At 41.2% G+C, this 115,343-nt stretch carries 97 protein-coding genes and 2 riboswitches (2 of these 99 running past the window's edge); of the genes, 68 read left to right on the forward strand and 29 right to left on the reverse strand.

Annotated features, from left to right (window positions below):
* The 10 genes from I6N90_RS14335 to I6N90_RS14380 all read left to right on the forward strand — a co-directional run.
* On the forward strand, positions 1–178 hold the end of the coding sequence (locus I6N90_RS14335; protein ID WP_197936284.1) for a hypothetical protein. 383 nt of this gene lie to the left of the window's left edge; the window shows 178 of its 561 coding nt (coding positions 384–561); its start codon lies off the left edge, out of view; it ends in the stop codon at positions 176–178.
* Positions 179–500: 322 nt separating this feature from the next.
* The gene (locus I6N90_RS14340; protein WP_197936285.1) at positions 501–1,352 is read left to right on the forward strand and encodes an AraC family transcriptional regulator; all 852 of its coding nucleotides are present in this window, start codon (positions 501–503) and stop codon (positions 1,350–1,352) included.
* Between the two features lie 103 nt (positions 1,353–1,455).
* Positions 1,456–2,427 (forward strand): N-acetylglucosamine kinase, encoded by a 972-nt coding sequence (locus tag I6N90_RS14345; protein WP_197936611.1) that lies wholly within the window; start codon positions 1,456–1,458, stop codon positions 2,425–2,427.
* A 15-nt stretch (positions 2,428–2,442) separates the two neighbouring features.
* Complete coding sequence (locus I6N90_RS14350; protein ID WP_197936286.1) at positions 2,443–3,765, forward strand: 6-phospho-beta-glucosidase; 1,323 nt, start codon at positions 2,443–2,445, stop codon at positions 3,763–3,765.
* 248 nt (positions 3,766–4,013) lie between these two features.
* Complete coding sequence (locus I6N90_RS14355) at positions 4,014–4,403, forward strand: GntR family transcriptional regulator (protein WP_197936287.1); 390 nt, start codon at positions 4,014–4,016, stop codon at positions 4,401–4,403.
* Between the two features lie 2 nt (positions 4,404–4,405).
* Positions 4,406–5,524, forward strand: coding sequence for a DUF1648 domain-containing protein (locus I6N90_RS14360; RefSeq protein ID WP_197936288.1), 1,119 nt, complete (start codon positions 4,406–4,408; stop codon positions 5,522–5,524).
* A gap of 118 nt (positions 5,525–5,642) precedes the next feature.
* Positions 5,643–5,743, forward strand: a riboswitch (purine riboswitch).
* 124 nt (positions 5,744–5,867) lie between these two features.
* Complete coding sequence (locus I6N90_RS14365) at positions 5,868–7,253, forward strand: NCS2 family permease (RefSeq protein WP_197936289.1); 1,386 nt, start codon at positions 5,868–5,870, stop codon at positions 7,251–7,253.
* Between the two features lie 723 nt (positions 7,254–7,976).
* Complete coding sequence (locus I6N90_RS14370; RefSeq protein ID WP_197936290.1) at positions 7,977–8,741, forward strand: LamB/YcsF family protein; 765 nt, start codon at positions 7,977–7,979, stop codon at positions 8,739–8,741.
* A gap of 23 nt (positions 8,742–8,764) precedes the next feature.
* On the forward strand, positions 8,765–9,589 hold the full coding sequence (gene pxpB, locus I6N90_RS14375; protein WP_232242997.1) for a 5-oxoprolinase subunit PxpB: 825 nt from the start codon (positions 8,765–8,767) through the stop codon (positions 9,587–9,589).
* Entirely contained in the window at positions 9,580–10,581 is a 1,002-nt protein-coding gene (locus tag I6N90_RS14380; protein ID WP_197936291.1) for a biotin-dependent carboxyltransferase family protein, read from the forward strand. Before pxpB ends, I6N90_RS14380 begins: the two co-directional genes overlap by 10 nt.
* Before the next feature lie 58 nt (positions 10,582–10,639).
* On the opposite strand, the gene I6N90_RS14385 is transcribed toward I6N90_RS14380, so the two are convergent.
* Both I6N90_RS14385 and I6N90_RS14390 read right to left on the reverse strand, forming a co-directional pair.
* The gene (locus I6N90_RS14385) at positions 10,640–11,716 is read right to left on the reverse strand and encodes a phosphodiester glycosidase family protein (protein ID WP_197936292.1); all 1,077 of its coding nucleotides are present in this window, start codon (positions 11,714–11,716) and stop codon (positions 10,640–10,642) included.
* Positions 11,713–12,144 carry a hypothetical protein gene (locus I6N90_RS14390; protein WP_197936293.1) on the reverse strand — a complete coding sequence of 144 codons (432 nt, stop codon included), beginning with the start codon at positions 12,142–12,144 and terminating at the stop codon, positions 11,713–11,715. Before I6N90_RS14390 ends, I6N90_RS14385 begins: the two co-directional genes overlap by 4 nt.
* A gap of 48 nt (positions 12,145–12,192) precedes the next feature.
* On the opposite strand from I6N90_RS14390, the gene I6N90_RS14395 reads away from it, so the two are divergent.
* From I6N90_RS14395 to I6N90_RS14410, 4 genes are all read left to right on the forward strand, one after another.
* The gene (locus I6N90_RS14395) at positions 12,193–12,378 is read left to right on the forward strand and encodes a hypothetical protein (RefSeq protein WP_197936294.1); all 186 of its coding nucleotides are present in this window, start codon (positions 12,193–12,195) and stop codon (positions 12,376–12,378) included.
* 101 nt (positions 12,379–12,479) lie between these two features.
* Entirely contained in the window at positions 12,480–13,454 is a 975-nt protein-coding gene (msrA, locus tag I6N90_RS14400) for a peptide-methionine (S)-S-oxide reductase MsrA (RefSeq protein ID WP_197936295.1), read from the forward strand.
* A gap of 10 nt (positions 13,455–13,464) precedes the next feature.
* On the forward strand, positions 13,465–14,085 hold the full coding sequence (locus I6N90_RS14405) for a nitroreductase family protein (RefSeq protein ID WP_197936296.1): 621 nt from the start codon (positions 13,465–13,467) through the stop codon (positions 14,083–14,085).
* A 311-nt stretch (positions 14,086–14,396) separates the two neighbouring features.
* Entirely contained in the window at positions 14,397–15,632 is a 1,236-nt protein-coding gene (locus I6N90_RS14410) for a TraB/GumN family protein (RefSeq protein WP_197936297.1), read from the forward strand.
* Positions 15,633–15,722: 90 nt separating this feature from the next.
* Here I6N90_RS14410 and I6N90_RS14415 read toward each other — a convergent pair whose 3' ends face one another.
* On the reverse strand, positions 15,723–17,006 hold the full coding sequence (locus I6N90_RS14415) for a LysM peptidoglycan-binding domain-containing protein (protein ID WP_197936298.1): 1,284 nt from the start codon (positions 17,004–17,006) through the stop codon (positions 15,723–15,725).
* Between the two features lie 379 nt (positions 17,007–17,385).
* A riboswitch (purine riboswitch) is annotated at positions 17,386–17,484 on the forward strand.
* A 302-nt stretch (positions 17,485–17,786) separates the two neighbouring features.
* Between I6N90_RS14415 and purE the strand changes: the two genes are divergently transcribed.
* The 16 genes from purE to I6N90_RS14495 all read left to right on the forward strand — a co-directional run bounded on the left by purE (position 17,787) and on the right by I6N90_RS14495 (position 35,951).
* A complete protein-coding gene (purE, locus tag I6N90_RS14420; protein WP_197936299.1) occupies positions 17,787–18,272 on the forward strand; it encodes a 5-(carboxyamino)imidazole ribonucleotide mutase in 486 nt (161 codons plus the stop codon).
* Positions 18,273–18,301: 29 nt separating this feature from the next.
* Positions 18,302–19,489 (forward strand): 5-(carboxyamino)imidazole ribonucleotide synthase, encoded by a 1,188-nt coding sequence (gene purK / locus I6N90_RS14425; RefSeq protein WP_197936613.1) that lies wholly within the window; start codon positions 18,302–18,304, stop codon positions 19,487–19,489.
* A 7-nt stretch (positions 19,490–19,496) separates the two neighbouring features.
* Positions 19,497–20,792: an adenylosuccinate lyase gene (gene purB / locus I6N90_RS14430; protein ID WP_197936300.1), complete on the forward strand. Its 1,296-nt coding sequence runs from the start codon at positions 19,497–19,499 to the stop codon at positions 20,790–20,792.
* Positions 20,793–20,808: 16 nt separating this feature from the next.
* Positions 20,809–21,708 (forward strand): phosphoribosylaminoimidazolesuccinocarboxamide synthase, encoded by a 900-nt coding sequence (locus I6N90_RS14435; RefSeq protein WP_197936301.1) that lies wholly within the window; start codon positions 20,809–20,811, stop codon positions 21,706–21,708.
* Positions 21,709–21,826: 118 nt separating this feature from the next.
* On the forward strand, positions 21,827–22,072 hold the full coding sequence (gene purS, locus I6N90_RS14440) for a phosphoribosylformylglycinamidine synthase subunit PurS (protein WP_197936614.1): 246 nt from the start codon (positions 21,827–21,829) through the stop codon (positions 22,070–22,072).
* 3 nt (positions 22,073–22,075) lie between these two features.
* Positions 22,076–22,771, forward strand: a complete 696-nt coding sequence (purQ, locus tag I6N90_RS14445; RefSeq protein WP_197936302.1) for a phosphoribosylformylglycinamidine synthase subunit PurQ — start codon at positions 22,076–22,078, stop codon at positions 22,769–22,771.
* The gene (gene purL / locus I6N90_RS14450) at positions 22,749–24,992 is read left to right on the forward strand and encodes a phosphoribosylformylglycinamidine synthase subunit PurL (protein ID WP_197936303.1); all 2,244 of its coding nucleotides are present in this window, start codon (positions 22,749–22,751) and stop codon (positions 24,990–24,992) included. The genes purQ and purL overlap by 23 nt, the downstream gene beginning before the upstream one ends.
* Positions 24,977–26,458, forward strand: coding sequence for an amidophosphoribosyltransferase (purF, locus tag I6N90_RS14455; RefSeq protein ID WP_197936304.1), 1,482 nt, complete (start codon positions 24,977–24,979; stop codon positions 26,456–26,458). The genes purL and purF overlap by 16 nt, the downstream gene beginning before the upstream one ends.
* 66 nt (positions 26,459–26,524) lie before the next feature.
* A complete protein-coding gene (gene purM, locus I6N90_RS14460) occupies positions 26,525–27,568 on the forward strand; it encodes a phosphoribosylformylglycinamidine cyclo-ligase (protein ID WP_197936305.1) in 1,044 nt (347 codons plus the stop codon).
* Entirely contained in the window at positions 27,568–28,179 is a 612-nt protein-coding gene (purN, locus tag I6N90_RS14465) for a phosphoribosylglycinamide formyltransferase (RefSeq protein WP_197936306.1), read from the forward strand. Before purM ends, purN begins: the two co-directional genes overlap by 1 nt.
* A gap of 42 nt (positions 28,180–28,221) precedes the next feature.
* Positions 28,222–29,769 (forward strand): bifunctional phosphoribosylaminoimidazolecarboxamide formyltransferase/IMP cyclohydrolase, encoded by a 1,548-nt coding sequence (gene purH / locus I6N90_RS14470; RefSeq protein WP_197936307.1) that lies wholly within the window; start codon positions 28,222–28,224, stop codon positions 29,767–29,769.
* Between the two features lie 35 nt (positions 29,770–29,804).
* The gene (gene purD / locus I6N90_RS14475; protein ID WP_197936308.1) at positions 29,805–31,070 is read left to right on the forward strand and encodes a phosphoribosylamine--glycine ligase; all 1,266 of its coding nucleotides are present in this window, start codon (positions 29,805–29,807) and stop codon (positions 31,068–31,070) included.
* A 268-nt stretch (positions 31,071–31,338) separates the two neighbouring features.
* The gene (locus I6N90_RS14480; protein ID WP_197936309.1) at positions 31,339–32,241 is read left to right on the forward strand and encodes a polysaccharide deacetylase family protein; all 903 of its coding nucleotides are present in this window, start codon (positions 31,339–31,341) and stop codon (positions 32,239–32,241) included.
* A 29-nt stretch (positions 32,242–32,270) separates the two neighbouring features.
* Complete coding sequence (locus I6N90_RS14485) at positions 32,271–33,722, forward strand: FG-GAP repeat domain-containing protein (protein ID WP_197936310.1); 1,452 nt, start codon at positions 32,271–32,273, stop codon at positions 33,720–33,722.
* A gap of 19 nt (positions 33,723–33,741) precedes the next feature.
* Positions 33,742–34,545, forward strand: a complete 804-nt coding sequence (locus tag I6N90_RS14490) for a response regulator transcription factor (protein WP_197936311.1) — start codon at positions 33,742–33,744, stop codon at positions 34,543–34,545.
* Positions 34,521–35,951 carry a sensor histidine kinase gene (locus I6N90_RS14495; RefSeq protein ID WP_197936312.1) on the forward strand — a complete coding sequence of 477 codons (1,431 nt, stop codon included), beginning with the start codon at positions 34,521–34,523 and terminating at the stop codon, positions 35,949–35,951. The genes I6N90_RS14490 and I6N90_RS14495 overlap by 25 nt, the downstream gene beginning before the upstream one ends.
* On the opposite strand, the gene I6N90_RS24815 is transcribed toward I6N90_RS14495, so the two are convergent.
* Complete coding sequence (locus I6N90_RS24815) at positions 35,920–36,069, reverse strand: hypothetical protein (RefSeq protein ID WP_232243000.1); 150 nt, start codon at positions 36,067–36,069, stop codon at positions 35,920–35,922. The two genes, I6N90_RS14495 and I6N90_RS24815, sit on opposite strands and share 32 nt — an antisense overlap.
* Before the next feature lie 216 nt (positions 36,070–36,285).
* Between I6N90_RS24815 and I6N90_RS14500 the strand changes: the two genes are divergently transcribed.
* A complete protein-coding gene (locus tag I6N90_RS14500) occupies positions 36,286–37,119 on the forward strand; it encodes an alpha/beta hydrolase (protein ID WP_197936313.1) in 834 nt (277 codons plus the stop codon).
* Between the two features lie 69 nt (positions 37,120–37,188).
* Here I6N90_RS14500 and I6N90_RS14505 read toward each other — a convergent pair whose 3' ends face one another.
* Genes I6N90_RS14505 through I6N90_RS14515 form a run of 3 tightly spaced genes read right to left on the reverse strand, consistent with a single transcriptional unit; the run spans position 37,189 to position 40,944 of the window.
* Positions 37,189–38,343: a Ger(x)C family spore germination protein gene (locus I6N90_RS14505; protein WP_197936314.1), complete on the reverse strand. Its 1,155-nt coding sequence runs from the start codon at positions 38,341–38,343 to the stop codon at positions 37,189–37,191.
* Complete coding sequence (locus I6N90_RS14510) at positions 38,340–39,839, reverse strand: spore germination protein (RefSeq protein ID WP_197936315.1); 1,500 nt, start codon at positions 39,837–39,839, stop codon at positions 38,340–38,342. Before I6N90_RS14510 ends, I6N90_RS14505 begins: the two co-directional genes overlap by 4 nt.
* Positions 39,820–40,944 (reverse strand): endospore germination permease, encoded by a 1,125-nt coding sequence (locus I6N90_RS14515; RefSeq protein WP_332262458.1) that lies wholly within the window; start codon positions 40,942–40,944, stop codon positions 39,820–39,822. The genes I6N90_RS14510 and I6N90_RS14515 overlap by 20 nt, the downstream gene beginning before the upstream one ends.
* Positions 40,945–41,105: 161 nt before the next feature.
* Here I6N90_RS14515 and I6N90_RS14520 point away from each other — a divergent pair, with 161 nt between their 5' ends.
* The 3 genes from I6N90_RS14520 to I6N90_RS14530 all read left to right on the forward strand — a co-directional run bounded on the left by I6N90_RS14520 (position 41,106) and on the right by I6N90_RS14530 (position 44,085).
* Entirely contained in the window at positions 41,106–42,197 is a 1,092-nt protein-coding gene (locus I6N90_RS14520; RefSeq protein WP_197936317.1) for a DUF3048 domain-containing protein, read from the forward strand.
* Positions 42,198–42,453: 256 nt separating this feature from the next.
* A complete protein-coding gene (locus I6N90_RS14525) occupies positions 42,454–43,065 on the forward strand; it encodes a DUF47 domain-containing protein (RefSeq protein ID WP_197936318.1) in 612 nt (203 codons plus the stop codon).
* A 24-nt stretch (positions 43,066–43,089) separates the two neighbouring features.
* Positions 43,090–44,085 carry an inorganic phosphate transporter gene (locus I6N90_RS14530; RefSeq protein ID WP_197936319.1) on the forward strand — a complete coding sequence of 332 codons (996 nt, stop codon included), beginning with the start codon at positions 43,090–43,092 and terminating at the stop codon, positions 44,083–44,085.
* 111 nt (positions 44,086–44,196) lie between these two features.
* On the opposite strand, the gene I6N90_RS14535 is transcribed toward I6N90_RS14530, so the two are convergent.
* Positions 44,197–44,763 (reverse strand): hypothetical protein, encoded by a 567-nt coding sequence (locus tag I6N90_RS14535; RefSeq protein ID WP_197936320.1) that lies wholly within the window; start codon positions 44,761–44,763, stop codon positions 44,197–44,199.
* Positions 44,764–44,994: 231 nt separating this feature from the next.
* Here I6N90_RS14535 and I6N90_RS14540 point away from each other — a divergent pair, with 231 nt between their 5' ends.
* From I6N90_RS14540 to I6N90_RS14575, 8 genes are all read left to right on the forward strand, one after another.
* The gene (locus I6N90_RS14540) at positions 44,995–45,285 is read left to right on the forward strand and encodes a YerC/YecD family TrpR-related protein (RefSeq protein WP_020619046.1); all 291 of its coding nucleotides are present in this window, start codon (positions 44,995–44,997) and stop codon (positions 45,283–45,285) included.
* Positions 45,286–45,300: 15 nt separating this feature from the next.
* On the forward strand, positions 45,301–46,071 hold the full coding sequence (locus tag I6N90_RS14545; RefSeq protein ID WP_197936321.1) for a sirohydrochlorin chelatase: 771 nt from the start codon (positions 45,301–45,303) through the stop codon (positions 46,069–46,071).
* Between the two features lie 29 nt (positions 46,072–46,100).
* Positions 46,101–47,009 (forward strand): diacylglycerol kinase, encoded by a 909-nt coding sequence (locus I6N90_RS14550; protein WP_197936322.1) that lies wholly within the window; start codon positions 46,101–46,103, stop codon positions 47,007–47,009.
* 42 nt (positions 47,010–47,051) lie between these two features.
* Entirely contained in the window at positions 47,052–48,545 is a 1,494-nt protein-coding gene (gene rlmD, locus I6N90_RS14555; protein WP_197936323.1) for a 23S rRNA (uracil(1939)-C(5))-methyltransferase RlmD, read from the forward strand.
* A 1,103-nt stretch (positions 48,546–49,648) separates the two neighbouring features.
* On the forward strand, positions 49,649–51,193 hold the full coding sequence (locus I6N90_RS14560) for a TIGR02677 family protein (RefSeq protein WP_197936324.1): 1,545 nt from the start codon (positions 49,649–49,651) through the stop codon (positions 51,191–51,193).
* On the forward strand, positions 51,165–52,367 hold the full coding sequence (locus I6N90_RS14565) for a TIGR02678 family protein (RefSeq protein ID WP_197936325.1): 1,203 nt from the start codon (positions 51,165–51,167) through the stop codon (positions 52,365–52,367). Before I6N90_RS14560 ends, I6N90_RS14565 begins: the two co-directional genes overlap by 29 nt.
* On the forward strand, positions 52,360–56,541 hold the full coding sequence (locus tag I6N90_RS14570; RefSeq protein ID WP_197936326.1) for a TIGR02680 family protein: 4,182 nt from the start codon (positions 52,360–52,362) through the stop codon (positions 56,539–56,541). Before I6N90_RS14565 ends, I6N90_RS14570 begins: the two co-directional genes overlap by 8 nt.
* Before the next feature lie 219 nt (positions 56,542–56,760).
* Entirely contained in the window at positions 56,761–58,884 is a 2,124-nt protein-coding gene (locus tag I6N90_RS14575) for a protein kinase domain-containing protein (protein WP_197936327.1), read from the forward strand.
* Between the two features lie 1,021 nt (positions 58,885–59,905).
* Here I6N90_RS14575 and I6N90_RS14580 read toward each other — a convergent pair.
* Entirely contained in the window at positions 59,906–60,133 is a 228-nt protein-coding gene (locus I6N90_RS14580; protein WP_197936328.1) for a hypothetical protein, read from the reverse strand.
* Positions 60,134–61,188: 1,055 nt separating this feature from the next.
* On the opposite strand from I6N90_RS14580, the gene I6N90_RS14585 reads away from it, so the two are divergent.
* Positions 61,189–62,631 (forward strand): AAA family ATPase, encoded by a 1,443-nt coding sequence (locus tag I6N90_RS14585; protein ID WP_197936329.1) that lies wholly within the window; start codon positions 61,189–61,191, stop codon positions 62,629–62,631.
* Positions 62,621–63,562, forward strand: coding sequence for a DUF4435 domain-containing protein (locus tag I6N90_RS14590; RefSeq protein WP_197936330.1), 942 nt, complete (start codon positions 62,621–62,623; stop codon positions 63,560–63,562). The genes I6N90_RS14585 and I6N90_RS14590 overlap by 11 nt, the downstream gene beginning before the upstream one ends.
* A gap of 722 nt (positions 63,563–64,284) precedes the next feature.
* Here I6N90_RS14590 and I6N90_RS14600 read toward each other — a convergent pair.
* Both I6N90_RS14600 and I6N90_RS14605 read right to left on the reverse strand, forming a co-directional pair.
* A complete protein-coding gene (locus I6N90_RS14600; RefSeq protein WP_197936332.1) occupies positions 64,285–65,763 on the reverse strand; it encodes a sensor histidine kinase in 1,479 nt (492 codons plus the stop codon).
* Positions 65,760–66,431 (reverse strand): response regulator transcription factor, encoded by a 672-nt coding sequence (locus I6N90_RS14605; RefSeq protein ID WP_232243001.1) that lies wholly within the window; start codon positions 66,429–66,431, stop codon positions 65,760–65,762. The genes I6N90_RS14600 and I6N90_RS14605 overlap by 4 nt, the downstream gene beginning before the upstream one ends.
* A gap of 159 nt (positions 66,432–66,590) precedes the next feature.
* Between I6N90_RS14605 and I6N90_RS14610 the strand changes: the two genes are divergently transcribed.
* Genes I6N90_RS14610 through I6N90_RS14625 form a run of 4 tightly spaced genes read left to right on the forward strand, consistent with a single transcriptional unit; the run spans position 66,591 to position 70,880 of the window.
* Positions 66,591–67,469: a carbohydrate ABC transporter permease gene (locus I6N90_RS14610; RefSeq protein ID WP_232243002.1), complete on the forward strand. Its 879-nt coding sequence runs from the start codon at positions 66,591–66,593 to the stop codon at positions 67,467–67,469.
* 11 nt (positions 67,470–67,480) lie between these two features.
* On the forward strand, positions 67,481–68,329 hold the full coding sequence (locus tag I6N90_RS14615; RefSeq protein ID WP_197936333.1) for a carbohydrate ABC transporter permease: 849 nt from the start codon (positions 67,481–67,483) through the stop codon (positions 68,327–68,329).
* Positions 68,330–68,342: 13 nt separating this feature from the next.
* Positions 68,343–69,455, forward strand: a complete 1,113-nt coding sequence (locus I6N90_RS14620; protein WP_232243003.1) for an efflux RND transporter periplasmic adaptor subunit — start codon at positions 68,343–68,345, stop codon at positions 69,453–69,455.
* 27 nt (positions 69,456–69,482) lie between these two features.
* Positions 69,483–70,880, forward strand: a complete 1,398-nt coding sequence (locus tag I6N90_RS14625; RefSeq protein ID WP_197936335.1) for an ABC transporter substrate-binding protein — start codon at positions 69,483–69,485, stop codon at positions 70,878–70,880.
* 98 nt (positions 70,881–70,978) lie between these two features.
* On the opposite strand, the gene I6N90_RS14630 is transcribed toward I6N90_RS14625, so the two are convergent.
* Positions 70,979–72,067, reverse strand: a complete 1,089-nt coding sequence (locus I6N90_RS14630; protein WP_197936336.1) for a M24 family metallopeptidase — start codon at positions 72,065–72,067, stop codon at positions 70,979–70,981.
* Between the two features lie 193 nt (positions 72,068–72,260).
* On the opposite strand from I6N90_RS14630, the gene I6N90_RS14635 reads away from it, so the two are divergent.
* Positions 72,261–72,935: a sensor domain-containing protein gene (locus I6N90_RS14635; RefSeq protein ID WP_442950963.1), complete on the forward strand. Its 675-nt coding sequence runs from the start codon at positions 72,261–72,263 to the stop codon at positions 72,933–72,935.
* A gap of 115 nt (positions 72,936–73,050) precedes the next feature.
* On the opposite strand, the gene I6N90_RS14640 is transcribed toward I6N90_RS14635, so the two are convergent.
* The 3 genes from I6N90_RS14640 to I6N90_RS14650 all read right to left on the reverse strand — a co-directional run bounded on the left by I6N90_RS14640 (position 73,051) and on the right by I6N90_RS14650 (position 76,972).
* Entirely contained in the window at positions 73,051–74,130 is a 1,080-nt protein-coding gene (locus I6N90_RS14640) for a saccharopine dehydrogenase NADP-binding domain-containing protein (RefSeq protein ID WP_197936337.1), read from the reverse strand.
* Between the two features lie 96 nt (positions 74,131–74,226).
* Positions 74,227–74,547 (reverse strand): ArsR/SmtB family transcription factor, encoded by a 321-nt coding sequence (locus I6N90_RS14645; RefSeq protein WP_197936338.1) that lies wholly within the window; start codon positions 74,545–74,547, stop codon positions 74,227–74,229.
* Positions 74,548–74,683: 136 nt separating this feature from the next.
* Positions 74,684–76,972 (reverse strand): S-layer homology domain-containing protein, encoded by a 2,289-nt coding sequence (locus I6N90_RS14650; RefSeq protein ID WP_197936339.1) that lies wholly within the window; start codon positions 76,970–76,972, stop codon positions 74,684–74,686.
* Between the two features lie 451 nt (positions 76,973–77,423).
* Between I6N90_RS14650 and I6N90_RS14655 the strand changes: the two genes are divergently transcribed.
* The 4 genes from I6N90_RS14655 to I6N90_RS14670 all read left to right on the forward strand — a co-directional run bounded on the left by I6N90_RS14655 (position 77,424) and on the right by I6N90_RS14670 (position 83,558).
* Complete coding sequence (locus I6N90_RS14655) at positions 77,424–77,870, forward strand: HEAT repeat domain-containing protein (RefSeq protein ID WP_197936340.1); 447 nt, start codon at positions 77,424–77,426, stop codon at positions 77,868–77,870.
* A gap of 298 nt (positions 77,871–78,168) precedes the next feature.
* A complete protein-coding gene (locus I6N90_RS14660; protein WP_197936341.1) occupies positions 78,169–79,989 on the forward strand; it encodes a M60 family metallopeptidase in 1,821 nt (606 codons plus the stop codon).
* A 186-nt stretch (positions 79,990–80,175) separates the two neighbouring features.
* On the forward strand, positions 80,176–82,578 hold the full coding sequence (locus tag I6N90_RS14665) for an ATP-binding cassette domain-containing protein (protein WP_197936342.1): 2,403 nt from the start codon (positions 80,176–80,178) through the stop codon (positions 82,576–82,578).
* Positions 82,575–83,558: a serine hydrolase domain-containing protein gene (locus I6N90_RS14670; protein ID WP_197936343.1), complete on the forward strand. Its 984-nt coding sequence runs from the start codon at positions 82,575–82,577 to the stop codon at positions 83,556–83,558. Before I6N90_RS14665 ends, I6N90_RS14670 begins: the two co-directional genes overlap by 4 nt.
* Positions 83,559–83,595: 37 nt before the next feature.
* On the opposite strand, the gene I6N90_RS14675 is transcribed toward I6N90_RS14670, so the two are convergent.
* The gene (locus tag I6N90_RS14675; RefSeq protein ID WP_197936344.1) at positions 83,596–84,345 is read right to left on the reverse strand and encodes a class I SAM-dependent methyltransferase; all 750 of its coding nucleotides are present in this window, start codon (positions 84,343–84,345) and stop codon (positions 83,596–83,598) included.
* Between the two features lie 223 nt (positions 84,346–84,568).
* Between I6N90_RS14675 and I6N90_RS14680 the strand changes: the two genes are divergently transcribed.
* The 3 genes from I6N90_RS14680 to htpG all read left to right on the forward strand — a co-directional run bounded on the left by I6N90_RS14680 (position 84,569) and on the right by htpG (position 87,754).
* Positions 84,569–84,820: a DUF7667 family protein gene (locus I6N90_RS14680; protein ID WP_197936345.1), complete on the forward strand. Its 252-nt coding sequence runs from the start codon at positions 84,569–84,571 to the stop codon at positions 84,818–84,820.
* Positions 84,821–84,914: 94 nt separating this feature from the next.
* Positions 84,915–85,694, forward strand: a complete 780-nt coding sequence (locus I6N90_RS14685) for a sporulation protein (RefSeq protein WP_197936346.1) — start codon at positions 84,915–84,917, stop codon at positions 85,692–85,694.
* Between the two features lie 179 nt (positions 85,695–85,873).
* The gene (gene htpG / locus I6N90_RS14690; RefSeq protein ID WP_197936347.1) at positions 85,874–87,754 is read left to right on the forward strand and encodes a molecular chaperone HtpG; all 1,881 of its coding nucleotides are present in this window, start codon (positions 85,874–85,876) and stop codon (positions 87,752–87,754) included.
* A 95-nt stretch (positions 87,755–87,849) separates the two neighbouring features.
* Here htpG and I6N90_RS14695 read toward each other — a convergent pair whose 3' ends face one another.
* Together I6N90_RS14695 and clpP are read right to left on the reverse strand one after the other, a co-directional pair.
* Positions 87,850–88,278, reverse strand: a complete 429-nt coding sequence (locus I6N90_RS14695) for a hypothetical protein (RefSeq protein WP_197936348.1) — start codon at positions 88,276–88,278, stop codon at positions 87,850–87,852.
* 107 nt (positions 88,279–88,385) lie between these two features.
* Positions 88,386–88,970 carry an ATP-dependent Clp endopeptidase proteolytic subunit ClpP gene (clpP, locus tag I6N90_RS14700; protein WP_197936349.1) on the reverse strand — a complete coding sequence of 195 codons (585 nt, stop codon included), beginning with the start codon at positions 88,968–88,970 and terminating at the stop codon, positions 88,386–88,388.
* Positions 88,971–89,153: 183 nt separating this feature from the next.
* On the opposite strand from clpP, the gene I6N90_RS14705 reads away from it, so the two are divergent.
* Both I6N90_RS14705 and I6N90_RS14710 read left to right on the forward strand, forming a co-directional pair.
* Positions 89,154–89,882 carry an RNA polymerase sigma factor gene (locus I6N90_RS14705; protein ID WP_197936350.1) on the forward strand — a complete coding sequence of 243 codons (729 nt, stop codon included), beginning with the start codon at positions 89,154–89,156 and terminating at the stop codon, positions 89,880–89,882.
* Between the two features lie 228 nt (positions 89,883–90,110).
* Entirely contained in the window at positions 90,111–91,115 is a 1,005-nt protein-coding gene (locus I6N90_RS14710) for a stalk domain-containing protein (RefSeq protein ID WP_197936351.1), read from the forward strand.
* Between the two features lie 98 nt (positions 91,116–91,213).
* On the opposite strand, the gene I6N90_RS14715 is transcribed toward I6N90_RS14710, so the two are convergent.
* Together I6N90_RS14715 and I6N90_RS14720 are read right to left on the reverse strand one after the other, a co-directional pair.
* Complete coding sequence (locus I6N90_RS14715) at positions 91,214–91,693, reverse strand: hypothetical protein (protein ID WP_197936352.1); 480 nt, start codon at positions 91,691–91,693, stop codon at positions 91,214–91,216.
* A gap of 23 nt (positions 91,694–91,716) precedes the next feature.
* Entirely contained in the window at positions 91,717–92,637 is a 921-nt protein-coding gene (locus tag I6N90_RS14720; protein WP_197936353.1) for a helix-turn-helix transcriptional regulator, read from the reverse strand.
* 244 nt (positions 92,638–92,881) lie between these two features.
* On the opposite strand from I6N90_RS14720, the gene I6N90_RS14725 reads away from it, so the two are divergent.
* Positions 92,882–93,265: a hypothetical protein gene (locus tag I6N90_RS14725; RefSeq protein ID WP_197936354.1), complete on the forward strand. Its 384-nt coding sequence runs from the start codon at positions 92,882–92,884 to the stop codon at positions 93,263–93,265.
* Positions 93,266–93,327: 62 nt separating this feature from the next.
* On the opposite strand, the gene I6N90_RS14730 is transcribed toward I6N90_RS14725, so the two are convergent.
* Positions 93,328–96,663 carry a DEAD/DEAH box helicase gene (locus I6N90_RS14730; protein ID WP_197936355.1) on the reverse strand — a complete coding sequence of 1,112 codons (3,336 nt, stop codon included), beginning with the start codon at positions 96,661–96,663 and terminating at the stop codon, positions 93,328–93,330.
* Positions 96,664–96,799: 136 nt separating this feature from the next.
* Between I6N90_RS14730 and I6N90_RS14735 the strand changes: the two genes are divergently transcribed.
* From I6N90_RS14735 to I6N90_RS14745, 3 genes are all read left to right on the forward strand, one after another.
* A complete protein-coding gene (locus I6N90_RS14735) occupies positions 96,800–97,573 on the forward strand; it encodes a DUF4184 family protein (protein ID WP_197936356.1) in 774 nt (257 codons plus the stop codon).
* 93 nt (positions 97,574–97,666) lie between these two features.
* Positions 97,667–98,704 (forward strand): LLM class flavin-dependent oxidoreductase, encoded by a 1,038-nt coding sequence (locus I6N90_RS14740; protein WP_197936357.1) that lies wholly within the window; start codon positions 97,667–97,669, stop codon positions 98,702–98,704.
* A gap of 47 nt (positions 98,705–98,751) precedes the next feature.
* Entirely contained in the window at positions 98,752–99,945 is a 1,194-nt protein-coding gene (locus I6N90_RS14745; protein ID WP_197936358.1) for an MFS transporter, read from the forward strand.
* Positions 99,946–100,170: 225 nt separating this feature from the next.
* Here I6N90_RS14745 and I6N90_RS14750 read toward each other — a convergent pair whose 3' ends face one another.
* A complete protein-coding gene (locus I6N90_RS14750; protein ID WP_197936359.1) occupies positions 100,171–100,812 on the reverse strand; it encodes a M15 family metallopeptidase in 642 nt (213 codons plus the stop codon).
* A gap of 225 nt (positions 100,813–101,037) precedes the next feature.
* On the opposite strand from I6N90_RS14750, the gene I6N90_RS14755 reads away from it, so the two are divergent.
* Together I6N90_RS14755 and abc-f are read left to right on the forward strand one after the other, a co-directional pair.
* A complete protein-coding gene (locus I6N90_RS14755; RefSeq protein WP_197936618.1) occupies positions 101,038–102,018 on the forward strand; it encodes a ring-cleaving dioxygenase in 981 nt (326 codons plus the stop codon).
* Positions 102,019–102,335: 317 nt separating this feature from the next.
* Positions 102,336–104,165, forward strand: coding sequence for a ribosomal protection-like ABC-F family protein (gene abc-f / locus I6N90_RS14760; RefSeq protein WP_197936360.1), 1,830 nt, complete (start codon positions 102,336–102,338; stop codon positions 104,163–104,165).
* Positions 104,166–104,184: 19 nt separating this feature from the next.
* Here abc-f and I6N90_RS14765 read toward each other — a convergent pair whose 3' ends face one another.
* Complete coding sequence (locus I6N90_RS14765) at positions 104,185–104,496, reverse strand: thioredoxin family protein (protein WP_197936361.1); 312 nt, start codon at positions 104,494–104,496, stop codon at positions 104,185–104,187.
* A gap of 348 nt (positions 104,497–104,844) precedes the next feature.
* Here I6N90_RS14765 and I6N90_RS14770 point away from each other — a divergent pair, with 348 nt between their 5' ends.
* The 3 genes from I6N90_RS14770 to I6N90_RS14780 all read left to right on the forward strand — a co-directional run bounded on the left by I6N90_RS14770 (position 104,845) and on the right by I6N90_RS14780 (position 107,217).
* Positions 104,845–105,624, forward strand: coding sequence for a TerC family protein (locus I6N90_RS14770; protein WP_197936362.1), 780 nt, complete (start codon positions 104,845–104,847; stop codon positions 105,622–105,624).
* Between the two features lie 35 nt (positions 105,625–105,659).
* Positions 105,660–106,256 (forward strand): thymidine kinase, encoded by a 597-nt coding sequence (locus tag I6N90_RS14775; protein ID WP_197936363.1) that lies wholly within the window; start codon positions 105,660–105,662, stop codon positions 106,254–106,256.
* An 82-nt stretch (positions 106,257–106,338) separates the two neighbouring features.
* Positions 106,339–107,217, forward strand: coding sequence for a DUF72 domain-containing protein (locus I6N90_RS14780; RefSeq protein WP_197936364.1), 879 nt, complete (start codon positions 106,339–106,341; stop codon positions 107,215–107,217).
* A gap of 28 nt (positions 107,218–107,245) precedes the next feature.
* On the opposite strand, the gene I6N90_RS14785 is transcribed toward I6N90_RS14780, so the two are convergent.
* Genes I6N90_RS14785 through I6N90_RS14795 form a run of 3 tightly spaced genes read right to left on the reverse strand, consistent with a single transcriptional unit; the run spans position 107,246 to position 110,397 of the window.
* On the reverse strand, positions 107,246–108,397 hold the full coding sequence (locus I6N90_RS14785) for a DHHW family protein (protein WP_197936365.1): 1,152 nt from the start codon (positions 108,395–108,397) through the stop codon (positions 107,246–107,248).
* Positions 108,398–108,417: 20 nt separating this feature from the next.
* Positions 108,418–109,806: an MBOAT family O-acyltransferase gene (locus I6N90_RS14790; protein WP_197936366.1), complete on the reverse strand. Its 1,389-nt coding sequence runs from the start codon at positions 109,804–109,806 to the stop codon at positions 108,418–108,420.
* Between the two features lie 9 nt (positions 109,807–109,815).
* Complete coding sequence (locus I6N90_RS14795; RefSeq protein WP_232243005.1) at positions 109,816–110,397, reverse strand: DUF4358 domain-containing protein; 582 nt, start codon at positions 110,395–110,397, stop codon at positions 109,816–109,818.
* Positions 110,398–110,740: 343 nt separating this feature from the next.
* Between I6N90_RS14795 and I6N90_RS14800 the strand changes: the two genes are divergently transcribed.
* A complete protein-coding gene (locus I6N90_RS14800; protein WP_197936367.1) occupies positions 110,741–111,931 on the forward strand; it encodes a serine hydrolase domain-containing protein in 1,191 nt (396 codons plus the stop codon).
* 100 nt (positions 111,932–112,031) lie between these two features.
* On the opposite strand, the gene I6N90_RS14805 is transcribed toward I6N90_RS14800, so the two are convergent.
* The 3 genes from I6N90_RS14805 to I6N90_RS14815 form a co-directional block, all read right to left on the reverse strand.
* A complete protein-coding gene (locus I6N90_RS14805; RefSeq protein WP_197936368.1) occupies positions 112,032–112,859 on the reverse strand; it encodes a (2Fe-2S)-binding protein in 828 nt (275 codons plus the stop codon).
* 5 nt (positions 112,860–112,864) lie between these two features.
* Entirely contained in the window at positions 112,865–113,881 is a 1,017-nt protein-coding gene (locus I6N90_RS14810; RefSeq protein ID WP_197936369.1) for an ABC transporter substrate-binding protein, read from the reverse strand.
* A gap of 103 nt (positions 113,882–113,984) precedes the next feature.
* Positions 113,985–115,343: the 3' portion of an AraC family transcriptional regulator gene (locus I6N90_RS14815; protein WP_197936370.1), read on the reverse strand. Its footprint extends 267 nt past the window's final position; 1,359 of the gene's 1,626 nt are visible here — the last part of the coding sequence; the start codon falls outside the window, past its right edge; it ends in the stop codon at positions 113,985–113,987.

The following is a 115,343-nucleotide window of genomic DNA, read 5'->3' on the forward strand; positions in this document are numbered from 1 at the left end:
GCCATTTATTATTCGAGATAGCCCAACTATTCTGTTTGGAAGCAAAATTATTGATAAATGTACGTCATGTAAAAGTAGTGAATTGATTGAGGTTACTGAGCAGACAACTCATTGTGAAGAACTGAAGGGTTGGAAATGTAGTTCTTGTGATCAAGAGTATTATTTACTTGAAGAGTGAACATATGTTGCGAGCCATTATAAAGATTTAAGTAAAAGCTGATTTTAATGATCGGCTTTTTTGTTGTCTCACTATTCTTGAAATGAGACTGAAGGAGATAATATTTTGAATAATGAGCAATAACTAGCTCCTATAGGCACCGCGCCAAGGGCGCTAGCCCGAAAAAACCGGGTTAGTGCCTGCCACACTGCCCCGCGCTCTGCCGCTTCAAGCGCTCCCGACCCAAAGATTTTAACATCCCGGGTACTTTCTTAATGTTTAAGCCCTCATGCTCTGCTATAATTCATAGTAATTGCAGCCATATCCATAGGAGGACTGAAGCATGAAGATGTTCCCACCCATCATTCGGGATGAGATCGACTTGCCGCAGGGATTTCCCATCATTATGTCGCAAACGGAAGGTGTTAGCCCACCTTTTCAGCGACTTCATTGGCACTCCACTTTAGAAATTAATTATATATATAGCGGAAGTGGTTATTATCTTATTAATGGTAGTAGGTACGAGTTTCAGCAAGGTGACATTGTGTTAATAAACTCCAACGACCTGCACCGCGCAGTCGAGACGGAGAATCTTGTTATGGGCATATTGATGTTCGACCCTGCGTACCTTGCACTCGAGCAACGATATGATACAGATTTACTCATTCCTTTTCGCGAAATGGGTATGCGGTTTGATAACGTACTAGATCGAGAGCATCCTGAACTCACGCGACTGAGTACTATCTTTGCTGAGATGCGAGATGAGTACGTTCGTGCGGAGCCCCATTATGAAGCTATTGTCAGAGCTAAGTTGGTTAGCTTTCTGGCTTATGTTAATCGTTATTTCGCTAGAAACTCTGAGAGTAAATCACATCATGCAAGAGGAATGGAATCCATTCGTAATGTTCTTCATGTAATGGAGGAACAAGTGGAGTATGCTTGGACGCTTAAACAATTGTCGGAGAAGGCTCATCTAAGTCCATCGCGATTCAGTACTCTTTTTACACAGGTGGTTGGCACATCTCCAATGGACTATTTAATTCAACTTCGACTGTCGAGAGCTGTAGAAATGATAGAGACGACGGATCACAAAATTATTGAGATTGCATCTGACTGTGGCTTCCGTAATCTATCTAATTTCAATCGATTGTTTAAGCAACATATCGGTAAGCTACCATCGGAGCTTCGAGATTAATAAATAGTAAGATAGTATTAGAACATCGTTCTTTTTCATTAGAGAAACGATGTTTTTTTTATTAAGATAGAACTATACAGTGGTTACGAAGCAACTAAGGAGTGTGGACGTTATATTATTTCTTGGAATTGATGCTGGAGGAAGCAAGACACATGCCTTGCTGGTAGATGAGAAGGGTAATGTGCTGGGGCAAGGATTAAGCGGCAATGGTAATCATCAGACTGCGTTCCAAGTAGCACGTACAAATATTGAAGCGGCATGCAATGAGGCGCTTAAGTCAGCTGGAGTAACGAAGGAAGAGATTACGTATACTTATTTCGGATTAGCTGGGGCGGATAGAGAACCTGATTACGAAATATTACGTCCAATGATAGCTTCATTAGGTTATGAAAGATATTCAATTGCCTGCGACACGATGATCGGAATGCGAGCTGGCACACATCAGTCGTATGGTGCAGTTATTATAAGTGGAACTGGATTTAACGCGGCTGCGCGTAACGCACAGGGGCAAGAACTTCAATATGGAGGCTTTGGCTATATGTTTGGTGATGGTCTCGGATCAGGGACAGATCTCGCTATACATGCATTCCGAGCTGCAATTCGGTGCTGGGAGAGACGAGAAGAACCGACGATTCTAAAGGATCTCGTACCGCAAAAGCTTGGATACTCTTCAGTAAAAGAAATGTATGACGACGCTTTAGACAACGGAAAACAACCGCCAAAAGATTTGGCTAAACTCGTATTTGAGGCAGCTGGACAGGGTGACGAAGTCGCTATACGAATTTTAGAAGAAGCTGGTCGCGAGCATGCCAATTCAGTTAATGCGTTAATTAAACGGTTGGGTATGCAAAATGAACGTTTTGATGTGGTACTGGCGGGTAGTGTATTGTCACGAGGTAGCTCTACTCATATGGTTGATGCCATTCAAAGTGAAGTGAAAAAAGTAGCTACTAACGCGAGTATAGTGAGGCTGTCAGTTGACCCTGTTATTGGAGCTGTCATGAGTGCGATGGACAGTAGTGGACTTACGATTGATGAAGAAACAGATGCTGTTTTGAGAGGGATCACATTCTAAGGGAGGCTAACTCATATGTCTAACAAAAAAGCACTAAAGATCGCTGTAATCGGCGGTGGATCATCATATACACCAGAAATCGTAGAAGGTTTCATCAAACGTTATGACGAAATGCCGATCCGTGAACTATGGCTTGTCGATATTGAAGAAGGACGCCACAAGCTTGCAATTGTTGGCGAACTAGCGAAACGTATGGTTGAAAAGTCTGGTCTACCTATCGTTGTGAAGCTAACGCTTAACCGTCGTGAAGCAATTGAAGGAGCAGATTTTATTACTACTCAAATGCGAGTAGGTTTGCTTGAAGCAAGACGCCGCGATGAGCATATTCCAATCTTACACGGTGTTATTGGTCAAGAGACGACAGGGCCTGGAGGTATGTTTAAGGCGCTGCGTACTGTACCTGTTATTCTAGATATTTGTAAAGATATCGAGGAGCTTGCACCTGATGCTTGGCTACTTAACTTCACGAATCCAGCAGGTATTGTGACTGAAGCAGTTCAGAAATATAGCAAAGTAAAAACAGTAGGATTGTGTAATTCTCCTATTAACTTCTACAAGTTTTTGGCGAAGGAGTACGGTGTGACTGAGCGTGAAGTACTTCCTGAATTCGTAGGTATTAACCACTTGCATTGGGTAACTGCCGCTTACGTTAATGGTGAAGATAAGCTGCCTGAACTTATCGGTGCAGGACGTGACTATACGGCAACGAATGTAACAGCATTTGATTGGGATGCAGACTTCTTACGTTCATTAGGTGCTATTCCAACGTACTATTTGCGTTATTTCTATATGAAGGACAAGATGTTTGAAGATATGAAAGAATCGCTTGAGAAAAACGGTACACGCGCAGATGTCGTTAGTCGTGTCGAGACTGAGTTGTTCGAGCTGTATAAGGATGTAAACTTGAGCGAGAAACCTAAGCAACTTGAACAACGTGGCGGTGCTTATTATTCGGAAGCAGCTGTTAACTTAATGCATTCCCTTTATACAGATAAACGCGATATTCAAACGTTGAACGTTCGCAATGGCGGTATTATAGACTTCTTGCCAGAGGATGCAAGCATTGAAGTTAACTGTGTTGTAACTGCGCAAGGGCCTATCCCTATCCCATTACAAAATGTACCTGAGCAAGTAAAGGGTTTGATGCATGCAGTAAAAACATACGAGTCTCTTACGATTGAAGCAGCGATATCTGGCGATAGAGGAATTGCGCTTCAAGCGATGGTTAATCATCCACTTGTACCAAGTGTGTCAGTGGCGAAGGCATTGCTCGAAGAGATGTTGGAAGCTAACAAGTCGTATTTGCCAGCATTTTTTGAAAATGAACATGCTAAATAATCTGATTTAAAATAGAGATTTAAACAATAACCATATGCGGGGCTATTCTGATTGTGATCAGTATAGCCCTTCATATGGTTATTTGTATTGCAATGAGTTATTTTTCTAAAATGGAAAAATTATCTTCTTAAAGTAAGCGAATGGTTATTGCATATGTTAAATATAGTTGTTATACTTGATATATAACAGATAGATATTAAGTGATATTGATACCCGAATAAGTTAAAAGGAATGGTGGTGAAATAACAATGCTTCTAGGAATAGACCTTCAGTCGGAGACTCCTATTTATACTCAGCTTGTGAACGGGATCATTGAAGGGATCGCTCGAAAGCAACTATTACCAGGCGAAGCTTTACCCTCCGTGCGGAGTTTGGCAGGTGATCTGGGAATCAACTTGCATACGGTCAACAAAGCCTATCATTTGCTCAAGCAAGAAGGATATGTACAAATTAATCGGAAGCAAGGCGTAGTCATTCAGCTAGATGCATTTCCCGCAGCGGATGAACATTTTAGAGTGAGGCTGAAAGAGCAACTTCGGCCGTTAATTGCAGAAGCAATATGCCGAGGGATGGCGAAAGAGCAGTTTAATGAAATTAGTTTTGAAGTATTCACAGACATGATTAATGGAGGCGAATAGGAATGAGTAATGGAATGATGTTGCTGCTAGTGTTTGTTTTGATGGTACCGATTACTTTCATAATGACGGTAATGCCCTTTTTGACACGGAAGATAGAAAGCTTTGGTGTAACGATCCCGGAAGAGGCTCAGAAGGATTCAAAAATTACAGCGCTACGTTTCCAATATCTGTGGCTTAATGGGGGAATCGGTGCAGTGATTACTGCTTCCCTGCTGTGGTTCTCTAATAAAACAGTTTCAGAACAACAGTGGGGTATAATGCTTGTGAGTCATGTGCTAGGTTATTTATTGCTTTCCTTTGTCATTTACTTGAAGCAACATTATTCCGTTAAACATCTTAAGGAACAGAAAGGATGGTTAACGAGCTCAGTACAGCGGGTAATGATCAATACCAAATTTAGAAATGCAAAGTTAACTGTTTCATACTTCTGGTTTATTCCACATGTTCTTCTTATACTAGCTACGATATTAATTGGCGTGTTGAACTTTGATCAATTCCCTGAACAAATTCCGATGAAATATGGCTTGGATGGAGAAGTAAGCCGAAGTGTTGAGCGAAGTTATATGGCTGTTTTATGGCCAGCATTAATCCAAGCCCTTCTGCTGATTGTTTTTATTCTTATCAATTTTAGTATTAGTCGAAGCAAACAAATTGTTGAAGCAAGCGACCCAGAAGGTTCACTTATGCGTAATGCGATATTCCGTCGCTATTGGTCCGTTTATATAATTATTACTGGGCTTTTAATGGCGGTAATGTTCGGATTTATTGAGATTGGCATGCTGCTAGAGTGGGGAAGCAATGAAGTCACCTTTATAACATTAGTTGCCTCAGGAATTGTTGTGATATATGCAATTGTTTTATCGGTAATCACGGGACAAGGTGGTAGTCGCATCAAAATAGAAGGTGTATCGAAGGCACAGACAATGCCTATGGGTGACCAAGATCAATATTGGAAGTTAGGTCAAATTTATTTCAACCCACAAGATCCTTCTGTATTTGTTGAAAAACGTTTTGGTGTCGGTTGGTCGATAAACTTTGGAAGACCAATGGGATGGATCATTATTTTGGTGCCGCTTGCGCTTATTCCATTATTGATTTTTGTCATAGAAAGCTACATATAGAGCTAATAATTCACGTGAAAACGTTACCTTTACGAATGATTTTGTAAAAACTTTATCGAATATTCGTGAAAATTGTTGACAAAATGTTCATTTACTCTTTAAAATTGGAGACGGTAAACAACAATCGCATATACCTTTTCGTATAATCTCAAGAATCGGCTTGAGAGTTTCTACTAGATCACCGTAAATGATCAGGCTACGAGGAGAGTGGAATGGCGTTGTCGCAGCAGTTTTGCGATGCGTTGTTCCCCTTTTTGCAGAGCCTTGGAGAAATGCGTTATACGCGCTTTCTTTATGGGCTTTTTTGTTTGTTCCATCACAATTTTGGGAGGGTATTATCAAAATGAATGGATTCTTTCGATTGAAGGAACTCGGGACAAATGTAAGAACTGAAGTTATGGCGGGGATCACTACTTTTATGACGATGGCTTACATTTTGGCTGTCAATCCGATGATCTTGGAGCCAGCTGGTTTAAACTGGACAGGTGTATTTCTTGCAACTGCATTAGCTGCTGGTATTTTTTCCATCGCAATGGGCTTGTTCGTTAATTTTCCAGTTGCACTAGCACCAGGCATGGGACTTAATGCTTATTTTGCTTCTGTCATTCTTGCTTCAGCGGCGACGGATACACCAATCTCTCCAGCGATGGGACTTACAGCAGTTTTTTTATCTGGTATTATCTTTATTATTCTTACAGTGACGCAAATTCGTCAGATGCTTATAACAGCAGTTCCAGATAGTCTTAAACATGCTATTACAGTAGGTATTGGATTGTTTATTGCAATTATTGGTCTAAAGAACAGTGGTCTTATGACGATTGTCGTAGATAGCTTCTCTGATATTAAAACGAAATCATTTACTCCAGTTAGTGGCCCAGAGACGATCATAACGCTTGGCAGCTTCCACAATGAGACGGTCGTATTTACGATCATTGCAATTGCTTTAATCGCAATTCTTATGGTATTAAAAGTACCAGGAGCAATATTGTTCGGAATACTTGGAACAACCGGAATCGCGTTACTTACAGGCCATGTAGATGCTAAAACTGCATTTGAAGGTAAAACATGGATTCCTGATTTCGCGACGATGAACGTATGGCATTTCGACTTTGCTGGCGTTTTCGAAGTTGGTCTAATTACAGTTATTCTTACGTTTACATTCGTTGAACTATTTGATACATTCGGTACATTAGTTGGTACAGCTAACCGTGCTGGTATTATGAAAAACCCTGAAGAGGGCAAAAAGCGCATCGGTAAAGCGATGATGGTTGACGCAATCGGCGTTGGCGGCGGAGCAATTTTGGGAACAAGTACAGTTACTGCTTATGTTGAAAGTTCCGCAGGTATCGCTCAAGGTGGGCGTTCAGGTTTGACTGCAATTACAACAGGTATTTGCTTCTTGCTTGCTATCTTCCTTTCACCACTTGTAGCGCTTGTTCCTGGTTCTGCTACAGCAGCTGCACTAATCATCGTCGGTGTTTTGATGATGCAATCTGTTAAAGATATTGATTTCTCTGATATGGTTCATGCGATTCCAGCATTCTTGACGTTTTCGCTAATGCCTTTCACTTACAGCATCGCTAATGGTATTTCTTTCGGTATCGTATCGTACGTATTGCTTGCAACTGTCGCTAATCTCGGAGGAAAAGGCAAATACAAAGTTCACTGGTTAATGTGGATTCTTGCAATTCTCATTATTTGCCGATATGTATTTATGGGTGGAGAGTAAACTCTCGGACATATAGATAAAGATGAAAGAGCAGCGCTGAGTCGGCGCTGCTCTTTCTTATTTGTAGATAGTTACAGGGTACAGGGAACGTTTTGTTTAAACTAAATGTATAATTCTTATTTCAAAGAAAACGATTACGTTTATGTTTTAATGAATCGCACACGTGTTATTTCGTGCTGTAGTACAAATAAGAGTTACTGGGTTCGTTAGCATACTGTTCGAAATAATTGATAGTAACTGTGAGCATCGCATTTGCAAACAGCTCGATATGTAACAAACATAGGCTATTGTGCAAACACACTCGATTAAGCATTTAAAATCGGTTTTTGACGTAAGGAATCCAGAGAATGGCTGTAAAATATTTCGTTTTTCGATCTCCTAATAGACGCTTCGTTAAGTAAAGAAATATTATTGTAGAAAAGATAAAGATTAATAATGCGGTGGATTCAGTATAGCTAACCATTGAGTCCAAGCCCACATCGAATATTCTCGCTAAACGATATACATTTATGATAAGTTCGATTTGAATAAATAAGATAAAAGCATAAAAGGCGCTTAATCCGTTAATTCTCAAAAAAGTGAGCATACCATTCATCTCCATAATGGTTGGTGAAATGCTATTTTTAGCATAACATATTATTACATTTATAGTTGTGTAATGAAGGGTAGGCAATCAGCATGAGCACTAGTTTAAAATTGTTTTAATTAGGGAGTGAAAAGTAGATGTACCGTATTGATCTAAATTGTGATATGGGTGAGGGATTTGGTCCTTATCAGCTAGGTGTGGATAGCGAACTAATAAAACATATTACATCCGCAAATATTGCTTGCGGCTTTCATGCGGGTGATGCGGCAACAATCAGAAGGACGGTGCAGCTCGCACTCCAGTATGATGTAGCAATTGGTGCACATCCCGGTTTGCCGGATCTGGCTGGTTTCGGAAGAAGAAAGATGGAAATAAGCAGTCGAGAAGCATATGAAATGACCGTTTATCAATTAGGCGCTGTAATGGCTTTTGCAACATCAGAAGGAGGGAAAGTAGCTCATATTAAGCCACATGGTGCGTTATATAATATGGCTGCTGTCGAGCCGAAGCTAGCAACAGCTATAGCAGAAGCTGTCTACAAAGTAGACGGAAATATGATGTTATACGGATTATCAGGTAGTGAACTTATTCGTGCAGGCGAGAGAATAGGTCTAAAAACGATGAATGAAGTGTTTGCTGATCGTTCTTATGAGGATGATGGCACACTTACTCCGCGGGGAGTTGAAGGTGCTCTATTAACGAATTCCAATTTAGCTGCTGCTCAAGTTGTTAGTATGGTGAAGTCTGGAACAGTTCGTACCCGTCTCGGAAATATATTGCAGCTTAAGGCAGATACAGTCTGTGTTCATGGTGATACGCCGGGTGCGCTCGGACATGTTATGAAGCTTCGGGAATTATTGTTACAGTCGGAAATACGAATTTTGAAATCAGGCGAGCATTAGGAAAAAAGTTAGGAGGGAGAGGGATGGGTGATTCGAGAGTAAGTCTACATAGTCAGACTCTCAACTATGAAATGCAGCCACTAGGAGATCGTTGCGTTCTCATACGTCTTGGAGATGAAATAAACGAAGAAACGCATCACATTGTTATTGCCGTAACGAAGTTGATCGAAGGTCAACGTTTGCTTGGAATTAGCGATATTGTACCCGCTTATACATCAGTTGCAGTACATTATGATCCTTTACAAATATGGAGGAGCAGAAGTTTTGAAGAAACTGATCACGCAACGATCTATGCAACGATGTGTGCGAGACTTAATCTACTACTAAGAGCTTTCAAAGATATTGACGTTTCCCATATAGGTCATAGAACGATTGAAATACCGGTTTGTTATGGTGGAAAATACGGACCGGACTTGGGTGTAGTTGCTGAACATTGCGGTTTGAATGAGGATGAAGTTATTTCGATTCATAGTAGTGGAAACTATTTGGTGTATATGATCGGCTTTGCTCCTGCTTTTCCTTATTTGGGTGGAATGTCAGAGCGGATAGCAACGCCAAGAAGGCAAACACCTCGAACAGTTATTCCAGTTGGAAGTGTAGGAATTGCTGGAGTGCAGACGGGGGTTTATCCGATAGAAACGCCAGGCGGATGGCAATTAATCGGGAGAACACCACTTAGATTGTTTCAGCCTCAGCTTGAAATACCGAGCTTGTTAGAAGCAGGAGATCATATCAGATTTATACCTATTGCAGAGGAACAATACGAGGGCTGGCATACAGTAGATGAAAACGTAGCTTCATTAGTTAATAGCTTAGCTTCATCGGGGGGTGAAGTGAGATGGCAATAACGATAGTAAAGCCCGGGCTACTAGCTACCATTCAGGATCTTGGAAGAACAGGTTATCAAGGATATGGCATCGTTGTAGGGGGTGTGATGGACCAAGGTGCGGCAAGGGTCGCTAACATCATAGTTGGCAATAGTGATGACGAAGCAGTTATTGAGTTTACATCAGCTGGTGGAGAAATACGAATTGAACGTGAATTGTTAATCTCATTGTGTGGTGGGGATCTGGGGGCTACAGTCAATGGACGATACGTGCCACTTTGGCGCCCTGTTTTGCTAAACAGAGGTGATATCATCACATTTGGGGCAAGTCGATTTGGTAGCAGAGTCTATCTTGCAGTTGCAGGTGGCTTCAATATGAACAAAGTGCTTGGGAGTAAAAGCACATATATAAGAGGTGGTCTAGGTGGACACGAAGGTCGTGCACTAAAGGCTGGAGATCATCTTATGGTAAATGGAATTGCTGCAAGCTCGTTGTCAGCAAAATTGATTACGGCTATTCAAGAAAAGAGATGGTTATCTACATGGCATGCAGGTCAATTTGCACTTGCAGATAGAGATGTGTTTGTCATTCGAGTAATGGAAGGTACTCATAGTAATCGTTTATCGGATGAAGCGAAGGTGTCATTATTCGGCGGTATTTTCCGAATTGGGACATTATCTGATCGGATGGGATACAGGCTGGAGGGGAAGCGAGCGCTTGGACCACTGCAACGATCGGCTGAACTTTTATCGGAAGCAGTAGCGATAGGAACGGTTCAACTACCGCCAGACGGGAATCCTATCGTACTTCTTGCAGATCGTCAGACGACAGGAGGCTATCCTAGAGTTGCTCAAATAGCTACAGTGGACATTCCATTGTTTGCTCAGCTCAAACCAGGCGATAAAATTCTTTTTGAGCTAATTACGCTTCAAACCGCAGAACGATTATTGTTAACAGCTGAGCATGATTTGACAATGTTAAAGATAGCGGTAGGGCTAAAAGGAAAGGAGTAGACGCAAATGGCATCTACTCCTTTATTTTGGACAATTCTTTAGAGAAACACTAGCACGACTATTTGAAAAATAAGAAGTGTGTTGGTAGCTTACGCAGTCCTCCATCGGAAGGTTTGTTAATGACTTTTCCATTAAATATGAGAGAGGAAGATCCACCGCCATCAAGGTTGTAGCCATCGCGTGCACCGTAATGCTTAAGCAACGATTGTACCTCTTCTAACGTAGCACCGGAGCTACCGGCTTCATTGTAACCATCTGTTACTAAGATGAGCAATTGATCATCTTTATAGTTTGCGATAACGGTACGAGGAGCACGTTTTGGACTCGTTTGCCATTTGGGCGGAATCGTTTGTGCAGCGCCGCCTTTTAGCAGAACAGGTACAAATGATGCGCCGAACTTCGGTTTTTTGGCATCGAGTTGACTTTTATCAGAAAACTCGCCGCCAACGAGCTTGTTTTGGTCATTTAATCCTACAAAAAATAAGTCCGCATAAGATGCTTCAAAACCAGTCACATATTTCCCATCTACAATCGTATTGCTCATAGGATATCTTTTACCGCGACCATCCGCATAGCCACCTGCATTTACACCGACAGCTGCATTATGATCTTTAACGGCTTGGAGTGTAGTTTTGGCATGTCCGACTTCAGAGCCGCCAAGCACCATTTTCATAGCGTCATCTGACTTCAACTGAATTTTTACCGCATAACTCTTGAAGTTGTCATTGTTCAAATAAAAGAGTTGTGCCCGCAGCTTATCCGATGAAATCGTTGAGGCTGGTTTACCTAATTTGGCTGTAATTTTTTTATCATACATTTCGAGTGGACGCTTCGCTTGAGTTGTTGCTATTGTGGCAATTGCTTTCATCTCTGCATTCGTTTTTGAATAAAGGTTTAACTGTGTTTTTATCGACTTCTGAGTATGTACAGCTATTGCATTAGCTTGATCAAGTCCTACCGAAGTTTCTTTAAACACATTTTTCGCCAGTGATTGCTCTTTATCCACAACATCAGGTTTCGATTTTTCAGAAAGTTCAACAGCAATACTAGAGAAAAGTAACCACAACATAATTCCGACAAATGGTGCTACAGCTAGCAACGCGGTACGATTTAATGTTTTCACCGTTATTTTCATTTTAGGACGTCCAAACTTTTTTTCAATTCGTTCAACTGTTTCTTCACTTCATTTAATTGCGTGTACAGCTTATTGCTGTTGTCTGTTTTATTGTCCGCATTGTCTTTTGTGAAGGTTAAAAGTTCATTGAGTGCGTCAACTTTACCTTTAAGGTCAGTTATATCTGCCTTATAACTCGTTTCTAGTTGACCGAGGCGTTCCTCATAAGCTTTTTGCAAAGCAGCAACTTGTGCAGCCGTTTGCTTCTCAATGTCAGCAGTAATTTCTTTCTGCATCTGATCGGTGTAAAGTTTAGCACCAAATATTCCGCCACCTATGAGAATAATCCAAATGCCAAGAAAAACAAGAAAAGCGGTGGAGCCTTTCTTTTTACGAGTGCCCGTTGTTTGTCTACCAGTTGTTGCGAGATCGATATTCGTATCATTCATCGTTATTCATTCACCTCTATTGCAAGTTAGTATTGTTCCAAGTATGGGATGAACGAACGAAAAAAGTTGTCCTATTCGCGAAGCGGCTATCTAATTACGATGCAGAAAAACTATATTACCAATGAAAATAAGAGCTTGTCCACCTATTCTAACGTCAAAATAGGGCCGAAAGGTTGCGGTTGTAATCTTATTGTAACAAAGCGGTTTGTTGATGTCGCCATCTTCTGGAAATAAAATAAGGTGGTAACGTATTCAATTTTTGAAGCTGGCTATTAGTTATGTATAATAGGAGCAAGACCAATAAACATTATCAAAGTTAAGAAGGGGTGGTTGTGATGGAACAACAGCCGTTATCGAATAAATCGTTAGCTATGTTTGCAGGTGGATGCTTCTGGTGTATGGTAACTCCATTTGAAGAAATGCCGGGAATTGTCTCAATCGTATCTGGTTATACAGGTGGACAAACCGTAAATCCTACTTACGAAGAAGTTTGTTCGCACACTACAGGTCACACAGAAGCTGTACAAATTACTTATGATCCAGCGATATTCCCATATGAGAAGCTTCTAGATATTTTCTGGCGTCAAATCGATCCAACGGATGCGGGCGGTCAATTCCATGATCGTGGAAATTCGTACCGGTCTGGAATCTATTATTATACCGAGGAGCAACGTCTAGCGGCTGAAGCATCAAAGCAGGCGTTGCAAGAAAGCGGCCGTTTTGATAAGCCGATTGTAACGGAAATAGAGCCAGCAGCACCATTTTATGTGGCGGAGGATTATCATCAAGATTATCATAAAAAGAATCCATTCCGTTATAAAATGTATCGCAAAGGTTCAGGGCGGGACGCTTTTATTTCAAGCCACTGGAAAGTGAAAAAGGACAGTACAGAACTGAAGAAAAAACTGACTCCAGTGCAATATGAGGTTACTCAAAACAATGGTACAGAACGTCCGTTTACCGGAGAGTATTGGGATCACACTGAGGATGGCATTTATGTCGATATCGTATCAGGCGAACCACTTTTCAGCTCATTGGACAAATACGATGCGGGCTGCGGATGGCCAAGCTTTACGAAGCCTCTTCAGAAATCATCCATTGTAGAACATACGGACACGAGCCATTTTATGGTACGTGTAGAAGTGAGAAGCCAAGAAGGAGACTCTCACCTTGGACATGTATTTGATGATGGACCTCAGCCGACTGGACTTCGTTACTGCATTAACTCTGCCTCATTAAGGTTTGTTTCTAAGGACAAGCTTGAAGAAGAAGGTTACGGTGAATATCAGTATTTATTCGAAAAAATGTGAGGTGTTGAACATGAAGATTGTATCTGATGCAGTTAAAATAGAGCAGCGGGCAAACGATGTTAGTCTCTTGGAAGCGATTAGAGAACGTAGAACGATAGGTCGAGTTAAGCGAGATCCAGTTGAGCGTGAAGTCATTGAAGCACTTTTAGAATCGGCTTCTTGGGCACCGAGCCACCATAATACACAGCCTTGGCGCTTTGTCGTTATGACGGGTGAGGGTAGAGGGAAACTGGGAGAAGGTTATGCTCGCGTAGCTGCTGCTGCATTGCCTGAACTAGAAGGCAATGAACTTGAGGATCGATTAAAGAAGGAACGGGGAAAGGCAAATCGTGCGCCTGTTGTCATTACAGCGATTTGTTCTCCTGCGGATGATCCAAGAGCGGTACACGCGGAAGAGCTTGCAGCAGCACAAGCTGCAGTTCAAAATTTGTTGCTTGCAGCCCATGCTTATGGGCTCGGAGCTATCTGGCGTTCTGGAGCACCAATGTACGATCAACGAATGAAAAATACGTTTGAGCTCAGAGAAGATGAAGAGATCGTTGGTTTTATTTATTTGGGATACCCAGATATGAATGCTACAACGCCTGAGCGTACTCCTATTGCGAACAAGACGATTTGGTTAGGAACATAATAGGAAGCAAGAGAAACAGTTGTATATAATTGCAAAAAAAGTTATCGAAAGAGGGCAATCTCTTTTAGTAGAGTTATTTACTTAAGAGATTGCCTTTCTGTATATCCATTTGTGATGGGGTCCAAATTTCTCGGAAAAGGTTCAATCTTTCGTAATAAAATAGGAATTGATGGATAAAAATTCACAAAAACCCAATAATGATCTAGTTTCTTCTTGTAATGATTGATAGAATAAATAAGTTGTATATGTCATAGAGACCGTTACAATCTGTTTAGTGATTTAGTTAGATTAGAAGGAGGTTTACCGTTCACATGAAAAAAATGGCATCATTATTTATTGCACTCATTATGTTGCTAACTTTCGCAACAAGCTCGCAAGCAGCATCTACTCCGTATTCCATATTAGTTGACGGAGAACAACTGAAATTCGGGAAGCAGCTTCCCATTGTAGAAAAAGGAACGTTGCTAGTTCCTGTTCGATCGGTTTCGAAAAATCTCCATTTGGAAATTACTTGGGATGAAAAAAGTAGAGTAGTTACTACTTATAGTAAAAATGCAGTTATTACGTTGGAAATTAATCACAAAACGGCTTTTGTAAATAGTCAACCAAAGCAATTAGTTGTGGCTCCAAAAATTATTAACAAAGTGACTTATGTCCCTCTTCGTTTTATTGTAGAAGCAGTAGGGTATGAGCTTGAATGGAACTTTGATAAAAGAATCATTGCAATCGATACAATAGAAGATAGCAAAGGTTTTCTATGGAAAGTAGAGAAGAATGGTAACGTCGTATATATGCTAGGTTCGATTCATGTAGCTAGTGAGGCGATGTATCCTTTACGTAAGGAAATTCAAGAAGCATACGAGAAGTCAGACTATTTGTCAGTAGAAGTTAATGTAGTTGCTGAAAAAGCTGGATTATCAGAATACATTACTAAATTAGGTACATATCAGGACGGAACAACACTGAAGGACCACATTTCTGCGGAGACTTACGAGACGTTGGTTCAATTCTTAACAGATCTTAAAGTGCCAACAAATACGTTAGATAAGTTCAAACCGTGGTTAGCGGCTTCGATTATATCTTCATGGAATGATGAAACTAGCCCATTTAAATCAGAGCTTGGAATCGACAGACATTTTATTAATCAAGCTATTAAAGATAAAACACCAGTTCTTGAACTTGAGTCCTACGAGTCACAACTAACGATGCAAGATGGCTTCTCTGCTGGAATTCAAGAAGGTATGCTGCTGGGCACAGTCCAAGGCTTCTATTCAGAGGACAAAAGTACTGAAGTATTAGCAAAAATGTGGGCAGAAGGTAGCGAAAGTGAATTAAAGAGTAGGGTAGACGTAACTGCGCTAAATGAGGAATACTATAATGCTATGTTGAAAGATCGTAACATACTTATGGTGGACAAAATTGATGGATATTTGAAAAATGAAAAGCCGTCAACTTATTTCGTTGTTGTAGGAGCTCTTCATATGGTTGGTGATCACGGACTAGTGGAGCTGCTTCACCAAGAGGGTTATAAAGTTACACGTCAGTAATTGACGCATCTTTTTAAAGAATAGGAGTAAACCTTAAGAGGCAGCCAATCGATGTGGCTGCCTTTTTTGATGTATGTTGATACTCCCCCTCTATACCAACTTCTTGATCGTAAAGTTTTCCCCCAGCACAAACCAATTTTGCGGAAAAGGAACACCAAGTACCCAGAAGCTGACCCCACGTAATTTGAACGTTTTTACGATATCATATTTGGCCTGCACACTTCGTGCATCCTCAAACCATACGACATGTTGTTTGCCTTCTTTATCGTAATAATGATAATAAGGAGATTGTGATGGCTCATCGTAAAATATTGTTGATCCATACTTCGCTGCTCGATTGACTGCTTCAAAGGAACTGACCGAAGGAGCCCACTTCCCACCTTGAACGTAAGGCAGCGTCCAGTCATAACCGTACAGCGGCATGCCCATAATGATTTTTTCTGGGGGAATGACGGTAAGCGCATAATTTAATACTTTTACAACTTCGTTAAGCGGAGCGACCGCTCGTGGTGGTCCACCTGACCAGCCCCATTCATACGTCATTAGAATGACGAAGTCTACTATATTTCCTTGGATTTCATAATCATGAGCTTCGTAAAGTGTTCCTGCTTGTTCGGCCGTTAATTTAGGTGCAAGTGCGGTTGAGACTAGATAACCAAAAGGGTGAAGTGTATCAACTAGTCTTTGAAGAAATGTATTAAAAAGCTCTTTGTCCGCTGGAGGTACATACTCAAAATCAACGTGGAGAACTACATATCTTTGTTGCCTCATTATAGTGAGAATGTTACCGATTACGATCAATTGAACAGCAGGATCAGCAACAACTGCATGTGCAATTTCTGGACTGAAGTTTCCACCTTCGTAGTTCGAAATAACCATCATAGGAGTAGCTCGTTTCTCATACCCCGCTTGAATAATAGCGGCATCATCGATGGGACTTAACGAACCATTAGGTTGAATGCGATAGCTGAAGGGACTGAGGTGCGTTAAGTAATCTCCGATATCATTAATGAGGCGAACGCCATATTCTCCGAACTTCTCTGTATATGTATTAACTTCAATGATAGGCTTAGCCGCAATTGGAATAGATAACAGTTGACCTGGGATGATGACTGCAGGATTATGTATTTTGTTTACTTTAACGATTTCCTGTAAAGAAACGCCGTAGTGTTGTCCAATTTTCCAGAGTGACTCGCCCACCAATACTTTATGAATGTGGCCACCTGATGGAGTTGGAATTATGACAGCCTGACCAATGACAAGTGGACTCTGATTCGTGAAGCCGTTTGCTACGAAAATATGCTCGATTGGAACATTGTATTTCTGGGACAACTCCCACAGCGTATCTCCCCTCTTGACTGTGTGAATGTGCACGATTGGAACCCTCCTCCAAAGTTTTATGGTAGTGAACGTTAAGTAACGTGAACAAAAGTAAAACTTACATCGGAAGCATAAACTTAAAGTTTTATGGTAGTGAACGTTAAGTAACGTGAACAAAAGTAAAACTTACATAGCATGTACGACCCGTAGTAACCCTTTATCCCAATGTATTCAGTTTGTGCTTCTAGTAGTCATAAACATAGAAAACTCGTTTATTGGGAATTCTATTGGCATTATTAGCAGTTGAGGGCTTACAATTGGGGTCATTTGAGACTAAAAAACGAACTTTCACATTTGATTGTCTTTTAATGTTCGTATTTTGTTGACAGTACTGAGCCAATTCGATAAACTAGAATAGATTTGAGGCGGAGCATGCCGCCCATAATTGCAATCTCGTATATATTTGGGAAAGGCCCGAATGTCTCTACCCGGAAACCTTAATTTCTGGACTACGAGCTTGATGAATCGATGTGCTGATGCAAGAGCTAGTTTACCTCTAACAGGTGGGAAAATTAGTCTAATGTATGGGATCTATATGCTTCACGAATGACTTGCAAGACATATATAGGTTGCTCTCAAAAGGAGCAACCTTGAGTTGTCTGCCGTGCGCTCGTGTACATATAGAGTCGATTTCATTAATGTGTTGCTTCTACTGATTGTTCAGTAGAGGTAGCCGCACGGGTCCGATGGCATATCGCGTTATGATTGCTGTGGGGCCTTTTCTGTTTTCATAGTTGCTATTACATTCAAATTATAGAAAGTGGGTTTGAACAAATGTCTGCTAAGGTGGGCGTCATCATGGGAAGTAAGTCGGATTGGGAAACAATGAAACTTGCTTGCGACGTACTTGAAGAGTTAGATATTCCTTATGAAAAAAAGGTTGTGTCAGCTCATCGGACACCGGATCTCATGTTTGAATATGCGGAAACTGCGGTTCAGCGCGGCTTAAAGGTGATCATTGCTGGAGCTGGAGGAGCTGCTCATTTGCCCGGCATGGTCGCTTCAAAAACGATTTTGCCGGTTATTGGCGTTCCAGTAAAGTCTTCAAATTTAAACGGACTTGATTCATTGCTATCTATCGTTCAAATGCCTGGAGGTATCCCAGTTGCGACTGTTGCAATTGGCAATGCGGGAGGAACGAATGCTGGCTTGCTTGCAGCTCAGATGATTGGTGCATTTGAACCTGACATCCAAGCAAGAGTAGAAGCAAGGCGCGAGCGTATTAAACAAGAAGTGCTTGAAAGCAGTGAAACTTTATGACGAGTAGGACGGATGGGCCGCTAAAGCAAATGGATGATTCAAGGTTTGTTTTCGAGCAGATACCCGAGGTGAAAACGATTTTACCAGGGGGAACAATCGGCATCCTAGGTGGCGGTCAATTAGGTCGAATGTTGGCGAATGCTGGCAGTGAAATGGGCTATAAGTTCATCACACTCGAACCAACAGAAGATGCACCGATGGGGCAAGTTGCTGAGCAAATTGTATCAGCCTATGATGATCATGTTGCTGCACGAAAATTAGCAGAACGTTCAGATGTTATCACCTACGAATTTGAAAATGTGGATGCAGAAGTAGCCGCGATGTTAATGGCGGAAAGTTACGTTCCGCAAGGCAGTCATTTGTTATATACGACGCAGCATCGTCTGCGTGAGAAACGTGCGATTGAAGCTACAGGCGTAAGAGTAGCACCTTATAATGAAATTCGTAGTGAAGAGGAACTTCGCGAAGCAGTTAGTCGTTTCGGAATGCCATGTGTGCTGAAGACTGCGACTGGCGGGTATGACGGCAAGGGCCAATGGGTAATCCGGAGTGAAGCAGAAATAACGGAAGCCTATAAAACGTTATCTCTTGCGGGTACGGAGTTAGTACTAGAGCAGTTTATTGATTTCGCCAAAGAAATTTCGGTAATTGCGGCGAGAAGTTCAAAAGGGGAAATAAAAGCGTTCCCTCCTGCGGAAAATATTCATATTGAAAATATTTTGCATCTATCAATCGTACCGGCTCGTATTCATGAAGACATTCAGCGAGAAGCTGAACGTCTTGCAATTAGAATAGCCGAAGGGTTAGGTGCTGTAGGACTTATAGCAGTAGAGATGTTCGTTACAGCAAACGGAGAATTGTACGTGAACGAGCTTGCGCCAAGGCCGCATAATAGCGGGCATTATACGATGGAAGCTTGCCGTACATCGCAATTCGAACAGCATGTCCGTGCAATTTGTGGATTACCGCTAGGCGATACGTCATTGACTAGCCCAGTTGTTATGGTGAACGTATTAGGTCAGCATATGGAGCCATTATTAGAACAGCTTGTAGCAAAAGATGAAGTTGCTGAACGATTGCTCGTAGCACCTAAAGTTCATTTATATGGAAAAAAAGACGCAGTGTTCAAGAGGAAGATGGGACATATTAATGTACTTGGTCCTACGATTGAAGCGGCGCTTGAATGGATAGAAGAAACTAAGATTTGGAAGGTGTGAATGCTTTATGTTGGAACGTTACAGCAGACCGGAAATGAGAGCTATTTGGACAGAGGAAAACAAATTTAAAGCATGGTTGGAAGTTGAACTTTGTGCATGTGAAGCATGGGTAGAGCTTGGTGTTATTCCTCAAGAAGATGTTGCTGCACTTCGTAAATCGGCAACTTTTAATATGGATCGTATCTATGAAATAGAGCTTGAAACTCGCCATGACGTAATTGCATTTACTCGTGCAGTATCCGAAACAGTAGGGCCTGAGCGCAAGTGGGTACATTACGGTCTCACATCAACAGACGTTGTAGATACAGCAATGGGCTACTTGCTTCGCCAAGCGAATGAGATTTTGCTGAAGGATATCGAACGTTTTATCGAGATTGTTCGTGCTAAGGCAATTCAATATAAAGATACGCCTATGATGGGTCGTACACATGGTGTTCATGCAGAGCCTACGACTTTCGGTTTGAAAATGGCACTTTGGTATGAAGAAATGAAACGTAACTTGGAGCGTTTCAAACATGCAGCAAATGGTGTTCAGTTCGGCAAAATGTCAGGCGCAGTTGGCACATACGCTAACATCGATCCTTTTGTAGAAGAGTTCGTTTGTAACAAGTTAGGCATTACGGCTGCTCCAATCTCGACACAAACGTTGCAGCGTGACCGCCATGCGGAATATGTTGCTTCAATCGCTCTAATTGCAACATCACTTGATAAGTTCGCTACAGAAATTCGCGCCCTCCAGAAGAGTGAAGTTCGCGAAGTTGAAGAAGGATTCGCTAAAGGTCAGAAGGGTTCATCGGCAATGCCGCACAAACGCAATCCAATTGGCAGCGAAAACATTTCTGGTCTTTCCCGTGTTATTCGCGGACATATGATTACTGCTTACGAAAACGTGACGTTGTGGCATGAACGTGATATTAGCCATTCTTCTGCAGAACGTGTTATTTTGCCGGATTCAACAATGCTTTTGAACTATATGCTTAACCGTCTTGGCAACATCATTAACAATTTGACTGTATTCCCGGAAAATATGAAGCGTAATATGGGTGCGACATATGGTGTTCCGTTCTCAGGTCGTGTTTTGACAAAGCTGATCGATAAAGGTTTAAGCCGTGAGGAAGCTTACGATACCGTTCAACCGCGTGCGATGCAAGCGTGGGAGGAGCAACGTCAATTCCGCTCCATCGTTGAAGCAACAGAAGAAATTACAGCGGTGCTTAGTGCCGAGGAGATAGAAGATTGCTTTAACCCAGCTTGGCATTTGAAACATGTGGATACGATCTTTACACGTTTGGGCTTGAATTAAGGAGGAGTTGGCGTTCATGGGAGTAGCATCGCAAGCTTTGTCTACGGCAGTTCAATATGTGAAAGCGCCCCTTGTCTACAAAGGCAAGGTGCGTGAGTTGTACGATTTGGGGGAACATTTCCTGATCGTTGTAACGGATCGCATTTCGGCGTTTGATTACGTGCTTGACCCGGCAGTACCAGATAAAGGTAATGTGCTTAATCAACTGTCTGCTTTCTGGTTTGGCATTACTGAGGAACTTCAGAACAATCATGTCGTGCATACCGATGTTGAGAGGCTTGGCGACATTATTTCAGAACCGGAGCTTCTGAAAAACCGCATTATGGTAACGCGCAAGGCGGAGCGAATCGATATTGAATGTGTTGTCCGTGGTTATATTACAGGTGGCGGCTGGAGACAGTACCAGAAATCGTCTGCGATCAACGGAATTGAACTACCAGAAGGACTTCGAAAAAATGAACGTTTCATCGACCCGATCTTCACGCCAGCGGCCAAAAATGATGTTGGTCACGATGAAGATATTCCATTCGAGAAAATGCAGGAAATCGTTGGTGCTGAACTAGCGGTAGAACTAAGAGATAGAAGCATCGAGTTGTATCGCTTCGCACATCAATATTGCAAGGAGCGGGGCATCATCCTAGCAGATTGCAAATTTGAGTTTGGGCTTATCGACGGCCAAGTTATATTGATAGACGAAATATTTACACCAGACTCTTCGCGCTTCTGGGCTGAAGGAAACTACGCTTTTGATGTAGAGATTGATAGTATGGACAAAGAGCCCGTTAGAACGTATTTACTTGGATCGAACTGGGATCAGAACAGTAAGCCAGATTCGTTGCCAGAGTCAGTAGTCGAAGCAACGACTGCCCGTTACCGTGATATTTATCGCCGCTTAACTGGCGTCGAGCTAAGCTAGCCTAGCAAAGAACGATTACTAGAGAACTTATTTTATCCTTATTACCGCTTGCTAAGAACGATAAAAGCTACCTTTTTATACTAGTGTTCTACCAAAAAACGACCATTATCAGGAGGCAATTATGAAGGCAACTGTCTACGTCACGATTAAGGAAAACGTTTTGGATCCACAAGGAACTGCAGTACAAGGCGCGCTACATTCAATGGGTTTTGCAGAAGTCGGCAAAGTACGTATCGGAAAATATCTTGAGGTTGTGCTTGATACGAATGACCGCGCGGAGGCGGAGACTCGTTTGAAAGAAATGTGCGAGAAACTGCTTGCTAACACTGTCGTAGAAGATTACCGTTTTGAGCTGGAGGGATAAGCGATGAAGTTTGCAGTTATCGTATTTCCGGGTTCCAACTGTGATATCGATTGCTATAAAGCGGTAGAATTAACAATCGGCCAAAAGGTCGATTATGTATGGCATACGGCTACGGATTTGTCTGCTTATGACGGTATTCTAGTACCGGGTGGCTTCTCTTATGGTGACTACTTGCGTTGCGGGGCAATTGCGCAATTTGCTAATGTCATGAACGAAGTGAAAAAGGCAGCTGAGCAAGGAAAGTTCATTCTTGGTATTTGTAACGGATTTCAAATTTTGACGGAAGCGGGATTGTTGCCGGGTGCACTTATCCGTAACAGTGGCCTTAAGTTCCGTTGTCATAGTACGCCTCTCGAAGTCGTTAACGCGAATACATCATTTACAAACCAATACTCGCAAGGCGAGATTATCCATATTCCTATCGCCCATGGCGAAGGAAACTATTATTGCGACGATGCCACTTTGGCAGAGCTTCAAGAAAACAATCAGATCGTATTCCGCTATGCAGGAGATACGAATCCTAACGGTTCCGTAGACAATATTGCAGGAGTAAGCAACAAAGCTGGCAACGTAGTTGGCATGATGCCGCACCCTGAACGCGCAGTTGATCAATTGCTAGGTTCTGAGGACGGCAAACGGATGTTTACATCGATTTTGAATGCATGGAGGGAACAACATGGCGCAGCAATTAACGGCTAAAGAACCGACAGCGGATCAAATCGCTGATCAACGCATCTACACACAATTTGGTGTAACTGACCATGAATATGAATTGGTTTGCGGTTTTCTAGGACGTAAACCCAACTATACAGAGATTGGTGTTTTCAGCGTCATGTGGTCGGAGCATTGTTCATACAAAAACTCCAAGCCAATTCTAAAGAAGTTCCCAATTACAGGCCCACGCGTTCTAATGGGTCCGGGTGAAGGCGCAGGTATCGTAGATATCGGTGACAACCAGGCCGTTGTATTCAAAATTGAATCACATAACCATCCGTCTGCAGTTGAACCTTTCCAAGGCGCAGCAACAGGTGTCGGCGGTATTCTCCGTGATATCTTCTCTATGGGTGCTCGTCCGATTGCTGTTCTGAACAGCTTGCGCTTCGGTAACCTTAATAATGATCGTGTGAAATACTTATTCGAAAATGTCGTAAGCGGTATTGCTGGATACGGCAATTGCATCGGAGTTCCAACGGTTGGTGGAGAAGTGATGTTCGACGAGAGCTATGAAGGCAATCCACTCGTCAATGCAATGGCTGTTGGTTTGATTGATCATGATAAAATTCAGCGCGGTGTCGCTAAAGGTGTAGGTAACCCAGTATTCTATGTGGGCCCAGCAACTGGTCGTGATGGTATCCATGGTGCGACATTCGCATCAGTTGAATTGTCAGATGAGTCTGAAGAAAAGCGTACGGCTGTTCAAGTAGGCGATCCGTTTATGGAAAAGCTGGTTATGGAAGCAACACTTGAACTTATCAACTCTGGTATTGTTCTTGGTATTCAAGATATGGGAGCGGCAGGTCTTACTTGCTCTAGCGCTGAGATGGCGTCAAAAGCAGGCAACGGACTTGAGCTATACCTTGATGAAGTGCCACAACGTGAGACTGGCATGACACCTTACGAAATGATGCTTTCGGAATCACAAGAGCGTATGCTCTTTGTAGTTGAGCCGCAGCATGAAGCACAAGCAATGGAAATCTTCGATCGTTGGGGCATTATTTGTGCCAAGGTTGGTAAAGTGACAGATGATGGTCGTCTTCGCTTGTTCCACCAAGGAGAAGAAGTAGCGAATATGCCGGTTACTGCACTTGTTGATGAGTGCCCGGTTTACAATAAACCTTCAGCAGAACCAGCATACTACCGTGATAATGCATCCGTTGATGCATCTGCGTTCGCTGAATTGACTGATTTGACAGGCACACTTGAGAAGGTGCTAGGATCACCAACAGTTGCAAGTAAAGAGTGGATCTACAATCAATATGACTACATGGTTCGTACAGCAACAGCAGTTCAACCAGGTTCTGATGCAGCAGTTGTATTAGTTGATGGAACGCGTAAAGCACTTGCAATGACTACAGATTGCAACGGCCGTTATGTGTACCTAGATCCAGAAATGGGCGGTCGTATTGCGGTAGCAGAAGCAGCACGTAATATCGTTTGTTCTGGTGCAGAACCACTTGCTGTTACAGACAACCTTAACTTTGGTAACCCTGAGAAGCCAGAAGTATTCTGGCAATTGGAGAAATCTGCTGACGGCATGTCTGAAGCTTGTGTCATCTTGGATACACCAGTTATCGGCGGCAATGTTAGCTTGTACAATGAAAATGCTAAAGGTGCTATCTACCCGACTCCAGTTATCGGTATGGTAGGTCTTGTTCATGATATCGATCACATTATGACGCAAAAGTTTAAATCCGAAGGCGATGTAATCATACTTCTTGGAGAAACAAAAGCAGAGTTTGGCGGAAGTGAATTGCAATATGTATTAAACGGCGCACCTTCAGGTCGTCCGCCAGTTGTTGATCTTGCAGTTGAGAAACGGGTGCAAAAAGCGGTTCTTGGTGCTATTCAACAAGGACTTGTAGCATCTGCCCATGATTTGTCTGAAGGCGGTATCGCAGCAGCAATTGCTGAATCCTGTATTAGCGGTGGAATCGGTGCTGAAGTGAGCTTGTCTAGCGATCTGCGTCCAGATCACTTGTTGTTCAGTGAATCACAATCTCGTATTTTGTTATCAGCTAAGCCAGATCAAGTAGAAGCTTTGACCACTTGGTTAACAGATCAAGGAGTCGTTCATGCAACTATAGGTACAGTAACAGGTAGTCATGTAACGATTAAAGTAAACGGTAAGGCTGGTATCAGCGCACCTGTTAAACAACTGGAGAAGGTTTGGAAGGATGCGATTCCGTGTCTAATGAAATAATCGAGAAACCTCGGCTATGGACTGGAAACCACTACAATGAGGGCATCGGTCGTGACGATATTTTCGATAAGCTGCGTGAAGAATGTGGTGTGTTCGGTGTATTTGGGCATCCACACGCTTCTGATCTATCGTATTATGGCTTACATGCGCTTCAGCATCGCGGTGAGGAAAGTGCGGGAATTTGTACGGTAGACACAGCAGACAACAATAAATTCAACTATTATCGCGGCATGGGACTAGTGAAGGAAGTGTTCGATAAGGAAAAGCTGGATATGTTGTCTGGCGACCGTTCCATCGGACATGTTCGCTACTCAACGGCGGGAGAAAGCAAGCTGGCAAACGCTCAGCCGCTTATCTTCCGCTACCGTGACGGCGATCTTGCAGTTGCAACAAACGGCAATATCGTTAACGCACCGGAAATTCGCAAGGAGCTGGAGATGGCAGGATCTATTTTCCAAACGTCCAGTGATACAGAAGTTATTGCCCATCTGATTGCTCGTTCGCCAAAAGATTTCGAGACAGCAGCTAAAGAAGCTCTTCAAAGAATTGTCGGAGGATTCGCATTTCTCATTATGACCAATGACAAGCTGATTGTTGCGTCCGATCCGAATGGACTGCGTCCGCTTGCGATGGGACGTATCGGAGATGGTTACGTGTTTTCCTCTGAGACATGTGCTTTCGAAACAATTGGTGCAGAGTATATGCGTGATGTTCAACCCGGTGAGTTGCTTATTTTGGACGCTAATGGAATGCGTAAAGATCGATATGCAGAGGTGGAACGTCGTGCAACTTGTGCGATGGAATACATTTATTTTGCTCGCCCAGACAGCGACATTCATGGCATCAATATTCATTCTGCTCGCAAACGTATGGGACAGCAGCTCGCTATTGAATCGTTTGTTGATGCGGATATCGTTATTGGCGTTCCAGACTCAAGTATTTCTGCAGCAATCGGTTACGCAGAACAAACAGGAATACCTTATGAGCTTGGGCTCATCAAAAATAAATATACAGGACGTACATTCATTCAACCTTCTCAAGAGCTTCGTGAGAAAGGTGTAAAGATGAAGTTGTCTGCTGTTCGCAAAGTAGTTGAAGGCAAACGTGTCGTAATGATCGATGATTCAATCGTTCGTGGTACGACTTCTCGCCGGATCGTCAACTTGCTACGCGAAGCAGGAGCACTAGAGGTTCACGTTCAAATTACGTCACCACCGTTCAAAAATCCTTGTTATTACGGTATCGATACACCTGATCGTAAGGAACTTATCGCATCATTCCGAACGGTAGAAGAAATTCGCAAAGAAATTAATGCAGATTCTTTAGCATTCCTAAGCGATGAAGGATTCGTAGAATCAGTAGGCGGCAATGATGGAGAGCACAATCGCGGAATGTGTTTAGCATGTTTCGATAATGACTATCCAACGCCAGTTGACGAAGACTCGGATAAAAGCTGTAGCTGTTAGCAGATGCAGTTGATATAACGGACTTTCTAATAGTGAAACTGTATATATAGAAGGAGATGACCCCAGGTGTCAGAAGCATACAAAAAGGCAGGCGTCGACATTGCTGCAGGCAATGAAGCGGTTGAACGGATGAAGAAGCACGTGAAACGGACTTACCGTCCAGAGGTAATGGCTGAGCTCGGAGGTTTCGGCGGATTGTTTGGCCTAAATAAGGACAAATATGAGGAGCCTGTGCTAGTATCTGGTACGGATGGCGTTGGTACGAAGCTTATGCTTGCTTTTGCTATGGATAAGCACGACACGATTGGGATTGACGCGGTTGCAATGTGCGTAAACGATATTATCGTTCAAGGCGCTGAACCGCTATTTTTCCTCGATTATTTAGCATGCGGCAAAGTTGTTCCTGAGAAAATCGAATCTATCGTTAAAGGCATTTCTGAAGGTTGTGTTCAAGCGGGTTGCGCACTAATCGGTGGGGAGACAGCTGAGATGCCGGGTATGTATTCCTCGGATGAATACGATATTGCAGGTTTTACAGTTGGTATCGTCGATAAGAAAAAAATGATTGATGGTTCAACAATCGCACCGGGCGATGTTGTACTTGGTTTTGCCTCCAGCGGTATTCACAGCAATGGCTTTTCTCTTGTACGTCGTTTGTTGCTTGAACAAGCGGGCTACAAGCTGGATCAACAATTCGAAGAACTTGGCGGAGCTAAGCTAGGTGATGTACTTCTTGAGCCAACTCGCATCTATGTGAAGCAAGCTTTGGCGCTAATTGAGAAAGTTACAGTTAAAGGTATGGCTCATATTACAGGCGGCGGCTTTATCGAAAATATTCCTCGTGTTCTTCCTGAAGGAGTTAACGTCGATATCGAGTATGGTTCATGGCCAATTTTGCCTATCTTCGAACTTATGCAACGTAAGGGTGAAATTACGAATCGTGACATGTTCACGACGTTTAATATGGGTATCGGTCTAGTTATCGTAGTACCAGCCGATCAAGCGGAAGAAGCGCTTCGTGTTTCCGCAGAACTTGGAGAGCAAGCTTACCGTATCGGTACAGTTACGGAAGGCAGCCGCATTGTGACGTTTACTGGAGCCGTTGTATAATGGCGGCTCTTCGCATCGCGGTGTTTGCGTCGGGACAAGGTACGAACTTCCAGGCGATTGCCGATTCAGTGCGAGAAGGGAAGCTCGATGTCACCATCGAGCTTCTTGTTTGTGACAAGCCGTCTGCTCCTGTGGTGGGGCGTGCAGCTAAGTCAGGAGTAGACGCCTTTGTATTCAAACCTAAGGATTATCCATCTCGCGAAGCTTATGAAGAGATAATTATTCAAGAGTTGCGTAAACGCCAAGTAAATCTTATTGTACTTGCGGGATATATGCGTATTTTGACACCAGTTATTGTAGATGCTTTTTTCGGTAAAATGATCAATATCCATCCATCCTTACTGCCATCCTTCCCAGGTATGAATGGCATTCAGCAGGCGTTCGAGCATGGTGTAAAGCTGACAGGTGCGACCGTACATTACGTTGATGGAGGTCTCGATAGCGGACCAATCATCGCACAGACTCCAGTTGAAATAATGGAAGACGATACGTTGGAATCACTAAGTCAGCGTATTCATACGGCAGAACAGAAGTTGTTACCAAGTGTAATCGGATGGATTGCCGCAGGCAAAGTAACGCTAAACGGCAGAAAAGTTTCTGAAGAGAAGTAATCCGTGCATTGTAGCTTCATAATTACAAAGGAGGGTATTTAGTTGGCTATTCGTAGAGCGTTAATTAGTGTGTCCGACAAAAGGGGTATTGTGGAGTTCTCTAGAGAACTAGCGAATCAAGGGGTGCAAATCATTTCTACAGGAGGTACGTTTAACTTGCTGCAGAAGGAAGGTGTTCCGGTTATCGGTATTTCTGACGTAACGGGATTTCCAGAAATTCTAGATGGACGTGTAAAAACGTTGCATCCAGCAGTACATAGCGGACTTCTTGCGATCCGTGATAATGAGGAGCATCAGAAAGTAATGCGTGAGCTTGGTCTCGATTACATCGATCTCGTTATCGTCAACTTGTATCCGTTCAAAGAAACAATAGCTAAACTGGATGTATCCTACGAAGACGCAGTTGAAAATATCGACATTGGTGGTCCGACAATGCTTCGTTCTGCTGCAAAAAATCATGCCTTTGTATCAGTAGTTGTTGATGCTAATGACTATAGCGCTGTCCTAGAAGAAGTAAAAGCTGATGGCGATACTACTCTTGCAACTCGCAAACGTCTTGCTGCTAAAGTGTTCCGTCATACTGCTTCCTATGATGCTCTTATTGCAAATTATCTTTCTAAGCAAGTAGGCGAGCCTTTACCAGAAACTTATACGGTTACTTACGAGAAGGTACAAGATTTACGTTATGGAGAAAACCCGCATCAGAAGGCTGCTTTCTATAGCAAACCACTTGCACCTACTGGCAATGTAACGACAGCTGAACAATTGCACGGTAAGGAGCTTTCCTACAATAACATTTCCGATGCGAATGCCGCGCTCTCTATTCTTAAAGAGTTTGAAGAACCTGCTGTCGTAGCAGTTAAACACATGAATCCATGTGGAGTTGGTATTGGGGCAACAATTCATGAAGCTTATAAGAAAGCGTATGAAGCAGATTCCACTTCAATATTCGGCGGAATCGTGGCAGCTAACCGTACAATTGATGCGGACACAGCGGAACTGCTTGGCGGTATTTTCCTTGAAATAATTATTGCGCCGAACTTTACACCTGAAGCACTTGAAATATTAACGAAGAAAAAGAACATTCGACTTCTTAAACTTGGAGAAATGACTACGGCGGCTGAACGTAAGTCAGAATGGCTCGTAACATCAGTTGACGGTGGCATGCTCGTACAAGAAAGTGATGTTCATAGCCTGACAGAAGCTGATTTGAACATTGTAACTGACCGCAAGCCAACTGCTGAAGAGATGAAACAATTGTTGTTCGGCTGGAAAGTTGTTAAGCATGTAAAGTCGAATGCGATCTTGTTAGCGAAGGACGATATGACGGTTGGCGTTGGTGCTGGACAGATGAATCGTGTCGGAGCAGCCCGCATTGCAATTGAGCAAGCAGGCGAGAAGGCATCTGGCTCCATCTTAGCATCTGATGCATTTTTCCCAATGGGCGATACAGTTGAGCTTGCAGCTAAAGCTGGCATTAAAGCGATTATCCAACCAGGTGGCTCTATTAAGGACGAGGAGTCAATCGCAGCTGCGAACGCTAACGGAATTGCTATGGTGTTTACTAGCGTACGTCACTTTAAACATTAATACTGTAATCTTTTAATTCGGGGAGGTTTACGGATATGCGTATTTTGGTTATTGGCGGCGGCGGGCGGGAACATGCAATCGTGTGGGCGCTGAAGAAAAGTGAGAAAGTAACAAAGCTATTCTGTGCACCGGGTAATGCAGGTATTGCCCAGCTTGCAGAATGTGTACCACTAGCGGTATCGCAATTCGATGAATTAACTCGTTACGCAAAAGATACTGCTATTGATCTCGTATTTGTTGGACCAGATGATCCGCTTGCGGATGGTATTGTGGATGCATTCGAAGCAGCAGGTATTCCTGCGTTTGGACCAAACAAACTAGCGGCTGAGATTGAAGGCAGCAAAATTTTTATGAAAAACCTATTGAAAAAATATAATATCCCTACTGCAAAATACGAAACGTTCACTGATTACAGGGCGGCATTAACTTATTTGCGTCAACATTCGTTGCCAGCCGTTATTAAAACGGATGGATTAGCAGCAGGTAAAGGTGTAACTGTAGCAGCTACTTTAGAAGAAGCTGAAGCTGCACTTCGTGAAGCTATGGTAGATAAAGTATTCGGTAACTCGGGCAATCAAGTTGTTATCGAGGAGTTTCTAGAAGGGCAAGAAATGTCTATTTTAGCCTTCGTTGATGGTGAGACAGTGAAACCGATGGTTCCTGCACAGGATCATAAGCAAATCTTTGATGGAGATAAAGGACCGAACACTGGTGGTATGGGTACTTATTGCCCATTGCCGCACATTGATCCAGCTATCATCGAAGAGTCTATCGTGAGTATAATCATTCCAACTGCTAAAGCAATGGTAAGCGAAGGTCGTTCGTTCCGAGGTATTCTTTTCGCCGGACTAATGGTTACGAAGGATGGTCCAAAGACGATTGAGTTCAACGCAAGATTTGGTGATCCAGAAGCACAAGTTTTATTGCCAAGTCTGAAAACTGATTTGTTAGACATAGTACTTGCAGCGATGAACGGACAGTTAGGTAAGCTCGATATCGAGTGGAAGGATGAAGCGGCAGTTTGTGTTGCTATCGCTTCGGAAGGATATCCTGCTTCGTATCCGAAGGGCCGCGTCATTACAGGGATCTCCGAAGCTGAAGCGCAAGGAGCACTTGTATTCCATGCTGGGACAGCCGAGAAAGATGGCGAACTCGTAACGAGTGGCGGACGTGTTCTGGGTATCGTCGGTGTTGGACGAGATATAGCTGAAGCGCGTACTCGCGCATATGAGGCTGTTAGTGTAATTCAGTTCGAAGGTAAGCAAAACCGTACAGATATTGCGTCAAAAGCTTTAGTATAGATATCTCTAGTGTTAAATGTTACAAATGAAACTCTTTATCCAGGCCTCTCCTTCTATTAGGAGAGTCTTGGTAAAGAGTTTTTTTGCGAAACGAATCCTGTTTAGATATTTGTCAGTTCTTATCAATTATAAGAAGAGCTCTTATCATTGTTTTGTTATGTAAAGGCGGTTTCCGTCTAATAGGCACGAATAGTGTTACTAATTTGTAACTCTCTGAAACTACTATTCCGTTAAGATAAATCTATCAGCGGAATAGAAGGTGATTCAAATGGAAAAGGTTAAAAAGCGTCGTCGTAGAATGGCAGTGCTTATTGTATTTGCAGCAATTTTGGTATGGGTAGGAGGCTGTGCAACCGGTCAGTCAATGGGGTTGTCGGCACTAGTATCTATGGAAGACAAGGAAACCGCAGTTGAAGGAGATTCGGTTGTAGGTGGAGTAGTAGAAGGTAATACAAATGGCAGTGACGCTGATGAAATACCGAAAGATTCAAATAAGGATCAAGGTACAGACGAGCAGACTAAAAACGATGGTTCTAATCCGTACAAAGGCGACCCAGATGAAGATATCTCAGAAGAAACACTGAACCCAGATCATAATGAAAAACGTGTAGCATTAACATTCGACGACGGACCAGATACCCGATATACTACGGCTATTTTGGATATATTAAAGGAAAAAGGTGTTAAAGCAACCTTTTTTGTAGTGGGAACACAGGTTGAGAGGCATCCAGATATATTGCAACGGATGGTAGATGAAGGACATGAAATAGGCAATCATACTCAAACGCATAAAGATTTAAGAACACTATCGAAATCGCAAATTATATCCGAGATAAGTGAAACGGATAATGCAATAGAAGAAGTTTTAGGATTTACACCATCCATATTTAGAGCACCATATGGTGCACTTTCCAAAAAAGTTATGAATGTGCTTCACGAACATGATCGCAGACATGTTGGATGGACAGTAGATACACGTGATTGGGCAGGAACTTCTGTTTCTGATATGCGTGACATGATTCGAAATGAAACTAAACCAAATGGTATAATATTGATGCATTCGTTCGGAGGCAAACATATTATCAATACAGTAAATATGCTTTCCGGTGCAATTGATGATTTAGCGGAGAAGGGTTTCACCTTTGTTACGATAGATCAGATTCCGGAGTAAAAGCTATTTAACGGAAGGAGATCGGCTTATTGATGCAGGAACGATCACGATATCTCATATCCCGAATCTGGAATACGATTCGGATGAGTACGTTTCTTCTAGCATTGCTCGTTGTTCCGCTAATTATTTCTGGATGCAGCTATACAGCAGCACCTGCGGATTTATTACAGAAACCAGCGATTGATAAGGATAAAGAAAAGCTTGCAGAGTCGATTAGCAAGGCACTTCCTCAATATAGTGTACTAATGGTCCCTCATCGTGATGATTTCAAGGAGGCCATTCGAGTAATCGATTTAGATAGCGATGGGACAGAAGAAGCTGTAGTAAGTTACTATAATGAATACAGTACGCCAGAAATAATGGTGATGAAGCAAACGGAACATGGATGGAAGCAGTCGGTACTTATCGAGCAGCCACTTGCAAGAGACATTGCATGGCTAAGGATTACTGATATGGATGGTGACGGTAAATTTGAGTTTCTGACTGGTTGGATTGGTGGGTTTGATAGTCCTAATGTGTTAGAGGTTTATTCCTATAAAACGAAAGCGAGTCGAAATGATAAGGGAAGGTGGACACTTTCTCCAAATCAATCGATTCCTTATTATTTAGCGGATACAGGAGATTTAAATGGAGACAAGCTAACTGATCTTGTTGTTGTCGCTGAATCTGGAAGCAACGGTAAGATGAATAATCCGACGTTCGTGTTAATTACATACGAATGGAAAAACAATGAATTAGCAAAACAAATGAAGCTGAAACTTCCAGAAGACGTTAATTATTACGATCGTATGTTAATTGGAGGAGTATCAGCTGATCATCAAGGTATCGTTCTTGAAGGAAATACAGGTGCTCATAGTACATTAACATATATGTATACTTGGGAACGAAGCGGATTAAGGCTTGTATATCCTAATGTTGAATTAGGATTGGATGGGTTTAGTGCAACTCCAACAGCGAGCGCTGACATGAACAATGACGGAATTATTGAACTGCATTGGGTAAAAGAGCCCCCAACTAATGAAGGTGTTGCGTATGCTAATACGATATGGATCAATCAATGGATGCAATGGGATGGAAAGCAAGGTTTCAAAAAAATTGCTGAGCAGTATTTAGATCATACTTATGGGGTAATTTTAGATATACCAGATTCTTGGATTGGACATTATTCCATGCGTATGTCACCTGCATCTTCATATGGTATCGTTACTTTTGACTATTGGAATGAAGCAGAACAACTAACTGCCGAACTTGTAACTATGTATGTTGTTCCAGTCAAGCAATGGAAGGCAGTAGAGGCAGTTTGGAAGGAAGAAGAGCGACCTTATCGTATGTTGGCAACGGCAAGCGGTAATCATTATTTAGTATCATTCAAGGAAGAAATCCCTTCGGATTTACCGAATAAATGGCATGCCAAGTATGAAGAAATGGGTAAGGAAGTAACCCGACTTTCTTCGTACTTAAAGATTGAACAGGAAGATTGACGAGTGGCGGTGACAGTGAATGCGAATACTTTTGCTAGAAGATGAAGAATCAATTCGAGGATTTGTTCGAATTAATTTGAAGCGGAATGAAATGGAAGTAATAGAAGCAGAAAACGGTGAGGATGCTCTTGCATTTGCGGAATCAGAAGGACCATTCGACATTGCTCTGCTTGATGTTATGCTTCCTACCATTAGCGGCTTTGAAGTATGCGAACGTTTACGTGAACGATTTCCTCGTATGGGAATTATTATGTTAACGGCTAAGTCGCAAGAAGAGGATAAGATTCGTGGATTAGAGCTTGGTGCAGATGATTATGTTCAGAAGCCGTTTAGTCCAGGTGAGCTAATTGCGCGAATTAAATCATTACATCGCAGGATGAATGCTGAGCCTCAAATAATAGAATCTACGTCGGAGCAGGATTCTATTTCTGATTCCAATGATGAGCAATCGAACTCCAATTTAACTTCATCAAACTTCACTACATCGAATCTGACTGATAGAGACCATGCAATGGAAGTATGTAGTGGCCCATTTCGATTGTCCATTACTGAAAGGAAATTTTGGAAGGATGGCACCGAAATAATTTTAACACCTACGGAGTGGTCGCTTGTACGCCTCTTAATGGAGCGGGAGGGTGAAAGCATCAGTCGCGATCATATTTTGACTGAAGTGTGGGGAAGGTATTATGTAGGAGATCTTAAAGTTGTGGATGTTAATATTCGTAGAATCCGCCAAAAGATTGAACTGAATCCATCTGACCCATCCGTTTTGGAGACGGTATGGGGGTATGGGTATCGATGGAAACGGAGCGTGTCAGGGTGAGAAGCGTACAAACGAGAATGGTATGGAGTTACCTTCTTCTTATTGTGCTTGTCGTCAGCGTTCTAGGTGCAGCTTTTGCTACACTTATGTGGAATTATTATTACGGAAGTGCAAAGAGTTCGGTCGTGCAGCGTGTGGAATCTGCGATATCGCTTCATAGCCGTTCATTGTCTTCGCTCACCCTTCAAGATCAAGCAGATTATATGCTTCAGTATATGGTGGAAAGCGGATCAACACGTATCCAGCTTCTAAATAGTGAAGGTGAGATTCGTATAGATTCAGACGGCTTCTCGCCAAATATTCGTTATTCGACTGGGGATGTAAAGGCTGCTATGAATGGGTCTACTGGCAGTTGGACAGGTGAAGATCCATACTTTGGCGAACGGGTTATTTCAGTAACGATGCCACTTTGGAATGACTCAAGAGTTGTATCTATGCTTAGATATACGTCATCTCTTGAACGTGTTGATAGTATGGTACAGAAGATCATTCAAATGGCGACCTTTGTTGGATTCGCTGTAATTCTTCTATTTCTAGGATTAAGTATTTTTTTAGCACAACGAATCGTTAAACCTATTCAGGAGCTGACTCGTGCGGCACGTTACATGGCAGAAGGTGATTGGTCAAGGCGGGCGAATAAACGAGGTGATGACGAAATAGGGCAACTCGCAGAAACCTTTAATGCGATGGTTAGTGAGTTGAATAAACGTGAAAAGCTGAAAAATGATTTTATCTCTTCTATTTCCCACGAACTTCGTACTCCGCTCACATCTATTAAGGGATGGAGTGAAACACTTAAGGAAAGTGAACCAACTGAAGATGATGAGGAAGTAAAGCTTGGATTGTCTATCATAAGCAAGGAGACAGAAAGATTGTCTGGACTTGTGGAAGACTTGCTCGATTTCTCGAAGCTTTCGGCGAGGACAATGGAGTTACATACGGAAATGCTCGACTTGAATGGACCAGTTAAAGAAACGGTGCATCAATTAGCTGTCCGAGAGGAAGGGACGAGGGTTCGTTTGCTTGCAACGTTCGGAGTAGGTCCGATCTTAATACAAGGTGACGCAAACCGAATTAAGCAGGTCATCATCAATTTAATCGATAATGCTTTTAAGTTTACTGCAGCTGGAGGTACTGTTCGAGTAACAACTTCTGTTATAAGCGATAAAGCTGTTGTGATCGTATCAGATACAGGTAGCGGGATAGATGAAGATGATCTTCCTCACGTAATGGACAAGTTTTACAAGTCGAGCAATAGTTATGGCGGCTCTGGTCTAGGTCTTGCGATTTGCAAAGATATTGTTGAGCTACATGGTGGTGAAATTACGATTGATAGTGAGCGTGGTGTCGGTACAATTGTAAAAGTAACGTTGCCTATTCTTTATAAAACAGAAGTTTGCGATTAACAATAACGAAAATAACTGCGATAACGGCACCAGATGTTAACATGACCGACAACCAATGCACGGTTAGCCAAGTAATCCAAGCGGGCATATAACGACCTCCATTGATACTGGAACTCATTTTGAGGTCCAGTATTTTCATTTGATAAGTGTTTTTATATTTTGCACATCTTTGTATACGTTATTCAGATTTTTACCTGGACTATCTTGTTAAAGTGAGTAGGATAAAATTAGGAGGTAGTGATTGACAGCAAGTTTGATCGATGATATTCTTAAAATAATTAATTCATAGTATACAGATAGGAATTATCAAATATAGAATGCGGAGGATACATCTATGGAGAGACAATTAACGCTGAAGCATGAAGGCTTAGAGCTTGCAGCTACACTTCATTATCCTGCTTATGATAGCCATACAGAAAATACAAAGGATTCGGGAAAGAAACAGGCGATTATCATTTGCCATGGCTTTGTAGGGAGTCGTATTGGTGTCGATCGCTTGTTTGTTAAGACAGCTAGATCTTTAGCGGCACAAGGAAATTATGTTATTCGTTTCGATTATGGTGGTTGCGGCGAAAGCAACGGTGATTATGGTGCGCTTGGCTTCGACTCGATGGTAGACCAAACTAGAACGATTATCGATTACATCTCAGATATGGAATGTGTTGATCCAAGACGAATTGTATTGCTTGGACATAGCCTTGGCGGTGCTGTTGCGCTTATGACATCAGTAAAGGATAAACGTGTGAAGAGGCTGGTACTATGGTCGCCTGTTGCCTATCCATTTAATGATATTGTTAGGATTGTGGGTCGTGATAGTTACGATGAAGCGATTAAAACGGGAAGTACAGACCACGTAGGCTATTCACTTAAGCCAGTCTTTTTTGATTCTCTTATGCAACATCAACCGTTCCAATCGGCAACACGATTTGGCGGGGAAGTATATATCGTTCACGGGACTAGTGATGATCTCATACCTGTTGATTATAGTTTCTTGTATCAGAAGGTTTTTTGGACGCGGAGTGAAGGATTGTGTGATAAAGAAATTATTTTCCAAGCTAATCACACGTATTCCAGCAGTAGCCATCAAGAAGAAGCAATTCGAGTTACTTCCGAATGGCTCTCTGGTTTAGATCGCAAGCAACAAGACTGGCATCATTGGTCGATTTAATAAACCGATTAAGCGGTAAGTTAAATGGCAAAGGGCGATTTTAATGTAGTTCCTTTGCCATGTCAGTCGTTAGGAAGCAATCCGTTTATACTTTCCATTGTAGGTAATATTGATTTTCACCTCAAGCTTATCAATTGATTTATTATGAACGATTAAGGTTTTTCCGTTATTGGACAGCTTTTTCCACTGTTTTAAATTGTCATGTCTAAGTACATCCCCTAAGTTGTAAATATCGATTCCATTTTTTAGACCCTCTTTGTACACATTCACAATTTGTTTTTTTATGATTTCTTCCGCTAGTTGTGTCATTTCATGATAAGGCATAGGCTCATTGTATTCAAACATAGCCCCGTTATAACTGGCGATTATTTGAAAGGCGACATCATTGCCTTTCATGATTGACTTTATTTTTATTTTTGGGTCAGAAATGTTTAGATGAGCATATTCTGTTCCATCCCTTGCTACATTTAACGGCGCACGTTTCATCTCTTTTTGCATCCAATTATATCCAAAAAGTTTGGATCGGTTTAAATAGACACTTTTTCCTGTGGGTGATTGAAAATAAGCGCCTTTAATCATTAGAAGTGGCAAAGGTTTATCAGGTTGTTTCCATTGTTGTTTATTGACCCCGAGACTTGGAATAAAAGATGTAATAGCGGGTTCATTATATTGAGCAATATATTTGAATAGCAGAATCGGTGAAATGATTGAGTTTTGATTATAGTTCGGTTTTGGATCATGTAAGATCGAGAAAATAGGAGGTAGTTTAAATAAAGAGTTAGTTGAGAGAATGCTCTCAATAGGTTCTTTTGTCGTATATAGCCAAGTATTATAGCGAATATCGGGATAACGATTTAACATTTCTATAATAGATTTTCCTTGAGCTTGTAAAGCTTGCTCTGAAATAATTAGCGATGATAGATGACCCCAAGCAATGGTAACTTGTGCTGTGTTGTACAAATCATCTGTTGCAAGATTTAGTGTGCGCCCTTGCCCTTTTCCTAGATCGATGGAAGGACCAGAATCGCCGCCTCCACCGCTTGAATCAGATTTGGCTATCGTTGAAAACTTTAGCAGTTGTGCATGAACGATATATTGTCCATCTTTATAGTCGATGCCAAGCGCTTTTACATAACCTTTATGTTCAATATCAGAGGCATTCCAACAACCTGACAGCGTACAGGCTGAGAGTAGGAGCAGCATTAATTGAATATAATGTTTCAAGTTTCTGATCCTTTCTTGTTTGGATTTGGTGTTTTCAAATAGCTTGGTCTGCGTTTTCTAAGTTTGAGTGGTAATTTGAAGAAAGCACCAATGACTTCACTTAGATTCAGTGGGGCTGCAGGTGCTAAGTATGGAACACCAAAGGACTGAGTGTTTGCCAAATAAATGACAAACATAATAAACGATAAAATAAAGCCATACATACCCAGAGTAGCTCCTAGGATGAAAGAAGCAAAACGTAAAATAATCGTTGTGCTCGTTAAAGCTTGATTCACTAATGTAGACCCTGATACGACTGTAATTGCTGTAATAACGATCATAAGAGGCGATACTAATCCAGCACGAATAGCAGCGTCACCAATAATTAAACCACCTACCACAGTGAGAGTTTGTCCAATTGAGCTAGGTAGTCGTACTCCAGCTTCACGAAAAAGCTCCATTAAACACATAATGAAAAACATCTCCAGAGCGGATTCCATCGGTAGTCCGTGTCTCCCCATTGCTATCGTTGCAAGCAAAGAGTAGGGGACTTGATCAGCGTGGAACGTGCTGAAAGCGATATAAAATCCCGGAAGAAATATGGTCGTAAGTAGTCCTGTGAAACGGAGTACTCGACCGATATTTGCAGACATGATAGGGAAGTAAGCGTCCTCTGGCGATTTCATGAGCAAAAATAAATTAACTGGTGCAATGATCGCAGTTGGATTACCTCCCACCAAAATGATAAATCTTCCATTTAGCAAGCAATCTACTGCAAAGTCAGGTCTGCCGGTGTAATGCGTTTTTGGGAATAGAGCAAATGCACTTGGTGTTAGTTGCTCTTCTAAGTCTCCGGTTGAAATGATATGTTCGACATGGATATGTTCGATTTTACTCCGTATATGTGCGATGGCATCCGCATTTGCGATATTACTAACGTACAATAATCCAACTTCAGTTAATGATTTGCTGCCTACAGTGAAATATTCGCAAGCGAGTGTTACCGTTTTTAATCGTTTTCTAATGAGAGCTACATTAATACACAATTCCTCAATAAATCCATCCTTTGGTCCTCGGATGGATATTTCTGTTGCGGACTCTTGAGGAGTACGACCAGGTATTTTCGCAATATCGATTGCCCATATCGTTTGAAGCGATGGTAAACAAAATAATAATTGCCCCTCAAACACATGGGAAGCGAGTGCATCAGAAGTTATTTTATTGGTGTGATAATCATATGCGGTCCATTGTAAGGGTACTTCGCGATTGATTTCCTCTCGACGGATAAATTTTGTTTTCTCATAACATCTAAGAAGCTCTGGCATGATCGATTCGTAAATGATTGTTGTTTGCAACATGCCGCTGCAATAGATGAATATTGCAGGTACAGTAACTGGAGGTGTACCGAAATGATGTGTTTTAATGACGACGTCATCGCTAAGTCTGAATGAGGTGCGAAGTGTATGTTCATTGAAGAATTCACTTTGCTTATCAACATCAGGTTTGTCTACTTTCATTCGTTGTCGTCTCCCTTCGTTTGCTACGGCTCACTGCTATTGCGATTGTCAATAGTACTGTTATGGCAACAACATAAATAAGTAATCCTGGCATATGGTAACGTTGCAAGTACATGATTGTTTGATCGTCACGCCAAGGTATATAAGCGATAATGCCCATCAAAAGAGTAGTGACTGTAAGGCTGATTAATCGTCGATTAGGTTTTCGAATATCTAGCATGTCTGTAATTAAATATAAGCTTATAGAAACTCGTGCAAACGAGCCGCAGAGCCATTGATAAATGGACATAAAATCAACATGCTGAAGCAAATCTCCGAGGCTTAATATTTTCCATTGCTCAAAAGCAGTATCTCTTTGTTTTGCAGCCTCATCTGGTCCAAATTCAGTTATAGCGCCAATTGTAGGACCAATGGTCATACTGATAAGAAAAACCCCTAATACAATTAAATGCCACAATTTGATTTTACTTTTTAATTCGTGCTGAAATAGTAGCAGTATCCACAGTTCTAATAAACCAGCAATGACATAAAATACACCTCCCCAAGTAGGTAGCCAGCCTTCCTCTAAAATGGGGAACATTAAGCTATAATCTTTATATTTCATATTTGAAATAGAAACAAAGTAACCAAGGAAGATGACAAGCGGCAACAAAACGCTTGAAGTTAACGCTATTGAACGGATGCCTCCATAGGCCGCTAACAATGCAACACCAGCACCAGTGAATATAATAACGAGATAAGGAGTTTCATATATAAATGTAGCTGATGTCCACATTGACGTATCTTGTAATGTGTAAGTGCCGGAGATAAAGAGAATAAAGATTGCAGATATTCTGAATATCCAAGCTGGTACAATGCCAAATTGTCTTTGTATCCAGTCGGGTAATCTTTGATCTTTGATTTGCTTCAATATGTAAAACAAAGCAACCAACCAAAGTAAAAAGATAGGTGTTGCTATAATGACGGACAACCAGGAATCTCGACCGGATATGCCGAGAATGACGGGAATTGACATCACATGTGAAACAAGTCCAGTACTCAATATTAAGACGGAAAATGACATCCAAATCGTAATCGAGCTGCTTCCTCTGCTCAAATAAATCACCTATTCTCTATGGGAGATGGAGATATTATGTGCAACTTTTGGAATTTTAATCGAAATCTAAACATTTTATATCGAGACAACGTCTTATAACTATGATTAAATTAAGATAGAAATTGTAAGCGGCTTCAGTACGACTATTAATCTAGTAAAGGTGGAAACGCATGAATAAGAGATTGCGAGTTTTATTTGCGGTTAGTATGGTTTCTATCTTTTTAATCCTTACTGCTTGCAGTGGGGGAAAGGGCTCAGATGCCGCAGATCCTACATCAACTGATGGAACTTTAGAGACAAGTGAAACCCCTAATGAATCATCTGAACCAACACCAAAGCCTTACGCTGCACCGTTGACAGGAATAGGACTAGACAAAGATGCTCTTAACCGACCTATAGCTATTATGATTAATAATTACTCAGCAGCTCGTCCTCAATCGGGTTTAACGGGTGCTGATGTTGTGTGGGAAGTACTTGCTGAGGGAGGAATTACGAGATTAATTGCTATTTTCCAGAGTACTGACTCTTTGACGAACACGATCGGTCCTATTCGCAGCAACAGAGCCTATTTAATTGATGTGGCCGATAGTTACCGGGCGATAATGGCCCATGCAGGAGGTAGTCCAGAAGCATATAGTATATTGAAAAAACAAAGGAAACCGTATTTAGATGAAATCTCGAATGCCGGAACTTATTTCTGGAGAAGTAAAGACAGGAAGGCCCCTCATAATTTGTACTCTAACTTGGAGAAGCTTCGTGAGGGTGCGGAAAAAAGAAAGTATACTGATGATCAGCCACCTCTGAAATACACATTTAGTAGCGATGGAACGATAACAGGTACTATTGATGCAACAGCAGAATTAGCGACAAATATTTCGATTTCATTCCTTACGAAAGGTTACAAGGTGGGGTATATATTTGATCAAACATCAGGGTTATATAAACGTTCGATTAATGAAGAGCCACACATCGACCTTAACAACAACGAGCAACTGTCCGCAACTAATTTAATTGTATTAGAAGCAAGGCATAAGACACTTGATAATGTAGGTAGGCTAAGTGTTGATCTTGAATCAGGTGGATCGGCTTATTTGTTCCAAAAGGGTAAAAAAATCGACATTGATTGGGTTAGAAGCCCAGATGGGATGGTTCGATTCAGCAAAGATGGAACTGAGATTACGTTGCTTGTGGGTAAAACATATATTCATGTTGTTCCGAATCAACCTGCACTTTCAGAGCATGTATCATGGGTAACAAATTAATGCGTAGGAGATACTAATAACGGATGCATGAATGTGAAAGTGAAATTCCTGAAATTTACAAGACGATGTAAAGTAATTGTAAATTATGTTGTGATTTTAGGGCGAAAATCGAGTATATTGTTAATTTTACTTGTTATAGGCGAAAAAATATGATTAAATTTGATGGATGTTTACACAGCGTTAACAATTGCAGTGTAGACTAGTTCAAGTAAGTGGCAAGGACAACTAAACTTTCTAGTCGATAAAGGGGATTGACATGTTTAAGAAAAAAGATATTTTCTTCAAAACGCTCGAAGAAATGGCAGACACTCTAGTTGTAGCTGTAGAATACTTTGCGAGCGGTGTATCTGATCTGTCGGATGTCTCAGCTTTTGCTAAACGTATGAAGGAAATGGAAAGTCAGTGCGACAAGTACACTCATACAATAATTAAAGAACTTAACAAAACGTTTATAACACCAATTGAACGTGACGATATTTTGGCACTTACTAAATCACTTGATGATGTACTTGACGGAATTGAAGCTTGCGCTTCCCGTTTCGAAATGTACTATATCCGTGAAAAAGATGAATATATCACATTGTTCGCTGATATCATCTTGCGTTCCGCACACCAGATCAAAGATGCTATTTACCTACTCACACAGAAGAAATTGCTAGCTATCCGTGAGCATACAATTGCAATTAATGAACTTGAAAATCAAGCTGATGACGTACTTCGTGTATCCATTACAACGTTGTTCGCTAATGTAAAAGATCCAATTGAGCTCATCAAACGTAAAGAGATTTACGAAAGACTTGAGCAAACAACCGACTATTGCGAAGATGTCGCTAATACTCTGGAATCGATCATTATGCGTAATAGCTAACGTAAAGGAGTAGGGGTCGTCAATATGGAAATATATATTTTATGGATAGTAGTCTTTTTGGCGCTTTCGTTTGACTTTATTAACGGATTCCATGATACTGCAAATGCAATTGCAACCTCCGTTTCTACTCGTGCACTTAAACCGAGAGTAGCGGTGCTTATGGCAGCCGTTATGAACTTCTTAGGAGCGATGGCCTTTACGGGTGTTGCAAAAACAATTGGCGGCGGCGTTGCCAATCCTGCTGATTTGAAGTTCGGCGTTGAAATCGTTATAGCAGCACTGCTTGCTGCAATTGCATGGAATCTAATCACTTGGTGGTTCGGTATCCCGTCTTCATCTTCACACGCATTGATCGGTTCACTAGCTGGAGCAGTTATTGCTGGAGCTGGACTAAATGCTGTTAATGGCGATGGAATCATGAATATTATGAAGGCTCTTCTATTGTCTCCGCTTATCGCGTTTACAATAGGTTTTATCTTGATGTGGGTTTTGAAACAAGTATTTGCAAAATCGAGTCCGCACAAAATTAATAAGGGATTCCGTTCGGGACAAGTAATTACTGCCATGTTCCAATCGTTCTCCCATGGTACAAATGATGCACAAAAGGCAATGGGTATTATCGTATTTGCCCTAGTTGCAGCTGGTGTTCAAGACAATATGGATGTCCCTTTTTGGGTAAAAGTTTCTGCAGCAACGGCAATGGCACTAGGAACTTCCGTTGGTGGATGGAAAATTATTAAAACGATGGGTACAAAAATATTTAAAATTGACCCAGTGAATGGCTTTGCAGCAGATATGGGTTCAGTAATCGTTATTCTTACAGCAACGGCATTACACTTGCCCGTAAGTACAACACATGTTATTACCTCCTCTATTCTTGGTGTAGGTAGCGCAAAACGTTTCTCAGCAGTTAAATGGAACGTAGCTGGAAGAATCTTGATTGCTTGGGTCATTACAATTCCAATCACGATGCTACTTGCAATGTTGTTCTTCTGGATTATTAAGGTGCTTTTCTTATAAAATCAGTTTTGAATTATTGAACAAAGGACAGCTTCAATCCCAATAGCTAAGCTAATGGGTGAAGCTGTCCTTCTTGTGTGTGTTACTTGTTGTTGTGAGATGTAGTAAGAATTATCTTCTAGGTTTCTGACTTCTACGTCTAGAGCCACTACCGTTACGTGGTCTACTATTTCCAGCAGATGGTTTACGTTTTTTGCGCCTTTTTGGTTTCCAATCATTTTTAGACTCTTCACTTGAAGAAGATTTTTTGCCGAAGGAGCCCATGAACACTTTTACAAGTGGGGCAATTTGAGTAACACTGCTTACTACTTTTTGTACTTTAGTAACCGTTGAAAGAATACCATCTAAACCGCCCATTCGATCTACAAAACCTTTGATTTCAGTTATGTTTGCATGACTGACTAAGTTTGCAAGTGAGAACCCTTTTTTCGGAGCTACACTCTCTATTTCCCCGAATTGATTCGAGGAATGTGGTACGACGGCTGGCAGTAGACTTTGACTTGCTGAAGTTTGCGAAATATGCACCTCTGGAGAACTCATATCACCATCATAGCGAAAGCTCCCATGCAATCCATTATTGGGATGGTTCAGCTGATTTTGACCTTGTCGATGACTATTACCATCAACCGGCCCATTGCCATGATGGTTGCCGACACCGGGTGAGTTATAATGATTCAAAACGGATCACAACCCTTTTTTATAATAGTCTATGGCATAGGCAAACATACGGATTGGACGAATGACCCGATTTTATAATAAAATTATAGGGCTTTTGTACACATTAAGCGTTTTTGGGGATGCAAATAAGTCTCATTCCAACATTCGGTGAAGCGTGAATACGGTAATGTTTGAAAAATAATAGTTTAACCTATACAATGAAATCAATAGTAATTATAGGAGTGAATGCACATGCAGCTTAAAAAGCTGAACGATAAAGCAATAGATCAATTATTTGAGGCCGTATTAACATTAAAATCGGTTGAAGAATGTTATGTATTTTTTGATGATCTATGCACAGTAAATGAAATTCAATCCCTGTCTCAACGTCTTGAAGTTGCACGTATGTTAGGCAAAGGGAGTACATATAACCAGATTGAAGCGGAAACAGGTGCCAGTACTGCGACGATCTCTCGTGTAAAACGTTGTTTGAATTATGGCAACGACGGATACAAAATGGCATTAGAGCGTCTAGGTAGATAAGGGGCGAATGCCTTTATGAAGTTCGGCATTCTTATTATTAGTCATGGCTCTAGAGAAGCAGAATGGGTGCGTCTAGTGGATGAAGCTGTTCATTCAATAGCTACAAAAGTCGAAGCGAAGGTTGTTTCGGCTTTTTTGGAAATTGTTGAAGGCAGGTTAATTCAAGATGGCATCGATGAGCTGGAGCGACATGGAGTAACTGAAATATTTGTATTGCCGCTGTTTATATCATCGGGAAGTACTCATGTTGATGAAATTGGACAAGCGTTCGGCTTGCCCCCCGTTTCTGATCTTGAAGGTGATCTTGGACAGTTCCGTTTCCATGCAAAAATTACGTATGGTAAACCAATTGACGATGATCCAGAAATTGCTGAGCTACTGCTCTCTACTATTTCGAAGCTTTCGGAAGATCCGAGCAAAGAAGCGTTATTATTGATCGGTCATGGTAGTAAGGAGCCTGTTTTTCATGATCGCTGGGTACTCGGTCTCTCAAAACTTGTGGAACGACTTCGGGAATTAGGGAATTTCGCAAATGGAGATTATGCCATGTTGTTGCCAGATCAAGCTTCTGCAAAGCTAATTGCAATGCAACAAGAACTTGTGGGCAAAACTGTAATCGTGGTACCTTTATTTTTGAGTAAAGGTTATTTTACAAACCACGTTATTCCTTCACGACTAGAAGGATTAACATATAAATATAATGGAGAAGCCATGTTGCCTCATCCTGCCATTGAACGTTGGCTTGAAAGACGAATTTCGAATTGGATGCTCAGCAAGAGGGAATAGCTAGTTTTCATAAGGGGGTGCCAGTTGCGATGAAACGCGCAAGACTGATCTATAATCCGACATCAGGTAGAGAAGAAATGAAAAGACGTCTACCTGACATATTACAACGTCTTGATCAAGGTGGTATTGAGACGAGTTGTCATGCGACAACAGGTGAAGGTGATGCAACGTTAGCAGCTGCTGATGCAGCAGAGCGTGGTTATGATATGATCATTGCAGCTGGAGGAGACGGTACACTTTGCGAAGTTATTAATGGTTTGGCAAATAAGCCGAATCGACCTCCGCTTGGGATATTACCAGTTGGTACAACCAATGATTTCGCGCGTGCTACGGGAATTCCGAAACATTGGGAGTATGCTTGTGATCTAATTATTGGAGGATATACCAGACCCATTGATATCGGGAAGGCGAATGACCGTTATTTCATCAATATTGCTGGTGGCGGTTCATTAACCGAATTATCTTATGATGTTCCAAGTAAGCTGAAGACGATGGTTGGTCAGCTTGCTTATTATATGAAGGGTCTAGAAAAGATGACCCGTCTACGTCCGACTGAATTGAAAATCGTGGCTGAAGGTATTGGCGAGTTCCACGATGAATTTATGATGTTTCTAATATGTAATAGCACATCCGTGGGTGGATTTGAGCGTCTTGCTCCAGACTCCAAGCTGGATGATGGACTATTTGACGTATTATTGATTAAGAAAATGAATATTGCTGAGTTTATACGATTGGTTACGTTAGCGCTCCGCGGTGAGCATTTGAGTGATCCACATGTTATGCATTTTAGAACTGATAGTTTGAAGGTGACGACACCGGATTATGTGCAACTTAACTTGGATGGTGATTATGGCGGGGTGCTCCCGTGCCAATTTTCAATGTTGCCTTCTCATTTGCAGATCTTTGCGGACGAAACGGGCGAATCAACCTATCGTTAACCGGTTATCCATCAATGCCAGCTAGGAAAGAGCGGAGACAATATGACAAGAAAAACTTCAAAAGGTGCTAGAAATACAAAGGCAGTGAAGTCTGAAACAAATGCGCCGTTTCTAAAAAATGAAGAGCTCACGGTTGATATTATCGGCCTGACTCATGACGGAGAAGGGGTAGGCCGTGCTAATGGCTTTACCCTTTTTGTTCAAGGTGCGCTTCCAGGGGAATCTGCTCGCGTTCGAGTTATGAAGCTGAAGAAGCAGTATGGGTATGCTAAACTTCTGGAACTAACAAAGAAGAGTGAGGATCGTCTAAATCCTCCTTGTGATATATTTAAAGAATGCGGTGGCTGTCAGTTGCAGCACTTTGATTATGAGGCGCAACTCGCATGGAAACGTCAGCATGTCGTGGACAATCTTAAGCGGATTGGGAAGCTGCAGGTTGAGGGCGAAGGAAGCGATAGTGGACAAGTAGAGGCTGGTACTGCTGGTAAAGCTAATATTGCTGGTATAACTGTTCTTCCTACTGTTGGTATGTCCGATCCTTGGCGTTATCGAAACAAAGCAGCTGTACCAGTTGGGGCTAGTCAGGATAGCAAAGAGCTAATCGCTGGTTTCTTCGCACGTGGCAGCCACCGGATTATCGATATGGACGATTGTCTTATTCAGCATGACGATAACGATGAAGTTATCCGCGCTGTGAAGCGTATCGGTAGAGAACTTAGAATACCACCGTATAATGAAGAAACTGGACAAGGTGTTCTTCGACATGTAATGGCTCGTACGGGTGTAGTAACTGGCGAAATGATGATCGTACTGATTACAAATGGTAAGCGACTACCAAGACAACCCGAATGGATTGAACATATTCGTAAAGCATTGCCGAATGTAAAGAGCATCATTCAAAACGTAAATGAGCGGGATACAAACGTTATTTTCGGTGATGAGACGCGTGTTCTATGGGGCAGTGAAGTCATTTATGATGAGCTCGATGGCATTCGATTTGCGATCTCTGCACGGTCATTTTATCAAGTTAATCCTGAACAGACAGTTGCGCTCTATCGTACGGCTGTAGAATATGCGGGCTTAACAGGTGTCGAGAAAGTCATTGATGCTTACTGTGGCATTGGTACGATCTCGTTATTCCTTGCACGCCAAGCGGGGCATGTCTACGGTGTAGAGATAGTGCCTGAAGCGATTGAGGATGCGAAACGGAATGCGAAGCTTAATGGTATAGAGAATGCCTCATTCGAAGCTGGCCCTGCGGAAGTCGTTATTCCACGCTGGCGTAAGGAAGGCATTGAAGCGGATGTAATCGTTGTTGATCCGCCGCGTAAGGGTTGTGACCCAGCGCTGCTGGAAACGATACTTGAGATAAGGCCTGAGCGGGTTGTTTATGTGAGCTGCAATCCGTCGACATTGGCGCGTGACTTGCGTACACTTGAGGATGGCGGATATCGGACGGAGAAAGTTACTCCGGTGGATATGTTCCCTTGGACGGTTCATGTGGAGAGTGTGGCTTTGCTTACACGGAATTCTTAAATAAGACCGAATTTACCTGCTTTATATGGACTCAAGCATATAGTATGTTTGAGTCTTTTAATTTATTGTGTGCCTAGCAATGCTAAGCATAACTAGCCGAAGAAAGTTCGGTTAAGGTAAGAACGAAGTCGCTTCGTAGCTGACGGGTATCCCGTTATGAAAGATGCCTTTACTGGATTCACATAAGATACAATGCCTTTGTTTCCGCAGCAATTCTTTAAGGCTTTAGCAAAGTTGCCCAGAAAAAAATTTGCGATACTGTAGTGATGTATTTGATTCTAGTTTTTCTGTTGAAAATTTTATTTCTAGCAAGATGGCTTTTAACTTTGTAGGCTGAAACACAAAAGAACTATCGAGTAACTAATCGACTACAAGAAAACCAAAGGATTATACTTAAACTACTCACTCTAGTAAGTCACTTTCTCATTTAGTTTCAATACTGTTTGAAGTTCTCAAACATATTGTAATGTGGTGTTTTTTCCACTAAAGCGGATTTTTGTAGAGTATTGAAAGTATTCACTCTCAAAGTTAAAAACCATCAGAAGATCCCAAAGATTAGCACTAATTAATACTTTCAATAGATATATAAAATACCTAGAACAACAAATCGAATTATCCCCACGCTAGTTTTTTCTCGAACACATCTAGATAATCGACAATATGAAGTGGTTTGAAATCCTTGAACGAAATATGCTGAAAAGCGGGGAAGATTAGTAGCTTCAAACAAATAGTGCGTGTTAAATGCACGGTGTTTAAGAAATACTTCGATTACCATTACTCAACAAACGCTCCGAAATTCATTTTTTCTGGTACGTTAAATTCCTCTACTTCAACCACCAGCCTAAATTTCATATATTTGCTTTTCGCTTCCTGTTTTTGTTCAGCAATGAACAGTTTTGTTGAAGTGTATGTATTTTCTCTTAGTATCTTTACAGGTGTTGTACTGACAAGAACTATTAATTATCGACATGTTTAAATATTTGTTATTAAGTATTCATCCCTCATGTTATATATTTATAATATCGATATTTCCAAATATTAAGAAAAGATAATACAATTATCAATTATTTGAAACTCAGGCATTCGAAAAAGGAGTGTTTCGTTTGGATTTGTCATTGACGCGTGTAATAAAAGAAGCAAGTTATTTGTCGACACAAAAAACGCACCGATATCGTCCAATATTAAGATACATGTATGAGCAACATCGTATATTTAATAATGATGTTTTACCGATAGAAATTTTCACGCATCTTAAACAATTTCCGGGGTTTGAAGATTATACGCTCGAAGAGCAGGATGCTGATTTATCTATTTTAGTTCAAAACAATAACTTAGTGTTGAATCAGGATAATACGGATGCTGTTACATTGGAAGAGCTTATTAAGAATCGAAAAACATATTCCCTAACGGACTATACGATTGAATTTGAAAAAATGCTTATTTTTATGGAGAAAAAACTTCACCGTATACGTGGTGGATCGTTGGATAAAAAGCTCACCGAGCGCTTATACGATGCTCTTATTAAATTAAACGGATTCTCGGTACAAACCGATTTGGATTCGACTTCGCTTGTTCAATTATATGAAGCGTGGGACGAGTTGTTCGAACGGTTTACAAAGCTTGATAATGATGCTTCGGATTATTTGAATCATATCAGCGGTGATAAATTGGACAGCAAAATGGAAACCGATGCCTTTATCGTGTTTAAAAATCAGTTCCGTTCTTATTTAACGGATTTTATGGTTGAACTTAACCGCAATTCGCCTGTGATAATTAATATTATTACACGCATTTCGGAGAAGAAAATTAAGAACATCATATTGCAACTTGTCCGCCATAAGAAAAATATCCCTACCACGATGGTTGTGTCGGACAAAGAGTATTTCGAAACCTTTTTTGATGTATGGACAGGCATCCGTAACTGGTTTTTGGAAAGTGATACCAAACCGAGTAAAGCGTTTCATCTTGAGGTCCGTACTCGAGATGCTATCAGTAAAATGTCTAAGCTTGCACACTTTCATGCGGAGCGGCAATTTGTGAAAAAGAGTCGAGTAACAGAATTTTTACGACTTGCAGACATGGTGCATGTGTCCGACAACTTGGAAGAGGCCCACAGAGTGTTTTCTTATTTATTCGGATTCGAAGGCATTCAGCATTTCAAAGTCGCAAGGAAGCCGTCGGAAAGGAATGATGGTACGGTATGGGATTTTGATCCGGATGAACTAGATGTGACGTACCGTATTCGGCCTCCGTTGGACAGAACCATAAAGCAGAATTTGAAGGTATCAAAAGTGAGCCTGGAGTCACTTGAATTGAGACGGTTGCTCGTGGAACGGCTGGCATACGAGGAAAGTGTGCTAAAAGCTCTTGTGGAGCAGCCTTACTTAGTTCTAAAGGGTTTGGATATCGGAGTTGAGCCGTTTGTTCGAAAAGCATTATTAGATTGGATAAGTGCGGCACTTTTGAATCCAGTTGGTTACGGAATCTATGAAGGGACTACAGAATTTGGCGTGAAATTTAAACTTCATAAGGTTAGTAACGATATCATCGAACTGCACTGTTTGGATGGAATCCTCTTCTTGCCGAATTTCGAGATGACATTCACGGAGGTGAAAACACATGAAAAAGCCGTCACAGGAGTCTCTTAATTGCATTCATCAATTGCTTGATAGTTTTTGGGTTGTACGCAAGGAAAATCCGGAGCTGTTTTATGAAATCAAACAAAACGAAGGGTTCCTGCGGGATTACTTTAAGGACTACTTCCGTTTTAAATTGGTGGTCGGAGCAAATTTTGCAAAAGTCGAGAAGTTTCAAGTAACACCTCAACCGTCAACAGGTATATCAGATTTCAAAGAAGTGAAAGATTACGTCATTTTTTACTGCGTACTTGCGTTTTTGGATGGAAAGGCATCAAAACAATTTGCATTGTCGGACATTTGCCAAGCGGTCGTTTCGTACTACCCGAGGAGTTTAAAAGGAATAGTCAGTGAAAATACACCGATATTAACATGGAAGGGTAGCGAAGGGTATAAAAATCGACTATCCCTTGTCCGTGCATTGAAAGAAGCTGTTCGGCGGTGTTTGATAGAAGTAATGGATAAAAATATTGAAGACTTCCAAGACAGAGAAACGAATGATGCGCTGTTGCGTTCAACCGGACTTGTGAAATATTTTATGCGTAATATCAGTTTTAATATTGTAGAAAAGTTGAGGCTAAACGATATCGTGTTGCTTCAAGAAATGCAGGAACGGGAATTAGGTGTAGAAAGAAAGCATTTGCTGTATCGGAAACTGTTTTTGGAGCCAGCCTTGTATCGGCATGAAGTTTCGGCGGCAGATTTTGATTACTTAAGACAGTATGGACGTCATCTAAATGAACATGTTGAAAAATACTATGATATGAATGTGGATGTTTACGGGAGCAGTGCTTTTTTAGTAAAAGAGAACGTCGGCACTTTTCGGCGGTTTTTCCCAGCGAACAATGCCGAATCTAATCTAGTTGTTCAGTTTGCAACGTTGTTGCGGCTTAAAATCATCGACGATAATGACAGTCTCGTTGAACAAAAAGATGGGACAGTTAATTTAACCGACATTGATTTGGATATTATGTGCCGGCAGCTTATTGATGAGAACAGTCATGGATGGACGACGGGGCTAAAAAGCATGAGTGTCGCTGAAGTTAAGAATACAATTAAAAACATGCTATTTGAATGGAAGTTAGCAGAGGTAACGAAAGAGGGCGATTTGAAACTATACGATGTAATCGGAAGATTTTTCGAAAAACCTAAAGAAGAAAAAATAAAGGAGAATGACGATGACTAACCATGCACGGCGTTGGAAACCTCACCGCGTCATCCTATTTAATTATTGGTATTTTAATTATGAAGAATATTACTTCAAGAACGGAAGACTGCTACTGCGTGGTCATAATGGTGCGGGTAAGTCGATTGCCATGAACACGCTTTTTACATTCATGCTGGATGGAAACAAGGATCCTAAGCGGTTGGACCCATTTGAGTCAAGTGACCGTAAGTTTTATGACATCTTGCTTGGCGAAGAGTCGTTAAACAAGGACATTATCGAGCGCATTGGTTATGTTGTGATTGAATATAAGTTAACAAACACGGAGCAGTACATCACGACTGGATTTGGACTGCATTCCAAACGAAAAAACAGAAGGTTGGAAGATGCCTGGGGGTTTGTGATTCATGATCGCTCTCGGCGTATTGGGCGCGGAACAAATCCGATCTCGCTCTATAAGGTAGAAGTATTAGATGGATCACCGGAGCAAATCCCTTTAAATAGAAAAGAAATAACAGCAGTAATCCGTGAGAGTGGTACGGTCGTTGATAGTAAAGAATACGCTGAACTGATTAATAAGCAACTATTCAAGTTTCCAGATGTAACAGGACTTAAGCTTTTTACTGATGTTCTCGTGCGGCTTAAGAGCCCTAAGCTAACCAAAGGCGGGGGGCCGGACGATTTAAAGGAAACATTGAACGAATCATTGCCACCATTATCCGACCAAGAATTGTCTGCACTAACCACTACCGTAGAAGCGCAAGACCAAACGCAGCGGGAAATTCTAAAAACACAAAGCGACCTTGGTTTTGCAACGAAACTGGATAAAGGTTATGACGATTATATTTCATATGTATTTGCAGAGAAGGCTAAGTACTATTTGGAAAGCAACAACACGTGGAATGCCATTGCGTTGGAACATCAAACGGTACTAAGTGATATTGAAACCAAGAGTGTTGACTACAATGAGACGGAGCAAAAAATCCGAAATATTGAACATGAAATTGAAGGTTTGAAGCAAGCAAGGCAGGAATTGGGACATGATAAAATAGTGAATTTGGACGATACTCTTCAATCTGCCAAACGGGAGCTAACCCGAATATCGAATGAAAAATCAGACCAAACAGATCGCTATGATTTGAAGAAAGCATCATTAACGGATGCTAATAATGAACGACGTAATATTGAAAATGAATTATGGGTAATTGAGAAAGAACTAAAAGCCGCGTTGGAAAGTTTGGAGGAGTTGGGGATGGATTCGGCATTTGAAGACATCTATCTGGCATTCTCTGATCATTTCAAGCGAAATGAGAAAATTGAAAATTATAATTTTTCAAATTGGGAGTCTAATATAAGAATCAGGCTTCAAAGGCTTGGGGTGCTGCTCAAAAAAATTAACGAACTGGACCAAAAGAAGCGCGACTTGGATGGTATGAGACAACAAATCGAAGAGAAACAAGGCGTTCTTGAAATTGAAAGAGAAAAGCGTATGAACCTTGCGAACATCTATGATATGGATCGAAATAACGCTTATGCTGAGCTTGAAAACTGGATAAATGAATTAACAGCTCTTGTGCTCAGCGCTAATAGCAGTACGAGCGTGAAAAGGATGATTAATGGATATCTAGAAAATGTGACTGAAGAGCAGTTGATATGGCCAATCACGCGTGAGCGTGAAGAACAAGTATCCCAGTGTCTTATGGAGCAAGCATTAGTAGACGCTAAAATGCAATCAAAGATTGAAAAAAGAAAGCTCACCAAAGAAGAACTCTGTTTTCTTGAGGGGGCTGATGAAATAGAACCTGAGCTTCCGATATCCAAGGAAAATCAAATAAGGGAATTCAAAGAAAGGGGAATTCCATGTGCACCGTTTTACGCTGTAGTTGATTTCAAAGGAAACCTTACTGAGGAGCAGAAATCACGGTTGGAGTCGGTCTTGACTGAAACTGGCGTACTAACCTCGCTGATTGTACCTAATAACCGTTATAACGAATCATTATCTGGAACGGTTCTTAGTGCTCATCAGGCTAAGGCATCGAACAATCTAACAAAGTATCTAGATGTTTCGGCTGCCGGGGATGTGAGTCATGATGATGTGCTAGCAGTTCTGCAGGGGATTTCGGTTTCCGTTGAGGACGCTTATTTTGTAACGGCTGAAGGATCATTTAAAGGTTCCTTTACAGCCGGAACGGCCTCGCAGTATGGGGTGGCCAAGTATATTGGAAAGCATGCTAGGGAACAAGAGCGGCTCCGCAAAATCGCGGTGTTAAAAGAAAAAGTAGCCGCTCTCGAGTTCGAAATTGAGGAGCTTGAAGTGCTTTTTAATGAAAGTAAAGTGAGGCAATGGCAAATTGAAGTTGAGTACCAATCGTTTCCGAAATTTTCGCCTCTAAAGGACGCCAAGCAACAATTTGAATCCGTTGCAAAACGCATCACAGAATTGTTGGAACCTGAGCTCATGTCGTTAAATGAAAAATTTAAGGAACTAAAAACTAACGTGGAGAAGCAAAGCAGGAACCTGAACGCAGAATTCGAAGACATCGCTATTGAGAAAAATGTGCAGGTAGTAAATGGTACGTGTGAAGGTTTGCTTAATTTCGAGCGCGCATTATCAAATCTAAAAATCACTTACCGTTCAAGAGAGGATAAACAAATTCTTCTAAAGAATCAAGATGACAAGATAGACACTATTAAAGATGGTGTGAATGACGCAAAGGCAGCCGTTCTATCACTAGACGGGCAAATCAAGAAAATAAATGTTCGAATAGAAAATTATAAAAAGCAATTAGAGGACATTGACGCGGATAACATTCGTGAGCTTGCCAAAAGTATTAACGATAAACTGGAACAATTGCCAAAGGACCAAAGAGAGCTGGACGGACAACTTAGTGAACTGAAAAACAATTTAAAAAATCTTCGTAATCGCCTTCCAGTTGGAGCTCAGAAGGAACACTTTATGAAGGAGCTTGTTTTGGCGTGGGAAAGTGCCTTTCTGCAAGATGCAAAAGAATTCAGTGAAAAGTTTGGGCTTGAAACCGAATCAGATACGAAATTGCTTGCTGAGAGTGTCAAAGCGAAGTTCGGACAACTTCTCGCGAAGAAGGATAGAACGAAAAATAAAAGTGAATTGGGCAATGTCTTCTCAGATGCGGACAAGGGATTACCGGAATACAACTTAACGATGGAGCCAATGGAATTCGAGTTCGAGTTTTCTTATATGGCTATTGAAGACGAAATTCGTGTAGAAATGCTTAAAACGATAGCCAGACGTGAAAAAATTACACTAGAGTATCAGTCTCGTCGTGTTTCGCCGTCGTTTGCCAAAACCAAGCTGACCGAGCAAGACCAAATGCTTGCAGAGGTAATGGCTGAAAAGGATCGCGAGATTTACGAAGATATCCTGATTAACCATGTCGGAGATACGGTAAAAAACAAAATTCGAAATGCGAAAGAATGGGTAATACGTATCAATACAATAATGGAAAAGACACAGAACTCCAGCGGACTGAAGTTTGAAGTCGAGTGGTCACCGAAAAGGACCGACAATGAACAAGAACTCGATACGATAGAATTAATGCGATTTTTGGAGAAAGATCCCATATGGCTTGCGGATTCCGATAGGAAAAGGATAGCCCAGCATTTTCGTTCCAAGGTGTATGAAGCGAAACGTAAATCTGAGTTGAGCGGTACACCGACCTTCATGGAAGATATTAAGTTGGTCTTAGATTATCGAGATTGGTATGAATTCATTATTTACTACGAAAAAACAGGAGAAAAGCGCAAAGAAATGAAGAAAAGCAATTACAATACCTTCTCCGGAGGTGAGCGAGCAATGGCGATGTATACACCACTCCTAGCAGCGGTTGATGCACGTTTACAAAATGCTCACTGTGAAGCACCTCGTATATTTGCACTAGACGAAGCGTTTGCTGGCGTAGATGATAACAATATCAGAGAAGCGTTTAAAGTTATTGAGATGTACGACTTTGATTACACATTAAACTCACAATCTTTATGGGGTTGTTATGAGGAAGTGCCTGATCTTTCGATTTATGTTCTGAGTCGAATGGGGAATTCAAACCTTGTTAATTCAACGGCATACTCATGGAATGGTATTAAGCAGACGCGTGTGGAAGAACCGTATGAAATAAGTGAAGACATTCAATCTTCGTTTGTTCAAAATACATTGTTTTGAGTTTGGTGACGTCCACCGCATGCAGCGTAGGCAAATGCAATTCAACATGAGATAATCTGGGCAAACTCATAAGTAATAGTATCACAAGATTTCTTGATTTTTTTATCGTGAATTCCCCCTTTGCGGCAAGAAAGAACTATCGCTTAAAAAGATGATAGTACATAACTTCAATATGTTTACTAAAATCTTATAGGAAGACATACAGGAGGAACTAGATAGATGCAAACATCATTACAGCAGTTAGTTGAGGTTTTCCGAGACATTGATGGTTTTAACAGAGTGTTTTTACTTTTTCGACAAAAATACAGAAGTTACGGGAGAATTACCAAAAGTACCACAGTTATTCTTGAAGATCCGACACTTGATGAGTTGAAGGTATTAAATGGATTTTTGGGTTCGACTTATGAGAAAGAAGAAGCAGTCCCAATTACTGCTGACGAAATCGAGAGAGAAATTCGAAATAGTAAATATCGAGAATTATTCGATGGATACGATCTAAGTGATTTTCTGAAAATTTATTACGGGGGGAAGTTAACCTCAAAAAGTGAAGACAAGCGCCGTTATGATGCAGAGAAGATGAAATTTTTTCAATCATTCTTGAGTGAAACTCAGATGGAAAGTTCATTTTATCGATTTATTTCGTTTATCAGGACTTATAAAAATGCACCATCGGTTCATAACGCCTACAAAAAAAGCCCAGAATCACTCGAAGGCCTACTAATTTTAACAAATAATCTGTTTGAGCAGTTGCCATTCAACAATGACATCGATCTGCCCATGCTTGCATATAAGCTTAGAGGGGACTATCATGCGTTGGCTCCTAACTCGGATGCTGGCAAGATGATAATATTTGCTTTACAAGTATTAAATCACTTGGCTAAAGATGCTGAAGTTCTTCCGAAACTCGAAGATGAACAAATAGAGAAACTGTTGAAGGAGTATGGCATCTTGTTCTGTCCAGAATCCAATAAGATGGCACAACGGTTGTGGATTGCTGATATCAAGAATGGTGAAGAGATGAAGAATTATCAACTAATTCCCTTGGAGAAGATTGATCGGGGATCTTTTGCACAGGTGTACAGGGTTTTTGACCCGATTGAAAGAAGAGAGTGGGCTTGCAAAGTATTGTTTGAAAGATCATATTTTATGCAATCCTATGGGAAAGATGGGGAAGAATATCTACGACGTTTTAAAACAGAGATTAATTTGCTTCGAGATCATATCGTGCATTCTAATATTATTGAAATTGACAAGATGCAGCTAGAGCGTGATCCTGTACTGTTCACAATGCCATTAGCGACAACTTCCCTAGATAAATGGATAACTTCGAACCCTACTTTACCCCATGAGACAAAGTTAAGCATTTTCAAGGATATTTTAAGTGGTGTTGCTTATCTACATCAGCATCCAATCAGTCATCGGGACTTGGCCCCTCAAAATATTTTGTTGTTTCAACAAGATGCTGGAAAAGTAGTGGCAAAAGTAGCTGATCTTGGCTTGGCTAAAGATCATCGAGCGCTCTCTTCCATCACAAGATATTCGCAAGCTTCATATGGAAGGGAGGCGTTTACTGCCCCAGAGCAAAAGAAAAGTCTAAAAAATGCTGATGCTTTATCCGATATTTATTCTCTTGGGGCGTTGCTTTATTATATATTTAGTGGAACTTCACCTGAATATATATTAAAATCGTCTATTACTTATCAGCATATTGTTGGAAAAGCAATGAGAGATGATCGCTCCAAACGTTATCAAACTGTTCAAGAGTTGTGGGACGATATGATGAATAGTCCGCTAGCAATAGATTATTACTCATTTGAAGGTTTGATAAATTATAAATTTAATGATTTTACCAATGATGTGAATCATGTATTAAGATGTCTGACAACAGTTGATATTTGGGAAGAGAATGAAGTTCTTCGGACATTTATTAAGGCGTTAATCTCTGTGCCACTTAATATAATGGCAAAATGTTCAAGGCATGAGATGGTGATGGTTCCTTTCATACATACTGTAAAGAAGAATATAGATAGAGCAGAGTGTAGGGATGAGGAATGGTATCATGTTTCATTGCGCATAGCAGAAATTTATAAAGAAACTCAATATAGTGCGTTGAAATTATTGGCAGCTCAACTCATTCTAGTTATTTCCTTAAAAAAGGAGAGTAAATTGACTCAAAATATACTGGTGGATATTTTATCAACCTTAACGGGTCAAAATGCACTTTCCCAACAAATTGCAAATGTTATTGAGAATGAATTCTTAAGCTATCATGATGTATTAATTGGACTTTTAAAGAACATTGACTACCCATCCAACATACGTTTTGCTCTAAACGATTTTTAATATGAAGGTGTTTAAACGTTATGCTATGAATCGTGCCATTAGTGTAGTAATGGAAGTCCTGCATGGTAAGAACAAAACGTGTATTAGTTTCACATGGAAACTTAATCATGCTCCTACTTAAGAATTTTAATGACCGTAAGGGGTTTAAGGAGTGAAACCTTTATCTAATTCTGATGTATTTTATCTTTCCTTCTTAGAAGAGAAGCCCACCATTCATTAGATATGGTCAGAATCATCTACATTAGAGAGCAAGCATACTCTCTTGGACATGTACATATTTGTTGTTACTGTATAATCCGCACTATAGATAGTGCGAAAAGTTTAAGACAAAGAGGGAGTTTAGGCTCCCCTCTCTTGTTAATGGATTTATGAAATAGTAGTTGATAGTGATACCATCATCGACGCTGACTTCAATTTTCCTTATCAATTTGTGTATGATATCTCATAGTGTTTCTTCGTCAGGAGCTCGTGTTTCAGAAACTTCATTAACTCATTTTGAAAAAATTATAGGTATTGAGTCCAGAATTCTATATCTAATAACAGTTTCTCTAACTCCGCAGTGCGAGACTTTAATGCTTCCTGTGCTCATGTGATTTCTCTAACTATCTCATCGTAGATTACCTTCGTAATCCTTCAGATGATACTAATTATTGGGTTAATAAGATTAGCTCATTCTTCCGTTGTTTAAGCTGACTTTTGATATTCGTAATTTCACTTTGTAAAAGGTTGGTGTTTAGTTCTGCCCATTTCATGGTTCTTCATATTTTGTGATTCTGATGTTAATGACGCGATGTCTACTAATACTACCGTTTTTAATGTTTCGTGCTTGATGAAGTGGGAAGAGCAATGTTTACATATGTCGCACATATATTGCCTCTCTGGTACTACTTATAATTAGAACCTTGAGATACACTCCGAACAGAATACCAGCCTTGCGAATAGTGGCTTTTTATCTCTTCCGCGAACAGTTCTTATAGATTTTATTTCCCACTAATGTTGAGCTTTCATGAACGCGTCATCTCTAAATCAAAAGTTCATAACTGCCAACTATAACTGCATGTTGCTCAAGGTCGTTTTTAATTTGTTCCTTGTGTCCCTTTTTCTGAAGAAATAATTTGTAATCGCTATTAACAAATTCTTGCTCTTGAACCAACTTGTCAGTATAGTGAGGATTGCTGATACTGCATTTAGCGGTTGTGTCATAAAATTTTGTCTGTTTTTTGGGTAGGGAATTTTTTTTGTCATTCAAATGGCAGGCTATCTTATGGAGTTCCCATCTGATTATTGACTTTACAATAGATGATGAAGCATCAACTTACAATAGAAATGTGTACAACTACTGAGCTAAAGAAGTACGGAATAAGTCTATCAAGAGAGTAACTAGAACAATTAAATGTGGTTTGTTTTCTACGGGTGATTGATTTCACGGATTCTCGGCGTTGTATTACTTAAAGTTTTTTTATGGAAGGTAATAATAAATCACTGGCTGAGACGCTGAGCTACTTTCCAGTGTGAGTTAGAATATTAAACAAAATGAGCTGTTTATTCAGCATTTTAAGTGATTGTATGACGAGTAGAAGGATACTGGGTCATGATTTAATGTTCGGAGGGAAATTCAAGGAAATTCTGGCTGTAATCGTTTTGCAAATTGACAAATTTCCCAAGCAAGTAGTGAAGGATAATATAGGTATTACCGCATGAAAAGATAAATTTTTTATTTCTGCAAGAAACTGAAACATGCATCGCGTATAGTGCGTTATAAACTTCAAATTGAGGAGTACTCATCTAATAACCAGATGCTACAACTAATGCTGACAATGCCAAGAGTGGCTAGGCAACAACTGTCATAATCTATCAACCTTATATTCTCCACTTATACAAAGATATACAGATATTTTCGGGGAGATAAAGGATTATCTTTTGGAAAATGGAGTTACTTAGGAGGGAGGGGGCGGTAGCTGGAGATTACATACATAGTTGAGAAGTCCCCTACTCACCTACACTGTTTATTGAAATGTCAAAATAACTTCTTATCTAATAAAATCAGACAAAATTTATGCTCTTTGAACCGATAGAAAGTATAAATGAGAATTAGTATCGAATATATGCTCTTTCAGATGATATGTTTTATTAAAACAGATTTTCGATGACCTCTCTGCAACAATTGAAGAAGTGGTAGCGATACACGAGCTGATGAAATCATTTTTTCTTTTATAATACATTAGAAACTTCTCGTCCTATTAGTTTATTAAGAAGGTATTCTAATATTTTCATTGAATATAAGTTTATGGGAGGGATTGGAATATGAAATATTCTATGCTTAATATTAATAGGTTTAATATCAACAAAATGTTTGGATGGAAAGATGTTAATTTAACATTTGATGGGAATGTAAAAATTTATGTAGGGGAGAATGGTATAGGTAAAACTACAATCTTAAATATAATTTATTTTACTCTCACACTGGATTTTGAAAAGTTGAGAGAAATTGATTTTGAGTCTATTGAGATTGAATTCAAAAACAAAGAGAACGCAATTATTAAACGTGAATGGCTTTTAATTGAGAATGACTCCTTTGATTTCGATAGATATAGATTGCGATTGAACCGACATTTAACTCCTGATGAATTTGAATTTGTATTTAATAAAATTTATAGAGCAAGAGAAAAGACATTAGATGACTTCATTAATTTATTCAATGATGGGCTAATAACCAGACGAGCTAATGTTAATGGGATTTTTAGCGACATAAAAAGACTTGAAATTCATGCGGATGCAAGATACTCGGACTATGTTAATAATGTTAGAAAAGCAATTTCTAAAAATATCACACAAAGGATATTATACTTTCCTACATATAGACGTATAGAAGAAGATTTAAATAAATTAGGATACAAAATTCAAAAAGAAGAAGAAAAATCAGCTTATTTATCTCAAAATAGTAATAAAGCAAGTAACATAGTCCTTAATACTGGTGAAATTATTCAATTTGGAATGAATGATGTATACGCCCTCATTGAAAAGTTAGAAAAAAAAATTCAAGATTCAACGTTGTCCGGATATTCACAAATAACTGGAAAGATGATTAATCATCTGGTACACGATAATAAAGTAGATATTGAAATGAAGGAAGTTGTGAAAAATGCAGAATCTTTGAATATTGTGCTTGAGAGAGTTGGTACTCATCTAGATAAAAACGATAAAATACGGATAAGAGATTTAGTCGCATCAAATGTACTATTCGAATCTAATCAAAATAATTATAATCCATTGATATATTTTTTATATAATTTAATACAGCTTTATGAAGAGCACAGTGAAATCGACAATTCAATTAAGTTATTTAGAAAAGCATGCAACAACTTTTTAGTTGACAAGGAAATCGTGTACAACGAAAGTTTAGTGAAAGTTAATGTTATGAATAAGTATGGTAATAAGATAGAACTGAGCAATTTATCTTCTGGAGAAAAGCAAATAGTTTCACTATTTTCCAAAATATATCTAGATATTAATAATGAATTTGAATTTAATACTAGCAACGATTTTGTCATATTATTTGACGAACCAGAATTATCATTGTCAATTGAATGGCAAGAGAAGTTATTGCCAGAAATTATGTCCTCGGGAAAATGCTCATTTATGCTAGCAGTAACTCATTCTCCATTTATATATGCAAATAACTTACGTGATTGCGCAGAAAGTATTCAAGATTGCATGAAGGAGACTGAGCAACGAAATGGTCAATAGTGAAAGTCCACAAAATCGTGTAGAATTCATGGAAAGAAAGGCTAAGCTTATTGCTGGATACCATAAGTTTCTCCAAAATTATACAAAATACAAAGAGGCACCAATATGTTTTGTGGAAGGAGAAGATGAAAGGTATTACCACCTAAGAGTAAAGTTATTATGTGATAATCTAGAACCTCAGTTTATTATTTGTGGTAATAAAGATGGTGTACTGAATACTTTTGACTTAATAAATAGTTCAGAAAAATATTCAGATTGTAAATTATTATATTTTGTAGATTCAGATTTTGACCCTAGAATATCAAATAATTTAATTTATGAAACACCCTGTTACGCAGTTGAAAACTTCTATACCAGCCGAGAAGTTGTATCAAAAATACTTAAATGTGAGTTTAAGTTTGATGAAGATGGCCCTGACTTTTCTACTGCAATGAAGTTATATTCAGAAAGACAAAGTGAATTCCACGAAGCAATTTCATTGCTTAATGCGTGGATTGCTTGTCAGAGAGATATAGCAAGGACCGGTATAATGACTAGATTAAATTTAGGCGGGCTAAAGATAAATAATTTTGTAGCAATTGAGTTAGATAAAGTTGAAATGAGATATGACATTGATTTAATAGAATCAAAATTTTCACATGCATACATTTTACCGAGGGACAATGTTACTACCAAACAAGAGGAGCAGAACATTGCAAATAAGCGCTTGATTTTTAGAGGGAAATTCGAATTAGAATTTACTAAAAAATTTTTACAAAAGGTTAAGGATGACATAACTAGCCAAGAGCCAGCTTTTTTCAGTAAAAAAAGGAGTATTAGTATCAATATTCAAGAAGCGATTTCTCAATTTTCTATTTATGCAGAGACAACTAATTGTCTGATTGAATACACAAAACAACAATGGACAAGTTTATCGAGAGAAGCAGTATAGATAAATAAGGTGAACACTGGTACATCCTTTTAGTTGTCAATAATAATGAATCCATACATGTGATGTGTATAAATTAATGATAAGGAAATCAAAGAATGAGAAATGACATATTCGCTGAAGAAGTAAAAAGACAGGAAGATGATACATGTGGAGTGCGTTAAAGGGATTTGCCGAGTCGATACCTAGATTTCTATAGCTATGGGAAATAGGCGAAGTATTTCTCCTTTGCGAAGAACGATAGTGCTAACAAAATAAAGTACTACGAGATTCGATTAAAGCTTCGGTTGTTTTTGTTGTACACCATTTATCTCTCGAATATATAGTGGCTAAACCAGTCAGAACCGGTCAGAGAGAAGCGTGACTAATTGGAAACAGAACAGCTTGACAGCAAGGAGGTTATAACGAGGTTTAATCCTATCATGACATTGGGATTTATTAGCGTACGGAAGTCTGAGCATCTTCCGTACGTTGAAATTCGGGAAAAGATTACTTGAGCAGCCGGTATTGTTCATGCCGTCACGTAAGAACGATTTCAGCACTAGAATACTGATTAAGATGAAAGAGAAGTTCGCAAAGTCAGATGCGCCAGCTCTGCAAAATAAAGTGACGCTTTACTTGGAAGAGTAGTGCCCAGCCATGTACGGCGCGGCACCGTGCAAACCCCCTCCCTACTACCGTAAGCTGCGAAGAGGGAGGGATTCGCTCCAAAATCGGCCTCTGGGCTAGTTATCATTCTTCCATCGAACCGAAAAAAGCACACCCTCCCCTGTATTCGCCAAGCTATATTCCGACTGATGGATATTCAGTATCGTATTGACGATATATAGCCCTAGGCCGCTGCCTCCGGTCGTGCGGCTTCGGGATTTCTCAATGCGGTAGAACGGCTTGAACAGCTTTGGGATTTCGCTTGGCTCTATATATGCTCCAGTGTTCAGCACGCTTAAAAGCACATGTCCCTCATCCGCATCCAAGGCGATCCGGACTTGCTCGCCGCTCCGCGTATAGTAGACCGCATTGCTCATCACATTAGAGACGGCCTTGGACAGCAGACGTTTGTCTCCTGTCACCATTAGGTCTGGTGCGAGTTCGGCCTCCAGCTTAATGTCGTTCAACTCGCATACGTATTGTATCTGCTCAGCTACTTCCTGAACAAGCACAGACACATTCACAGCTGCCATGCTCGGCTGGAAGCGATGGTTCTCTAGCCGCGAGATATCAAGAATTTCATAGACCAGCTTCTCCATCTCTTTCAGAATGTGATGGGATTGCGCCAAATATTTGTCCCGATCCCGATATGGACCAACATTGTGTAGCATCGCTTCAAGCTGGCCAGATACGGCTGTAATAGGCGTTTTCAGCTCATGGGAGATCATGTCCATAAATTCCCGCCGCAACGCCTCATCTTCCTCCTTTCGTTGAATATCATCTTTCAACTGTGCATTTGCCCCGGTAAGCTCCTGCAAGGCATGCTGCAAATTCATGGAAAGTTCGTTTAGAGAGCGGGAGATATCGCCAATCTCATCACTGGAATCATGGCAGGACCGCTCCGAGAAATCCAGTTTGGCTAGTCGCTTGGCTATTTGGCTGATTCCGATCAATGGCCGGGCGATAAGGCGCGTGTATATAAGCGACGCTAGTACGGAAATTACCAGAATGATAAGCGCCATGTATGGGATGAGCCGCAGAAGCATTTGCGTCGCTTCATCAATTGGCTGTAGAGAAGCCTGCATAGACAACTTATAACCGCGGGATTCGTATCCGGGCAAGGGTAAATTCGTATGGGAAATCATCTTCGGCGTCTCAGCCAAGTGTACACTTAGATTTTCTGGATCAGGAATGATGATGGTGGAATGAACCCCCCCCTTTTCTGTGGGCATATCCGATTCCTGAGGCGGAAAGTAAGAAGCTTCTGTGATGAAATGGTCAGGGTACACCCATTTGCCCGAGCTGTCTTGCACGGACAGGGAGGCATTGTAACGCAAGGAGAATTCATCTAGCTGTTTGACTGCCTCCGTCCAGTCTTCTTGCGGGAAGGTCGCAAGCAAGCGAGTAATGCCCTGATCCAAGTCTGCAGATTTGTTCTGCAAATAAAAGGACGGCAAAATAAAATACAAGGTTACATACAACAATAGCGCAAAAGCAACCAGGACAAGACTGGTTAACACAAAAATTTTAAAAGCTATGCTTCTATACTTGCTCATGTCAGCCGTCCTTCCATTAAATAGCCGATGCCTTTAATCGTTTCAATACATGAGACCCCCATTTTTCTGCGGATGTTTTTGATATGGGCGTCGACCAGCCGCATATCTCCGAAAAAGTCATATCCCCATACACGATCCAGAATCATCTCTCGGGTAATGGTTCTCCCAGCATTTTCAATTAAATAGGCAACAATAGTGAACTCCCGGACGGTCAGTTCAACGGGCGCTTCGTCGACAAAGGCTTTATAGCTGTCGCAGTCCAGACGAATGCGGCCGTACAGTAACTCCTTCGGTTTCGATTCCGGGCGCGATCTTCGCAAGACCGCCTCGACCCGCTTGACAAGCACATTGAAGGAGAACGGCTTGGCAATATAGTCATCTGCCAGTAGATCGAAAGCCTGCAATTGATCCTTTTCCTCGCTTAAGGCGGTCATCATAATAATTGGCGTCCGACTCTGGTTGCGAATCATTCGGCAGATGGAGTATCCATCCATATTCGGCAACATAATATCGAGCAACACAAGATCGAAAGTCCCCTCGGTAAACTTCTTGTATCCCTCGATTCCGTCGCTGGCGACGTCCACTTGGTACCCCTGCGCTTTCAAATATTCCGCGATTAACTCCTGAATATAGCTGTCGTCTTCAACGATTAATATAGCTTCAGACATAATGCACCTTCTTTAATTGGTGATTTTTTCCGATCTTACCACATCGATATGAATTTTATATGAAAATAGAGCCGGCAAACTATCTTCTTCCCAATTTCAAACGGTTTTCATACGAATTTCACACGGCCGCCGTATGATGGGTTCCGAGGGGGAGGGCCTATGAGGAACATAATGAAAAGGATATTTTATCGCGAGACGAACATCGCCCTGTTATTTATGACGCCAAGTCTGGCGGGATTTGCCCTGTTCTATTTAATGCCATTTGGCGCCGGGTTTTATTATTCCTTGATGGACAGTCCCTCGGAAGGTTCGTTTGTGGGCTTGGCCAACTACAGGGAGTTGCTAGAGAGCGATTCTTTCCGTCTTGCCGCACAGAACACCGGGTTGTTCACCTTAATAGGAGTTCCACTCGTAATGGTGATCTCACTGGCGCTAGCACTGATGCTTAATCGTGCATTGCCACTACGCAATTGGCTCAGGGCCGCGTATGTCATGCCGCTAGTAGTGCCAGTGGCTTCGATTGTTCTTTTATGGCAGTTGTTGTTCGATCGCTCCGGTGCAGTCAATGGACTCTGGACGTTATGGGGAAGCGCGGACACAGACTGGATGAACTCGTCTTGGGCCCGGGTCGTTGTGCTGCTGGTTTATCTGTGGAAGACGATTGGATACAACATGATTCTGTTTCTGGCCGGATTGCAGAACATTCCAAAGGACTACTACGAGGCGGCGGGTCTGGATGGTGCCGGGCCATTCAGGCAATTGTTGTCTATTACACTGGTTTGTCTAACGCCAACTTCGTTTTTTGTTGCGATCATGTCGATCATCAGTTCATTCAAGGTGTTTCGGGAGACGTATCTAATTGCGGGAGATTATCCGCATGAAAGCATTTATTTTCTCCAGCATTACATGAATAACATGTTCCAGGCTTTGGATTACCAGAAGCTTACTTCTGCGTCCTTTCTGATGGCTGCGGTGATAATTCTTGTGGTAATAATCTTGTTCCGTTTTGAACGGAAATTTCACGAAAGAGTGTCGTAATGGAGGGACGCATGAAGGATACGTTGAAAATAAGCGCGCGCTTCTCCATCTTACTCATCCTGGCATTGATTATGTTGTTTCCACTTTTGCTTACGGTCAGCAATTCCTTTATGACAGAAGCTGAAATCGGGTTTAATTACACCGTGGATGAGAGGGATAGCGGTTATGTCAATCTGAAATGGATTCCCGACAGGGTAAGTTTGGATCAATACAAGGCGCTGTTGTTTGACCGCATGCAATTTTTGATCATGTTCTGGAATTCCTTGCTGCTAGTGGTGCCTATCGTAGTGGGACAGGTCGTCGTAGCGACCATGGCGTCATTCGGGCTGTCGCAATTTCAATTTCGCGGCAGAGAAACGTTGTTTTTCCTCTATATCATAACGATGCTAATGCCTTTTCAAGTGACGTTGGTGCCGAATTATTTGGCCATGGACTGGCTTGGCTTACTGAACAGCCGTGCGGCGATTATTCTTCCGGGCATCTTCTCGGCTTTCGGCGTCTTTTTGATCCGGCAGTTCATGATCGGTATTCCCCGATCCTATGTAGAGGCGGCGAAAATTGATGGCGCTGGTTACGTGACCATCTTTGTGCATATCATTGTCGCCATGTCGCGCCCCGGTATTGCCGCCTTAGTCATTCTGGCGTTCGTTGATTATTGGAATATGGTGGAGCAGCCTCTGATCTTCCTGCATGACGCGTTTAAGCAGCCGTTGTCCATCTATTTGTCCAGAATAAATGAAGGGGAGCGCGGGTTGGCTTTTGCCGCAGCCGTATTGTATATGCTCCCGATGGTGTTCGTCTTCTTGTATGCAGAGAACGATTTGATTGAAGGCATTCAGTTATCGGGTGTGAAAGGGTAGAAAGGCAGGTTGAATGATGGAAACCGAAAATGTACTTCATGCCAGACGCAAACGAAACATCCGCATCGCCGGATCATTGTTCTTCGGGCTGATGCTGTTGTTGACCTTCTTCTCCAACACCATCCAGCAGTTGACGTATCCGAAAGTACAAACTGTGAAGCCGGTGTATCAGCAGTTGAGCCATGTCATCAAAGGTGAAGGTACGCTGACGCCGCGAACGATCGAAAAGGTATACGACAATTCCGGTTGGAAAGTGGCACAAATCGAAGTGGAGGTGGGGGATGAGGTGGAGAAAGGGCAAAAGTTACTGACGCTTGATACAACCGTGGCCCTTAACGCGTTGCTCGATGCAGAGGTGGAATATAAGCAGAAGCAACTAGAGCTAGAGACGTCACAGACCGCGTATAAAACCGCCGTCCAGAATCAGTCGTCGGAAACGATTCTGCTTGAGGCGCGAGTGAATATGGAAAATATGAAGCTGGGTATGCAAGTTCAGGAGCGAAAGCTAAGCGGTATGCGGGAAGCCTTAAGCAAGCAACAATTTGTGGTTGCACCGCTGAGCGGAGTCGTGACCGAAATAAATGCCGATCTTGGAATTCCCACTACTCCAGGGCAGCCTGTCGTCAAAATTGCGGATAAGAGCAAGGGCCTTGGCTGGAAGTTGGTTGTTGCGAACGAACAGGTTCACGGACTGAAGGTTGGCGAGGAAGTCAAGCTCTATGTGAACGGGGACCAGCAAGACTTGATTCGAGCCATCGTGGGCGATATCAAGGATGCGGAAGCAACCGCGACTACCGCAGCGGGGAAGCAACTTTTCTTTCAGGTCACTGCTGCGGAGCTGAAAGGAGGTGAAGCTGTAGGCATTCATTGGGAGCGAAAGAGCGGACTAGTAGTGGCGACGGTGCCGAAAAAAATAGTGGATAGCGATGCGAAAGGCGATTTTGTAAACATTGTGGAAGAACGGAAGGGGCCCCTTGGCAATCAATTTATGATCCGGAAACGTTATGTCAAGCTTGGAGAAGCGGATGAGCAGAACCAGGCGATACTGGACGGATTGACGGAAGATGACAAAATTATAAAAGATAGCAGCGAGCCTTTGAATGAAGGCGATCGAGTCAAAATGTAGGTTGAAGAACAGGGAGGAGTTTACGAGATGAGAAAATGGACATGGATGATTATATTGCTTGTGATGGCGGTTGCAACAACGGCTTGCTCTAGTGCGAATGATAAAAATGAAGTTGGCGGGGAAAACAAAGCGAGTGGATCAACCGGTGGGAAAACAGTCGTGACGATTGCAGTTGTTCAGAGGGACCCGGGAGGGTGGCTGGAGCAAGCCGAGGCGGCTTACGAAAGTAAGAATCCAGATGTGGATATCGTCATCAAGGAATATGTGGCGCTACCTGAACGTTCCACTGGTACGACTATAGACTTGACGGCAGGAGTTAGTCCGGCTGATCTGGAGAAATATCGGAACGCGATAAACACCGATCTCATGTCTGGGAAGGGAGCTGACATTGTCTCTGTCAGTGATCTGGATTATGAGAAGTATAAGGACAAGGGTGTGTTTGCTGACCTTGGAGCCTTCATGGAGAAGGACCCAGAATTTGATCCCACAAATCTGTTTGGCAATGTCATGGACGCGGCCAACGGAGGGGGCAAGAAGGTCATCGCACCGATCTGGTTTGGCGTTCACAATATGAGCAGCGCGCTTTCGCCGGAGCAGTTGGAGGTGGATGGAGAGAGGTGGACGTGGGACGATCTACTACATAAGGGGGAGCAACTCGCCAAGGATCTGCCGGGCGATCTGGAAATTATGGGGGGAGTCGCGCCTACAAAGCTGGTTCGTATGATCGTGATGTCGGATTACGATAAATACATCAATCTGGAGGAGAAGAAGGTCAGCTTTGATACCGGGGAATTTGCTGGGCTCTTGAATCAGTTGAAGGAATTGTATGGAACGGGATTGCTGTCCGATAACTATGTCAAGACCATGGAAAACAAGGTTATTTTTCGTGATGAGACGTTTACCCTTCCCATGGTAGCACTGGAATCGCTAAAGTCCGGGCGGCAAATTTGGAATCAGCCTAGTAGCAACAAGCATGCGGGATTACGCTTCTCGTCCACTATGATGCTGGCGATCAACGCCAAATCCAAGGTAACAGCTGAAGCGTGGAAATTTCTGAGCTACTTGCTGTCGGAAGAGGCGCAGTCCAGTCCGGGGATGTTTTTATGGTTCCCGATGAATAAAGCTGCCACCGCTGGGAAGCTGAAGGGGAACGGAGCGGGAATGATGATGGCATCACCCGAAGGGGACATGTCCAGCGCCATGGGTGGAACGAGTGACAACGCGCCAGCGCCGGCAGAAGTCACGGCACAAGACGTGGAACGATTGATGGCCTTCATCGGGCAAGCCGGGTATTTCCATGGCAGCGATCCAAGGTTGCTCGACATCGTGGAAACTGAAACGGCAGCATTTTTCACCGGAGAGAAAAGTGCGGAATCCGTCGCGAAGCTAATTCAGAATCGGGCCAAAACCTATTTGAACGAGTAACGACATAGGCCAAAAGAGCGATTGCAATTATGTAGAAATTAGGGGTGCCTCAAAGTGTTTAAATCCACTTTGAGGCACCCCATTTATATTATTTGTAACTAACCAATTACCGTCAAATGTTTCGGAAAAGAGGTTAGCACTTCTACACCATCAGATGTTACAAGTACGTCATCTTCGATGCGAACGCCGCCAACAGATGGAACATAAATACCTGGCTCAATTGTGAATATCATCCCTTCGAGCAATCTCTCCTCGTTTCGTCCGTGAATAGATGGATATTCGTGAATGTCCATGCCGAGGCCGTGACCTAGTCGATGGTTAAAATAAGGACCATAGCCGGCTGCTTCGATCGATTCACGAGCTGCGCGATCAAGACTGCCAAAAGTAACATCTGGGCGAGTAGCTTCAATGGCTAGCAGATTAGCATTTAACACTGCTCCATAAATGTTTTTTATCTCATCAGACACTTCGCCAACTGCAAAAGTGCGTGTAATGTCTGAAGCATAACCATCCGCATATACACCAAGGTCGAATAAAAGAAGTTCGCCTTCTTTTACTTTGCGTTGATCTGGTTTACCATGTGGCAATGCAGATTTAGGACCAGATAACACCATCGTATCGAAAGAAGGACCTTGTGCACCTAGTTTCTTCATTTGATATTCAAGTTCAGCTACGATTTCAATTTCAGTTACGCCTGGTTTTACTTTAGCCACACCTGCACGAAGCACTTCTTCAACGATATGTACGGCATGTTTCATTCGTACGATTTCATCAGGTGTTTTAATTACCCGCATCTCACGCAGTGGCAATCCGATGTCAACGAAATTGCTAGCACTAACAGCATCACAAATCGATTCGAAACGGCGTACGGTTAAATCTTCTTTCTCCACGCCAAGATTATTGATACCTGAAGGTAACAGTGTGCTTAAAATTTCAAATGCATTGTCCGTATCGCTGTGCGTATAAATTTTCGACACGGATGATTCTGTTTGAGCTTCAGCAAAATCTAGCGCTGGAACTAGCAATATCGCTTCTTCTCCTTTAGGGAGTAAAAGTGCTAGCAATCTTTCGTGAGGATTGGTGGCAAAGCCAGTCAAATAATAGACATGTTTTGGTGAAGTGATCAACATTGCATCAATATAGTTAGCATCCATATAAGATTGAAGTTTGTTTATTCGAGAAGTCATCTCATTAACCACCTTTCAATCTTATTGTAAACAGTTAGTTAGTAAGTATCTAGTGCTTTTGGGGATATCCAACTTCAACCCTAGACTAAAGCCTAGGTTCAGATACCCGCTAAGACGGTTATGTCTGGAAAATAAGGCAGATATAATGAGCTTATAACTTAGAGCGTGACTAATGAAGTCAAAGGGGAAGTGTATGAAAATGAATGCAAAAGAAGCGTCTGCAATAGTGTCAACAAGTAAAGGAAATCGGGTACTTTTTAATCCAAAAACCTATGCATCGATACTCTACTTATTGTTGTCTCTCCCACTAGGGATTATCTATTTTACAGTAGCGATAACGGGTCTTGCACTTTCAATCGGTTTGGCTCCAATTTTTATCGGAATACCGTTATTTTTTGGAGTTGCTATGTTGTTAAAAGAAATTGTGAGATTTGAACAAAGTTTGATCAGTCATTTTTTAGGTTTACCGACGACTACTCATGTTTCGTTTACTTACAATCAACAGCCTGTAGAAGGGCAGAAGTGGTTTATGCGAATGGTAAGAGGTTTTAACGGTGGGCTATTCATTCGAAACCTGCTGCTCGTATTACTCAGATTTGTAACAGGCATTTTGTTTTTTGTCATTATGGTAACGGTGATTTCACTAGCATTAGGATTTCTTGCTCTTCCAGTCGTTCATATCATTTTGATGAATGAAATACAGATTGATATTTTAGAAAATAACTTCTTTAGCTATATTCAATTAGATTGGACTTATAATGAGCAATATATGCTGTCCGTAGTTCTTGGCCTTTTATTCTCTTGGATAGCGCTTCGCGTCGTAAATGGGTTGATGCAAATTCAACGTAGAATGTTGTTTGTAGATTAGCCCACTAAAGGGATGGGTGAATCCAGCCAAAAGAGAGCTTTTCTAGCTCTCTTTTTTTGATGTTAGGAAATAAGATCATGGCATGTGTTAACTCAGATCACTTAAACAAAAAATACTAATGAGAGATAAGAACCCCATATTGTTTAAAAAAGGTGATTATATCATGTTTATTCATCTGCTTATCCGGTAGGTCCTCAGGATAATAAATGCCTGGAGCTAATTGCTCGCCCTCAGGTGTTCGTAGTATCTTTTCTGCTTGGACGGCGGCTCCCAAGGCAGTAAGATGAGTCTGACCGAGTGGATCAGAAATCCCAACCCTCCGTTCAATCAAACTCCCTTCGTGATCACGACCCATGAGGTGAATGAGCACATGATGTGTACTTCCAGTCCCCGGATTGTAGAGAAGTTTTCGTCTAAACGAACGGAATCGATCACCGCTAATCATTTTCCATATTCCACTCCTAACCAGTCCGACAAGTGCGGAGGTAGATGCTTTACTGTCGAAGGAGATACGGAAACTAGCTGATTCGATATTGCCTGCTTTTAGCAACGTAACGTGATCGGGGGTATCAAGCCTGTAGCTTCTTGTTGCATAGCCGTTTGGAAACTTCACGTGAGCGGGCTCGCTCATAGGAAATACAAGGCGACGTCCTTTTTGCTCAGTAATATAAAATGGAATAGTCATGCGATCCATGTACGCTGCGGAATCGGGTCCTGCTTTGTCCTTTAATGAGTACAGCGCATGGATATTGACTGAAACATTCTTTAGGGAGTCTGAAAATAACGAAGCAAACAGTGAAGCAGTTCCCGCCATCCATCCGGAAGATAACACGACAGGCGCATGAATTTCCGTAGCATTTAATTTGGCGATAGATTGTTGGAATAGCTCTGTCCAACGTGTAACGTCGATAAATGGAATTTTTCTTCTGACCGCAGACAGAAGAAGTCGATCGTGAAGATCGTTGACAGAGTTAATAACTAGAGACACGTTTCCACTTATGTATTGAAGAGGATCTTCTGCATTATTATCTACAACACCTGTTTGAATTCGATCAGATGCGAAGGGTTCTGCTTTCTCTGGTGATCTACCTCCCAGAACAATATTCAGGTCGGGGTGTCTTTCGAGTAATAGTTGAGCAATTTGTTTACCCACTGCGCCGTATCCGCCAACAATAAGCACCGTTTTTTTATTCATTTTAATAACCTCCGTTTTTATATGTTTATTGGTTTAAACTCTTCGACATAATGGTGTTTAAAATAGGAATGTCATCGTACTAGCCTGATTACTGGACTAGTACTGGCATTCCTCTTCTACCAAATGGACAAGCTGTTTCATAAGTGAGATCGCTTCGTTAAACTCTAGAGAGTAATACATCTCTGTTCCCTTTTTTTGAACTGTGAGTAAACCTGCTTGCCTTAAAATTTTTAAGTGATGCGAGACAGTAGGACGCGACATCGGGATATGATCTGAGATTTGAGTTACATTCATACTCTCTTTGTCGATGAGCAGCGAAATGATCTGTTGACGAACCGGATCACCCAAGCCTTGAAAATAGGGGCTGAGATTCTCGAAAACATGAATGACCTTCTGATTGCCGATATACTCGTTCATAGTTCACTCCGTTATAATGTTTAATTGTTTAAACGGATTATAATACATTTCACAGTATAACACAATTCATTGTTAGTATTTTGACTGTGGGTGGGGAGGACTTAGAACTGAAATCCTCCCTAACCCTTTAATTCCTTTAATTATATTCCTGCACTCTGAGCAACAGGACAACTGCTTCCGCACGAGTCATTGAAGCATTCGGTGCGAAAAGATTGTTACTCCGTCCGTTTAAGATACCTGCTTCTTTGAGTGCTTTCACTGCGCCTTTTGCCATTTGTGGAATGTTAGCATCATCCTTATAACCGGTAGCTGTAACTCCGTTCGCATTCAGTTTAAGTGCTTTAGCAATCATCATAGCCATTTCTGCACGGCTGATTGTTTTATTCGGCTTAAAGCTGCCATCTTGATAACCACTGATGATGCCTTCTTTTACAGCTATAGAGATAGCCGTTTGCGACCAAGCAGGGATAGTATCTCGATCCTTGAATGTGAGTGTCGTACCATTACTTTTCGGCTGCAAAACACTTATTAGCATAACTGTGAATTCTGCTCGCGTGACGGTGTTGTTCGGCTTGAAAGTACCGTCGGGATAGCCGTTAACAAGTTTGTTTATCACAGCTTGCTTGATTTGTTGCTCTGCCCAATGTCCGGCAATATCGGTAGGTAGTTTTGGTTGTTCTGGTTTTTCTGGTTGAATTGGCGGTATCGGTTTTTCGGGTTGTTTTGGTTGTTCAGGTAGTTCTGGTTTTTTCTGTTGCTGAATGGTTATGGTGTATTTTTTCTGTGCACCATTTTCCGCATATACGAACACTTTTAATATATTTTTACCCTCTGCCAAAACAGTGTTCACTCCGTCCATCACTATTTGTTCGTTTAGCGTAAATATGACCGAAGCTTTTTCATGCTCAGTATTAGCTTTGACTTTAAGATGCTTTGCTTTAGTTTCAGTTTCTAAGGTATAGCTCTCAATTCCCACATTAAATTTCGGGGTAAGCGGGATCAATGTACCATCTAAGAGTAATTCCAATGACTTTAGATTAAAATTGCTGGATAAGTCCGGACCTGTTGAAAGTGAAAGTACTTTAACAATTCGAATGACGGTGTCAGCAGCATTACCAGCATTATCGGTAACATTATAACGAATCGTATATGCTCCTATTTTATTCGTATCGACCGTATCTCCAGAGATGATAATTCGATCACTTATATCTCCATCATATAAATCGGAGGAGATAGCTCCTGCATCCGTATATGTCTGTCCTTGGCGAATTTCGATAGCGGCTGCACCTTTCAAAGCAATAACTGGTTTCTCTCGATCGATGTTCTCAATTTTCAATTGCTCAACCGTTTCGTTGCCGACTTTATCTTTTGCATAAACGCTGATCCAACCGTTATCGCTTAGAACAATATTCGTTTTTCCATCTACGACTACAGGGATTGTTCCTGCGTTTGCAAAGTAGTTACTGTCATGTTGCCCCAAGTCGTACTTCACTACATCAATTCCGCTCTCATATTCATATACACTCGCCGTAACGGTAACATTTCCACGAGTAGAGTGTTCAGGATTTTTGTGAAATTTGATAGTTGGAGCCGTTCCATCCAGTTTGAATGGATTAGAAGGTGTAATTTTTGTATAACCGCTTCCATCTTGAATTCGCACATGTAAATACCAAATTTTCGATGATGTAGGTGCTGTGATCGTTTCATTGCCAGAAGACGCTGTCCATCCGACATTGCTGTCAAGCTCTATTTCATTGTTAGACCATTTGTAATCTATCTTGTCTGTTGCGCTACCAGGATTGGTAATAGAAAGTGTGACATCTCGTCCAGGGGATGAAACCCACGTCGAACCATATCCATTGGGTGATATTTTAACTGCAACTATGTCATCAATATTGCTAAATTTAATAAGAGGATTAGTGCTGGCAAAATCAGCTGCTGTTGAACCGAGGTAACCATATATCTTTTTAAGTGGTGAAGCATCAAAGGCATTAACATTAATAATTGTTGTTTTACCTTCAAAAATCACGTTGCTTAATGGGTTGTTTTTAAAAGCTGAACTTCCTAATTCAGTTACACTACTCGGGATAATTATATTCGTTAATTGGTTGTCTAAAAAAGCCATACTCTCAATGCTAGTTACACTATTCGGAATTACTGCACTCGTTAATTTTCTTTGTTTAAAAGCACTATTTCCTATTTTAGTTACACTATACTTTTCGCCGGAAACTACAACTACACTAGGTATTTTTACATCTGTATTGCCACCGTTGTAATCTGTGATTGTAGCCGTTTTCGAAACTTGGTCTACGCTGTACACAAAATCGTCTACAGCACTAGCATTGGCAATCTTCCTCCCTGCAAATGTCCACGTGCTCGTCATAAACACTGCGATAAGCATCATTACTACCAGTACTTTTTTCATATTAGCGCGAAACAACCTCATGGTTCTCATCACTTCCTTTATTAGAATTGTACTGCTAACCAAATGTTCATTATCGTTAGGGTTGGTAAAGATTCAATAAGAACAGCTACAGTGATTTGGAATTCATAACAATCCATAGAAAAAGTTAAACATTACAATTGAAAATATATTTTTTGTATGTATTCTCCTCCTTTGTGGTCTATAAGGGAATTTTGGGAAGGTGTCCGATAACATGTATAATTACCCATAACTTTTAAAAATGAATCAATAACGTTTAAATCCTATCAAGTCACATGCGAGGCGTGATATAATGAAGTCTGATATGTGAATCGGATACACCAACATAAGATAAACGTTCTAAATTATGGAAAAGTTGCTGTTATCACGTATGAAGTTTGAATAAGATGTCTATTCTATGCTTTAAAATTAAAAATGGAATGAGTTGGGCTACTTGGAAAACCTTGAAGAACAAAACGAATTGACGTTAGATTATGATCAACTAAAAATATTAGCAAACCGTACTTCCAACTGGAGAGAACGGTTAGCAGCTGTTGAAGAATTAGGTAAACTTGAAGATAATCAACAAGTTGTTGATGTATTGACGCATAGAATGAACAATGATTCTGTGTTTACGATTCAAGAAGCAGCTTACCGTGCCCTTAGAAAATTGGGTGAAGACGTTCAAATGCCAGCTAAGAAAAAAGGCGATCCATTTAAAGGATCGAATAAAATTTTGCTAAGAATTAAAAAAAGCTTACCGAAAGATCACTCCTTAGAGGAGTTCGGCGAGAAGTTTAAAAAGATGAGAATCGATATGTATGACACTTACGAAGGCCAAAAAGGTGACGAATTCGCTAAATGGCTTGAAGATACGTGGAATGCATTGACGATTAGATAGTTCTATTTTTACACTTAGAAGTAACAAATAATGCAATAAATAGAAGGTTGCCGAATGGTTGTATCGGTAACCTTTTTTTGTGTTTTCTAAATGACTTTAGGGTGAAAAGTGGGGGGATTCCCGAGATCATAAATAGGAAGATAGGTATTCCTGCGCTGGTGTTGATTATCAAACCCTGCCTCTGATTCAACTTGAATGTTGAAATTTCAATCTTATGTCCTATTAACCGTCTGGAAAAATTACCCGATAAATTGATGAACTCCTTAAGAGGGGAATATTGTCACGAGGAAGGATGAGAATGATGTATAACAGCAAGTGGAAACATGGTGTAATTCAATCGTTCCTTGCCGTATCTTTAGTATTTTCAGTTACTAGTGGGGTTGGTATTCCTAAAGCTTCAGCGAACGTTTCGCAACAAACATTATTGGAATGGAAAAGCTCCAAAACCTATAAGAAGAGCGACCGTGTTTCTTACAAAGGTTATGAGTATGTTGCAGGACGCAACACAAAAGGAGATAGACCAGATCGTCCTGGGAGATACGGCTATGTGAATCCTTGGAAAATGGTTGGGAAAGTGAAAGAGCCCGTTATTGTAGATGTAATTCCACCCACCGTGTCACTTTCATCGAATAATGTTCAATTCAACACAGACGACACACTTCTTCTACAATCCTCAGCGAACGATGCATCCGGTATTTCTAAAGTTGAATTTTATCAAAATAATACATTAATCCATACAGCATCATCTGCACCCTTTGAGTATCGTCTCGGAATAACCAAGGAGCTCAATGGTGAGCATTCATTTGTGGCAAAAGCATTTGATACGATTGGGAATACAGCATCGTCATCACCTGTAAATATACACGTTCAAATTGCCAATAAGGTGCCCGAAAGTAACATACGAACGATTACGTTTGAACAATTCGGAAATCCGAGAGCGGAAACGAGGGCACTTCGCAGAGAATTTAAGGGAAGCAATATACAGCCAACAGGCATTTATGTGAAGCCAAATGAAGTGATTACAGTTACATTGACGACGATGGATGCTACTAAGCTTCCGATTGCAGCAATCGAAGATCCTCATATTACAAAATATAATTATATGCCAGAGTACATAACGTTACAGCCGGGTGAAAATAAACTATCTAGTCCAGCAGGGGGCTTATTGTATTTGCAGCACTTTGCCATTTTTCCTGTCGCACCAACGGTAACTGTTGAAGGTGGACAAGATATTCCTTATTTCGAATTGGGCAAAACAACAAATGAAGAGTGGCAGAAGATGCTTAATCAGCCGGACGTCTCACCATGGACAGAACTAATTTCAGACCGAGTATGGATTACAGTGCAGACGAGTAAGGCTAAGCAATACGTTCAAGATGCTACTTTACTAATGGAAGCGCATGATCGAGTTGTTGCGGAACAAGAAAAAATTTCTGGATTATCGTTTGAAAATGCAAAACCACATCAAGGGCCGAAATATCGTTTTCATTACAAAGAGTATTTTAGTGATGATCAATACATGTTTGCATGGTACGATATAGCTGGTTTTCATACTGATTCTATTGATGCGATTTTAGATATTAACAGATTTACAAAAGAAGGCTGGGGTCCATGGCATGAACTTGGGCATTTCCATCAGCAAAATCCATGGACGTGGGATGGGATGGATGAAGTAACGGTAAACATCTACAGCTTAGCTACACAAAAGATGTTCGGCTTGCAATCTCGACTAGAGAAAGACGGTGTTTATGAAAAAGCATTTGAGTATTTGAACCAGCCGACACGTGATTACAACAAGTTAGAAGATCTTTTTGTTAAGGTGACTATGCTTTGGCAATTGCAGCTTGCATATGGCGATCAGTTTTATCCTGAGCTTCATAAGGCCTATCGCGATATGAACTACAATCAACTTCCTCAAACAGATGAAGATATGATTTCAATGTTTATCGTTATGACTTCTAAGACAGCGAACCAAAACCTAATTCCATTTTTCGAAAAATGGGGTCTTAACGCAGATGAAGAAACGATCAAATTTATCAATGAATTAGGACTTCCGACTTTAACGGCTGAAATTTGGAAAAATCGTGATAGTAACAACAACATACTTCCTAACCGTTAACACCGAGTGCTTTAGTTAATAGTTGGTTAAAAGATTTAGTAAAGGCTGCCAAGCGAAAACGCTGGCAGCTCTTTTTCATTTTCGTTATTTACATTAGAACATATGTACGTTAAATTTAATTAGTAAAAACTAGAAATTGACCTAACCCTTTGCTAATGACTAAGTAATGATGGGGTGTTTAACGCAATGAGTGAATTTATAGAAATTAAAGGTGCTAGCATTCATAATTTGAAAAGTATTGATGTTCGTATACCACGAAATAAGCTGACGGTCATAACTGGCGTGTCGGGCAGTGGAAAATCAAGTTTAGCCTTCGATACGTTGTATGAAGAGGGGAAGAGGCGATATCTTCTTTTTTCGGGAACGCAATTTTCGTCAGATCCTATTCCTAAATTTGATTCGATTACAGGTCTATCCCCTACTGTTGCAGTGGAGCAACGTATTATACGTCAATCTAACTCTAGAAGTACCGTTGGCACACGATCAAAGATCGGAAATTTAATAGCTATTTTATATGCATCATATGGACAACGGAACTCTTCTTACGGAGATAAGACACCACTTGCGATGGAGTTTTTTCAGAGAAATTCCCCTAAGGGGATGTGTGTAAAGTGCTTGGGAAGCGGGCGTTATCAGGAGATTAATGAAGATGCCATTATAAAGATGGACATGCTCATCAAAAACATTTTTGATGGTTTCTTACTGAAGCATCGTTTTCATAAGAGCAACTTTAATAAGTTTTGCCAAATGCATCAAATAGAAGTGAATGAAAAAATCGGATTACTATCTGATGAACAGCTGTTGTTGTTTAAGTATGGATGCCGAAAAAGTGGCTTTGTAGGAGCAGTTGTCGTTTTTCATGATATGCAGAAACATAAGTCTAATTTAAATGCCCGTCACAATTCAGCAGATAAAGAGATCATGTTGTGGGGGGTAAATATCGCCCCAGTCACATGCCCCAAATGTAATGGCTGTGGTCTCGGTGAAGAGGCTATTCACACAACGATCTCTGGCAAGACGATTACTGAGCTGGAGAATATGTACCTAGATAAGCTACTCACATTTTTCGAAACGGAAAAGGATGAAATGCCCGGCAGAAATGTGATAGATGACATTATAGTTAAGCTTAGGTGTATGGTCGATGTTGGACTCTTTCACCTTACACTCGCACGACCATTGCCGACTCTTTCTGGAGGTGAGATTCAACGTCTTTTTTTAGCTACCATTATTATCGCTGAAATGGATTCGATCACGTTCATATTTGATGAGCCGACTATTGGGCTACACGAAACTGAAAAGGATATGTTGATTACGATCATCCAAAATCTCGTGAAACGTGGAAATACGGTAGTTGCAGTAGAACATGACGAAAATGTTATGCGTGTTGCAGATTATATTATTGATATTGGGCCAGACGCGGGGATAAATGGTGGCGAGCTTATATTTCAAGGCAGCTTCGAGCAGTTCATGTCCTGTAAAAACTCTAAAACAGCTCCGTATCTTTCAGGTGAAAAAACGATGAAGCCCAAACTACAATTTAAAGCGGTAGATAACCAGAAGCTACTTACAATAGCTAACGCAAATCTTCACAATTTAAGGGACGTTTTTGTATCTATACCGCTAGGACTCATGGTAGGTATTGCTGGAGTGTCCGGTAGTGGGAAATCGAGCTTGATCAGCGGCACACTAGTTCCGAAGTTAAAGCAATTACTAAAGGGTAAGTTTGTACATGAAGATGATGATGATATGACTAGTATGGACAACGATGCGCTTGTGAGCGGAACAGAACATATTAAAAAATGTATCGTCGTAGACCAGAAGCCTATCGGTAGAAGCAAATCTTCTTGTCCGGCTACGTATACGGGTATTACGGATCGGATTCGTGCACTTTTTGCAAAAACGGAAGAAGCGCTTGAAAATGGTTATTCACTCGGAATGTTCTCGGTAAACTCCGAAGGTGGCTGTAGAGCATGTAAAGGTGAGGGATTTACACAATTTCATATTGGTCACGGGAATTGGATGGACGTAAAGTGTGAAATGTGTGAAGGGACAGGTTACATTACAGAGGCATTGAGCGTAACGCTTGATGGGAAAAACATTATGGATATTATGGCTATGAGCGTATCGGAAGCAGTGATGTTTTTTGGCCGCGAAGGCTCGGAATCGTATGATAAATTGGCAGCAGATATCCTCATTACATTAGAAAGTGTGGGGCTTGGCTATATTACGCTTGGGCAAAAGACACCAACGATTTCGGGAGGGGAAGCACAACGGATTAAACTAGCAAAAGAGCTTAGTAAGCAAAAGGGAGCAGGGAATGTCTATATTCTTGATGAGCCGACAACAGGTCTCGCCTTTTCAGATAGGGATCGTTTGATTACATTGATGCAACAGCTCGTTGATGATGGTAATACCGTAATCGTTACAGAACATGATCCTTTGGTACTGACGCGTTGTGATTATTTGATCGAGATGGGGCCAGGTGGTGGCAGTAACGGAGGATATATTATTGCAGAGGGTACGCCAAAGGAACTTATAGCAAATAAGCAATCGATCATTGGAAACCACTTAGAGAAGGTGAAGCGATGAGCTACGAATGGCAGTTTTCTACACCAGAGGCAGAAGGTATGAGCAGCACTATTTTGCAGCAAGTAGACGACTATATTAAACAAAAGCGATATAGACTTATCAATAGCATATTGATTTTGAAAAATGACAAGATTGTATTTGAAAAATATTATAATAAATATAATGAACAAAGCAGAAACCGTATTAGATCCGTATGGAAAAGTATCATTTCGATTGCAGTTGGGATTTGTCTGGATAAGGGTTATATTAAAAGTTTGGACGAGCCTATTGGGACATATATAGATGAATTTGCAAGCAATCGTCATCCCTATCATAAGCTAATCACGATTCGTCATTTGTTAACGATGTCGTCCGGTATTTATTGGAATGGTGGTATTCATTATCATTGTCCGATGTTAGCGCAAATGCTTAGATCAAAGGAGTGGGTAAATCACATATCTGATATTGCTATGAGCAATGTTCCAGGTACACAATTTCAATATAAAGAATGGGATATTATATTGTTGTCCGCATTAGTCGGGAGAGCGTTCGGAGGTACAGCTTACGAAATCGTTAATCAGTACTTGTATCGTCCCCTTGATATAATGAGTGAGGAATGGCTTCAAGGTTCGTGTGGAATAAGTTATAACGCGATATTGGATAAAGAACATGCTGATTTATCGGCTAGAGACCTCGCCAAAATTGGAATGCTTTTTCTACATAACGGAATGTGGAATGGGAATAGAATTGTTTCATCCGATTTCGTCAGGGACGCAATAACTCCATCTTTTGATACTGTTTCTATTGATGCCACAACAAGTGGATATGGATTGCTTTGGTGGCTTTTACCTGGAGGATATGGTGCCCGTGGGTCAGGTGGGCAAGAGATCAATGTAATACCGGAAAGTAATTATGTTTCGATCATTCAAGCTACTCCAACTGCTTCTGCAAAAGGATATGGGGACATTCATATGAACATATTGAGTCGAGCAATAGTGTAGGGATACTCTGCGATCGAGTACCCCTGGCTATCTTAATTTACTTACGTGCAATAAGCATAAATCTTGATGAATTTGTACGAATACCTCTGTCCGTTTGATTATGAGCTATAAACTGCTCTAGAACTTGGAAGTCGGCTTCGTCTTGACCGAAGTTAGGGATAATAGGAGTATGCTTTAATAGAAAAATTAAATCTTCCGCAGTCTCGTAATAATCAGTGGAGTTGTATTCAAACGATTGTATTTGACTGAAGCCAGCTTCGTTTAATTCAGCAATATATTGACCTTGTAATGTTCCTGCTTCAATACCTAAAGCTTGCCCTCTGCCAAATGCTTCTTTTAGATTTATTTTGTCGTCTTCGGCTACTTGTTGTGTGAAGAAAACACCATCATTCGCCAGTACCTTTGCTACTTCTTTGGAATTAAAACCAGAATGTCTGCATGAGACTATGTTGAAGAAGGTATTAGGAAAATCGAGATGCTCAGCATCCATATGCAGAAAGCGTACGTTAGCTTTGTCTGAGTGATTTAGATTGTTTAGTGCTGTATCAATCATTCCTTTAGAGTTATCAACACCAAGTAGAAGAAGTGCAGAGTCTGAGATGGACAAAACGGCTTCTCCGCCGCCAGTACCGATATCTAGCAAGAGGTCGGACTTTTTGCAACGCTTGACAACTTCATCGTAAAAATCCCATGCTACACCGTCGGTAACGCATTTCAATTTACTGAAATCCCATCCATTTTCTTTACCTACTGCATCATAAAAGGTTCTGTAATCTAGTTCATTCATAATGAGCGCCCCCTGTTATCTCGAATGATTTGGTATGTCGGCAAGTTTACTTTATTAGAAATAATATTGTCATTATATTTCTGTGAATTCGATATGCGCAAGAACTTTTTGTTAAATTTGGAATAACTAATCAAATTGTTAGGTGCCATGTGTGATGATCGGATTTTGGGGCAATGCTTAAAATGAACGAACATTTTCCTTGCCCGAAAGTAGGTCATCCATAATGATTGGAATACACCCTGTGCATCGTAGATTAGCGGAACTAGCACTAAGAGCGAAGCTGCTTGGAGACTTCAAGCTACTATCCCCCGTCGAGAAGCAAGAGTTGTCCCATTGTTTGTCGGTTAACCTTGAACTTGTACGAAAGCTGGATTCATTGAAATCTTTAGCTTTTATTGCTTATGATTGTGGTGACGTTTCTTGGCATCAAGATATATGTGCGGAGATTGAAGCGCTGGAGTCAAAGCTTCTATAATGCGTGGTTTATCTTTTCTTCGTGAAATTTGGTATGATAGTAGTGTTGGAATTGATAATCCACAACTAACTACTTTTCGAAGGAGAGAATCAGAATGTCATTTTTTAATCGAATGATGGCCAGTGTAGGAATTGGGGCTACGAAGGTAGATACGCTTCTTGAGAAAACGTCGTACTATCCCGGTGAGGATATTCGGGGAATCGTCCGAATTCAAGGCGGGCAAGTGGAACAACAAATCGAAGGTATCGATTTATCCATCATGACTTATTACATGCGAGAAATAAACGATAGCAAAGTACAACAAAACGTGGAGCTTGGCAAAATTCGTGTCGCGCCTCCTTTAACTGTAGCACCTAATGAGAAGAAGGAAATTGGTTTTTCATTCCGACTTGCTCCAAATACACCATTATCAATTGGTAGAACACCAGTATGGATTAAGACGACTGCAGACATTCGTTCTGCTATGGACCCGACGGACAATGACCGTATCGAAGTTCTTCCATCACAACCGATGAGTATTGTTTTGAATGCGATCGAATCACTTGGTTTCAGACTCAAACAAGCAGAGACGATTTATGCTCCTCGCTTAGGGGATTCTTCTCCATTTGTACAAGAGTTTGAATTTGTTCCTCAATCTGGCCCATACCGTGGTCGTTTAGATGAGCTTGAACTCGTATTCCTTCGTAATCGGATTACAGATCTTGAACTATTGCTTCAAATTGATCGTAAAGCTACTAGTCTATTCGGAGCGTTTGCCGAGGCGATGGATATGGATGAAAGCTTCGTAAGAGTGACTGTTTCACAATCGGATATCGAGCGTGGACCTCAGCATGTTGCAACACTCCTTCATAATGTCATTTCAAGATATGCATAATGCAATTATCCTAATCGGGCTGTCTTTTCGGTGCTTAATGACCGAATAAGGCAGTCCGTTTTTCTTGACATAGAAAGAGTGAATATGGTATATAAAAGGAAGTGTTAGCACTCTGGTAGAAAGAGTGCTAACGATTACCTGAGAAATTGTAGAACCTTATTTTGAAAGGAGCATTTATAATGGCAAAGAAGCAGTTTAAAGCAGAATCCAAACGATTGCTGGAAATGATGATTAATTCCATTTACACACAAAAGGAGATTTTCTTAAGGGAGCTTATCTCCAATGCCAGCGATGCGATAGACAAAATATATTATAAAGCGCTAACCGATGATAGCCTTGTTTTTAATAAAGAAGATTATTATGTAAAAGTGACAATTGATAAAGCGGACAGAACGTTAACGATAACAGATACAGGTATTGGTATGACGCAGGAGGAGCTTGAAAATAATCTTGGTGTTATTGCAAAGAGCGGCTCCTTGGCATTTAAGAAAGAAAATGAAGCTAAAGATGGCCATAACATTATTGGTCAATTCGGTGTGGGCTTCTATTCAGCATTTATGGTTGCTGATGAAATCGTCGTTACGACAAGAGCGCTTGGTAGCGAAGAAGCGTTTGTATGGACGTCTAAAGGCGCAGAAGGATACACAATCGTTACTGGTGAGAAAGAAAGCATTGGTACGGAGATCGTACTTAAGATTAAGGAAAATACAGAGGACGAGCAGTATGATGAATATTTGGAACAATATCGTCTACGTGCCATTATTAAAAAGTACTCTGACTTTATTCGTTATCCGATCAAGATGGATATGCAAAGCGAACGTCCGATTGAAGGTAATGAGGATGAGCTAGAACACTTTGTAGAAGAGCAAACGATTAATAGTATGGTTCCTATTTGGCGCAGAAATAAAAATGAGCTTACTGATGAAGATTATGCGGCATTTTATGAAGAGAAACGTTATGGCTTTGATAAGCCGCTGAAACATGTTCACATTAGTGCAGATGGTGCAGTCGTTTATAACGCGATTCTATACGTTCCAGAAAATACGCCATACGACTATTACACAAAAGAGTATGCCAAAGGGCTTGAATTGTACTCCAACGGCGTTCTTATTATGGACAAGTGTGGTGACCTTCTTCCCGACTACTTCAGCTTTGTGAAGGGTATGGTTGATTCTGAAGATCTTTCTCTAAATATTTCAAGAGAGCTACTTCAACATGATCGTCAGCTTAAACTCATTGCCAAAAATATTAAAAATAAAATCAAAAGTCTGCTTCAAAGCATGTTGAAGGATGACCGCGATAATTACGAGAAGTTCTATAAAGCATTTGGCCGCCAATTGAAGTTTGGTGTTTACAATGATTACGGTATGAATAAAGGCGATTTGCAGGATCTACTCCTCTTCTCCACATCGAAAGAAAAGAAGCTAGTTAGTCTGGATGAATACGTATCTCGTATGCCTGAGGATCAAAAGTATATTTATTATGCTTCTGGTGAGTCTATCGAACGTATCGAGAAGTTGCCTCAGATCGAAGTAGTACTTGATAAGGGCTATGAAGTTCTGTACCTCACGGACGATATTGATGAGTTCGCAATCAAGATTATTGCGAATTATAAAGAAAAAGAGTTTAAATCAATATCTAGTGGTGATCTTGGTTTTGAGTCAGAAGCTAAAGATGAAGCGACACCTGAGGAAGAAAACGATAATAAAGAGTTGTTCGAAGGAATGCTTACACTTCTTGAAGGTAAAATCAAATCAGTAAAAGCATCTAAACGACTTAAGAGCCATCCAGTGTGTTTGTCTGCAGAAGGAGATCTATCCATTGAGATGGAGAAGATTTTGAAGGCGATGCCTGATAGCGGTAATATGAAAGCTGATAAGGTGCTTGAAATAAACGTGAACCATGAAGTGTTTGCTTCATTAAAGAAAGCTCATGGAACAGATAAAGAGAAGTTTAACCTTTATACGCAGCTTCTTTACAACCAAGCTTTGTTAATCGAAGGATTGCCAATTCAAGATCCAGTAGAGTTTACAAATGATATTTGTAAAGTGATGGTCTAATCACTTAGCAGGGTATAGCAACACAATAAAGAGAGACCGTTTAGGCAACTTTGCTTAGACGGTCTCTTTTTGTAGCAAATTATCAATCACATTTCCTATTTATGCCCGAATACACGTACATCGATTGTATCTACGCGTCTGTTATTCTGACTGCGGCAATTCACATTTCTAGTAGCAAAAGCTCTAATATTCAGAAATCGGCCTGGGACAGTGTACGTGTTCGTAAATGATTCTCCGGGATTAAGTCTAATTCTATCCAATCTACCTACAGTACGACCATGCTCTGTGATGAGTAACGAAATAATAACATCAGAAACGGAAGTAGAACGATTGTCTGCGACTACACGAATCGTTTCGAACTTACGCACATCTATACCTCTGTTCCGACGACGGTTCTGTTCGTTATTCTCTTGTTGATTTTCGTTATTCTCATTATTATTGTTTTGCGTAATTACTCTGCTAGTTCCTGGGCGAAGCGAAACGCCCTCACGTGGCGTTCTGAACAGCAATTTGTTCTTAGCCATTGTCATATCACCTTCTTCTGTAAAGTACTATATGCTATGAGAAAGTCATAGCTTTCGCTTGTACTTTTGACCAAAGGTGATTGTCTCGCTAGTATTAGCCTAATCAGTTATAGGGAAGTAATAACTTTGTCAATAATCCCATATTCTAATGCTTCTTCTGCACTCATGAAGAAATCTCGATCCATATCTCTTTCGATACGTTCTATCGGTTGACCAGTTCGGCCTGAGACAATTTGGTTCAGCTTCGCTCGCGAATTCAAAATTCGTTTGGCGCTAATTGCAATGTCGCTAGCTTGGCCGCGTGCGCCGCCATGAGGTTGATGAATCATAATCTCGCTATTAGGAAGTGCAAATCGTTTACCCTTCTCACCAGCGAGCAGTAACATGGCACCGAAGGAGGCAGCAAACCCTGTGCAGATCGTTTGTACATGAGGCTTTATATATTGCATCGTGTCGAATATGGCAAAACCAGCCGTTACTGAACCTCCTGGACTATTAATGTACATATGAATATCTTTATCAGGGTCATCAGCAGTTAAGAAGAGTAGTTGAGCTATAACGCTATTAGCCATTTGGTCTTCGATTTCAGATCCAATAAATATAATTCTGTCTTTCAGAAGTCTGGAATAAATATCGTAAGATCTTTCACCACGATTTGTTTGTTCAACAACATAAGGAATAGGTATGCTCATTTTAAAAACCTCCGTTTATTTCATTTTGCGTTACACTTGGAAGACGAATGAATGTATCCTTAGGGTACGAATAGGGAGAGAAAAAAGTGATATCGATCTCCGTATCTTATTGAACTTCTTAAACGTATACTTAATGAGAATACTGCTTGCCAAATGGAATCGACTGGTGAAGGAGGATTAAAGATGCGTGAGAAAAGTACACAATTCAATAATAGTAATATGAGGTCCGAAGCAGAGATCATTGGGTTACAAGGGGCCTTGTTTCGATACTGTTTAATGCTGACTGGCTCGAATGAAGATGCTGAAGATTTATCACAAGATACATGGATAAGAGCAATCAAAGGTCATGCGATTTGGAGTCATATTAATCCAGAGGCATATTTATTACGTATCGCTAAAAATAGATGGGTAGATATTTGTCGCAGGAATAAAATGCTGGATGAACGTCTGGCTAACATGAGTGTACAGGAAGAGCAACTACAAAATGGGGCTCTAGAAATCGAGACGATTTTCCAAAGTATTTTTCATCACCAGTCCCCAGTACAACGATCGGTCTTTGTCTTACGTGAAGTACTCGGTTATTCTATCGCAGAGACTTCGATATTGTTGGGTACTACAGAAGGGTCTGTGAAATCAGCTCTATTTAGAGCTCGACAAACACTTCGTGACGTAAGGTATGAGCTTGAGCAAGGAGAATCTGAACGGAATGAGGACATAGAGCAAAGAGAGTTATTACGGCAATTAGCCAATGCATATGTACAAGGAGATAATGAAACCTTAATTAGATTGCTGCAACAAGGTCAGAGTATTTCGGCATCTACAGTTACTGCTATAGGGTTTACATTAAAGTCCAATGACGTTCATAGGTTCAGTACGAATCAAACATTTTTATCAATGCAAATGGCAGTATAAAAATAGTAAACGTGTATATAAGACTAAAAACCCGTATCCAGTTCTTTGGTACGGGTTTTTGTGTTAATGGCATTACTAAATTGTATTTTTTATGAAATAAAAAGAAGGATTATGCAGTGAATTGTCGAATATTAGGAAAATAGTCTTATATCTAGTGTTTGGTGATATTAATACGCCAAATAAGGCGTTTTAATACATAGTAACTTAAAATTAGGAGGAAATATCGAAATGCAGATGAAAAAGTCAGTATTTATCGCATCACTATTAACATGTAGTTTAGTATTTGGTTCGATCGGAGCAGTAGCATCAACAGGTGTAGAAAAGATTAAAGCTTCACTGAATCACAACATTAAGTTTGTTCTTAATGGTGATAATTGGTCACCTAAGGATTCAAAAGGAAACAAGTTGTCTGCTCTAGTCTATGATGGTTCGACATATGTTCCTTTGAGAGCAATAGGAGAAGCACTTGACGCAGAAGTAGATTATGATGGTAAAACCTCGACAATTACGATTGATCAAGACGGCAGCACTAGCGGTATTCCTCACAATGATGATAATGACGACGATAGCGGCAGCCCAACAAAAGAGCCAGAAAAGACTGAAGACGATGAAGAGGATGAAGAGGAAAAAGAGACCGAGAAAGAAGAATCCAAACCAGCAAAACCTTCATCAGCAAAGGGTAAAACATTTGCAACAGCAATTCCGCTTGGGGAGTCAGTAACGTATACAGATCCTTATGACAACGGCAAAGGATTTAAAACGACAGCTACGTACACGGTTTCAGTAACTTCTGCTAAATCAATAACGCGTAGTCAAATTGAGGACTTGGGATTTCAAAAGCCTGAAGAAAATGCTCTTGTCGATTACAAATTGGTTAAGTTAAAAGTCACTTTGAAGAACGGTAAGTTTATTTCGGATGAAAAGGGGGACGACAAGTTTGAAGAAGTAAATCTTTCAACTTTCTTCGCTCCAAAAATTTGGGGTGTCCAAATTGCTGACGAAAACTTCATTGTTGGTGGACAGACATGGGGTTTCGACGGTGCTTTGGAAAAAGAAATTGATAAAGCTACTGATACTAAGAGAATCACGGTTGGAGAGTCTGGTAACTATACAGCAGAAGGTTTGGTTCTTCTTCCAATCATCAAAGGACAGAAAAACACTTTAGTTCTGCAAAAGAAACATTATGATACTAAAGAGTACGATAACTCTTTCTTCCATTTCAAACTTGAATAGTTATTAAAGAAAGCCGAATTAGCATTTGCTGCAACCCGAGAGTGAACACTTTGAAAAGTGTCCACTCTCGGTTTTTTTTATTTTTATCTGTCTTTCATTTATTTGCCGTACCGTTCCAGCCAGTCACGCTGCCACGCCTCAAAGGATTTGCCACTTACCTCTTGTAGTGTCTTTCCATCTAACGAGAACATACCTTCCGCATCGTTGTTGCTACTTTTGACTAAAACCGTTTCGAATCCACCGATCGACTTACCATCAGAGAGAAATACCGTGATGATAGCTTCTCCCTCAATAGCAAGGCTTCCAGTCGCCGTATATCGCTCGACCTCTATCGTTTTACCGATATAAACAGCTGGATCAACACCTTCAAGTAGTCCCCACTGAACCATGTCTGGCATACGGATCAGCATTTCCTCGTTTAATACGTATCGCACGACATCGTCTTGTTGTTTTATGATTGAGTAACCTTTACTTTCTAAGAAATGAACAGCTGCGGATGGTTCAGACTTTTCGTCTCCACCACATCCGGCAAGCATAATCAGAAAAACAAATACCAGCATCATATTTAATTGTTTCATTAGATTCGACTCCTTTCTCTCTTCTACTTTCCCACATCATACCGAACTAACATTTTCTCAAGCTTGAACTTTAGCATTGCTCGGAGTGCAGGAGGTTCTATAATTTCTGCATCTTCCCCGAAGCTGAGGATAACATGTATTAACCACCGATTCATCGCATATTCATCCACTTGCATTCGCAAGGTGAGCGAACCGTCTTCATGAAATTGCCTTTCCGCCATGTGGAATGAATCCAGCGCTCTTGCGAGCGAAGAAGGGGATATTCGGACTACTACTTGTTTAAGTAATCGTTCCGGGAATACTTGATCTGGAGGTTCCATCACATTTTTTTGATGATCGTTGTGGAAGTGTAGAGCTGTGGCGCGTAAATCTGTTACCCGGGATAGTTTAAATTCCCGATAGTCGTTTCGTGTTCTGCAATAAGCTTGAAGATACCATGACTCAAATTTATAAAGGAGCTTTAGAGGTTCGACGGATCGTTCCACACGCTCGTTTTTCGCATTAATATAGCAGAAGTGAACGATCGTTTGTGACTCAATTGCATCTCTTAGTAGTTGCAACGATTTACGGTAGACAGGACGACTACCTATATCCATAGATAAAGCTGCATTTTGCTCGCTGCCTTGAATCGTTTGTAATCTGCGGATCGTTTCTGTCGCTTTATCATCTTGAAAAACGGAGGAAATGGACTGTAACACGCTTACTAACGAACCAACGTCATAAGAGCCGAGCAAGCTTTTATCCATCTTGTATTCTTCTATAATTCCATATCCACCATTAACACCTTGATAAGATACTACTGGGATACCAGCCGCACAGATTGTCTCTATGTCCCTATAGATAGTCCTTTGAGAAACGCCATACTTTTCTGCAAGCTCCGATGCGGACAGGATTTCATTATTAAGCAACATATAGATCATGGAAATTAAGCGCTCAAGCTTCATTATTTTCACTCCATATAATAGGATGATAGGTTTATAAATCAAACACTTTCATTATATCATGGGCTGGCCATTTACGAGTTCAGTGCTTTCGAAATATCATTTATCCGTTACTTTTGTGTTCGACAAATTGTGATAAGTAGATGCACCTTCATACTCATGTAAACGCTTACCAAACAATCTAAAATAAATGTGAAAGATGGTTTGATCTTATCTGATGCCAAAAAAAAATGAAAAGAGGATGAGAATGAAAAAGACTTTTTTGTCATTAATCGTTGTAATCGCGTTATCTATCGGTGTTTTGTCTCCTAATACGGTTTCCGCATATGATTCTGAGCATACAGTCAGCTCAGGAACAACACAATTTCATTATAGTACGGTATATGGGACCAAATATCATAAATTTACAACTCATAAGTCCGGCGTCGTCTATTTCATGGCAAATAAAACGAATACGACTAACGTAAGCATCGGAATACAAGTATTAGATGAAAATTATAATGTGGTTAGAACAGGTGAAGGCAGTATTAACGTTTCTGCAAATCAAATTTATTATCTTAAAGTGTACATTTTACCTGGTGGTTCTGGATTGCCGCCAGCGTACGTCTATATGGGACATTATGTAGCTTAACTCACTATTGAAAAAAGTCACTGTGCAGTTGCCGATAGCAACAAACAGCGACTTTTTTTGAGTTAGCTAGATGCTTCATTCAGCGATAAAATTTCTCGAAGATCCTGTTCAGTAAGGGTGGATAATGATTCGCTTCCTGGTTGAATGATTTCGTCGATGAGGTTCTTTTTGCGTTCTTGCAGTGCATACATCTTGTCTTCAACTGTTCCTTGCGCGACTAATCGAATGACTTGCACAACTTTCCGCTGACCGATTCGGTGAGCACGATCCGCAGCTTGTTGCTCGACTGCCGGATTCCACCACAAATCATACAAAATGACTGTATCAGCTCCAGTGAGATTTAATCCAGTGCCACCAGCTTTGAGTGAGAGCAGGAATAGCTCGCGCTCTCCGTCATTAAATCGATTACATAACTCTACACGTTCTGAAGCGGGGGTACTTCCATCAAGATAGAAGTAAGGAACTCCTTGATAGCCTAACTCACGACCGATTAGCCCAAGCATCTCGGTGAACTGAGAAAAGATCAACATGCGTCTACCAGTGCTGCGGCATTCCTCGATAAGCTCAAACAGTTGCTCGAACTTGGCTGAGCTACCCTTATAGTCTTCAATGAAAAGGGAAGGATGGCAACAAAGCTGACGAAGCCGTGTTATACCTGCCAAAATTTTGATACGCTCCTTGCCGAAGTCACCGCTGTCCAAATGTTTCAATGAGTCTTCCTGCAACTTAGCCAAATAAGCTGCGTAAAGCTTCTTCTGATCATCCAGCAACTCTGATGGCTGCAACGTTTCAATTTTTTCAGGCAATTCCTTTAGTACATCCGACTTCAAACGTCGAAGCAAGAAAGGACGACTCCGCCTTGCGATCGTCTCCCTCGTTAGCTCGCCAAACGTTTTCCTATCTTGAAATAACTCAGGGAAAACGGCGCTAAAGATGGACCACAGCTCTTCAAGCCTATTTTCAATAGGAGTTCCTGTTAAAGCAAAGCGATATTGAGCATTAAGAGATCTTACAATTTGAGCAGTTTGAGTCGTATAGTTTTTAAACGCTTGAGCCTCATCCAAGATGAGAGTATGGAACGATTGAGTGGTGTAAGCTACAGCATCTTTCCTAAGCAGCGGATAGGAAGTGATAATAACATCAGGTGTGACGCCACTTAGTCCAGCAAGTACTTCGCCCCGCTCCCCCTTAACTCCATCAGCGATGACCGCTTTTATCTGGGGCGCGAACTTAGTAAGTTCATTGCGCCAGTTATACATGAGAGATGAAGGGGCAACAATTAAGGCAGGTATTCCTTGTTCTCTAATAGAAGGGAGAACAGATAACAGAAATGCGATACTTTGAATCGTTTTGCCAAGCCCCATATCGTCTGCGAGAATACCGCCAAATCGATAATAAGCAACAGTTTTCATCCACTGGTAGCCATGTTTTTGATAGTCCCGTAATACGGGTGCGAGACTTTCAGGTATAGGGAAATCAAGATTTTCTGGATTCCTCATATTATCTAGCAGCTCTCTAAGCGACTTGCTTAGTTTGACTGAACTGTTCTGCAGTGGCATATCTATGAGCGATAATGCTCGGAATGCAGGTAAGCGAATCGAATCGTCATGAAGAGCGAGATGGTGGAGACCAACCCCATTCATCACACGAATAACGGCTTGGAATGCTGCTGTATCGAGTGGCATTAATGCACCATTCGGTAGTTTATAATATTGTCGTTTCTCATCAATAGCTTGAATTAACTTTTTAATTTCTTTGTCCGGAATACCATCCAATTCGAATTTAAACTCTAGCCAATCCGTCCGTTCATCCCATGTAATGGACATTTTGGGAGGGGCATGCTCGGTTACTAGACGCAGCTTAACTGCCGAAGTGGCGTAAATATCTAGAAGTTGTTCAAGCTCTGGGACAAGTTGATGAAGAAATTCATATTCAGCATCATCACTTTCAATGATATAGCCACCTTCTGTTTTTCCATAACTTTCATGCTCTAGCATAGCTAATATTTGTCGTTCCCTTTCACCATCACGCATTAGAATACGATCTGTTCCCCTATGCTTGTCCACTGCTTCCAGTGGATTGATGACGATATCGCCATATTGAAACTCCAACCCTGCAAGCAATCGATCCCGAACACGGTCCAAATACATTCTAGCTTTAAGTGGACGATAGAGAACTTGCTCTGATATCGACTCCGATATTTCCACAATGCCAAGTTTCATCAGACCTGGAATAACTCGCTCCATAAACGGTTCTATTTGGTTAGGCGAGATATAAAGAGAAGTGCGGTCACTTACTCCCAGCTCCCCTGCAAATAAATGTTTAAGCTTGGAGAACTGCTGGAGCATGCGATCTGTCACTCGATATAATTTTCCTTCTCTAAACGCCATGCCATAAGCATCGATAACGATAAGTTCATGTATGCCATGTGCTATAAGCACATATCCATTCCCTGAATGATCCTGATCGATAGAGAAACGAAGTGGTAGCTTTTCCTCGGTTAGTTGTAGTCCTTCAAAGCGCTGAGCAATATTACGACGATTGCGAAGTTCGTTTAGCACGATATTTACGTTTGGTGCATGCTGAAGATAAGGTAATAGTTCCTCCCATGCAAATGGGGGAATAAGCAAAAGTCTCTCATTATTTGCGGAACGTGCAGAATCAACGACACTCCGCAGCATCGTTTCTTTATAGGATTGCTCCTGCGAGCAGATCATTAATAACTTTTTGATTATAGTATCATCTTCTGGAGAGAATCGATGAAGAGCTGGATCATAAGCAAATAGCTTAGAGAAAGAGAATTCTTTGCCAAGCCGAATATGGTCAAGTACATCAATTATTTTCTGAACAATATATAATCGCTCAGTGCCGAGTTTAAGTTCAATTCCAATCTTGTGCTTGCGATAGCCATATGGGACAAGCTGGCATGAGAACTCCACTTGAAGTAGTTCTCGAGTATCTTGGAGAACTCCAGTACCAATTGGTCTTTTTGGCTTTTCGTAAAAGAGGTTCAGCATATCGTCAACGATTTGACCATTGGAGATGTTATCTTGTAGCTCGGTACCTAAATCAAAGCTATATGATTTTGTTGGTTTTTGATTGTGTCCATACTGTTGATTGTGTATATATAACAGGGCAGCTGCAACATGTTTGCAGTAATTGTTGTCTGTATAGAAAGCAAGACAAGAACATTCAGCGTCGACATCATTATTGCTATCAACTTCGATTTTGACATCGTAGTTTTTATTGCTAGCAATGATAGCGGAATAATGCTCCTGATCGTCGTCGCCTATTCGTTTACAAGTTACTTTACCGTCACGAAAATAAGCTTCACCACGTTCAAAGTTATCGGGTCCGCAGAGCAGCTTAATTATTCGCTCAGTTATTTGATATCCCATAGCATCGATGCTCCTTGCTGAAGAAACCCTTCAGTATCGGGTTAAAATTCGAGTATTCCTTTTATTATAATACAGTTTTAATGATCGTATAGGTTATTCCCTTTCGAATATCCAAAATAGAAAAGGAGCTAGTATATTGCCATTCACATTTGCTCATCCTCTATATGCAGCTCCACTCAAAGTAATTAAACCATCAATAATAAGTTTAACAGGTATTGTACTCGGAAGTATGTCACCAGACTTTGAATATTTTATAGCGCTAGAGCCGCACCAAACGATTGGGCATTCGACATTAGGTTTATTGTTGCAAGCAATACCGTTAAGTCTTTTATTTGCCTTCATCTTTCATTATTTATTAAAATCAGCAATCGCAGACAATCTTCCTGCAATTTGGAGTATCAGTGGAAGAGCGCAGGGGTTGATTCGTACTCATACTTGGAGAATGAATCGATTAAGCGATTGGATCGTGTTCGTCATATCTGTTGCAATAGGCTTTTATTCACACGTTCTATTAGACGGGTTCACCCACGTAACGGGCTATTTTGTCCAGCGTAATTCCTTTCTACAATATGAAATAATGGGTTATCCGGTATTCAAGTTTTTGCAGCACGGCCTGTCTTTGATTGGTTTGTCTCTACAGGGTATCTTCATTTTTGTTTTGTTCAAAAAGGTTAAGCCTATCTATCAAGCCAATGGGCCCTCAGCAATGAATAAATGGTTGTTTTGGATTATCGTATCAGTTGTTGCTGTCATTGTAGTCGCGCTAAAGTTTCTTTTGTCGAACAGTACAAACTACATTGGAATGGGCGTCGTTTCGATGCTGTCAGGAACTGTTTTAGGCATAATTGTCGCTTCGTTGATTTACCGTCTTCGTAACCAGAGTATCGTAGGCTCTACAAGGAATAGTTAACATCATATGGACGTCTATGAAGTTTGACTTCTAAAACTGTATAAAATATAATTACAGTAATTAGTTTTCAGAAATCATAGGGGGGAGATATCAATGTCCGTGGAACAACATTCCTATGTGCGACCGAATAAGAACCATTCTACCTTTGGTATTCCTTTATCTGTATTAGATGTTGCTCCAATTATTGAAGGTGGAACGATTGCAAACTCCTTGCGTAATACGCTTGATCTTGCTCAACATTCAGAACGATGGGGATATACGCGTTATTGGCTTGCAGAACATCATAACTCTCCAAGTATTGCAAGCTCAGCAACGTCCGTCGTTATTGGCCACGTAGCAGGCGGCACTTCGACTATTCGTGTCGGTGCTGGCGGTATTATGCTTCCGAACCATGCGCCACTAGTTATCGCGGAGCAATTCGGTACGCTAGATGCGCTCTATCCTGGTCGCATCGATTTGGGCCTTGGACGTGCGCCAGGCACAGATGGACTTACAGCAGCGGCTCTTCGTGGACAAAGGAGAGGGAACGGCGGTGATTTCCCTGAGCTATTGGATCAACTGCGTGCTTATTTAGATCCAACAAGAGCTGAAACGGCTATGGCAGTTCGTGCTTACCCAGGTGAGGGAGCGGATGTGCCGATCTGGCTGCTCGGATCTAGTGATTTTAGCGCTATGCTTGCTGCAGAACTTGGGTTGCCATTTGCATTCGCGGGGCACTTTTCCCCAACGTTTACGGTTCCGGCTATGAATCTGTATCGCAATAATTTTAAACCATCTGCTATGCTGGCTGAGCCGTACGCGATGGTTGCTGTCAACGTTGTAGCAGCTGAAACGGATGAAGAAGCTGCATTTTTAGCAACAACACTACAACAATATTTTCTAGGATTTATAAGGAATCGTCGTGCTCCATTGCCACCTCCTGTACGTAGTATGGATGGATTATGGACTGCACAAGAGAAGTATGCATTAGAGCAACAACTTGGTTCTTCCATTGCTGGAAGTCCAGCAACGGTAAAAACGAAGTTAGAGAAGTACATTGAGCTAACGGGTGCTAATGAAGTAATGATTGCCGCTCATATTTATGACCATACCGCTCGCCTACGTTCATACGAAATTATTGCCAATATTTAAAATAAGGCTATATAGAAATAGTCAATTGAATAGGATGGATAACGTCAATGTCAACACAGAATACAGGCAACAGCAGAATGATGCTGTTAATGGTGAATATGTTTATCGCCATGCTCGGAATAGGCTTAATAATACCTGTACTTCCTGAGTTTCTTCGGGAATTTGATGCAGGAGGCAAGACTGCAGGATATTTAATTGCTGCATTTGGTATTACGCAATTTGTATTTTCCCCTATTGCAGGAGATCTTTCGGACAAATATGGACGTAAACTAATGATCGTGCTTGGATTATCGCTGTTTACAGTCTCGAATACTATATTTGCACTAGCAGATCACGTGTCATGGCTCTATATTTCTCGTCTAATCGGTGGAATTGGTGCCGCGGCAATGATACCGTCTATGCTTGCTTATGTTGCAGATATAACGACAGAAGAAAATCGTGGTAAAGGTCTCGGAATGCTTGGAGCTGCGATGTCGCTTGGTTTCGTCGTTGGTCCTGGTGTAGGCGGATTACTCGCAGAACTTGGTGTTCGAGCACCATTTTATGTGTCGGCAGCAGTTGGTGCGTTAGCGGCAATTGGTTCACTGCTGTTTGTACCTGAGTCGTTGGCGCTAGAATCGAGAATGGCAGCTAGAGCGGTCAAGGAGAAGCGCGAAAATATCGTTAAGCAGTTTGCGAAGTCATTTAAGGCATCTTACTTTATACTGCTTGTCCTGATTTTCACATTAACATTTGGTCTCATTAATTTTGAAGCAATCTTCCCACTATTTGTTGATGCGAAGTTTGGTTATACAACACTTCAAATTTCTATTGTCATTACAGTTGGAGCATTAGCTGGCACAATCATTCAAGCTATGTTCATCGGGAAACTTATTAATAAGTTTGGCGAACAGAAGTTAATCAATTGGACGTTCCTACTATCCGCTGTATCACTGATCCTCATGTTGTTATCTGGAAACTTTATCTACGTGTTGATCTTAACGTCGTTCTTCTTTACATTGACAGCGATAATGAGACCGGCAATTAATACGTTGTTGTCCAAGTCGGCTGGCAACGAACAGGGTTTTGTAGCAGGTATGAATAATGCCTATATGAGTCTCGGAAATATTTTCGGTCCAGCTGTTGCGGGAACCTTGTATGATGTCGATATTAATGCACCTTATATTCTTGGAGCAGTAGTGCTCGCTTCGAGCCTATACTTGTCTATGAAAAAGTTAGGTCGAGTCAAAGCTGTCGCATAAGACGATTTCCCACTTACTTTAGAGATGAATTTAGATTGCGAAAAAGGACCTTATTCCCACTTAACGGCGGGTTATGGGGTCCTTTAGTTTATTTATGTGATGTCTGTGTAAACGTATATAAAGTAGCTCCTTTTACTTGTAGCCTCTATAATATAGCTTTACAATGTAAAGGAATAAATATTATAATTCCTATATGATAACTTGGTAATCTCCTAGTTGTTGCGTTCATTCCTCGTTTTCTATACTTTCTTCTGGCCTATGTCCACGTTGAAGTTCTCGAATGGAGTAACCAAAGTCCATCTGTAAATGAGGATAGTCTTTGAAGTTTTTCCAATCGCCACCCCAGCTAAATCCAAGCTGTTTGGCTACTTTAACAACTTCGATCCAGTCGGCCGAACCATTTTTGTTGCCATCGTATTCAAGATCCCAGATCACTTTGCCCTTCTTGGTCTTTAAAGCGAAGTCGATAGCTAATCCATAATTATGGTAAGACTCGCCACCTCGAACATGCGTAACGATGGGGCCTTCGGATTCTCTTCCTTTGTCATACAAGGCATTTTGCTCTTCATGACTACGGAAATCGTCGGTGATAAGAATCGAAATACCGAGCTTTTCGACTTCTGTAATAAGCTCTTCCTTTTTTAGTTGTACGATAGGATGAAGCTCAGTTATTTGTGGTGCATCCTTTTTTATAAAGGGAATAAGTCTTTCTAATTGCTCAGATCGATTACTCCATAAAGCCGTTACCAACAACAGAATAAAAAGCAATATGATCCAGTTGCGAATTTTTCTGCTTCTTGAAGTAGGTCTCTTATGAGGTAATCCGGCTGGTGGGCGTTGCTGGTGTAATGGTTGATAGTCAGCCATAATTATTCTCCTCATTCTTAAATATAGTAGTGCAGTACTGTTTCAATAGTAATGGACGATAGAAAGGAAAGCAATGAATTATATCTATCCAAGTTGTATGATGATGTAAGTTTTATTGACGCTGTATCAGTTTAGTTTTACACTGATGGATATAAGTGTAAGTTCGGTTGGTAGATTGTAATCGCATCATTTACCGGGAGGATGTCAGTTATGCATCACAGGGAGATTTATCTGAAAGGGATACATCATGTCTCGGCTATTACGGCAAATGGACTAGCTAACTTTGATTTTTATACAAAAGTGCTTGGACTTCGTCTGGTGAAAAAGACAGTTAATCAAGATGATACCTCTATGTATCATTTGTTTTACGGAGATGGGAAGGGCAATCCAGGTACGGAACTCACCTTTTTTGAAATTCCATCAGCAACGCAGAATCAAGAAGGTGTAGGCAGTATTTCTGCCCTATCTCTTCGAGTGAAGGATGATGAGGCTCTTACCTATTGGCAGGATAGATTGGCAGAATTTAAGGTGGAGCATGATGAAATTATCGTCCGTGCAGGGCGCAATACATTAGCTTTCAGGGATGGAGAAGGACAACGATTCATTCTTGTGTCTGATGAAGGCAATTGTGGTGTTGCAGCTGGAGAACCTTGGGATAAGAGCCCTGTCCCTTCTAAATATAGTATATTGGGTTTAGGTCCAGTCCAGTTAACTGTTCAAAATTATGAACCAACAGCGATGGTTTTAACGGGGCTACTCGGCTTCCGTGAGAAGGGGAAATATACTTCGACAATAAATGGCCAGCCGGATATTATCGTTTATGAAACGGGTGAAGGCGGTACGGGGGCAGAAGTACATATTGAGGAGCGGAATGATCTGCCTAGGGAAGTCCAAGGCTATGGTGGTGTTCATCATGTAGCATTCCGTGTGGAAAATGACGAGGAACTACGTGACTGGATTGAGCAAGTGAATAGAGTGCGTATGCCGAATTCGGGATTTGTCGATCGCTACTATTTCCGTTCCCTATATTTCCGTGAACCAAACGGCATATTACTTGAACTCGCAACGGACGGTCCTGGTTTTGATACAGATGAGGATATGGAGCATTTAGGAGAGAAGTTAGCACTGCCTGCTTTTCTGGAACCACATCGCATTCAGATTGAGTCAAGTTTGAGACCGATCTCAACATCCAACATATCATTATAATGATACTTGACCTTGAATAAAAAGATTTTAATACCTTATACTAGCAATAATTCTAACGATTGCAGGAGGGTCCCAGACCGATGAAGTAATCTCACGTTTTTTTCCTGAACAACTTGTCGATGTACAAGCGGCTTTCTCGTTAGTTACGGGAAACGGTCAGGGGATACGTGTGTCTAATGGGATGCCTGCATAACGGTTTAGATAAATGAGAGCAAGTTAGCTCCATTTATTTGACGCATCCTTTACGTATCCAGAGACCATGTGCCGTGTGCCATGGTTTTTTTCTTATTGTCCAAGAAGATACGGAGGATTGCACGATGATGATAATGAAAGTAACGAATCTTTCCAAGGAATGGGATGGAGAAACGTTATTCGATCATTTAAGTTTTGAAGTGAACGAAGGAGAACGGATTGCACTATTCGGACGTAATGGAGTAGGTAAGACGACACTACTCCATTGCTTGACTGGAAGAGTGGCCTATGATGGTGGAACTGTTCAGCAATTGTTGCCACTCGCAGACTGGGGCTGGATGGATCAACAAACGGAGCATGACTCAACATTGTCGTTATTTGAGTTTGTTCTTAGCGGCTCGTCACAATTATTTGTGCTCAAATGTAAATTAAATACGCTGCTGGTGCAGATGGAAGCAGGAGAAGTTTCAGATGAACTGATTAACGAATATAGCGAGCGATTTGATCAGTATACAGATTTGAATGGTTACGGGTGGGAGCGAAAGGCTGAAGTTTGTTTGCGTCAGCTCCAATTGCCAACTGAATTATGGGGTCATCCGTTCGAACAATTGAGCGGAGGGCAGAAGACGAAGGCGCAATTGGCATCGCTATTATTGAAGGAACCGAAGTTGCTATTGCTTGATGAGCCAACTAATCATCTGGATTCGGATGCGTTAAGATGGCTTGAAGACTGGGTTCGAACATATTCGGGCACGATCATATACGTTTCGCATGACCGTACATTTATCGACCATACAGCAACAGCCATTATAGAGCTTGATCGGAATGGTGCAAAACGTTATACAGGTGGCTATACAGATTATAGGAAACAGAAGGAACTGGAGCTTCGAACGGCTGAAGCGTTGTACAAGAAACAAGAGCAAGAACGTGAGAAGTTGCTTGAAAGTATACGCATGTACTCGCAATGGTTTCAACAAGCTCACAAAGCGGCTGGGCAAAATGATTTCTTGCGCTCAAAGTCTAAAAAGAACGTATCTAGGCAACATGCAAAAGAATCTGCTTTGCAGAGGTTGAATGACGATAGAGTGAAGAAACCGCGAGAAGCTGATGAGCTGCATATGAGGATCGAGGGCGAAACGTTTGAAGCTTCTACCTTACTCAGAATGGAACACGTTTATTTTTCATATGATCCGCAAAGTTCACCGATCTTAGATCGTGTTAATCTGACTGTAGGGAGGGGACAATGTATAGCAGTAATCGGTCCTAACGGTGTTGGTAAGTCAACATTAATGAAGGTTGCGATTGGTCAATTGGAGCCAACGAATGGCACCGTCATCCGTCACCCAGGGGTTCGTATCGGTTACTTTGAACAGGAGCTTGATCGCCTAGATGAAGAGACGACATTGCTGGATAGTTTACTTGAGTTACCAGGGATGACGCAATCCCATGCGAGAACAGTATTAGCTTGTTTTTTGTTCCGTAAGGAGGAAGTATTCAAGCGAATTGGAAACCTCAGTATGGGAGAGAAATGCAGAGTCGCATTTCTTCGCTTATTTTTCGGCAAATGTAATTTACTTGTACTCGATGAGCCGACCAACTATCTAGATGTTGCAACGAGGGAGCGGGTAGAGGAAGCGCTGGAGCATTATCCTGGAGCGATCTTGTTAGTTACTCATGATCGATATTTAACACGCAAGCTTGCTACTTCCTTGATGGTGATGGGAAGAGAGAGCGCGCCTGTTGTTTTCCCAGGTACGTATGACGAATATGAGTCTATGGAACGGACTAGACCAACTAGTATAGAAACGCAGCATCTAAATAACGAAAAGGAGTTGTTGCGTCTAAAGTTGGCACAGCTAATGAGTACGGAAGATGTGCAAGCGGTAGACGGACAACAACTATTGGAGCAAATTCGATCTATTCGTCAGCAGTTAGAAGTTCTTGAATCGACGTAGGAATTGTTGCTTATATTGACTACTCTTTGAGTAAATCATATAGATAGTCGACGGAACGCATCGCGTTTTCTTGTTTAACCACTTTCCCATTTTTAAAGACGATCAGACAAGGAACACTGGAAATACGCCATTGCTCGCGCAGACGAGGCGTGAAATTAATATTTGTTTTATAAATGGGATAGGCTACTCCTGTAACTTCAGTAATTTCTAGCATTCGTTCTGCGACCTTGCATGTGCCACACATCGGAGTAGTAAATAAAATAGCTGCTTTGCCAATGTCCGCTTCACTCAGCAGTAATAATTGGGCTTCATTAAGTTCTTGAAGGGGCATAGTACCGTTCCTTTCTAGGTGTAGATCACATTGATAAATTCGTTTTGTTTAATCATAACAAAAAATATTTTATTTTCGAATAAAAAAAGTGAAACCACATTCGAAACCATGACGTATTGTTCTTCAATACGACAAGTTCATAACACTTACACAACCAAATAATACTCCAAAGGGGAGTAGCTGTAACAATAAAGTCGTCATTCCGAGAATTATATTCTCCGGCTTTATTGGCAACGTCATTACGTTGTTGGCGAGACCTTTGTCTGATTAACCAATCGGGCAAGGGTCTTTTTGTGTGGCAGTAAGGTATGAGTGGGGTCAATAATCATTTCAATAGGGGGAACTAACATGGATTTTGCATTATTGTTGGAGTATGGATGGGTGCTTATAGTTCTTATCGCGCTAGAAGGTTTGCTAGCAGCGGATAACGCCCTAGTGTTAGCGATTATGGTAAAGCATCTACCAGACGAGCAAAGAAAGAGAGCATTATTTTATGGATTGGCAGGAGCGTTCGTTTTCCGATTTGCATCATTGTTCGCCATTTCATTCCTCGTAGGGGTATGGCAAGTACAAGCGATAGGTGCCCTGTATCTACTGTTCATTGCACTTAATCATATATTTAGAAAAGTTATGGTTAAGAAACAAGAAGATGATGCAAATAAAGACAAGAAGGATGCTAAAAAGAGCGGCTTCTGGATGACTGTATTTAAAGTTGAAGTAGCAGATGTAGCGTTTGCTGTAGATTCCATATTGGCAGCTGTTGCACTTGCAGTGGCACTTCCAAAAACGAACTTGCCACAGATCGGCGGAATGGACGGCGGACACTTTATCGTTATCTTCCTAGGTGGATTCGTTGGACTTATCATTATGCGTTTCGCTGCGACATTGTTCGTGAAGTTGCTTGAAGAAAGACCGAACCTTGAGATTGCTGCATTTGCGATTGTAGGTTGGGTAGGTGTTAAACTTGCGGTTTATACGTTGTCTCACCCGACACTAAACGTAATCTCATACGAGTTTGCGCATTCCAAAACATGGAAAATTTCGTTCTACGCTGTTCTTATTCTCATCGCTGTAGTTGGATGGTTCTTGTCCGGAAGTAAAGACAAGAAGACTGTAAAAGCTGTATAATAGAGAAACGTAAATGATTTTGGAGGAGATCTCTGTTGGCACAGCTTTATTACAAATATGGCACCATGAATAGCGGTAAATCGTTTGAAATTATTAAAGTAGCGTACAATTATGAAGAACAAGGAAAACCCGTTCTCATATACTCTCCGGCAGTTAGTGCAAGAGGTGGCGTGGATCGTGTAGGTTCACGGGTTGGGTTCGAGCGTCAAGCATATCCGGTTAGTGAAGAAACGGACTTGTTTGAAGATGTGAAAGGTCGCGTCGCAGAGCTCGGAGACAAAGGTGTTTATTGTATACTTATTGATGAAGCTCAATTCCTGAAGAAACATCATATTATTGAGTTGACCCGAGTTGTCGACGAGCTGAACATACCAGTAATGGCTTTTGGACTTAAAAATGATTTCCAAAATCAGTTGTTTGAAGGCAGTTATAACTTGCTCGTTCAAGCAGATAAGATTGAAGAAATTAAAACCATTTGCTGGTACTGTGATCGCAAAGCGACAATGGTTATCCGTTTCCGTGATGGGAAACCTGTTAACTCAGGTGAACAGATTCAAATCGGCGGCAATGAGGATTATAAACCGGTTTGTCGTGGATGTTATAATCGAGCTTTCCAAAATAACGAGGCTTAATACGTACATTTCACATGAAGGGCTGTTCGGAAGTAGTTCAAACTACTTGCGGACAGCCTATTCTTTTACGAGGTGAATAGCGGTGGCTATTAGTATTGGATTAGCGGGGTGGGGAGACCATGATGATCTCTATCCAAATGGAACGAAAGCTGGCAACAAACTGAATGTGTATGCTTCGCACTTTCCCGTTGTGGAAGTGGATAGCACCTTCTATGCGATACAGCCGCGTGATCGATTTGCAGCTTGGGTCGATGGGACACCGAATACGTTACGATTTGTTGTAAAAGCCTATCAAGGCATGACAGGCCATCAACGAGGGGCAGCGGGAACAAACGTGGATCATGGGGCTATGGCTGAAGCTTTCCGACATATGCTGGAACCTGCGATTGATAGCGGCAGATTAACTGCGGCGCTTTTCCAATACCCGCCTTGGTTTGATTGCAATAGCAAAAACGTTGCGATACTGCGAGAGATGAAACGTAGAATGAATGGCATCCCTTGTGCATTGGAGTTTAGACATCAGAGCTGGTTCGAAGATGGGATGCAGGAGCGGACGCTCGACTTTATGCAAGCGGAAGGCTGGATTCACAGTATATGTGATGAACCTCAAGCCGGAGTTGGTAGCATTCCTACCGTCTTACAAGCAACGGATGCTTCATTGTCTATCGTGAGGTTCCATGGACGTAATGTGTCAGGGTGGAATAATGGCGGTGGACCGAACTGGCGTGAAGTACGTTACCTCTATCGTTATTCAGAGGATGAGCTTAATGAGTGGGTGGAGAAGCTTGCTAAACTAGAGGAACAAAGCAAAGAGATTGCGATAATCTTTAACAATAATTCAGGCGGGGATGCCGCTACGAATGCGAAGCAATTAATGACGATGCTGGGACAGAAAAGGCCCGATGGGAGAGATCCATTGGAATCTCTGCCAGCCGAGCCGGAACAGCTAGAATTATTTTAGAATGAAGATTGTTGTATAGAGGTAGAAATCAATATTTGAGCTTAAGTAGACCACGTTCTTCTACAAATGTAGATGTGTTAAAGAGCATCAGCACGCTGTCGATGCCATTCTCTTCCATGTAGATACTAATATTACCATTATAGAAACGAATGTCGAGCATATGAATTTCTTCTACATGGTTCGTTAGAAACGGTAGCATGCTGTGGGCGTAAGAGTCTTTAATAATTAGAAGCTTATTTAGGTCGATCTTTTGTGGATCGATCTTATTTGTTAATTTAACTAGTGCGTGCACTCCACCTTGAAAATAAGAGTATTTATCTTTTTTGCGTAGGAAGCTATCGTCGTACAGACTAGTTACCGTTTCACCACTATCTGCGATAAACATTTCTGTTTCCACTTGGGTATGCGGCTCGTAAATTTGAATCGAATCTGGTTTCAACCCGCCAAATTGTCCTCTTGTATGGTAGCTGCCGAGAAAAGAATTCGTAACTGTACGGATGTTAAAATCTTCCTCAGACAATGGCTTCCAGCCCATTTCTTCTGCATACGCACGATAGCCCAGATAAGCACCATACGTTGTCCAGTGGTGATCTGTTCGGTAGAAAAGTGGTTTCTCATCGTTTGACGAAGCGGGATCAAGAAAATTGAATCCATTAATGAAAGACAAGTTATCACTGACTTGCCCCCCTATAAAATCATTCACTTTATTTTGCGGATAAGCATACGCAAGCCAAGGCAGACGCTCTGCATGTACACCGACAGAGTTAGGAGCTAGCAGAAATGTAGTGTTCGTGTCTGGATGATTAACAGTAAATTTGTTCACGGCGTCAACATATTTCTGAAGCTCTTCGTAATTTGGCTCTTGGAACTTTTCAAATAAATAGCCGTCGCTTCCTTTATAGATACCATTATTCTCCTTTTGTAGCCTGAGTTGTTCCATCATAGACTTAGATGCGACCCATTCGGTTCGGAAAGGGAAGTGGTCCGTAACAAAAGCCTCCGCATCATCGGAAAACTCCTTCGAAAAGATGCGCTCCCATGTTAGTTCAGGTACTTTTTGTAGATTTCGATTTTCCATTTCGGAGAACGTTTCTTTTGGCATGACAAAGAAAAGAAGAGACATGATGCCGAGTATGGAGAGAAATCCCCAGACATATAATCGATCGATTATTTTTTTCATAGTTGTAAACTCCTCTTAAGCTAGAAACGGAAATACAGAAACGGATTAAATGTTGCATCAACCAAATAGGCGATACACATTACAAACAATACAGCATGCCAGCATAATAGGGCGATCGGATGCAAGCGTGACCGCTTATCTAGCGATCGATTCGGCAATGATGCTACAACTAGCAGAACGAGTAATACGGCATTTGTGTAGAGCAAATATAGCGAGTGCTCATCCCATAGCGGGTTGCCGTTCATACCGAACATAGCTGAGAAATATGACCACACATCCGGTAACTGGTCGAATGCGAAGAACACCCAGCCAAACAATATGAGTAGTAGCGCATAGCTATGGCGGAGCCATCGAGGCAACCGTTGCAATAACGAAAGAGCAAACCATTTCTCCATAATAAGAATGATGCCAAAGTAAAGTCCCCATAGTAGGAAGTTCCAGCTAGCCCCATGCCAAATTCCAGTTAACGCCCACACGATCAAAATATTACGGAGCTGTAAAAGTAGTCCACGCCTATTGCCCCCGAGCGGTATGTAGACATAGTCGCGGAACCATGTACTAAGCGAAATATGCCAGCGTCGCCAGAAGTCCGTTATGCTCTGAGCAGTGTATGGCCTGTTGAAGTTTTCATTGAAACGGAAGCCGAACATAAGTCCAAGACCGATCGCCATATCGGAGTAACCGCTAAAGTCGAAATAGATTTGGAATGCAAAAGCGATAATGCCAAGCCAAGCGGTTAACGTTGGAAGTGAACCGACGCTTGATGTTGAAATCTCATTCCAAACTAAACCAATGTTGTTCGCGAGAAGTACCTTCTTCGCGAGGCCGATCGTGAAGCGTCTAACACCTTCTGCAAACATTTCATTCGTAACGACACGATGACGCAGTTGGTCTGCAATTGTTGAATATTGCACGATAGGGCCAGCAACGAGTTGAGGGAACAACGATACGAAGGTCGCGAAGTCGATCCAGTTCCGTTGAGCCTTCGATGTACGACGATAGACGTCGATAATGTAGGACATCGATTGAAACGTATAAAACGAGATGCCGATAGGAAGCGGAAGATCCGTCGGCGGTATGCTTGTCCCAAGCCATGCGTTCACATTATTGATGAGGAAGTCAGCATATTTGAAAAAACCTAAAACGCCTAAATTAATAATAATCGAGGCGATTAGGATACATTTGCGCTTAAATACGCTTGCCTTCGGCTTGTCTAATGCCAAGCCGAAGAAGTAATCCATAAAGGTGGATACCAGCATAAGCACAATGTAGATGGGCTCTCCCCAAGCGTAGAAAATTAAGCTTGTCCCGAATAAGATCAGGTTTTTCGTACGCCCGGGAGAGGTGTGATACAGCAGCAATACTGCTGGCAAAAAGATAAATAAAAAGAGGAGACTACTGAATACCATGTCTCTTCGTTATTTCACTAAAGTTTCAAATTCAGCAACCATCTTGTCCGCATCTTCCGCGATGACGAACAGAATGTAATTGCCTTTAGTCACTAGCTTATAGTTTTTTGCATTTTCGTATTGATCCTGCAAATAGGTTTCGAATTGTTTCTGTACATTAGTTGCACGCTTCTTGATCGCTTCTTCTACAGTTGGAATATCTTTAGCGTCTTTCACTTTAAGGACGGCAATTTCATTCGTTTTTACATTCATCATAGGCATCTTGATCGTGTATTCTTCTAGCAATGCTGCATCCAGATGGTACATGTCCTTCAGCATCTCGCCTTCGACGGGCATTTGAGCAGGTTGCTCTACTTTAGCTAAGATCGCTTCGACGATTTCTTTAGTTGAACCAGCTTTCACTGCGCCCGTATCGTCCCCTTTGCCTGCTTCTGTTTCTTTATCTTTATTCGTGTTTGTACCTTTATCGGTAGTGGAAGTGTTCGTTCCTTTATCCACATTCGTATCTTTGTTCGTCTGATCTCCGCCACATGCAGTAAGGGCAATACCCATCGCAACAACCATCAATAGAAGTAATACTCGCTTCTTCATATTCACTCATCTCCTAGGTGTCTAATCATGTCTATGTTATGTGAATTCACACTTTTACAAACGTGGAGGGGGAAAGGAATGTTGCATTGGGGGTGGGGGTGGGAAAAGATGGACGGAAATATTGTGTGGTCAATGAATAGTTACTTTCATAGTGGCCTTGAGGGAGTTATCCCTCAAAGCCCTTTTTTACCCGCTCTACCGTTTTTTCGAAAAGTAAGAAGGAAGTAAGAAACGAGAAAGAAAAAAGAGAGGTCACGACTATATGATGAAATTGTAAGGAAGCAGCGAATGGGTTCAAGTGAGTATAGTTTAAATTTTTCAAAAATGAGAGCGAGGAATTAATATGACTTCAAGCACAAGCGACATCAAAAAGAAAACAGCAATTATACTGACTGCGGCAGTAACAGCAAGTACCCTGCTTGTTTCAGTGCAAGGAGCCGTAAACGCACAAGAAGGATCTATAGCGAAACAACAAGTGGTGAGTCAGCAGGCTATCGTTGAAGAACGAGCTAATGTGAAGCTTGCGATGGATCAAGCAGCAGCTCATAAGCTTACACCGGGAATATTTGCTGTAGGGATAAAAAATGGTGAGCGATGGTCTTATGCTTCTGGTCAAGCAAGCATTTATGATTCGAATCCGATTAAGTCGACCTACAATTTCCGAATTGGAAGTATAACCAAATCATTTACAGCAACAGTTATTTTGCAACTCGTAGACGAGAATAAGTTAAGCCTAGAAGATACGGTAGAGAAATGGCTGCCAGGCGTTGTACAAGGAAATGGATACGATGGAAATAAGATTACGATTCGCCATTTGTTACAGATGAGGAGCGGAATAGCAAATTATGTATCAGAGGATTTTATAAAAGAGTTCGAAAAAACGCCATTCCGTACCTACAGTGCAAAGGAATTAATTGGAGTTGGACTTTCCAAGAAACCTTCATTTGCTTCAGGAGAAGCAGGGAAGTGGGAATATTCCAATACAAATACTGTGCTTGCCGGTGAAATTATTCGTAAGGTGACAGGTGAAACTTATGCTCAGCAGGTTAAGAAACGTATTATTGAACCGCTAGGAATGAAGGATACATATTCACCTGGCAACGCATCACATATTCCAGGATTACACGCTAGAGGCTATACAATCCCGCTTGGCAGTAAAGAAAATAAATTAGTAGATTTCACTGAAATAAATCCATCGTTTAGTAATGCTGCTGGGGATATGATTTCAACAGGGCATGATTTGAATATATTTTTCAGTGCATTGCTAGGTGGTAAGCTATTGAAGCCTACGACATTAGAGCAAATGCTGGATGGCGTTGAGTCACCGATAGGACTTTACGGACTAGGAATGATGGGAACAGTCTTGTCGAATGGTAAAACATATTGGGGACATGGCGGCGACATTCAAGGAAGTTCATCGTTTGCTGGAGGATTGATAGGCGGGGAGCATGTGATGGCTGTAAATATAAATGCGCTACATTTGGATACGTTTGACCAGCGTTTGAATGTAATAAAGGCTGAATTCAGTCAATAGAAGTTTGGCTGTGCCGCTAAACGTCTTAGAAATTTGAATAACGTCCCGCCGCCTATTGTGTAAGCAATGGGGTATGCGGGGCGTTTTATTTTACTTTCTATTATCCCTTCTCCTTCTGAAATGCTTCTCGCATTACAGTTCGAGCTTTCTCCGTAATCCGAGGGCAAACGAAACAATATTGCCCAGCTTCAATTCGATAATAAAGACAACACGATGGCTTTAGAAGAACATCTTCTTTTGTCCCATCCAGAGACTTTACATATCGTAACGGGATGTTTAACGGATTCCTTTTGAGCTGAAATAATGCTCCGTCCAAACCAGATACAACAGTATCAAAGTCATTGATAATGGTTGTAATCTGTTCAGAATGCTGAATCTCTTGTTTCCACAACATGCATGCATCATGAAGGGCAGCAAGCACCTGTCCCCATAATGCTCTAACACTTGATCCAGACACTTTGGCAATTACTCGCAGGAGAGGGGCAAGTAATTGACCATAAGCATGTGCGAGCGTGTTGTACCTCTGTTGTTCGTGAGACATTTTTTCCAGTGGCAAATTAGAAATCGTCCATTCATTTACATGACACCGTATCTCAGGGAAGGCGGATTCATTCCGCTCGATAAAAAATCTCATATCAGCAAGCTCAAATTTCAAAATATGATTGTGCACGGAAAGCATGTGTTGTATGGCGAGTGCGGCACCTGTAAACCAGCCAGCTAAGGAAACGGCTGCTGCCTCTCTATCTAAACCTTCAATTAGCGAACAATAATGATCTACGAACAAACGCATATTGTCATGTGACAAAAGCCCCTCCGCAGTAATAGAATCGTCGATCTTAGTCTTCGCAGACAGGTGTAAATAATAGCGGCTTGATAATAAAGAAGGGATCGCTTCACAGCAATCCCCTAAGTCATTTCCTCTGTCCATAATACTCATTTCCCTGTTGTCTCGAACTTCGCAATGATATCATCGATTGCATAGCTATCTGCAAGAGGAGACATACCTAGGCTGAACCACTCTTTTCCTCCTACAAAATAAACCTGTCCACTCTTAACTGCTTTTAAGTTTTTCCAAACGGAGTTGTCTGTCATTTGCTCGTACATCTTCTTAACATCTGGATTTTCTTCATCATCAAGTTGAATGATGAGATGATCTGGATTGTACTCAGGCATCTTTTCCATAGAAATTGTTAAACTAAGTTCTGATTGAGGGAAAGACGGCACTGGTGTAAGTCCCAATTGTTTATGAATAAAGCTGCCGCGATCAATCGTTTCTCCAAATACAACAAGTTCCTTCGGCATAACCATCATATATAATACTGTTTCATCGCCAACCAACGTATCAAGTTTTGCTTTTGCCTCTTCACCTTTAGTGACGAGATCAGCGATTACTTTTTCTGCCTCAGCTTCTTTGCCAAGAACGCCAGCGATATCCTTAAGTTCGTCTCTCCAGTTGTCACGTTGCGGTAGTAGCACTGTTGGCGCAATCTTCGTCAATTGATCATAACTAGTTTCTGACCACCATGCAGGTGTAAGAATAACATCAGGACTAACTGCCAACATACCTTCAAAGTTTGGCGTGCGGCTCATTCCTAATTTAGTTGTATCTTTCATTGCTTCAGTCAAGTAAGTCGGGAACTCAGCATGATAGTTTTCAACTGCTATAGGCTTAACACCTAGCGCTCCTAGAAAATCTGCATATACAGCAGACATCCCTACAATACGCTCCGGTTTATTAGGGATAACAACATCACCCTTAACTGTACTAACGGTTCGTTCTTTGGGCTCCGATGTTTCAGTCGCTTCGGTAGCGGGTTTATTTGCTTCTTTAGAGGGTTCAACTTTACCCCCATCATTAGTGGCATTGCCACATGCACTTAGTAGTAAAACGAGTATTAATAGTACGGCTTGTATTTTGAATCGACCAGTCCACGAACTACGTTTAATCATCTGTATTCCTCCTGAGTATGTGTTCGATATTGATAATCATTATCTCCACTCAGAAGTATATCTTAACTGTTTAATTGAACATAGTGACAATAAGGACGAGTTTTTATGCACGATCACGCCATATATTCGATAGTTCAATGATCAATAATTCATGAGTAAACGCGGTGTATTCTCCGAATGGTTCTGCAGAAAGGACGTCTACTTTACCCTGTTTAACTGCTGGTAGTGACAACCATTGTTCTGAATGTTGAATGTTTATCCATTCATTGTTAGAGCTTTGTTCTCTCTCCAAAAGAACAAACATCCTATCAAACTCCATTTGGCCTAATTGCTCCAATGATATCGGTATATCATCAGAATCTAAAGGCACCGGGTACGCCCGTGGAATCTCCAAATCATCAAACAGAACAGTTGCAGGACTATAAGTTCCGGCAAGCGAGCAGTTTAGTCCATTTATTTTTACAACGAGCATCGTATCCTTGCCAATTGTATGTTGAATAAGCTCCTTTAGGAGGTTTACTTTTAGATCATAAGCGGCAAGCCATCGATCATAGGTATGTTCAACCTTTAGAAACTTTGCCAGATAATGAAGTCGCTGACCCCAATCTTGATTTCGAACAGGGACAAGGCAAACTGGTGCGATAGCATGAAGCTCATTCTTTTCTAGATCGCTAACGTCTTGATCTAAACCAAAAATATAATCGACTTTAATAGATTTGAGTGCTTGAATTACGTCAGCCTTGTTTTCGCTCAGCGGTAATAGATTTTCCGTAATGAACTTGCGTCTATAATAATTAGTCCACGGATGTGCTTCAGGAGCTGCGCATGGTGTGAAGCCGAGTGCGAGCAATTGCCCGATAAGTTCTCGATGATAAGCAACAATTTGAAGATTTTGATTGCTAATAAAAGTAGCGGGAGGAATACCCGTTACTTGTTTAAACTTACGGCGGAAATAACTGTCATCATGGTAACCGACATGTCTAGCAATATCACGAATACGGTGCTGGGCACCAGACTGCATTAATCGCTGTGCTTCTCTAATACGAAATTTAGTCAAATATTCGATAGCCCCACAGCCGAATTTTCGCTTAAACAATCTGACAAAGTGACGCTGGCTTATACCGATAAGCGAGGACAATGTTTCTATAGTGAGATCATCTTGATAATGCATCTCTATATAGGATCTAACATATTCCAAAGCTCCTTCGAGCTCTAGCTCTTTTACACTTAAACGGTCTCGAATTAGTCGATACAACAGCTCATGAAAAAGAATACTACCCCTTAATCTTTCGAGTGGAGAATTCTCCTTCCAAATTAATTCGAGCGATTCGCAAAGCGACCATATGGTCACGGGCGAAGAGGGATTAATAGTACCAATGAGCGGGAGTGAGCTTTTGGAAGATAGATTAGTATCTTGTAACACATTAAAGGTTAGTAAAAAGATTCCTTGTTCTTTGCCTGA

This window comes from Paenibacillus sp. GSMTC-2017 (genome assembly GCF_016019935.1).
In the GTDB taxonomy this organism is placed as follows: domain Bacteria; phylum Bacillota; class Bacilli; order Paenibacillales; family Paenibacillaceae; genus Pristimantibacillus.

Excerpts from the sequence above, each read along its gene's own strand:
- I6N90_RS14705 (WP_197936350.1), top strand. The coding sequence starts at position 89,154 with ATGCGTGAGAAAAGTACACAATTCAATAATAGTAATATGAGGTCCGAA.
- I6N90_RS24815 (WP_232243000.1), bottom strand. The coding sequence starts at position 36,069 with ATGAGTTCCAGTATCAATGGAGGTCGTTATATGCCCGCTTGGATTACT.
- I6N90_RS14495 (WP_197936312.1), top strand. The coding sequence starts at position 34,521 with ATGGAAACGGAGCGTGTCAGGGTGAGAAGCGTACAAACGAGAATGGTA.
- I6N90_RS14525 (WP_197936318.1), top strand. The coding sequence starts at position 42,454 with ATGTTTAAGAAAAAAGATATTTTCTTCAAAACGCTCGAAGAAATGGCA.
- purQ (WP_197936302.1), top strand. The coding sequence starts at position 22,076 with ATGAAGTTTGCAGTTATCGTATTTCCGGGTTCCAACTGTGATATCGAT.
- I6N90_RS14810 (WP_197936369.1), bottom strand. The coding sequence starts at position 113,881 with ATGATTAAACGTAGTTCGTGGACTGGTCGATTCAAAATACAAGCCGTA.
- I6N90_RS14675 (WP_197936344.1), bottom strand. The coding sequence starts at position 84,345 with ATGAATGAACTAGATTACAGAACCTTTTATGATGCAGTAGGTAAAGAA.
- I6N90_RS14765 (WP_197936361.1), bottom strand. The coding sequence starts at position 104,496 with ATGCCCCTTCAAGAACTTAATGAAGCCCAATTATTACTGCTGAGTGAA.
- I6N90_RS14715 (WP_197936352.1), bottom strand. The coding sequence starts at position 91,693 with ATGAAACAATTAAATATGATGCTGGTATTTGTTTTTCTGATTATGCTT.
- purD (WP_197936308.1), top strand. The coding sequence starts at position 29,805 with ATGCGTATTTTGGTTATTGGCGGCGGCGGGCGGGAACATGCAATCGTG.
- I6N90_RS14745 (WP_197936358.1), top strand. The coding sequence starts at position 98,752 with ATGTCAACACAGAATACAGGCAACAGCAGAATGATGCTGTTAATGGTG.
- I6N90_RS14355 (WP_197936287.1), top strand. The coding sequence starts at position 4,014 with ATGCTTCTAGGAATAGACCTTCAGTCGGAGACTCCTATTTATACTCAG.
- I6N90_RS14385 (WP_197936292.1), bottom strand. The coding sequence starts at position 11,716 with ATGAAAATAACGGTGAAAACATTAAATCGTACCGCGTTGCTAGCTGTA.
- I6N90_RS14520 (WP_197936317.1), top strand. The coding sequence starts at position 41,106 with ATGAATAAGAGATTGCGAGTTTTATTTGCGGTTAGTATGGTTTCTATC.
- I6N90_RS14540 (WP_020619046.1), top strand. The coding sequence starts at position 44,995 with ATGCAGCTTAAAAAGCTGAACGATAAAGCAATAGATCAATTATTTGAG.
- I6N90_RS14710 (WP_197936351.1), top strand. The coding sequence starts at position 90,111 with ATGCAGATGAAAAAGTCAGTATTTATCGCATCACTATTAACATGTAGT.
- I6N90_RS14625 (WP_197936335.1), top strand. The coding sequence starts at position 69,483 with ATGAGAAAATGGACATGGATGATTATATTGCTTGTGATGGCGGTTGCA.
- I6N90_RS14750 (WP_197936359.1), bottom strand. The coding sequence starts at position 100,812 with ATGGCTGACTATCAACCATTACACCAGCAACGCCCACCAGCCGGATTA.
- I6N90_RS14790 (WP_197936366.1), bottom strand. The coding sequence starts at position 109,806 with ATGGTATTCAGTAGTCTCCTCTTTTTATTTATCTTTTTGCCAGCAGTA.
- I6N90_RS14695 (WP_197936348.1), bottom strand. The coding sequence starts at position 88,278 with ATGGCTAAGAACAAATTGCTGTTCAGAACGCCACGTGAGGGCGTTTCG.
- I6N90_RS14530 (WP_197936319.1), top strand. The coding sequence starts at position 43,090 with ATGGAAATATATATTTTATGGATAGTAGTCTTTTTGGCGCTTTCGTTT.
- purK (WP_197936613.1), top strand. The coding sequence starts at position 18,302 with ATGGATGATTCAAGGTTTGTTTTCGAGCAGATACCCGAGGTGAAAACG.
- I6N90_RS14490 (WP_197936311.1), top strand. The coding sequence starts at position 33,742 with ATGCGAATACTTTTGCTAGAAGATGAAGAATCAATTCGAGGATTTGTT.
- I6N90_RS14600 (WP_197936332.1), bottom strand. The coding sequence starts at position 65,763 with ATGAGCAAGTATAGAAGCATAGCTTTTAAAATTTTTGTGTTAACCAGT.
- I6N90_RS14380 (WP_197936291.1), top strand. The coding sequence starts at position 9,580 with ATGGCAATAACGATAGTAAAGCCCGGGCTACTAGCTACCATTCAGGAT.
- I6N90_RS14585 (WP_197936329.1), top strand. The coding sequence starts at position 61,189 with ATGAAATATTCTATGCTTAATATTAATAGGTTTAATATCAACAAAATG.
- msrA (WP_197936295.1), top strand. The coding sequence starts at position 12,480 with ATGGAACAACAGCCGTTATCGAATAAATCGTTAGCTATGTTTGCAGGT.
- I6N90_RS14395 (WP_197936294.1), top strand. The coding sequence starts at position 12,193 with ATGAACGAACGAAAAAAGTTGTCCTATTCGCGAAGCGGCTATCTAATT.
- I6N90_RS14615 (WP_197936333.1), top strand. The coding sequence starts at position 67,481 with ATGAAGGATACGTTGAAAATAAGCGCGCGCTTCTCCATCTTACTCATC.
- I6N90_RS14635 (WP_442950963.1), top strand. The coding sequence starts at position 72,261 with ATGAAAATGAATGCAAAAGAAGCGTCTGCAATAGTGTCAACAAGTAAA.
- I6N90_RS14685 (WP_197936346.1), top strand. The coding sequence starts at position 84,915 with ATGTCATTTTTTAATCGAATGATGGCCAGTGTAGGAATTGGGGCTACG.
- I6N90_RS14645 (WP_197936338.1), bottom strand. The coding sequence starts at position 74,547 with ATGAACGAGTATATCGGCAATCAGAAGGTCATTCATGTTTTCGAGAAT.
- I6N90_RS14730 (WP_197936355.1), bottom strand. The coding sequence starts at position 96,663 with ATGGGATATCAAATAACTGAGCGAATAATTAAGCTGCTCTGCGGACCC.
- I6N90_RS14575 (WP_197936327.1), top strand. The coding sequence starts at position 56,761 with ATGCAAACATCATTACAGCAGTTAGTTGAGGTTTTCCGAGACATTGAT.
- I6N90_RS14405 (WP_197936296.1), top strand. The coding sequence starts at position 13,465 with ATGAAGATTGTATCTGATGCAGTTAAAATAGAGCAGCGGGCAAACGAT.
- I6N90_RS14720 (WP_197936353.1), bottom strand. The coding sequence starts at position 92,637 with ATGAAGCTTGAGCGCTTAATTTCCATGATCTATATGTTGCTTAATAAT.
- I6N90_RS14770 (WP_197936362.1), top strand. The coding sequence starts at position 104,845 with ATGGATTTTGCATTATTGTTGGAGTATGGATGGGTGCTTATAGTTCTT.
- I6N90_RS14740 (WP_197936357.1), top strand. The coding sequence starts at position 97,667 with ATGTCCGTGGAACAACATTCCTATGTGCGACCGAATAAGAACCATTCT.
- I6N90_RS14610 (WP_232243002.1), top strand. The coding sequence starts at position 66,591 with ATGAGGAACATAATGAAAAGGATATTTTATCGCGAGACGAACATCGCC.
- I6N90_RS14640 (WP_197936337.1), bottom strand. The coding sequence starts at position 74,130 with ATGAATAAAAAAACGGTGCTTATTGTTGGCGGATACGGCGCAGTGGGT.
- I6N90_RS14650 (WP_197936339.1), bottom strand. The coding sequence starts at position 76,972 with ATGAAAAAAGTACTGGTAGTAATGATGCTTATCGCAGTGTTTATGACG.
- I6N90_RS14510 (WP_197936315.1), bottom strand. The coding sequence starts at position 39,839 with ATGAAAGTAGACAAACCTGATGTTGATAAGCAAAGTGAATTCTTCAAT.
- I6N90_RS14365 (WP_197936289.1), top strand. The coding sequence starts at position 5,868 with ATGAATGGATTCTTTCGATTGAAGGAACTCGGGACAAATGTAAGAACT.
- pxpB (WP_232242997.1), top strand. The coding sequence starts at position 8,765 with ATGGGTGATTCGAGAGTAAGTCTACATAGTCAGACTCTCAACTATGAA.
- I6N90_RS14340 (WP_197936285.1), top strand. The coding sequence starts at position 501 with ATGAAGATGTTCCCACCCATCATTCGGGATGAGATCGACTTGCCGCAG.
- I6N90_RS14725 (WP_197936354.1), top strand. The coding sequence starts at position 92,882 with ATGAAAAAGACTTTTTTGTCATTAATCGTTGTAATCGCGTTATCTATC.
- I6N90_RS14680 (WP_197936345.1), top strand. The coding sequence starts at position 84,569 with ATGATTGGAATACACCCTGTGCATCGTAGATTAGCGGAACTAGCACTA.
- I6N90_RS14550 (WP_197936322.1), top strand. The coding sequence starts at position 46,101 with ATGAAACGCGCAAGACTGATCTATAATCCGACATCAGGTAGAGAAGAA.
- I6N90_RS14620 (WP_232243003.1), top strand. The coding sequence starts at position 68,343 with ATGATGGAAACCGAAAATGTACTTCATGCCAGACGCAAACGAAACATC.
- I6N90_RS14570 (WP_197936326.1), top strand. The coding sequence starts at position 52,360 with ATGACTAACCATGCACGGCGTTGGAAACCTCACCGCGTCATCCTATTT.
- I6N90_RS14665 (WP_197936342.1), top strand. The coding sequence starts at position 80,176 with ATGAGTGAATTTATAGAAATTAAAGGTGCTAGCATTCATAATTTGAAA.
- I6N90_RS14370 (WP_197936290.1), top strand. The coding sequence starts at position 7,977 with ATGTACCGTATTGATCTAAATTGTGATATGGGTGAGGGATTTGGTCCT.
- rlmD (WP_197936323.1), top strand. The coding sequence starts at position 47,052 with ATGACAAGAAAAACTTCAAAAGGTGCTAGAAATACAAAGGCAGTGAAG.
- purN (WP_197936306.1), top strand. The coding sequence starts at position 27,568 with ATGGCGGCTCTTCGCATCGCGGTGTTTGCGTCGGGACAAGGTACGAAC.
- I6N90_RS14480 (WP_197936309.1), top strand. The coding sequence starts at position 31,339 with ATGGAAAAGGTTAAAAAGCGTCGTCGTAGAATGGCAGTGCTTATTGTA.
- I6N90_RS14390 (WP_197936293.1), bottom strand. The coding sequence starts at position 12,144 with ATGAATGATACGAATATCGATCTCGCAACAACTGGTAGACAAACAACG.
- I6N90_RS14500 (WP_197936313.1), top strand. The coding sequence starts at position 36,286 with ATGGAGAGACAATTAACGCTGAAGCATGAAGGCTTAGAGCTTGCAGCT.
- I6N90_RS14795 (WP_232243005.1), bottom strand. The coding sequence starts at position 110,397 with ATGAAGAAGCGAGTATTACTTCTATTGATGGTTGTTGCGATGGGTATT.
- I6N90_RS14350 (WP_197936286.1), top strand. The coding sequence starts at position 2,443 with ATGTCTAACAAAAAAGCACTAAAGATCGCTGTAATCGGCGGTGGATCA.
- I6N90_RS14605 (WP_232243001.1), bottom strand. The coding sequence starts at position 66,431 with ATGTCTGAAGCTATATTAATCGTTGAAGACGACAGCTATATTCAGGAG.
- purB (WP_197936300.1), top strand. The coding sequence starts at position 19,497 with ATGTTGGAACGTTACAGCAGACCGGAAATGAGAGCTATTTGGACAGAG.
- I6N90_RS14565 (WP_197936325.1), top strand. The coding sequence starts at position 51,165 with ATGAAAAAGCCGTCACAGGAGTCTCTTAATTGCATTCATCAATTGCTT.
- purL (WP_197936303.1), top strand. The coding sequence starts at position 22,749 with ATGGCGCAGCAATTAACGGCTAAAGAACCGACAGCGGATCAAATCGCT.
- I6N90_RS14800 (WP_197936367.1), top strand. The coding sequence starts at position 110,741 with ATGACTTCAAGCACAAGCGACATCAAAAAGAAAACAGCAATTATACTG.
- abc-f (WP_197936360.1), top strand. The coding sequence starts at position 102,336 with ATGATGATAATGAAAGTAACGAATCTTTCCAAGGAATGGGATGGAGAA.
- I6N90_RS14670 (WP_197936343.1), top strand. The coding sequence starts at position 82,575 with ATGAGCTACGAATGGCAGTTTTCTACACCAGAGGCAGAAGGTATGAGC.
- I6N90_RS14785 (WP_197936365.1), bottom strand. The coding sequence starts at position 108,397 with ATGAAAAAAATAATCGATCGATTATATGTCTGGGGATTTCTCTCCATA.
- htpG (WP_197936347.1), top strand. The coding sequence starts at position 85,874 with ATGGCAAAGAAGCAGTTTAAAGCAGAATCCAAACGATTGCTGGAAATG.
- I6N90_RS14545 (WP_197936321.1), top strand. The coding sequence starts at position 45,301 with ATGAAGTTCGGCATTCTTATTATTAGTCATGGCTCTAGAGAAGCAGAA.
- I6N90_RS14360 (WP_197936288.1), top strand. The coding sequence starts at position 4,406 with ATGAGTAATGGAATGATGTTGCTGCTAGTGTTTGTTTTGATGGTACCG.
- I6N90_RS14435 (WP_197936301.1), top strand. The coding sequence starts at position 20,809 with ATGGGAGTAGCATCGCAAGCTTTGTCTACGGCAGTTCAATATGTGAAA.
- I6N90_RS14805 (WP_197936368.1), bottom strand. The coding sequence starts at position 112,859 with ATGGACAGAGGAAATGACTTAGGGGATTGCTGTGAAGCGATCCCTTCT.
- I6N90_RS14660 (WP_197936341.1), top strand. The coding sequence starts at position 78,169 with ATGATGTATAACAGCAAGTGGAAACATGGTGTAATTCAATCGTTCCTT.
- I6N90_RS14590 (WP_197936330.1), top strand. The coding sequence starts at position 62,621 with ATGGTCAATAGTGAAAGTCCACAAAATCGTGTAGAATTCATGGAAAGA.
- purE (WP_197936299.1), top strand. The coding sequence starts at position 17,787 with ATGTCTGCTAAGGTGGGCGTCATCATGGGAAGTAAGTCGGATTGGGAA.
- I6N90_RS14410 (WP_197936297.1), top strand. The coding sequence starts at position 14,397 with ATGAAAAAAATGGCATCATTATTTATTGCACTCATTATGTTGCTAACT.
- clpP (WP_197936349.1), bottom strand. The coding sequence starts at position 88,970 with ATGAGCATACCTATTCCTTATGTTGTTGAACAAACAAATCGTGGTGAA.
- I6N90_RS14630 (WP_197936336.1), bottom strand. The coding sequence starts at position 72,067 with ATGACTTCTCGAATAAACAAACTTCAATCTTATATGGATGCTAACTAT.